The organism is Duffyella sp. Ts4, assembly GCF_051851875.1.
In the GTDB taxonomy this organism is placed as follows: Bacteria; Pseudomonadota; Gammaproteobacteria; order Enterobacterales; family Enterobacteriaceae; genus Duffyella; species Duffyella gerundensis.
Genome location: NZ_JBLYPN010000001.1, coordinates 509420 through 591951 on the forward strand (window position 1 = coordinate 509420; position 82532 = coordinate 591951).

93 protein-coding genes, 1 tRNA gene and 1 pseudogene (1 of these 95 cut by a window edge) are annotated in these 82532 nt (G+C 54.6%); 42 read left to right on the top strand and 53 right to left on the bottom strand.

All coding sequences use genetic code 11. From position 1 onward, the window contains the following. From efeB to putP, 4 genes are all read right to left on the bottom strand, one after another. Positions 1-503, bottom strand: the start of a protein-coding gene (gene efeB, locus ACJY2L_RS02450) for an iron uptake transporter deferrochelatase/peroxidase subunit (RefSeq protein WP_187486093.1). It extends 784 nt beyond the left edge of the window; 503 of the gene's 1287 nt are visible here — the first part of the coding sequence; it begins with the start codon at positions 501-503; the stop codon falls past the left edge of the window. Positions 504-506: 3 nt separating this feature from the next. Then, the gene (gene efeO, locus ACJY2L_RS02455) at positions 507-1625 is read right to left on the bottom strand and encodes an iron uptake system protein EfeO (RefSeq protein ID WP_439212246.1); all 1119 of its coding nucleotides are present in this window, start codon (positions 1623-1625) and stop codon (positions 507-509) included. Between the two features lie 29 nt (positions 1626-1654). Further along, positions 1655-2485: an iron uptake transporter permease EfeU gene (efeU, locus tag ACJY2L_RS02460; RefSeq protein ID WP_439212247.1), complete on the bottom strand. Its 831-nt coding sequence runs from the start codon at positions 2483-2485 to the stop codon at positions 1655-1657. A gap of 188 nt (positions 2486-2673) precedes the next feature. Then, the gene (putP, locus tag ACJY2L_RS02465) at positions 2674-4158 is read right to left on the bottom strand and encodes a sodium/proline symporter PutP (protein WP_439212248.1); all 1485 of its coding nucleotides are present in this window, start codon (positions 4156-4158) and stop codon (positions 2674-2676) included. A 428-nt stretch (positions 4159-4586) separates the two neighbouring features. Here putP and putA point away from each other — a divergent pair, with 428 nt between their 5' ends. Next, the gene (putA, locus tag ACJY2L_RS02470) at positions 4587-8531 is read left to right on the top strand and encodes a trifunctional transcriptional regulator/proline dehydrogenase/L-glutamate gamma-semialdehyde dehydrogenase (RefSeq protein WP_439212249.1); all 3945 of its coding nucleotides are present in this window, start codon (positions 4587-4589) and stop codon (positions 8529-8531) included. Between the two features lie 982 nt (positions 8532-9513). Here the strand turns inward: putA and ACJY2L_RS02475 are convergent. The 10 genes from ACJY2L_RS02475 to ACJY2L_RS02520 all read right to left on the bottom strand — a co-directional run bounded on the left by ACJY2L_RS02475 (position 9514) and on the right by ACJY2L_RS02520 (position 18858). Further along, a complete protein-coding gene (locus tag ACJY2L_RS02475; RefSeq protein WP_439212250.1) occupies positions 9514-10587 on the bottom strand; it encodes an acyltransferase family protein in 1074 nt (357 codons plus the stop codon). A gap of 282 nt (positions 10588-10869) precedes the next feature. Beyond that, a complete protein-coding gene (tcyN, locus tag ACJY2L_RS02480) occupies positions 10870-11622 on the bottom strand; it encodes an L-cystine ABC transporter ATP-binding protein TcyN (RefSeq protein ID WP_439212251.1) in 753 nt (250 codons plus the stop codon). After that, positions 11619-12287 (bottom strand): cystine ABC transporter permease, encoded by a 669-nt coding sequence (gene tcyL / locus ACJY2L_RS02485; protein ID WP_067431589.1) that lies wholly within the window; start codon positions 12285-12287, stop codon positions 11619-11621. The genes tcyN and tcyL overlap by 4 nt, the downstream gene beginning before the upstream one ends. Next, on the bottom strand, positions 12287-13087 hold the full coding sequence (gene tcyJ / locus ACJY2L_RS02490) for a cystine ABC transporter substrate-binding protein (RefSeq protein WP_439212252.1): 801 nt from the start codon (positions 13085-13087) through the stop codon (positions 12287-12289). Before tcyJ ends, tcyL begins: the two co-directional genes overlap by 1 nt. Positions 13088-13196: 109 nt before the next feature. Continuing rightward, positions 13197-14183 (bottom strand): D-cysteine desulfhydrase, encoded by a 987-nt coding sequence (locus ACJY2L_RS02495; RefSeq protein ID WP_439212253.1) that lies wholly within the window; start codon positions 14181-14183, stop codon positions 13197-13199. Positions 14184-14253: 70 nt separating this feature from the next. Then, positions 14254-14757 (bottom strand): flagella biosynthesis regulatory protein FliZ, encoded by a 504-nt coding sequence (fliZ, locus tag ACJY2L_RS02500; protein WP_067431597.1) that lies wholly within the window; start codon positions 14755-14757, stop codon positions 14254-14256. A gap of 44 nt (positions 14758-14801) precedes the next feature. Next, positions 14802-15524, bottom strand: a complete 723-nt coding sequence (locus ACJY2L_RS02505; protein WP_067431600.1) for an RNA polymerase sigma factor FliA — start codon at positions 15522-15524, stop codon at positions 14802-14804. A gap of 142 nt (positions 15525-15666) precedes the next feature. After that, positions 15667-16635 (bottom strand): HNH endonuclease signature motif containing protein, encoded by a 969-nt coding sequence (locus ACJY2L_RS02510; RefSeq protein ID WP_439212254.1) that lies wholly within the window; start codon positions 16633-16635, stop codon positions 15667-15669. Between the two features lie 114 nt (positions 16636-16749). Continuing rightward, a complete protein-coding gene (gene fliB, locus ACJY2L_RS02515; protein ID WP_439212255.1) occupies positions 16750-17955 on the bottom strand; it encodes a flagellin lysine-N-methylase in 1206 nt (401 codons plus the stop codon). A 75-nt stretch (positions 17956-18030) separates the two neighbouring features. Further along, the gene (locus ACJY2L_RS02520) at positions 18031-18858 is read right to left on the bottom strand and encodes a flagellin N-terminal helical domain-containing protein (RefSeq protein ID WP_439212256.1); all 828 of its coding nucleotides are present in this window, start codon (positions 18856-18858) and stop codon (positions 18031-18033) included. An 807-nt stretch (positions 18859-19665) separates the two neighbouring features. Between ACJY2L_RS02520 and fliD the strand changes: the two genes are divergently transcribed. The 4 genes from fliD to amyA all read left to right on the top strand — a co-directional run bounded on the left by fliD (position 19666) and on the right by amyA (position 23493). Continuing rightward, positions 19666-21102 (top strand): flagellar filament capping protein FliD, encoded by a 1437-nt coding sequence (gene fliD / locus ACJY2L_RS02525; RefSeq protein WP_439212257.1) that lies wholly within the window; start codon positions 19666-19668, stop codon positions 21100-21102. A gap of 20 nt (positions 21103-21122) precedes the next feature. After that, on the top strand, positions 21123-21530 hold the full coding sequence (fliS, locus tag ACJY2L_RS02530) for a flagellar export chaperone FliS (RefSeq protein ID WP_439212258.1): 408 nt from the start codon (positions 21123-21125) through the stop codon (positions 21528-21530). Continuing rightward, positions 21530-21895 carry a flagella biosynthesis regulatory protein FliT gene (gene fliT / locus ACJY2L_RS02535; protein ID WP_439212259.1) on the top strand — a complete coding sequence of 122 codons (366 nt, stop codon included), beginning with the start codon at positions 21530-21532 and terminating at the stop codon, positions 21893-21895. The genes fliS and fliT overlap by 1 nt, the downstream gene beginning before the upstream one ends. Before the next feature lie 116 nt (positions 21896-22011). Further along, on the top strand, positions 22012-23493 hold the full coding sequence (amyA, locus tag ACJY2L_RS02540; protein WP_439212260.1) for an alpha-amylase: 1482 nt from the start codon (positions 22012-22014) through the stop codon (positions 23491-23493). A 55-nt stretch (positions 23494-23548) separates the two neighbouring features. Here amyA and yedD read toward each other — a convergent pair whose 3' ends face one another. Continuing rightward, positions 23549-24046: a lipoprotein YedD gene (yedD, locus tag ACJY2L_RS02545; RefSeq protein ID WP_187486712.1), complete on the bottom strand. Its 498-nt coding sequence runs from the start codon at positions 24044-24046 to the stop codon at positions 23549-23551. A 143-nt stretch (positions 24047-24189) separates the two neighbouring features. Between yedD and ACJY2L_RS02550 the strand changes: the two genes are divergently transcribed. After that, positions 24190-24513 carry a DUF6388 family protein gene (locus tag ACJY2L_RS02550; protein WP_439212261.1) on the top strand — a complete coding sequence of 108 codons (324 nt, stop codon included), beginning with the start codon at positions 24190-24192 and terminating at the stop codon, positions 24511-24513. Between the two features lie 54 nt (positions 24514-24567). Here ACJY2L_RS02550 and iraP (ACJY2L_RS02555) read toward each other — a convergent pair whose 3' ends face one another. Continuing rightward, entirely contained in the window at positions 24568-24849 is a 282-nt protein-coding gene (gene iraP, locus ACJY2L_RS02555) for an anti-adapter protein IraP (protein ID WP_067431629.1), read from the bottom strand. A gap of 175 nt (positions 24850-25024) precedes the next feature. On the opposite strand from iraP (ACJY2L_RS02555), the gene ACJY2L_RS02560 reads away from it, so the two are divergent. Next, positions 25025-25264 carry a DinI-like family protein gene (locus ACJY2L_RS02560; protein ID WP_187488727.1) on the top strand — a complete coding sequence of 80 codons (240 nt, stop codon included), beginning with the start codon at positions 25025-25027 and terminating at the stop codon, positions 25262-25264. A gap of 71 nt (positions 25265-25335) precedes the next feature. On the opposite strand, the gene ACJY2L_RS02565 is transcribed toward ACJY2L_RS02560, so the two are convergent. Further along, the gene (locus ACJY2L_RS02565; protein WP_439212262.1) at positions 25336-25611 is read right to left on the bottom strand and encodes a hypothetical protein; all 276 of its coding nucleotides are present in this window, start codon (positions 25609-25611) and stop codon (positions 25336-25338) included. Positions 25612-25801: 190 nt separating this feature from the next. On the opposite strand from ACJY2L_RS02565, the gene ACJY2L_RS02570 reads away from it, so the two are divergent. Next, on the top strand, positions 25802-27022 hold the full coding sequence (locus tag ACJY2L_RS02570; protein WP_439212263.1) for a zinc-dependent alcohol dehydrogenase: 1221 nt from the start codon (positions 25802-25804) through the stop codon (positions 27020-27022). A gap of 42 nt (positions 27023-27064) precedes the next feature. Here the strand turns inward: ACJY2L_RS02570 and ACJY2L_RS02575 are convergent, their stop codons facing one another. From ACJY2L_RS02575 to ACJY2L_RS02590, 4 genes are all read right to left on the bottom strand, one after another. Beyond that, a complete protein-coding gene (locus tag ACJY2L_RS02575) occupies positions 27065-27934 on the bottom strand; it encodes a hypothetical protein (protein WP_439212264.1) in 870 nt (289 codons plus the stop codon). 132 nt (positions 27935-28066) lie between these two features. Then, on the bottom strand, positions 28067-28384 hold the full coding sequence (locus ACJY2L_RS02580; RefSeq protein WP_439212265.1) for a hypothetical protein: 318 nt from the start codon (positions 28382-28384) through the stop codon (positions 28067-28069). Next, on the bottom strand, positions 28371-28754 hold the full coding sequence (locus ACJY2L_RS02585) for a hypothetical protein (protein ID WP_439212266.1): 384 nt from the start codon (positions 28752-28754) through the stop codon (positions 28371-28373). The genes ACJY2L_RS02580 and ACJY2L_RS02585 overlap by 14 nt, the downstream gene beginning before the upstream one ends. 153 nt (positions 28755-28907) lie before the next feature. Continuing rightward, the gene (locus tag ACJY2L_RS02590) at positions 28908-29120 is read right to left on the bottom strand and encodes a hypothetical protein (protein ID WP_439212267.1); all 213 of its coding nucleotides are present in this window, start codon (positions 29118-29120) and stop codon (positions 28908-28910) included. 335 nt (positions 29121-29455) lie between these two features. Between ACJY2L_RS02590 and ACJY2L_RS02595 the strand changes: the two genes are divergently transcribed. Beyond that, positions 29456-30115: a helix-turn-helix domain-containing protein gene (locus tag ACJY2L_RS02595; RefSeq protein ID WP_439212268.1), complete on the top strand. Its 660-nt coding sequence runs from the start codon at positions 29456-29458 to the stop codon at positions 30113-30115. Positions 30116-30455: 340 nt separating this feature from the next. Continuing rightward, entirely contained in the window at positions 30456-30557 is a 102-nt protein-coding gene (locus ACJY2L_RS02600) for a YoaK family small membrane protein (protein WP_157883872.1), read from the top strand. Positions 30558-30639: 82 nt separating this feature from the next. On the opposite strand, the gene ACJY2L_RS02605 is transcribed toward ACJY2L_RS02600, so the two are convergent. Beyond that, the gene (locus ACJY2L_RS02605) at positions 30640-30930 is read right to left on the bottom strand and encodes a hypothetical protein (RefSeq protein WP_439212269.1); all 291 of its coding nucleotides are present in this window, start codon (positions 30928-30930) and stop codon (positions 30640-30642) included. Between the two features lie 278 nt (positions 30931-31208). Here ACJY2L_RS02605 and ACJY2L_RS02610 point away from each other — a divergent pair, with 278 nt between their 5' ends. Together ACJY2L_RS02610 and ACJY2L_RS02615 are read left to right on the top strand one after the other, a co-directional pair. Beyond that, on the top strand, positions 31209-31523 hold the full coding sequence (locus tag ACJY2L_RS02610; protein ID WP_439212270.1) for a hypothetical protein: 315 nt from the start codon (positions 31209-31211) through the stop codon (positions 31521-31523). A gap of 112 nt (positions 31524-31635) precedes the next feature. Next, positions 31636-32295 carry an epoxyqueuosine reductase QueH gene (locus tag ACJY2L_RS02615; RefSeq protein WP_439212271.1) on the top strand — a complete coding sequence of 220 codons (660 nt, stop codon included), beginning with the start codon at positions 31636-31638 and terminating at the stop codon, positions 32293-32295. Positions 32296-32541: 246 nt separating this feature from the next. Here the strand turns inward: ACJY2L_RS02615 and ACJY2L_RS02620 are convergent, their stop codons facing one another. Both ACJY2L_RS02620 and iraP (ACJY2L_RS02625) read right to left on the bottom strand, forming a co-directional pair. Further along, entirely contained in the window at positions 32542-32838 is a 297-nt protein-coding gene (locus ACJY2L_RS02620) for a hypothetical protein (RefSeq protein WP_439212272.1), read from the bottom strand. Between the two features lie 232 nt (positions 32839-33070). Further along, a complete protein-coding gene (gene iraP / locus ACJY2L_RS02625) occupies positions 33071-33427 on the bottom strand; it encodes an anti-adapter protein IraP (RefSeq protein ID WP_439212273.1) in 357 nt (118 codons plus the stop codon). Between the two features lie 215 nt (positions 33428-33642). Here iraP (ACJY2L_RS02625) and ACJY2L_RS02630 point away from each other — a divergent pair, with 215 nt between their 5' ends. Further along, a complete protein-coding gene (locus ACJY2L_RS02630; protein ID WP_157883873.1) occupies positions 33643-33831 on the top strand; it encodes a hypothetical protein in 189 nt (62 codons plus the stop codon). 313 nt (positions 33832-34144) lie between these two features. On the opposite strand, the gene ACJY2L_RS02635 is transcribed toward ACJY2L_RS02630, so the two are convergent. The 7 genes from ACJY2L_RS02635 to ACJY2L_RS02665 all read right to left on the bottom strand — a co-directional run bounded on the left by ACJY2L_RS02635 (position 34145) and on the right by ACJY2L_RS02665 (position 38789). After that, the gene (locus ACJY2L_RS02635; RefSeq protein WP_439212274.1) at positions 34145-34528 is read right to left on the bottom strand and encodes a hypothetical protein; all 384 of its coding nucleotides are present in this window, start codon (positions 34526-34528) and stop codon (positions 34145-34147) included. Between the two features lie 48 nt (positions 34529-34576). Continuing rightward, entirely contained in the window at positions 34577-35392 is an 816-nt protein-coding gene (locus ACJY2L_RS02640) for a lipid II-degrading bacteriocin (protein ID WP_439212275.1), read from the bottom strand. Between the two features lie 207 nt (positions 35393-35599). After that, the gene (locus ACJY2L_RS02645) at positions 35600-37423 is read right to left on the bottom strand and encodes an amylovoran biosynthesis protein AmsF (RefSeq protein ID WP_439212276.1); all 1824 of its coding nucleotides are present in this window, start codon (positions 37421-37423) and stop codon (positions 35600-35602) included. Between the two features lie 104 nt (positions 37424-37527). Then, positions 37528-37773 (bottom strand): Rz1-like lysis system protein LysC, encoded by a 246-nt coding sequence (gene lysC / locus ACJY2L_RS02650; RefSeq protein ID WP_439212661.1) that lies wholly within the window; start codon positions 37771-37773, stop codon positions 37528-37530. Continuing rightward, a complete protein-coding gene (locus tag ACJY2L_RS02655) occupies positions 37661-38062 on the bottom strand; it encodes a hypothetical protein (protein ID WP_439212680.1) in 402 nt (133 codons plus the stop codon). Before ACJY2L_RS02655 ends, lysC begins: the two co-directional genes overlap by 113 nt. Next, a complete protein-coding gene (locus ACJY2L_RS02660) occupies positions 38043-38549 on the bottom strand; it encodes a lysozyme (protein ID WP_439212662.1) in 507 nt (168 codons plus the stop codon). The genes ACJY2L_RS02655 and ACJY2L_RS02660 overlap by 20 nt, the downstream gene beginning before the upstream one ends. Before the next feature lie 9 nt (positions 38550-38558). Continuing rightward, complete coding sequence (locus ACJY2L_RS02665) at positions 38559-38789, bottom strand: class II holin family protein (RefSeq protein WP_439212277.1); 231 nt, start codon at positions 38787-38789, stop codon at positions 38559-38561. Between the two features lie 885 nt (positions 38790-39674). On the opposite strand from ACJY2L_RS02665, the gene ACJY2L_RS02670 reads away from it, so the two are divergent. Together ACJY2L_RS02670 and ACJY2L_RS02675 are read left to right on the top strand one after the other, a co-directional pair. Beyond that, on the top strand, positions 39675-40421 hold the full coding sequence (locus tag ACJY2L_RS02670) for a helix-turn-helix domain-containing protein (RefSeq protein WP_439212278.1): 747 nt from the start codon (positions 39675-39677) through the stop codon (positions 40419-40421). Between the two features lie 501 nt (positions 40422-40922). Next, positions 40923-41066, top strand: coding sequence for a hypothetical protein (locus ACJY2L_RS02675; RefSeq protein ID WP_187488738.1), 144 nt, complete (start codon positions 40923-40925; stop codon positions 41064-41066). Between the two features lie 357 nt (positions 41067-41423). Here ACJY2L_RS02675 and ACJY2L_RS02680 read toward each other — a convergent pair whose 3' ends face one another. After that, on the bottom strand, positions 41424-41762 hold the full coding sequence (locus ACJY2L_RS02680) for a hypothetical protein (RefSeq protein ID WP_439212279.1): 339 nt from the start codon (positions 41760-41762) through the stop codon (positions 41424-41426). A 291-nt stretch (positions 41763-42053) separates the two neighbouring features. Then, positions 42054-42368: a flagellar hook-basal body complex protein FliE gene (gene fliE, locus ACJY2L_RS02685; RefSeq protein ID WP_439212280.1), complete on the bottom strand. Its 315-nt coding sequence runs from the start codon at positions 42366-42368 to the stop codon at positions 42054-42056. A 236-nt stretch (positions 42369-42604) separates the two neighbouring features. Here fliE and fliF point away from each other — a divergent pair, with 236 nt between their 5' ends. The 15 genes from fliF to ACJY2L_RS02760 all read left to right on the top strand — a co-directional run bounded on the left by fliF (position 42605) and on the right by ACJY2L_RS02760 (position 56539). Beyond that, the gene (fliF, locus tag ACJY2L_RS02690) at positions 42605-44329 is read left to right on the top strand and encodes a flagellar basal-body MS-ring/collar protein FliF (RefSeq protein ID WP_439212281.1); all 1725 of its coding nucleotides are present in this window, start codon (positions 42605-42607) and stop codon (positions 44327-44329) included. Beyond that, positions 44326-45318 (top strand): flagellar motor switch protein FliG, encoded by a 993-nt coding sequence (gene fliG / locus ACJY2L_RS02695; protein ID WP_439212282.1) that lies wholly within the window; start codon positions 44326-44328, stop codon positions 45316-45318. The genes fliF and fliG overlap by 4 nt, the downstream gene beginning before the upstream one ends. After that, a complete protein-coding gene (gene fliH / locus ACJY2L_RS02700; protein WP_439212283.1) occupies positions 45311-46018 on the top strand; it encodes a flagellar assembly protein FliH in 708 nt (235 codons plus the stop codon). Before fliG ends, fliH begins: the two co-directional genes overlap by 8 nt. Next, positions 46018-47382 (top strand): flagellar protein export ATPase FliI, encoded by a 1365-nt coding sequence (fliI, locus tag ACJY2L_RS02705; RefSeq protein ID WP_439212284.1) that lies wholly within the window; start codon positions 46018-46020, stop codon positions 47380-47382. The genes fliH and fliI overlap by 1 nt, the downstream gene beginning before the upstream one ends. Positions 47383-47401: 19 nt before the next feature. Further along, positions 47402-47845, top strand: coding sequence for a flagellar export protein FliJ (gene fliJ / locus ACJY2L_RS02710; protein WP_067431702.1), 444 nt, complete (start codon positions 47402-47404; stop codon positions 47843-47845). Beyond that, entirely contained in the window at positions 47842-49143 is a 1302-nt protein-coding gene (locus ACJY2L_RS02715) for a flagellar hook-length control protein FliK (protein WP_439212285.1), read from the top strand. The genes fliJ and ACJY2L_RS02715 overlap by 4 nt, the downstream gene beginning before the upstream one ends. A 130-nt stretch (positions 49144-49273) precedes the next feature. Further along, a complete protein-coding gene (gene fliL / locus ACJY2L_RS02720) occupies positions 49274-49762 on the top strand; it encodes a flagellar basal body-associated protein FliL (RefSeq protein WP_439212286.1) in 489 nt (162 codons plus the stop codon). Positions 49763-49766: 4 nt separating this feature from the next. Then, entirely contained in the window at positions 49767-50774 is a 1008-nt protein-coding gene (fliM, locus tag ACJY2L_RS02725; protein WP_439212287.1) for a flagellar motor switch protein FliM, read from the top strand. Beyond that, entirely contained in the window at positions 50767-51171 is a 405-nt protein-coding gene (gene fliN / locus ACJY2L_RS02730; protein ID WP_439212288.1) for a flagellar motor switch protein FliN, read from the top strand. The genes fliM and fliN overlap by 8 nt, the downstream gene beginning before the upstream one ends. 2 nt (positions 51172-51173) lie before the next feature. Next, complete coding sequence (fliO, locus tag ACJY2L_RS02735; RefSeq protein WP_439212289.1) at positions 51174-51566, top strand: flagellar biosynthetic protein FliO; 393 nt, start codon at positions 51174-51176, stop codon at positions 51564-51566. Then, the gene (gene fliP / locus ACJY2L_RS02740; protein ID WP_439212663.1) at positions 51566-52300 is read left to right on the top strand and encodes a flagellar type III secretion system pore protein FliP; all 735 of its coding nucleotides are present in this window, start codon (positions 51566-51568) and stop codon (positions 52298-52300) included. Before fliO ends, fliP begins: the two co-directional genes overlap by 1 nt. A 49-nt stretch (positions 52301-52349) precedes the next feature. Continuing rightward, positions 52350-52619 (top strand): flagellar biosynthesis protein FliQ, encoded by a 270-nt coding sequence (gene fliQ / locus ACJY2L_RS02745; RefSeq protein ID WP_067431724.1) that lies wholly within the window; start codon positions 52350-52352, stop codon positions 52617-52619. Next, entirely contained in the window at positions 52619-53410 is a 792-nt protein-coding gene (gene fliR / locus ACJY2L_RS02750; protein WP_439212290.1) for a flagellar biosynthetic protein FliR, read from the top strand. The genes fliQ and fliR overlap by 1 nt, the downstream gene beginning before the upstream one ends. A 633-nt stretch (positions 53411-54043) precedes the next feature. Then, positions 54044-54679 carry a transcriptional regulator RcsA gene (gene rcsA, locus ACJY2L_RS02755; RefSeq protein ID WP_439212291.1) on the top strand — a complete coding sequence of 212 codons (636 nt, stop codon included), beginning with the start codon at positions 54044-54046 and terminating at the stop codon, positions 54677-54679. 159 nt (positions 54680-54838) lie between these two features. Beyond that, complete coding sequence (locus ACJY2L_RS02760) at positions 54839-56539, top strand: methyl-accepting chemotaxis protein (RefSeq protein ID WP_439212292.1); 1701 nt, start codon at positions 54839-54841, stop codon at positions 56537-56539. 35 nt (positions 56540-56574) lie between these two features. Here ACJY2L_RS02760 and dsrB read toward each other — a convergent pair whose 3' ends face one another. Both dsrB and ACJY2L_RS02770 read right to left on the bottom strand, forming a co-directional pair. Then, complete coding sequence (gene dsrB / locus ACJY2L_RS02765) at positions 56575-56772, bottom strand: protein DsrB (RefSeq protein ID WP_439212293.1); 198 nt, start codon at positions 56770-56772, stop codon at positions 56575-56577. Between the two features lie 47 nt (positions 56773-56819). Further along, positions 56820-56978: a YqaE/Pmp3 family membrane protein gene (locus tag ACJY2L_RS02770; protein ID WP_071852512.1), complete on the bottom strand. Its 159-nt coding sequence runs from the start codon at positions 56976-56978 to the stop codon at positions 56820-56822. A gap of 306 nt (positions 56979-57284) precedes the next feature. Here ACJY2L_RS02770 and ACJY2L_RS02775 point away from each other — a divergent pair, with 306 nt between their 5' ends. From ACJY2L_RS02775 to ACJY2L_RS02785, 3 genes are all read left to right on the top strand, one after another. Next, positions 57285-57491, top strand: coding sequence for a DUF2525 domain-containing protein (locus ACJY2L_RS02775; protein ID WP_439212294.1), 207 nt, complete (start codon positions 57285-57287; stop codon positions 57489-57491). Positions 57492-57809: 318 nt separating this feature from the next. Next, positions 57810-58598 carry a mannosyl-3-phosphoglycerate phosphatase-related protein gene (locus ACJY2L_RS02780; protein WP_439212295.1) on the top strand — a complete coding sequence of 263 codons (789 nt, stop codon included), beginning with the start codon at positions 57810-57812 and terminating at the stop codon, positions 58596-58598. Between the two features lie 30 nt (positions 58599-58628). Then, entirely contained in the window at positions 58629-59849 is a 1221-nt protein-coding gene (locus ACJY2L_RS02785) for a glycosyl transferase (protein ID WP_209501835.1), read from the top strand. A gap of 45 nt (positions 59850-59894) precedes the next feature. Here the strand turns inward: ACJY2L_RS02785 and ACJY2L_RS02790 are convergent, their stop codons facing one another. From ACJY2L_RS02790 to ACJY2L_RS02820, 7 genes are all read right to left on the bottom strand, one after another. Beyond that, positions 59895-60161, bottom strand: a complete 267-nt coding sequence (locus tag ACJY2L_RS02790) for a hypothetical protein (protein ID WP_439212296.1) — start codon at positions 60159-60161, stop codon at positions 59895-59897. A 91-nt stretch (positions 60162-60252) separates the two neighbouring features. Further along, positions 60253-60930: a LexA family protein gene (locus tag ACJY2L_RS02795; protein ID WP_439212297.1), complete on the bottom strand. Its 678-nt coding sequence runs from the start codon at positions 60928-60930 to the stop codon at positions 60253-60255. A 100-nt stretch (positions 60931-61030) separates the two neighbouring features. Beyond that, positions 61031-61213, bottom strand: coding sequence for a YodC family protein (locus ACJY2L_RS02800; protein ID WP_067431752.1), 183 nt, complete (start codon positions 61211-61213; stop codon positions 61031-61033). 160 nt (positions 61214-61373) lie between these two features. Then, positions 61374-61505: a hypothetical protein gene (locus ACJY2L_RS02805; protein ID WP_262385609.1), complete on the bottom strand. Its 132-nt coding sequence runs from the start codon at positions 61503-61505 to the stop codon at positions 61374-61376. 35 nt (positions 61506-61540) lie between these two features. Further along, entirely contained in the window at positions 61541-62452 is a 912-nt protein-coding gene (locus tag ACJY2L_RS02810; RefSeq protein ID WP_067431754.1) for a DUF808 domain-containing protein, read from the bottom strand. Between the two features lie 15 nt (positions 62453-62467). Continuing rightward, positions 62468-62743 (bottom strand): hypothetical protein, encoded by a 276-nt coding sequence (locus ACJY2L_RS02815; RefSeq protein ID WP_439212298.1) that lies wholly within the window; start codon positions 62741-62743, stop codon positions 62468-62470. A 79-nt stretch (positions 62744-62822) separates the two neighbouring features. Further along, positions 62823-63308 carry a very short patch repair endonuclease gene (locus tag ACJY2L_RS02820; RefSeq protein ID WP_439212299.1) on the bottom strand — a complete coding sequence of 162 codons (486 nt, stop codon included), beginning with the start codon at positions 63306-63308 and terminating at the stop codon, positions 62823-62825. Positions 63309-63634: 326 nt separating this feature from the next. On the opposite strand from ACJY2L_RS02820, the gene ACJY2L_RS02825 reads away from it, so the two are divergent. The 3 genes and pseudogenes from ACJY2L_RS02825 (at position 63635) to ACJY2L_RS02835 (ending at position 67455) form a co-directional block, all read left to right on the top strand. After that, entirely contained in the window at positions 63635-65548 is a 1914-nt protein-coding gene (locus ACJY2L_RS02825) for a hypothetical protein (protein WP_439212300.1), read from the top strand. A 68-nt stretch (positions 65549-65616) separates the two neighbouring features. After that, on the top strand, positions 65617-67029 hold the full coding sequence (gene dcm, locus ACJY2L_RS02830) for a DNA (cytosine-5-)-methyltransferase (protein ID WP_439212301.1): 1413 nt from the start codon (positions 65617-65619) through the stop codon (positions 67027-67029). 38 nt (positions 67030-67067) lie between these two features. Beyond that, a pseudogene (locus ACJY2L_RS02835) lies at positions 67068-67455 on the top strand (ASCH domain-containing protein). A 31-nt stretch (positions 67456-67486) separates the two neighbouring features. On the opposite strand, the gene ACJY2L_RS02840 reads toward ACJY2L_RS02835, so the two are convergent. Together ACJY2L_RS02840 and ACJY2L_RS02845 are read right to left on the bottom strand one after the other, a co-directional pair. Then, complete coding sequence (locus tag ACJY2L_RS02840) at positions 67487-67735, bottom strand: Arc family DNA-binding protein (RefSeq protein WP_067431771.1); 249 nt, start codon at positions 67733-67735, stop codon at positions 67487-67489. 72 nt (positions 67736-67807) lie between these two features. After that, positions 67808-68512, bottom strand: a complete 705-nt coding sequence (locus tag ACJY2L_RS02845; protein ID WP_439212302.1) for a phosphohydrolase — start codon at positions 68510-68512, stop codon at positions 67808-67810. A 636-nt stretch (positions 68513-69148) separates the two neighbouring features. Here ACJY2L_RS02845 and ACJY2L_RS02850 point away from each other — a divergent pair. From ACJY2L_RS02850 to ACJY2L_RS02860, 3 genes are all read left to right on the top strand, one after another. After that, positions 69149-69820, top strand: coding sequence for a hypothetical protein (locus tag ACJY2L_RS02850; protein WP_439212303.1), 672 nt, complete (start codon positions 69149-69151; stop codon positions 69818-69820). A 141-nt stretch (positions 69821-69961) separates the two neighbouring features. After that, positions 69962-70738, top strand: a complete 777-nt coding sequence (gene mtfA, locus ACJY2L_RS02855) for a DgsA anti-repressor MtfA (protein WP_439212304.1) — start codon at positions 69962-69964, stop codon at positions 70736-70738. A 100-nt stretch (positions 70739-70838) separates the two neighbouring features. After that, positions 70839-70914 (top strand) — tRNA-Asn (locus ACJY2L_RS02860). A gap of 51 nt (positions 70915-70965) precedes the next feature. Here ACJY2L_RS02860 and ACJY2L_RS02865 read toward each other — a convergent pair. Continuing rightward, entirely contained in the window at positions 70966-71988 is a 1023-nt protein-coding gene (locus tag ACJY2L_RS02865; RefSeq protein ID WP_439212305.1) for an NADP-dependent oxidoreductase, read from the bottom strand. Positions 71989-72116: 128 nt separating this feature from the next. Here ACJY2L_RS02865 and ACJY2L_RS02870 point away from each other — a divergent pair, with 128 nt between their 5' ends. Beyond that, the gene (locus ACJY2L_RS02870) at positions 72117-72668 is read left to right on the top strand and encodes a TetR/AcrR family transcriptional regulator (protein ID WP_439212306.1); all 552 of its coding nucleotides are present in this window, start codon (positions 72117-72119) and stop codon (positions 72666-72668) included. Positions 72669-72707: 39 nt separating this feature from the next. Here the strand turns inward: ACJY2L_RS02870 and ACJY2L_RS02875 are convergent, their stop codons facing one another. From ACJY2L_RS02875 to ACJY2L_RS02910, 8 genes are all read right to left on the bottom strand, one after another. Then, a complete protein-coding gene (locus tag ACJY2L_RS02875; protein ID WP_209501818.1) occupies positions 72708-72965 on the bottom strand; it encodes a hypothetical protein in 258 nt (85 codons plus the stop codon). Positions 72966-73121: 156 nt separating this feature from the next. Next, positions 73122-74144, bottom strand: coding sequence for an LLM class flavin-dependent oxidoreductase (locus tag ACJY2L_RS02880; RefSeq protein ID WP_439212307.1), 1023 nt, complete (start codon positions 74142-74144; stop codon positions 73122-73124). 139 nt (positions 74145-74283) lie between these two features. After that, positions 74284-74961, bottom strand: a complete 678-nt coding sequence (ybiX, locus tag ACJY2L_RS02885; RefSeq protein ID WP_439212308.1) for a PKHD-type hydroxylase YbiX — start codon at positions 74959-74961, stop codon at positions 74284-74286. 44 nt (positions 74962-75005) lie between these two features. Beyond that, positions 75006-77273, bottom strand: coding sequence for a catecholate siderophore receptor Fiu (locus ACJY2L_RS02890; protein WP_439212309.1), 2268 nt, complete (start codon positions 77271-77273; stop codon positions 75006-75008). A gap of 322 nt (positions 77274-77595) precedes the next feature. Further along, positions 77596-77757 carry a hypothetical protein gene (locus ACJY2L_RS02895; protein WP_439212310.1) on the bottom strand — a complete coding sequence of 54 codons (162 nt, stop codon included), beginning with the start codon at positions 77755-77757 and terminating at the stop codon, positions 77596-77598. A gap of 110 nt (positions 77758-77867) precedes the next feature. Continuing rightward, positions 77868-78260, bottom strand: a complete 393-nt coding sequence (locus ACJY2L_RS02900) for a cupin domain-containing protein (RefSeq protein WP_067435411.1) — start codon at positions 78258-78260, stop codon at positions 77868-77870. A 187-nt stretch (positions 78261-78447) separates the two neighbouring features. Then, a complete protein-coding gene (locus ACJY2L_RS02905; protein ID WP_439212311.1) occupies positions 78448-78993 on the bottom strand; it encodes a lactonase family protein in 546 nt (181 codons plus the stop codon). Between the two features lie 135 nt (positions 78994-79128). Next, entirely contained in the window at positions 79129-80577 is a 1449-nt protein-coding gene (locus ACJY2L_RS02910) for an EmmdR/YeeO family multidrug/toxin efflux MATE transporter (protein ID WP_439212664.1), read from the bottom strand. A gap of 68 nt (positions 80578-80645) precedes the next feature. On the opposite strand from ACJY2L_RS02910, the gene ACJY2L_RS02915 reads away from it, so the two are divergent. Continuing rightward, positions 80646-80816, top strand: a complete 171-nt coding sequence (locus tag ACJY2L_RS02915) for a hypothetical protein (protein WP_187486738.1) — start codon at positions 80646-80648, stop codon at positions 80814-80816. A gap of 45 nt (positions 80817-80861) precedes the next feature. Further along, the gene (locus ACJY2L_RS02920; protein WP_439212312.1) at positions 80862-82319 is read left to right on the top strand and encodes an AMP nucleosidase; all 1458 of its coding nucleotides are present in this window, start codon (positions 80862-80864) and stop codon (positions 82317-82319) included. Positions 82320-82532: the final 213 nt, after the last annotated feature.

Consider the following 82532-nt stretch of genomic DNA (forward strand, 5'->3'; position numbering starts at 1 on the left):
AAACGCGTCATGGTTTGCAGCCTGCGCGGCATCTGCGCCTGCAGGCCAAAACGCTCATCAAACAGCGCATGTCCCAGCGACACAGTGATGGTGAGATTGTCAGGATAAATCTGCGCGCCGAGAATACCGGAATCCATCGGTGGTAGCTGTGGATTAGCCACTTCAGGCGCACTGCCGCCGGTAGTCAGAAAGGCGATGCGCGCCGTCAACAGCTGGAACAGCCGCTGTAAGTCAGCGCGATCGCTGGCCAGCACGTCAAACGCCACCAGCATCATCGCCGCCTGTTGCGGTGTGGTGATCCCGGCCTGATGCTCACCGTAGAAAGGTTGCACCTGCATGCGTGCGTTGGGTGAAACCGTGCCCGGCGAAAACGCCTGCTGCGGTTCCGCTGCCCTGCCGCTAAACGGACAGCCGCCCGCCAGCGCCGTGGCGCCACCGAGCAGGCCGAGTTGTTTCAACAGTTGCCGACGTGCAGGTTGCACGGCAGCGGGTTTCTTACTCATGATTTAATCCAGGCCCAGCGTGCCACGCAGCAGTGCCAAATCTTCCGCCAGCGCGGTAATCGGCCCTTTCATGGCGTTGCGATCGGCAGTCGTCAGCTTTTCATAAGATTCAAAACCCTCGGCGGTGCGGTACTTCGCCAGAATGGTATCGACTTTTTTGAAGTTGCCGTCGATTTTCGCCAGAAGTTGTGGATTGGCCTGTTGCAGCATCGGACGCAGCAGGCTGACAATCTTCTGCGCACCATCGACGTTAGCCTGGAAATCCCACAGGTCGGTACGGCTGTAGCGATCTTCTTCACCGGAAATCTTACTGGAGGCCACTTCTTCGATCAGCCCGGCGGCCCCGCCCACGACTTTCGCCGGTGGGAACGCCAGCTGGCTGATGCGCTGCTGCAGATCCTGCGTATCTTTATAGAGGCGGTCAGCATAGCTGCTCATGCCCGCGTTGTTGCCGTCGGCAAATAGCGCTTTTTCCAGCCGGTGGAAGCCGGTGAATTTCGGGTCAGCGGCTTTTTTCTCGTAATCGTCTTCGCGGGCATCAATGCTGCCGTCGAGATCGGAGAACAGTTCAGCAATCGGCTCAATCCGCTCATAGTGCTGACGCGCAGGTGCATAGAGCGCTTTGGCTTTGTTGATGTCGCCCGCTTTCACCGCGTCGGTGAAGGCTTTAGTGGTGCTGACCAGCTGTGCCACTTCCTGCATCACGTAGGCTTTATAGTCGGTAATCGGCTGGGCGAGCTGCATCACATCTGGTTTGCCGCTGGCGGCTTTCGTCGCGCCGCCAGCGGTCACCGTCAGCTTACCTTTTGGGTTGCTTAACAGGCCGCAGGTCATCTCATAGTCGCCCGCTTCCAGGTTGGCGGTAAGCTTCTGCGTAAAGCCCGGCGCGATATTTTCGCGCTCTTCCACCACCATTACGCCTTTGAGGATTTCCCACTCCAGCGCCTTCTGGCTGTTATTTTTAATGATGAACTGGGTTTTCCCGGCGTTGACCGCGACCGCCATCGGTTCGCATTGCGTGTCGGTGACGCTGATCTTAACCTGTGGAATATCAGCCGCGCCCGCCGTGGCGGAGAGCGCCAGCAGCGAGGCCAGCAGCGTTTTACGTGTGCGGTAAGTCATGGTATTTCCCTGTAAAGAATAAAAAATTACTAACGGGCAGCGCGCGTGGTCGCCGGAGCGAGTCGCGCAGGCATAAAGAACAGCAACAGCGCCGGAATCAGGTAAATCAGCCACACCGCCACTTCACTGACCGTTGGCGCTTCCTGATAGCCGAGCAACCCTTCCAGCAGCGTGCCAAACAGGCTGTGGGTGGAGAGCGTTTGGCTGAAGTCAAAGGCGACGTTTTGCCAGTGGTTCCACAGGCCCGCTTCATGGAAGGCACGAATAGCGCCCGCGGCCAGCCCGGCGGCAACAAACAGAATGAATAAGCTGGTCCAGAAGAAGAACCGTTGCAGGTTAAGGCGCACGCCGCCCCAGTAGAGCAAGCCACCCAGCAGCGCGGCACACAGCAGACCCAGCACCGCGCCCAGCGGCGGCGCATAGCCAACATCCTGGGTGAACGCTGCCAGCAGGAAAAACACCGATTCCAGGCCTTCCCGCGCCACGGCGAGAAACACCATCAGCACCAGTGCGAAGCCGCCGCCGCCTTTGTTCAAGGCCTGGTCAACCGCCTGCTCCAGCTCGGTTTTGATGCTGCGCGCGACGCGGCGCATCCAGAACACCATCGACGTCAGGATAACCACCGCAATCGCCGCAACGATGCCTTCAAACAGCTCCTGCTGTTTTTGAGGAAACTCACCGCTGGTTTCATTAATGAAGATGCCCAGTGCCAGACAAAGCAGCATAGCAATCAAGACGCCGGCCCACATCGCCGGAAACCAGCGTGTGCGACCGGTACGTTTGAGGTAACTCGCGATCAGACTCACGATCAGCGCGGCTTCGAGCCCTTCGCGCAGCATGATCAGAAATGGAACGAACATGGGCAGACACCTTAAACGTTATGCACGGTCAAATACCGTAAAGAACCGTAAAATCTTAATCGAAACGATACCGATTATCATTACCAAAAAAGAAAATACAAGCGTGCACAGCGTGATTATTTCACTTTTGCGTCGGCGGAGAGGAAAAGGAAAGAAAAACGGCCCGCAGAACGCGGGCCGAAAAGCGATTACTTGGTGTTGTACTCCGCTTCAGCAGCGGCAAAACGCTGCTGTGCGGCGGCCGATGGCGCGCGATCCAGCAGGCTGAACAGCACGATGGCGACGCTGGCGAAGATAAAGCCAGGAATGATTTCGTAGAGATCAAACAGGCTGAAGTGCTTCCACACCACCACGGTTACCGCACCGACAATCATGCCTGCCAGCGCACCGTTGCGCGTCATGCGCTGCCAGCAGACGCCAAACAGTACGACAGGTCCGAATGCCGCACCGAAACCTGCCCAGGCGTAGCTCACCAGACCCAGCACGCGGTTATTGGGATCGGAAGCCAGCGCGATAGCGATCAGCGCCACCAGCAGCACCATGAAACGGCCTACCCACACCAGCTCTTTCTGGCTGGCATTTTTACGCAGGAAACCTTTGTAGAGATCTTCGGTCAGCGCGCTGGAACAGACCAGCAGCTGGCAGCTCAGCGTCGACATCACCGCCGCAAGAATAGCGGAGAGCAGGATACCGGCGATCCACGGGTTGAACAGGATACGTGCCAGCTCGATAAAGATACGTTCGCCGTTCTCGCTCACGCCCGCGGCGTGCTCAGGATGGTTCTGGAAGTACGCGATGCCGAAGAAGCCCACCGCCACCGCACCAGCCAGACACAGCACCATCCACGCCATGCCGATGCGACGGGCGGTACGAATTGAACGGTGCGAATCGGCAGCCATAAAGCGCGCCAGAATATGCGGCTGGCCAAAATAGCCCAGGCCCCAGCCGAGCAGCGAGACCACGGCCACAACGTTCATGCCTTTGAACATGTCGAGGTTTTCAACGCTCTTCGCTTCAATGACCGCCAGCGAATCGCTCAGTCCACCGACCGCCATGATGACGATAACCGGCGTCAGGATCAGCGCAAAAATCATCAGGCTGGCCTGCACGGTATCGGTCCAGCTTACCGCGAGGAAGCCGCCAAGGAAGGTATAGGCGATAGTTGCCAACGCACCGGCCCACAGCGCCGTTTCGTAGCTCATGCCGAAGGTGCTTTCAAACAGGCGCGCGCCGGCAACGATGCCGGAAGCACAATAGATAGTGAAGAACACCAGAATCACGATGGCGGAGATCACGCGCAGGATTTTGCTTTTGTCCTCAAACCGGCTGGAGAAGAAGTCCGGCAGGGTCAGCGCATTATCGTGATATTCCGTCTGCACGCGCAGGCGACCCGCCACGATTTTCCAGTTCAGCCAGGCACCGATGGTCAGACCGATGGCGATCCAGCTTTCCGAAATACCGGAGAGAAAGATGGCACCGGGTAAGCCCATGAGCAACCAGCCGCTCATATCGGAGGCGCCCGCCGAGAGCGCGGTCACCACGCTGCCGAGGCTACGGCCGCCAAGAATATAGTCGTCAAAGTTTTTGGTTGATCGCCACGCCATAAAACCGATCAGCAGCATACCGCCGATGTAAACGAAAAAGGTCACCAACAGGGGTGTACTTACATTCATCAGGTTCTCCACTTATTTTTTTAAATTTCTGATCAGGGATGCTTTCCTGTATCGCCGCCGGAACGGAGCGACGTAAACCTCTGTTTCCCAGGGCGCGGTATCCTGCCGTAAAGCAGTCAGGCGCACAATGGATTTAACACACCTGTTACAAGGGTTACACGCTCTTTTGGCAAAAAATGCTCAGAGGTTGCACTGGTTCACACTTCTTTGGTTGCACCAGCAAAAACCAGACAACGCCTTGTTTCACGCTATCTGCAAAGCTGGCGAGAATCTTGCAGCAATATTCATGCCGCTTTCTGATCGGGCAAAAAACTGGCTTCTGTCACACTATTAAGCGGCCCATAGTTACGAGGTTGCACAAAGTTGCAACATGGGTGATATTGCAGACCAACCGGGTCGTTCTACATTTTTTTAGGAGTATGTCAGGCATGGCGACAACCACCATGGGTGTGAAACTGGATGAGGCAACGCGCGACCGCATTAAACTCGCCGCACAGAAAATTGACCGTACGCCGCACTGGCTGATCAAACAGGCAATTTTCAACTACTTAACGCAGGTTGAAGCGGGAGAAAGCCTGACTGAGTTCCCCCTGGCGGTCAGTCAGCCAGAAGGTGAAGAGGTGGTGACCGATGAGCCTTATCAGCCGTTCCTGAACTTTGCCGAGCATATTCTGCCGCAGACCGTGACGCGCGCGGCGATCACCTCAGCGTGGCGTCGTCCGGAGACGGAAGCGGTGCCTATGATGCTGGAGCAGGCGCGCCTGCCGCAGCCGCTGGCGGAGAAAACCCATCAGCTGGCGTATCAGCTCGCAGAGAAGCTGCGGCACCAGAAAGGTGCAACCGGACGCGCTGGTATGGTGCAAAGCCTGCTGCAGGAGTTCTCTCTCTCCTCTCAGGAAGGCGTGGCGTTGATGTGCCTGGCCGAAGCGCTGCTGCGTATACCCGATAAGCCCACGCGCGACGCGCTGATTCGCGACAAAATCAGCAACGGCAACTGGCAGTCGCACCTTGGCCGCAGCCCGTCAATGTTTGTTAACGCTGCGACCTGGGGACTGCTGTTTACCGGCCGCCTGGTCTCCACGCACAACGAAGCCAATCTCTCCCACTCGCTGAACCGCATTATTGGCCGCAGCGGCGAACCGCTGATTCGCAAAGGCGTGGATATGGCGATGCGTCTGATGGGTGAGCAGTTCGTCACCGGTGAAACCATCGCTGAAGCGCTGGCCAACGCGCGCAAGCTGGAAGAGAAAGGCTTCCGTTACTCCTACGACATGCTGGGTGAAGCGGCGCTGACCGCCAGCGATGCTAAAGCTTACCTGGTCTCTTACCAGCAGGCGATTCACGCCATCGGCAAAGCGTCTAACGGCCGCGGCATCTATGAAGGTCCGGGCATTTCGATCAAGCTGTCGGCGCTGCATCCGCGCTACAGCCGTGCGCAGTACGATCGCGTGATGGACGAGCTTTACCCGACGCTGAAGTCGCTGACCCTGCTGGCGCGCTCCTATGATGTCGGCATCAATATTGACGCCGAAGAGGCGGATCGCCTTGAGCTGTCGCTCGACCTGTTGGAAAAACTCTGCTTTGAGCCGGAGCTGGAAGGCTGGAACGGCATCGGCTTTGTGATTCAGGCCTACCAAAAACGCTGCCCGATGGTGATCGACTATCTGGCCGATCTGGCACAGCGCAGCCGTCGCCGCCTGATGATTCGTCTGGTGAAAGGCGCCTACTGGGACAGCGAGATCAAACGTGCGCAGATGGAAGGCCTTGAAGGCTATCCGGTTTATACGCGCAAGGTGTACACCGATATTTCGTTCCTCGCCTGCGCGCGCAAGCTGCTGGCGGTGCCAAACCTGATCTATCCGCAGTTTGCCACCCACAATGCGCACACGCTGGCGGCCATTTATCAGATGGCGGGCAACAACTATTATCCCGGCCAGTATGAGTTCCAGTGCCTGCACGGCATGGGCGAGCCGCTGTACGAGCAGGTGGTGGGCAAAATTGCCGACGGCAAGCTGAATCGCCCGTGTCGCATCTATGCGCCGGTGGGTACACACGAAACGCTGCTGGCTTATCTGGTGCGTCGCCTGCTGGAAAACGGCGCCAATACCTCGTTTGTTAACCGCATCGCTGATACGTCGCTGCCGCTGGATGAGCTGGTCGCCGACCCGGTTATTGCAGTGGAAAAAATGGCCGCCAGCGAAGGCGCGGTTGGCCTGCCGCATCCAAAAATTCCGTTGCCGCGCGATCTCTATGGCAGCACGCGGGTTAACTCTGCGGGTATCGATTTAGCCAACGAACACCGCCTCGCCTCGCTCTCCAGTGCGCTGCTCAACAGCGCCTCGCAGCAGTGGCTGGCACAGCCGATGATTGACGGTGAACTGGCTGCGGGCGACACCCAGCCGGTACGCAACCCGGCCGAACTCAACGATATCGTTGGTCAGGTGCGCGAAGCGACGCCGGAAGAGGTCTCGCAGGCGCTGGATGCCGCCGCCAACGCCGGAGCAATCTGGTTCGCCACACCGCCAGCCGAACGTGCGGCGATCCTCAGCCGTGCCGCGGTGATGATGGAAGGCCAGATCCAGCAGCTGATCGGCATTCTGGTGCGTGAAGCGGGCAAAACCTTTAACAACGCCATCGCAGAAGTGCGCGAAGCGGTGGACTTCCTGCACTATTACGCCGGTCAGGTACGCGACGATTTCGATAATGAAACCCATCGCCCGCTTGGCCCGGTGGTCTGCATCAGCCCGTGGAACTTTCCGCTGGCGATTTTCACCGGCCAGATTGCCGCCGCGCTTGCCGCTGGTAACAGCGTGCTGGCGAAACCGGCTGAACAGACGCCACTGATCGCCGCACAGGCGGTACAGATCCTGCTGGATGCTGGCGTGCCGTTAGGCGCGATTCAGCTGCTGCCAGGACGCGGTGAAACCGTCGGCGCACAGCTCACCGGCGACGATCGCGTTCGCGGCGTGATGTTTACTGGCTCAACCGCCGTCGCCACGCTGCTGCAACGCAACATCGCTGGCCGCCTCGATCCGCAGGGTCGCCCGACGCCACTGGTGGCTGAGACCGGCGGCATGAACGCCATGATCGTCGACTCCTCGGCACTGACCGAGCAGGTGGTGGTGGACATCGTGGCCTCCGCTTTTGACAGCGCCGGACAGCGCTGCTCCGCACTGCGTCTGCTGTGCGTGCAGGAAGATGTTGCTGACCACACGCTAAAAATGCTGCGCGGTGCCATGGCTGAATGCCGTATGGGCAACCCGGAATGTCTGGCGACCGACGTCGGCCCGGTGATCGATCAGGAAGCGAAGGAAAATATCGAGCGTCATGTTCAGGCGATGCGCGCCAAAGGGCTGAACGTCTATCAGGCGGTGAATGAAAATGCCCAGGACAGCGCGGTATGGCCACACGGCACCTACATCAAGCCAACCCTGATTGAGCTGAACAGCGTTGACGATCTCGATAAAGAGATTTTCGGGCCAGTGCTGCACGTAGTGCGTTTTACCCGCACCGCGCTGCCGAAGCTGGTTGAGCAGATCAACAACTCCGGCTATGGCCTGACGCTGGGCGTGCACACCCGTATTGATGAAACGATCGGCCAGGTGACGCAGCGGGCGCGCGTCGGCAACCTCTACGTGAACCGTAATATGGTTGGCGCGGTGGTCGGCGTGCAGCCGTTTGGCGGCGAAGGCCTGTCGGGCACCGGCCCGAAAGCGGGCGGTCCACTCTATCTCTATCGCCTGCTGTCCCATCGTCCGGATGGCGCGTTGCGCAGCACGCTGGATCGCCACGACTATGAGCGTCCGGTGGATGCCACGCTGCGGCCAATGTTGCAGCAGGCACATCAGGCGCTGCTGGCATGGGCTAAAGACAAGCCTGACTTTGCGGCACTCTGCCAGCGCTACGGCGATCTGGCGCAGGGTGGCACGGTGCGCATTCTGCCTGGCCCAACCGGCGAGCGAAATACTTTTGCCCTGCTGCCACGCGATCGCGTGTTGTGCATCAGCGACAATCAGGATGATGCGCTGGTGCAGCTGGCGGCGGTGACCAGCGTAGGCAGCCGTGTGCTGTGGCAGGATGATGAACTGCACCGCACGCTGGCCCGCTCGCTGCCGCAGCCGGTTCAGGCGCGCATCGACTTCAACAAGGATCCGTCAGGCGCCGAGTACGACGCGGTGATCTATCACGGCGATGCCGATCAGCTGCGTGCGTTGTGCGAGCAGATCGCCACCCGCGAAGGCCCGATTGTGTCGGTGCAGGGCTTTGCCCGCGGCGAAACCAATCTGCTGCTGGAGCGACTGCTGATCGAGCGTTCACTGAGCGTGAATACCGCGGCCGCAGGTGGCAATGCCAGCCTGATGACCATCGGGTAAGGTGATGGCGGCAGGGACGCCGCTTAATGGCTGGGTAATGCCCGGAGGCGGGCGGCCTTAAGGTCACGTTCTGCCTGAAGGCAGCCCGAGCAGGGGTGGCAGTCGCCCCGGCCCTGCACCCCGGCGATCCGGCAAACACAACCGCCCGCCAAAGGCGAGTACCTTCGTCGGTTCACATTTCTTCACGGACCGCTTGCGATTCGGAGTATTCGCCTCATCCTGAGGCTCACCCCTTCGGGGCAGCGCAAGCGCTGTTCAAAAACGCTCCCGGCGTCTTTGTCTGCTCAACGCTCCCTTGTCCCGCCATCCATGGCGGGCCATCCTGAAATGTTCACCTCCTCAGCGGTGGTGATGCCTCCTCAACGTCAACACCCAGGTCAACACCCAAAACAAAAATAAAAAAACCTCTAAAAAAGCCAAAGCCAGTTCAATTCAATTCAATTCAATTCAATTCAATTCAATTCAATTTTAAGTTTTGGATTTTGAATTTTGGATTTTGGATTTTGGATTTTGGATTTTGGATTTTGGATTTTGGATTTTGGGTTTTCTTTTAGATTTTGGTCTTAATTTTTTCGGTTTTGACGTTGACCTTGAGGAGGCATCACAAACGCCGAGGCAAAAGCTTTTTCCAGGATGAGCCGCAGGGATGCGGCGAGAGGACGCGTTGAGCAGGAGCGAATCGCGTCCGGTCCGTCAGGAAAACGCTTTTGCTGAGGGCACCCACGCAGTGGGCGGTTGTGTTTGCCGGATAGCGCGGGTGCAGGGCCGGGGCGACTGCCGGCCCTGCTCGGGCAGGCTTTAGCCTGGACGAAATGGCCTTTGACCTGGCCCTGCTCGGGCTGCCTTCAGGCAGAACGAAATGGTCCTTGACCTGGCCCTGCTCGGGCTGCCTTCAGGCAGAACGAAATGGTCCTTGACCTGGCCCTTAAAAAGGCCGCCTGCAAGGCAAAGCCCGCCCGCTTCCGGGCATTCCCCCCTCCCCTTAGGCTTTCTTCTTTATGCCAATCAGCGTCGGGAATATAAACAACGATTTCCCCAGTCCGCGGTTAGTCAGCGTCCAGACACCCACCGAGCAAACTACGCAGAGCACCACCATCAGCAACGGATAGAGGCTGGCCCACAGGAAGGCGAACAGCGGTATCTCGAACAACCCGTGGCGCTGGGCGAACAGGATCGCCGACATGCCAAAAAACTCGATAAAGATGCGGTGGATAACGTAGATCTGCAGCGTATTTTTGCCGACCCAGTTGAGGGCCGACATGTTAAAGCGGGCGTTAAGGTAGCGGCACAGCGCCACGCTGGCCAGAATGGTCAGCACGCACATAAACAAACTCTTATCGAGGCCAAACAGCATGTGAACACCGGCTAACACCGCCAGCGCGGCCCAGGGCACGATATTCTCGCGTCGCCATTCACTGAGCTTCAGCATGGTGCTGCTCCAGTAGGCACCTAGCAGGAAGTAGACAAAATATTGTCCGACGCTCTGCGGCCCCCAGAAAGGAATAACCCGTTCTACCGACAGATAATTAAGTGCCACCGCAAGCAAGAGTAATATTAACGGCTGGCGACGGAAAATCTTGGCCATGAGAAAATAAAGCGCCAAACCATATAAATACCAGGAAGTAGTCATAGCTAAAAAGGTGAGCTCAATAAACTCAAGCAGCGAACCGGCATAAGAGGCATTAAGGTTCTGAGAAATACGCTGGCCGGTTATTTCTGTAGAAATGCCGTATATCGACATCCACTGAATAAAGCTCCATAAAATATAGAGATAGAACAGATTGGTAATACGGCTGGTAAAGACATTTTTCCACGGACGGTTGACGATGCCGTTTGCCGCCAGCAGGCCGGAAACAAAGAAGAAGGCAGGCATGCGCAGCGGCGACAGCACAGTGTTGAACGTGACCCACAGCTCGGCTGGCAGGCTACCTGCGCTAAGCGATTTCAGCGTACCGGCAAAGCCGGGCAAGACCACATGATAAAGCACCACTAATAATATACAGGCGCCTTTAAGCGTATTAATCCACAGAATCTCTTCTGTTTTACCGTTATTCATTGCACAGACTCCGGCTATTCAGGTCACAAACAGGCAATAGTCCGCTTTCATGACGAAGACCCTATTAATAGCAATCCCGGCAGGCAATGAATGTAGCTATTATCCTAAAAGAAATTATTGGCCGTGGAATATGCAAAAATCGAAACAAACTGAATCTTATTTACAAACTCGGCAACCTATTTTTAACGGATGTTATTTCAACTTATTATGCTGAATCCGCCCGCACGGATTCTGCATAAGTCGCGCTACACTTTCAGACTTAACTGCAATTTTTTATTCCAGTTAATTATTGAGGAATTTCTCGAGGAATTGTTTGGTACGGGTTTCCTGCGGCTGTGAGAACAGCATTTTTGCTGCGCCCTGCTCCACAATCTTGCCCTGATCCATAAAGATTGCCCGATCGGCCACGTCGCGAGCAAAGCTCATTTCATGGGTCACGATCACCAGAGTGCGCTTCTCTTCCGCCAGTGAACGAATGGTGTTTAACACCTCGCCCACCAGCTCCGGATCCAGCGCCGAGGTTGGCTCATCAAACAGAATCACCTCCGGCCGCATCGCCAGCGCACGGGCAATCGCCACGCGCTGCTGTTGACCACCCGAAAGCCGCCGCGGATAGCTCTCCTCTTTGCCCTGCAGGCCAACCTTCAGCAGCAGTTCGCGCGCCCGGGCGATCGCCTCCGCTTTGGGTTCCCCTTTTACAATCACCGGCCCTTCAATGATGTTTTCCAGCACCGAGCGGTGCGGGAACAGATTGAAGCTCTGAAACACAAAGCCCACCTGCTGACGCAAGCGGCGCACCTGCTCTTTCTGCTTGTTCAGCGATTGCTCCGCGTTAACGGTGATATCACCGACGCGAATGGTACCGCCGTCGGGCTGCTCCAGCAGGTTAATGCTGCGCAACAGCGTGGTTTTGCCGGAACCGCTCGGCCCGATAATCGCCACCACTTCACCACGCGCCACCTGCAGATCGATGCCGTGCAGCACCGTCTGGCCATTGAATTTCTTGACCAGCTTACTGACTTCAATGGCACTCATTTTGACTCCCGATCCTGACGATTAACGTGGTTTTCCAGTCGATTTTGCAGGGCGGAAAGCAGCGTCGCCATCACCCAGTAAATCAGCGAGGCGGCCAGATACATGGTAAACACCTCCAGCGTGCGCGAGGTGATCAGCTGCGCCTGACGAAACAGCTCCGGCACCTGAATGGTAGCCGCCAGCGAGGTGTCTTTCACCAGGCTGATAAAGCTGTTGCCCAATGGCGGTAACGCGGTGCGTGCCGCCTGCGGCAGGATCACCCGACGTAGCGTCTGCCATGAGGTCATGCCGATGCTGGACGCCGCTTCCCACTGTCCACGCTCAATAGACGCGATAGCGCCGCGCAGCGATTCCGAGGCGTAGGCCGCGGTATTCAGCGACAGGCCAATCATCGCCGATGGGATAGGATCCAGTTCAATGCCAAACTGCGGCAGGCCGTAATAGATCATAAACAGCTGAGCGATCAGTGGTGTACCGCGAAAGATGGAAACATAAATGCGTGCCAGCCAGTTAACGGGCCAGAAGCGTGACAGGCGCATCAGCGCCAGCACAAAGCCGAGCACCAGGCCGAAAAACATGCCGCCGATGCTCAGCTGCAGGGTAAACAGCGCCCCTTTTAATAAAAAAGGTGCTGAATCCAGCACCAGTTGAATACTTTCTTGCATTATTTAGTCACGTCCGCGCCAAACCATTTCTGTGACAGTTTGCTCAGCGAACCATCTTTCTGCATCTCGGCGATGGCCTGATCGATCGCCTTTAGCAGATCGTCATTGCCCTTGCGCAGCGCCACGCCTGACTCCTGACGAGAGAAGGCCGGACCCGCTACCGCCATGGTGTTGCCGGTTTTCTTCACCAGATCCAGCGCGGCCAGACGATCGACCAGAATCGCATCAAGACGACCAGAACGCAGATCCTGATACTTGGTTGGGTCATCATCGTAGGTACGGATGTCGACGCCCTTCACGTTCTCGCGCAGCCACTGCTCATAGTTCGAGCCGAGACCGACGCCCACTTTTTTGCTGGCCAGATCGTCCGGCTTGTTCACGCTGCCCGCTTTGTCTTTACGCGTCAGCGCCTGAATACCGGAAACGGTGTACGGCGTGGAGAAATCATATTTTTTCTTACGCTCGTCTGAAATGGTCACCTGATTGATCACCACGTCGATGCGTTTGGAATCCAGCGACGCCAGCATGCCATCCCATTTGGTTGGCTTCAGGCTCGCCTTCAGGCCAAGGTGCTGCGCCAGCTGCTCGGCAAATTCCACCTCAAAACCGGTGAGCTTGCCGTTTTCATCCTGGAAGCTGAACGGCGGATAGGTGCCTTCCAGACCGACCAGCAGCGTGCCGCGCTCTTTGACCTTGTTAAGCAGGTTTTCAGCCGCGTGCGTTTTCACATTCACACCGGCAACCAGCGCCAGCGCAACTGCTCCCATCACCAGATGACGACGAGCCAGAGAAAAGTTCATATCAGTACCCCGTTGTTATGATTTTAGGCCCGCAGGCCGGTCCCACATCGGCGGCAAACTGCCGCCGTTATTGTTACTGTGCGATTCTAGCGTAGTTTATCTGACGAAATTAGACCGAAGGGTGATAAGCAAATAACGCAGGCGCACCGCCGGTATGAATAAACAGCAGCGGGCCTTCGCGGCGAAAGCGCTGTTGACGGATACCGTCGATCAGCCCGGCCATCGCCTTGCCGGTGTAGACCGGATCGAGAAAGATGCCTTCGAGCCGCGCCAGCAGTTTGATCGCCTCCATACCCTCTTCGTTTGGCTCGCCATAGCGTGGAGCAAAATAGTCATCCCATAAGACGATCGGCGCCTGGCTGGTCAGGTTCATCGACTGCGCCAGCTGCTGTTGAATCAGCGCCACCTTCGGCCGCTGTTCATCAGCGTTGCGCGATACCGTCACGCCAATCAGCTCGCTTTCCGGCAGCAGCTGCTCGAGGCCCACCGCCAGCCCGGCGTGAGTACCGGCGCTGCCCGAGGCGACGACTACGGCGGCAAAATCGACCACGCCTTCGCTCTGATGCGCGATCTCCTGCGCGCACTCGATGTAGCCCAGCGCGCCCAGCGCACTGGAGCCGCCAACCGGCACAACATAAGGGCGAAAACCCTGCGCTTCAAGACGTGTAGCTTCTTCTTCCAGCTGCGCCTGCGGATCGTGCAGGGCATCAACCATCACGATTTCAGCATCGAGCAGATCGAGCAGCAGGCGGTTGCCATTGTGCAGGTAGTTATCGGCAGAGGTCGCCAGCGGATTTTCCAGCAGCGCCACGCACTTCAGCCCCAGCTTTGCCGCCACGGCGGCGGTCTGGCGAACATGATTTGACTGAATAGCACCGGCGGTGAGCAGCACATCGGCGCCCTGACGCAGCGCGTCGGCGGCCAGATATTCCAGCTTGCGCAGCTTGTTGCCGCCCAGCGCCATTGGCGTCAGGTCGTCGCGTTTGATGAAGATATCGCGGCCAAGAAAATCGGAAAATCGCGGCAGGTGCTCTAAGGGCGTTGGGGCGCCGAGCAGTTCCAGCTTGGGGAAAGGAATAAGGGATTGTAAGGACAACGTAGCCTCCACGCTCGTTTGACTCAGTTATCCTTACAGTGTTGCAGAAGATGACCTCGCGGTCATCCTGCTAAGCGCGCTGCCAGCCTAAAAACTGGTCATACTTACGCAGCGCGATACGGTAGTTATTGTTCCCCGCATCGGGCAAATCCTGCTCAAGACACTCATGCCAGCTGTTGCCGCTGAGTCGTTCTGGCGGAAAGTTTTTCGCTTTCAGCATATCGTCAAGACGACGCAGGCGAACCACATACTCACGAATGGTGCTGTGGCTCATCTCGGTCTCTTCAAACAAATACTGTTTGAACGCCATGATGTCGAAATAGTTAGGGTGCGTGTTGCAGAAAATATCGCTGCAAAAACGGCACAGCGCGGTCAGCTCATTCTGCAATTTCATCCACACCAGATCGTCGATCGGCTGATCCATCCGGGCAATGGCTTCTTTGTTAATGATCTGACCACGAAACACCAGCGCCATACGATCCAGCACTTTGTCACAATGTGAACAGTTGGTCTGGCTGTGTTTGTAGTCTTTCAAGTAACGGCTTAACGGTCTTGTTTTTGTTCTGGTTCCCATTCAAAAGTCCCCGGTTATCTTCTGGTAAGCGAGAACTGATGCTGTCAGCGCGCTCCCGTTAACCGGGCACGCAGACGTTTTATCGCCTGACTGTGCAGTTGGCTGACCCGTGATTCCCCCACGTCCAGCACTGCGCCAATCTCTTTCAGATTCAGTTCTTCCTGGTAATACAGTGTCAGCACCATCTTTTCGCGATCGGGCAAGGCTTCGATCGCTTCGATGACACGTTCACGCAGACTCCCTTCCATCAACTGATGAAGCGGATTTGCCTCTTCGTGCCCTTCCGTCACCAGCTCCGCACTATCGCCGTGTTCTTCACGATATTCGTCGTAAGAGAAAAGCTGGCTGTTGTTCGTGTCGAGCAGCATTTGCCGGTACTCTTCCAGCGAAACATCCAGCTGTTGAGCCACCTCCTGCTCGGTTGCCGCACGCCCTAAGGACTGCTCAACGCGATGCATGGCACCGGAGACCTCACGCGCGTTACGACGCACGCTGCGGGGTGCCCAGTCGCGGCTGCGCAATTCATCCAGCATCGCGCCACGAATACGCTGCACGGCATAGGTGGTAAAGGCTGTGCCCTGTAGCGCGTCGTAGCGCTCAACGGCATTCAATAAGCCAATCCCACCAGCCTGTAATAAATCATCCAGCTCTACGCTGGCGGGCAAACGCACCTGCAGGCGTAGCGCCTCGTGGCGTACTAGCGGGATGTAGCGCTGCCACAGCGAGTGCTTGTCCATTACTCCATCGGCGGTATAGAAATCGTTCATATTGACTACCCTGCGTTAAAGATGTTATCGGCATGATTATCCGATCCTGTAGGGTATTTGATTGGTGGAATAGACGGGGTAAAGCGAGGCTATTCAGAATATTCTTAAGAATGGCAGCGACGTTTATCACTGCCCATTGGGGTTAACGCAGGCGGCGCAGGCGCTCGCGAGTGGTGGCCGGAACAAGATGCCAGAGCTGGCAAGGCTTGCCGCTAATCTGTTGATAAAACTCGCTGAGTTTGTTTTCTGTCGCATCAGCCGAAGTGATGGAAACTTCGCCAGAATCAGCATTGATGCTTAACAATTTATTGTTAAATAGTCGCTGTAGGTCACTACGTAAGAACAGACCGTTATCAACATTATTATCTGCCAGAAACCCCTCTTCATTTTCCCGCATATCGATATGGCACGCTTCCACCCATGGCGTTAACGAACTGGCGGTCAACGGCGTGCCGGTGATGACGCAGGCGCCATAACGCGCACTTACCGCCTCAGCAAACGCCGTCTGGCTGGCGCGCTGCCACAACCGGGCCTTGACGCGACGTCCTACCTGCGTACCGGGCATCACCGCTGCCGGCACTTTCAGCAACGGGCTTTGCAGCACCACAATGAACTGGATACGTCGTGACTGAGCAAAACAGGCGTGCGCCTGCGCATCATAAAGCTGCCAGTACGCCTCCTCGCCTTCGTAACGCATGATCGACAGCGTATAACCGCGGCTGGTAAACAGGTTCTGCGCCGCTGCCGATGCGGGATCGAGCATGGCGTAGACCCGGCTCTCGCCCATGATCCGCCACAGGTTGTCACGTCGCTCCGCCTCACCGCGGCGTAAATAGAGGAATGGCAGCTGCTGCTGCAGATAGTGCTCCAGCCGCCGCAGGTAGTTTTTGCGTTCGTTATCGTTGGCGACAAACAGCAGCTCATCCAGCGGGCTGTTGCTCTCTTCGTTGGCGAAAATAGCGCGGATGACCATGCTGCGGTTGCTGGTTGACGGGCTCAGCAAGCCGCGCGCCGTCAGCTCTTTCTCATCCGGGTATTTTTCGGCGTAGCGCTGCGCAATCTCATCGAAGCTGAGCAACGCGCCAGGTAGTAAGTCGTTATTGAAGCGCATAAGACACTCCGGAGAAGGAAGCGGAAACGTTAATATGCTGTAAGAACACCTGAACAAACAGAGAGCCTGCGGTGCGCCAGTTGATCACAGGCACACCATTTTTACGTCAGCTGACTATTTCAGCAGGTGCAACAGGGAGATGTTGTCATTCATCTTAAATGCATCGATATGCATGTAGAAATTATCGCTGGCCTGCTTGTTATGCTTGGTCAGAGAGTGAAAGCTATAAATAATATTGACCACATCATCCTGGCTCAGCTCGCCAGTGCTTTTAACCTGTGCCACCAGCAAATTCTTAATCATCAACCATTCAGAGGTTAACAAATAGAGTGCCGAGAGCGGTTCACGGCTCGTCAGGGAAGGAAAGCGATCGTGATAGATACGATACTGGAAATAGTTGCCGATCAGCCAGGGTGAGTCCTGCAGAAACGGTAAAACCTTCTGCTGCCATAACAGACTGTTTTCGGCCATCAGCTGGCTCTTGCTGGCATCGTCCTGATCCTGCAAAGCATCAAGATTCAACAGTTGAAGATAACGGTTGAAGGTGGCAAAACCGCGCGAGCCCGGCCGAAGTTGAATAAAATGCTGCATATTATTCAGTAGCGCATAATGCAGCAGGTAGTGTGGCTCAATAGCGTGCATATGCGCCACCACCTCACCGTTCTCCAGTGAGTCGCTCAGCGCCAGGAAGGTGTTTTCCAGCTGCGCAACATCATCAGCATTATCCAGCGAAACCTTATCCAGCTTCAGGCAGAGTAGCGCGATGGCATAAAGTCCCTGCTCGACCTGCACACCACATTTCGCCATCAACAACGAGCACATCAGATTAAGTAATTTTTCCGCATCCTGATATTCAGGTGCGCTGTTAAACAACTGCCGCAGCAGCTGTTTCTCCTGAACCTGCATGCCATCAGGATGAGTGAGTAGCAGGCGCGCCGCTTCCGGACAGGATAATGTCAGGGTATTAAACTCATCACGACGCTTTTGTATAGAGACGCGCGGATACGTGGAACAGGTATGGCTCAGGGCGGAAGCGCCTAAACCCGCATGAATTTTGCAAAGCTTTTTCTCATCCAGAAAGCCACACTGGCCAGAGGCATCCAGTTTAATCTGCGCCCAGTTAGCCACGCTTTTTTTGGTGACGCTGATATGTTCGGTCGCCAGCGCGCGGATATCGATACGCTTCGCCTGCAAATAACGATTAGCCGATTTTTTATCCAGCTGAATATTCCAGCCGCCACAACAATGCTCAGGACAAGCCGAACCCACACAGGCAAATTTCTCAACGAATTGCGGTTCAAATAACGTTAAGGTTTTCACGGATTCTCCTGAGCAATTTATGCAGATGAAAAAGGCGACATCGCGTCGCCTTTTGATTTAAATTTCGTTGAGCTATTAGCCCTGCAGCAGAGACAGCACGCCCTGTGGAACCTGGTTCGCTTTAGACAGTACGTTAGTACCAGCCTGTTGCAGAATCTGAGCACGTGACATGTTTGAAACTTCAGTGGCGTAGTCAGCATCCTGAATACGAGACTGTGCAGCAGACAGGTTAGTCGACGTGTTGTTCAGGTTGTTGATAGTTGACTCAAAACGGTTCTGTACCGCACCCAGGCCGCTACGAGCGGTATCGACTTTAGCAATTGCAGCATCGATAGTTTTCAGTACGGTGTCGCTTGGCGTTGTCAGGTCAACAGCGTCCACACCCAGAGTTGTGGTGTCAGCTTTAGCGCCTGACAGATCCAGAGTGATGGTTTCTTTGTCGTTTGCGCCAACCTGGATAGAGACTTTACCAGCAGTACCAGCATTACCGTCCAGCAGTTTGGTGCCGTTGAAAGTAGTCTGACCAGCAACACGGTCAATCTCGTCCAGACGTGCTTTAACTTCATCCTGCAGTGAGGAGAGGTCGGTAGCGGTGTTGGTACCGTTGTTAGCCTGAACAGCCAGCTCACGAACGCGCTGTAAGTTGGTGTTTATCTCGTTCAGTGCGCCTTCAGCAGTCTGCGCCATTGAGATACCGTCGTTGGCATTACGTGAAGCCTGGTTCATGCCGCGGATGTTAGAACTCATACGGTTGGCAATCGCCTGACCAGCAGCATCGTCTTTTGCGCTGTTGATACGCAGACCAGAAGAAAGACGCTCAATCGCAGTGCCCAGAGCGGACTGAGATTTGTTCAGGTTGTTCTGAGTAGACAGAGACAGAATGTTAGTATTGATAACGGCCATGATAACAGTCCTTTAAATTAGTTTAGGGTTTGAGCGAGGTATCTGTTTGGCACCTCTCTCAGTCATAACATGTATCGGCATCACTTTGGGTTGCTTTAGAAAAAAGTTTATAAAATTTTAAAACTCTTTGTTTTTCAGATGATTAATTATTAAAAATCTTACTCATTCTATTATCAGGTAAGCGTAAGGCGCTTCAAATTGCGTTAAAACCGCCCTGCTAAAGATAAAAGAAAGTGTTTTTTCTTTAATTTTTAAACCGTCCTGAAAAAAATTGAGCTTATTAGCCCACTTTTTTCTTCTTTATATTACTGACAACACCTATATCGGCCGTAACAGCATGCGGTTTACGAAAAAAACGGCTTTTTATTTTCTATAGCCCGCAGCGGTACGCCCGTTTCTCTAATGAAAGGAAAGGTCTGCTTCTCTATAGAGTAAACAGAGTGCTTCCTTATAAAGAGAAAGGGTCTGCTTCTCTATATAAAAAGAAAGGAAGCGCCACGCTGTAAAGCAGGCATCGCTCTGACGTAATAAAGGCGGTTGGGCTGTTGTTGCCAGCGAAGCGTTTGAACAAGCCGTAACAGAGATCCTGCCACTCTCCTTCTGCTATAAAGAACAGCGCGCTATCGGTGTCATTGCTCTGCTAAGGTGCGTCATCTCTTCTCTGCTTCTGTCCGCTACGGCTAATCGTAAGAAATAGCGTAGCGAAGGCGTTCAACTCGCCGCTTCACGGCAGAAAAAAACCGGTAAACTTTCGCGCATACCCGCCGATAACTCGTAGACAATTGCAAAGCTGAAAAAGGAAATATCATGGCCGCCATCAGTAACCTGGGCGTAGGTTCCAACCTTGATCTGAGCTCTTTGTATGACAAGTTAGAGGCTGGTGAAAAGTCCAAGCTGACGACAATTACCGCTCAACAAACAAATTCCCAAAGCAAATTAACCGCTTTGGGTAAATTGCAAAGCTCACTACAGAGCTTGCAAACGGCAACAGCGGCATTGGCTAAAGTCGATACTTTTAATGCAACGGCGGTAACCAGTACCAATACCGCATTCAGCGCGACCACCGCCAGCTCTGCTGTTGTCGGGAGCTATTCGGTTTCGGTAAGCCAGACTGCCTCCGCGCAAACGCTGGTCTCGGGCTCACTGGCCAGTAACACAGCACAGTTGGGCGCCACCACAGGCGGCACCCGCACGCTCTCTATTCAACAGGGCAGCGGTACACCGATTACGCTAACGTTGACCGATGATCAGACGTCATTAACCAACGTGGTTAAAGCCATTAATACCAGCGGTGCCAACGTTGCCGCCACCACCATTAAAGGCAGCGACGGCAACTATCATCTGTTGCTCTCGTCCAAAGCAACCGGTACCGCAAATGATATGACAATCAGCGTATCAGGCGACGATACCTTGCAGGCGGCCATCGGCTACAGCGCTGGCGGCAGCAGCAATGGCATGAGCGTACAAACGGCATCAAAAAATGCCAAGCTGGAAGTGAATGGCATTGCCATTGAGAGTGCCAGCAACACGGTGACCGGCGCGCCGGAAGGCGTAACGCTGACCCTGAAATCGGTCACCACCGCACCGGAAAATCTTGAGGTAAGTCGCTCGGTTGACTCCGTAAAAACCGCGATTAAGAACTTTGTTACCGCCTACAACAACGTTAACGCCGTCATTGCCAGCGCAACCAAATATACCCCGGTTGCTAAAGGAGATGATCAGGCGTCAAACAACGGTGCCCTGCTGGGTGATAACACGGTTCGCACCGTGCAGGCACGTTTACGCAGTCTGATTTCCAGCCCGCAGAGTGGCGGTTCAGTGGCAATCCTGGCACAGCTGGGCATTACGCAGGATCCTACGGTTAACCCAGACGGTTCCACGGGCAATCTGGTGATTAATGACACCAAGCTGACCAAGGCCCTGAATGAGACGCCGCAGGCCGTTACGGAGTTCTTTGTTGGCGATAGTAAAACCACCGGTCTGAGCACCCAGTTAGGCACCTCCTTAACTGACATGCTTAGCACCAGCGTGGGTAAAGAAGGCTTGATGAAAAATGCCACCGACGGCCTTAACAGCAAGCTGGATTTACTGGGCGATCGCTATGAAGCGATGCAGGACCGTATTGATGCCACGATGGCGCGTTATAAAGCGCAATTTACACAACTTGATGCGTTTATGTCCAAGATGAATGCAACATCAAGTTATTTGACCCAGCAGTTTAGCTCAAGTTCTGACTCAAAATAGCTTGAGTAGGGAGTCACTAAATGTATAACCAGTCAGGGGCCGCCGCTTATGCTCGCGTCGGCCTGGAAAGCGCCGTGATGAGTGCCGATCACGATCAGCTCGTTACTATGCTTTTCGATGGCGCACTGAGTGCGCTGGTTCGCGCGCGCCTGTTTATGCTGGAAAATGATATCCAGCAGAAAGGTGCTGCCCTTACCAAGGCCATCAATATTATTGAAAATGGTCTTAAACATGGTTTAGAAGAAAATAGCGGCGACGAACTCACGGACAACATGATGGCATTATATGCCTATATGGTGCGCCGTCTGTTACAGGCTAATCTGCATAACGATGCGGCGGCGGTGGAAGAAGTTGAAGGCCTGCTGCGCAATATCGCCGATGCGTGGAAGCAATCGCTGGATCCCGCCACCTTTCAGGACGCTGTCTAATGGTTATCGAACCGCACCTGCTTATGACCTACCAGAAACTTTTATCACTCAGCCAGACGATGTTACGTTTGGCCTCCGCAGGACGCTGGGATGAGCTGATCGAAACGGAAGTCGATTACATTGGTGCGGTTGAACGCCTGTCGCAATCCACACAAGCGTCGCCAATTTCTCCGCAGACATTGACTCAGTTGCGCCCTGTATTACGCACAATTCTTGATAATGAGGCGCAGGTCCGCGTTTTGTTGCAGGAAAGAATGAATGAACTGGCCAGCCTGGTCACGCAATCTGGCAAGCAGAAATCACTTAACAGCACCTATACGTCGATGCGCGGTAACGTGCTTTATCCGCAGCAGGATCCGCTCTAACTCCCCTCTTTCGCTTTCCACGGTTTAGCAGCGATAAATATATTTCTGCTAAACCGCGCGTTTCGCTTAACCTCCTCCATACTTCAATTCTCAGGCAGACACATTGGAGCACGGAGATGCAAAACCCCACGTTGTTGCAGTTTTTCCACTGGTACTATCCGGATGGCGGTAAACTCTGGCCTGAAGCTGCGGAACGCGCGGCCTGGCTGGGAGAAATTGGTATCAGCTCGGTCTGGCTGCCACCGGCCTATAAAGGGGAATCAGGCGGCTATTCAGTCGGTTATGACACCTACGATCTGTTTGACCTCGGTGAGTTTGATCAAAAAGGCAGCCAGGCCACCAAGTATGGCGACAAAGCGCAATTACTCAACGCGGTGGATAAACTGCGCCAGCATAATGTTGGCGTGATCATGGACGTGGTGCTCAACCATAAAATGGGCGCCGACGAAAAAGAGACCATGGCGGTCAACCGCGTGAATCCTGACAACCGTGAGGAAATCAGCAGCGAAGAGATCGTGGCGGAAGCCTGGACGAAGTTCTCTTTCCCGGTGCGTAACGGCCAGTATTCAAAATTTGTCTGGGACTACAAATGCTTCAACGGCGTTGACCATATCGAAAACCCGGATGAAAACGGCCTGTTTAAGATCGTCAATGATTATACCGGCGACGGCTGGAACGATCAGGTCGACGGCGAGCTGGGCAACTTCGACTATTTGATGGGCGCTAACATCGATTTCCGCAACACCGCAGTGACCGAAGAGCTGAAATACTGGGCGCGCTGGATGATGGAACAGCTGCCGTGCACCGGTTTTCGTCTGGATGCGGTGAAGCACATTCCGGCCTGGTTCTATAAAGAGTGGATCGATCACATTCAGGATGTGGCGCAGGATCCGATGTTTATCGTGGCCGAATATTGGTCGCACGACACCGACACGCTGATGAACTATATCCATCAGGTCGAAGGCAAAACCATGCTGTTCGATGCGCCGCTGCAGATGAATTTTCATCAGGCATCAAAGTCAGGCTCCTCATACGACATGAGCACCATCTTTAATAATACGCTGGTCGAGCGCGATCCCTTCCACGCGGTGACCATTGTCGCCAACCACGATACGCAACCGTTGCAGTCGCTGGAAGCGCCGGTGGAACCCTGGTTTAAGCCGCTGGCCTATGCGCTGATTCTGCTGCGTGAACAAGGTGTGCCTACCGTGTTTTATCCCGACCTGTTTGGCGCCAGCTATGGCGACGAAGGCAGCGACGGTGAAACGCATCAGGTGGAGATGCCGGTGATACCGGAACTGGAAGCGTTGATTCGCGCGCGCCAGCAATATGCGCACGGCGTGCAGACCAACTATTTCGATCATCCAAACTGCGTGGCGTTTAGCCGCAGCGGCACCGCCGAACAGCCAGGCTGCGTGGTGGTGCTCTCCAACGGCGATGAAGGCGAAAAAACCGTGGCGCTGGGTGACGGCTTTGCCAATACGCAGTGGCGCGATTATCTCGGCCATCGCGATGATCGGGTGCAGTGTGATGAGGCGGGCAATGGACAGTTCCGCTGTAACGGCGGCAGCGTAAGCGTCTGGGTAAAAGCGGACTAAAACGGGCTGAAGCAACAAACAAAAAAGGGCGCAACCCATGCGCCCTTTTTTACGGTTATTTTTCGGCTTGTGCAGCCGCTGGCTTCGCTTCGGTGGCCTGGGTAATCCGCGTTTTCAGGCTTTCCGGCTCAATATTCTGAATCACCTGCACTTTGGCATCCTGCTCTGCCATCTGCAGCGCCTGCTGGCACTCCACCGTTGGCCGCTCGACTTTACGCAGCGTCAGGCCGTCGTAATGGAGCTCGCTGCCTTCCTGCTCCAGCGGCATCACGCGCAGCTGGCGGGTCACGTTCACATAATCACCGTTCAGCTGGGTTAACTTACCCGGTTTTGCGATCACGCGCTGCCACTGACGGCAATCCAGCGTATCGCCGGACGCGTTGACAATCAGGCTGCCGATCGCTTTATCACTGCGCAGGCCGCTTTGCGGGCCAAACGTCTGCCAGTTACCCTGCAAATTAGCCGGTGCTGGCGTCTTTACCGCCTGCTGATAATCAGTGATTTGCGCACAGCCGCCCAGCGCCAGCGCGCTCAGTAACATCCACTTTTTCATCTTCAATCCCTAACCATCAATGCGATGGCCGCTACGTTATAATTTTTCTCACCGGTTATGCAAGCCGCACACGGCTTCCGGGCGCCTGACAGCATCAACGATAGCAGTTACACTGGGCGCACGCCCATTTTCAGGAGCAGGTAATGAAAACACCCGAAGAGTATTACGTCCTTGCGCGCAGTATGTTTTTATCCGCGCAGCCCGATTTTCAGCAGGCGCTGGAGCAGCTGACCGAATCCGATGCCCGCACCGCTGGCATGTCGCTGCGTCAGCTGCGTGATTTGCAGGCCGATCGGATTTACGCCGCCTTTTTACGGCAGAAGAAGCAGGATGCCATGCTGTTTTCTATTCAGCTGGCTGAGCCGGACAAAGCGGTGGCCGCCGAAGCGATTGAAGCCTATCTGAAATCGCATGCTGAAGCGCTGGGCATGACGTGGGAAGCGTTCTGCCGTAAGAACGAGCTGTAAAGTGAAGCGGCCTCTGGAGGTGCGGCAGTTTTCACTACCAGAGGTAGCCCGACGTCAGGCGGTTTTGCTTTCGACGTAGCTGGTGACGGCGAGCAGGCGGTTGACGTGGGTCAGCAGCAGATCGACATCGGTTTGCAGAAAATCAGTGGATGAGCGCGACGCGGTGACAATCGCATCCTGAACGGTATCGGAAATACTCTGATCGTTGGTGTTTCTGGCGTTGATCAGCAGTGCCGCAATGAGCAGTGATTGCGCTTCGACCTGCGCGGTGAGCTCTTTTGTATCAACATCCATTTTTGCCAGCTTCAATAAGATGTCGACGACCAGTTGTTTCATGGGTTTTCCCTGTAGCAATTGCGCTATGAAATAATTTCCACAATCTGCCAAATAGTCGCCCGATATACAACCTTCACGTGATAAACCCTGAGCCACGGCGTTTTTTACTTGATACTGTATACGCAACCAGTATTATGATATGCAATGAAAGCGTGTCTCAATAAGGGCAATAAAAATGTTTGTGGAACTGGTTTACGATAAGCGCAACGTGGCAGGGTTGCCCGGCGCAAATGAGATGATTTTAGAAGAACTGACCAAGCGCATTCAGCGTGTCTTTCCGGCGATGGAAGTGAAAGTAAAGCCGATGCAGCGTAACGCGATTGATACCGACGCCAGCAAAGGTGACAAGGCCATTATGGCGCGCATCATTGAAGAGATGTTTGAAGAAGCCGACATGTGGCTGGTGGCAGAATAAGCAAAAAAACGGCCCACACTGTTCTGCGGGCCGTTTTATTTTTCTGTGTCAAACTGTATCAATCAGCGGACTTAACCTTCCTGATTGCTGCGATTGACAGAAATTTCCAGGTCCTGAATCAGACCTTCAATATCTTCCAGCAATTTCCCCTGCTCGTTCAGCAGAGTATTGATGCGTCCCGCGAATTCATCATCTTTGTATTCGCCGGCTTCGAAAGCCAGATACTGAGAAGAGAGCGTTTTGGTGTTGTGCTCTGCGTAGTGGCGCATCTCTTTCAACTGTGAAGCGACATCACCCAGATAATCGGTTTTGGTTTTCGGTACCACTTCTTCGATTTTGTCACTCATGCTCGTTTCCCTCTGGTTGGATATTGGATAAAAATCCTGACTACCTTTTAAAGCGTAGCGGATAATCCCGTTTCGTCCTTAAGAATAATCGGAAGCCGTTTCGCTTGTTTATTTATACAGTAGAAATCGAAACGTCTGCCGGAGCCTGGCTACACTAATAGACTCCCCTTTGTGCTCCAGGAGCGTATTCGTGAAAGCATTGACCTATCATGGTCCGCACAATGTCAGCGTTGATAATGTTGCCGATCCGATTATTGAAGCGCAGGACGACATTATTCTTCGCGTTACCGCCACGGCGATCTGTGGATCCGATCTGCACCTTTATCGCGGCAAAATTCCACAGACCAAACACGGTGATATTTTTGGCCATGAGTTCATGGGCGAAGTGGTGGAAACCGGCCGCGACGTCACCGCGGTGCAGAAAGGCGATCGCGTCATCATTCCTTTTGTTATCGCCTGCGGCGAATGTTTTTTCTGCCATCTCGATCAGTTTGCTGCCTGTGAAAACACCAACAGCGGCCGTGGCGCTATCATCAATAAAAAGCAGATTCCACCTCCGGCGGCGCTGTTTGGCTTCAGTCACCTTTACGGCGGCGTCCCGGGCGGCCAGGCGGAATACGTGCGCGTACCGAAAGCCAACACCGGCCCGTTCAAAGTGCCGCAGACGTTGTCAGACGATAAGGTATTGTTCCTGACCGATATCCTGCCCACTGCCTGGCAGGCGGTAAAAAATGCCCAGGTGAGCAAAGGCTCCAGCCTGGCCATTTTTGGTGCCGGGCCGGTTGGCCTGCTGGCTGCCGCCTGCGCCCGCTATGCCGGTGCGGAACAGATCTTTATGGTCGATCATCACCCGTATCGCCTGCAGTTTGCTCAGCAGCGTTACGGTGTTATCCCGATCAATTTTGATGAAATTGACGATCCGGCAGAAGCGATCATCGAACACACCGCGGGCAATCGCGGCGTTGATGCGGTGATTGATGCCGTGGGCTTTGAGGCCAAAGGCAGCACTACCGAAACCATTTTGACCAACCTGAAACTGGAAGGCAGCAGCGGCAAAGCGCTACGCCAGTGTATTGCCGCGGTACGTCGCGGCGGCATCGTCAGCGTGCCGGGCGTTTATGCCGGATTTATTCACGGCTTCCTGTTTGGCGACGCCTTCGATAAAGGACTGACCTTTAAAATGGGTCAGACGCACGTGCACGCCTATCTCCCGGAATTGCTGGCGCTGATTGAAAAAGGGCTGCTGACGCCGGAAGAGATCGTGACGCATCATCTGCCGCTTAACGATGCGGCAGAGGCGTATAAAATTTTTGAGAAGCGTAAAGAGGATTGTCGCAAGGTGATTCTGGTACCTGGTCTGGCGGCGACCTCGCCGACTGATATCACCCGTGCCAGCGTGGGTAACGTATAACCGAGCTGTTCACCGGCCCGCCATCGCGGGCCGGTTCATGACTTACAGATACTTCTTCGCCAGTAGCTTCAGCTCATCTTTAGCCGCCTGCCCCAGCCGGGCAATACCTTGCTCAACAAAATCAAACGCCTGCTCAAAGTCGTTCACGCCTGCGGTGACCGCGTCGTGCACGCTTCGCTGCTCATCGGCTTCAGATGGATAGGATACCGCGTTATCCGCTGTTGGCGCACTGCTGCGCGCGGGTGGGATCTCAACCGGCGCGGCTTCAGGTGGTATAGCGCTGGCGGTTGCGGCGATATCGGCCGGTTCACTAGGCGAAGCATCCGCAGCGGATGCGGCTGGCTCAGCGGCAACATCGACCGGCGCAGCGGTTACCGCTTCCGGCGCGGCTGGTGCTACCTCTACCGGCGCGGCGCTGGCAGTTGCGGCGGCATCGGCCGGTTCAGTGGATGTTGCATCAGCACTGGACGCAGCTGGCTCAGCGGCAACATCTACCGGCGCAGCGGTTACCGCTTCCGGCGCAGCGCTGGCAGTTGCGACGACATCGGCCGGTTCAGCGGGCGCAGCATCAGCATTAGGTGCGGCTGGCTCAGCGGCAACATCTACTGGCTCAGCGGCTACCGCTTCCGGCGCGGCTGGTGCGGTTTCCACCGGTGCGGTGCTGACGGTAGTGGCGGCATCGGCAGCTTTTTCGGCTGGCGCGGTGGCCGGTGGTGCGGTGGCGGTCGCCTCTTCGACAGCATCAATCGTCCGCGCGGGCGGGGCATCAAACATCGGATCCCGCGGGCTGGCTTCAACGGGGGTTTCTGCTGCTGTCGCTACGGGTTGCGCACTGTTCACCGCTGCCGAATCGGTCAGGTTTTGTTCAGGAATGGCGATGGTGTTTGGGGTAACTGCGTTGATATCGGACATAGTAGACTCCTGCGTCTTTTTAAAGAAAAAAAGCGCGTTAAAAGCGCTCCAAATTAAAGGGGTAACGTTCATGGCGAATTCCTTGGGGAGGTAAAACAGGCAGTGACAACAGAAAAGCCACTGCCGGGGTACTTAATGGGCGTTTTCTTCCTTAACCACCGACTTGACTCTATCTGCCGTCATGTCCGCCGTCCGGTTCGGCAGCACATCCAATTTGTGCTGTAACAGCTTTACCTGTTCTGATACTGCATCGACCTTGGCTTCGCGGCGCACCGCCGCTTCACGATAATCCTTACGAATGCTGTCCAGCTGTTGATTTGCCTGATTACTGACGTAGGCAAAAATCACCGTCATCACCACGCAAAACACTGCGGCAACCAGCAGAACACTGCCGATAATAATGTTGCGCTTGAAGTTCCTGGGCCGTATTGAATCGTTAACAGTTGTCATCGCTGATAGTCTCCAGAGTGGTGATTAACCGGTTGATCTCCTTACTGAACTTATCGCTCTGCTCAACTTCGGTCATCGTTCTAAGGATGCCAAGTGAGTTTTTCATCAGACGCATATCGTTTTCGAGTGAGGAGATGCAACGCATGTTTTGTTCATGACGCGTGCGAAGATCGTCGTTCTCTTTTCTGAGGGCGATGTTGGCCTCCTTGAGCCACACAACCTGCTCTTTGTAGCTGGTAATGATTTCACCTCCTGCCCGATTGCTGGTGATGATGGTGGCCAGACCGGCCATCAGGGGTTTCCAGAACAGTGCCGCAGCGCTACCGCCAAGAAGGAGTGCGCCGATGCTGGTAATCAAACTACTTTCCATGCCCCACCTCTTTGACTCGGCTAAAAAACGTTAACAAGAATAAAAAGGGATATTTGCTCATCGTTATTTCCGCTAAAACCTGCCACAAATAGGGTTGCCGTGATAATCGCGACGCTACCTCGGGTAGCCCGCCGCGCTGATAACAACCCGCCCTCACCGCAAAAGCTCATGCGTCAGCTTCTGCGTGTTAACAATCAGCCAAAGTGTGGTGGTGCGCGTGATGTGTAATGGTTTACCTTGCGAGGGAAATCCTGAAGCCCAGGGTATTGCCCCAATACGGGAGCGGTTATAAGGCAGAAAAAGTGCCTGTTGCGAACAAAGCGGACAACGGCGAGCGTTGCTGGCGATGCGATGAAATGTGGTCATGATGCCTCCTGACGTCACTAATGAACTGCCATAGCGCACCAGGCAGCGCCGAAAGCCAGGCGCCAGCGCAGGTGCATAATTGTGAAAAAAAACGTATCAGGGAGAGTGCAGGCGCCTCGCGACGGACGTAGCGGGGCCTGACATTATAAATGCAGGAAATAACTGCCAAGAATTGCCACCTGTTCGGCGGCTATAGGACATCATGTCCGTTGTGAAAGAGCGGGTAATTCAGATTCCTTAACCTGTTGACTGATTAGCACCAGCCAAATATAAAGAATACTTAAATTATTTATCTAAAGAAAACTTAAGTCAAGCTCATTTAAGGTAACTTAATTATGAACAGACAAACTATCGGCGATCGCATTCGGGCGAGACGCAAAGAATGCCGGCTCACGCAGAAAGCGTTGGCGGCAAAAGTCGGCGTTTCACACGTCGCGATTTCTCAGTGGGAGAAGGATGAAACCGTGCCGCGCGGGGAAAACCTGCTGCGGGTTGCGGCGGCGCTCGGCTGCACGCCCGCCTGGGTTTTTGATGGTGAAGGCGATCTGTTTATGCTGCCCACCAGCCCGACGGAGCGCGCGCATGCGGTGCCGATTATCAGCTATCAGCAGGCCGCTAACTGGCGCGGAACCGCCTTTCTTGAGGCGCCTGAACGGGTTAGCTGGCTACAGAGTAATGTGGATCTCTCGGGTGCTGCCTTCGCCCTGATCATTACCGGTAACGCGATGGAGCCAGAATTTCGTGCCGGTGATGCCATCATCATCGACCCGGCGGTCTCGCCGATACCCGGTGATTTTGTCGTGGCGGCCACCGGCAGCGAAGCGCTGTTTGCGAAATACCGGCCACGCGGCATAGTGGAAGGTGAAGAGGTGTTCGAACTGGTGCCGTTGAATGACGATTACCCTTCCCTGCGATCCAATCAAACGCCGGTGAGCCTGGCAGGCACGCTGATAGAGCATCGCCGTTACCGGCAAAAAACCACGGTGCAGGCGTAGTGACAGATTACCGTTACTGACTTTTTTGCATTCAGCGCGCAATAAGCTTGCAATTTTATTTAAGTTATCTTTAACATACTTGCTAGCAGGACGATGCCGGGACCGCAGCGCTGGCGCTGCTCAGTGAGTGGCGCCAGCGATGACGTGCTGTCATCAATGCGTTTATGCGGAAACATGTGCCGCAGCGCGAATGGGAGAGTTTTTTGGCCACAGCCGCAAGGTATGTGGCCCTTTTTTTGTTGTGGTGGGGGCGAGGCAGGTGCTGTTGCCGGGCAGCAATAGTCGTTATAATTCCGTTCCGTTGCGCCGTTGTGCGCAGTTCAACCTCAAGGAAACAGAGATGCGTATCGGTGTGCTTTTTCCCATCGCGATCATTATCGCCGGCGTGGGCTTGCTGGTGTGGTTTATTGCCAGCGGCGCTTATCTGCCTGGTGCCAGCTAGCTCGCCCGCAGCCACGGCAAGACCACCCGACCACGCTAGCCAACGGCGTCACGTAATCGGGTGTAGTTGATGTGTAGCTGCTTTACAGGCAGTCAAGCGCCTCAAGTCCCCGCCAGGTGCGACCGGTCGATTCCGTGACCAGCACTGCCGGATTGACGCTGACCTCAGTGGCCAGTTGAAAAGCGCGATCGAGAATCTCCTGTCGTGTATCAAAACTGACGCAGACATACTCCTCCTGCGGCAACCAGTACACGGTGCCCTGCTTGCAAATCAGGCTGCGCCGGAAGCCGTGATGTTTCATCAGTTCATGCAAGTTTTCATAATCCTCTGCCGTGGCATCGCGTAGTTCAACGCGGATGGTATAACTAGCCATATGGTACCCCTTACCCTGTCGAGAAATGATATTTAAGTTTACTTTAATTTAGTTGAGTTGGGGGACTTTTGCGCAGGAAACAGATTAATCTGGTATGAGCGTCTCTTTTACCACACCGCCGTTTTGGCCTGAGGGTGCATAAAAATCGCGCGCCCGGTCTACTTTTTTACTTTTTATTCATCAGGGACGGGAATTATTACTCCTTGCGGCTATAGTCAATATTCAGAATTTCAGGCGACGCTTTTTGGAGGCGTGCGCTGTTGCCCAGCAAGGTTCCTATGATAACTATCACCGGCGCGATAAAAGTTCCCGAGTTTCTCAGCTTTCTGTCGTCATTAATGGGCACGCTCACCCAGCAAAAAGTTGAAGTGCTCAGCGGCTATCCGGCCAATTGCAGCCGCTGGCTAACAATTTATCATTATCGCCACACCAACCGCTGGTCGCTGGAATGGTATGACAAGCCGGGCTACGGTCGTCCACCGATGCTAAACAATGACGACTGCCTGATGCGCGAAGCCAATAAAGGTGCGTCGAGCGAAGAACTTGATTATGCGCGTTGCCTGCTGGAGAAAACCGGCTTCTGGGATGCCTGATATTCCACCGTTAGCAGGCGGTTTACCGTAGCAGGACCACATTAGCGGTTAACCCTCGCCGCCATTCTTGTTATGGTGCGCGCTAACCGTTAATCAAATTTGTGGATATCCCATGCAGGAATTTCAACGCCCTCTTCTTACCTTGCCCGCCGGTGAAAAAAAACTGCTATTGCACTCCTGCTGCGCGCCCTGCTCAGGAGAAGTGATGGAAGCCATTCAGGCTTCCGGCATCGAATACACCATTTTCTTCTATAACCCTAATATCCATCCGCAAAAGGAATATCTTCTCCGTAAAGAAGAAAATATTCGTTTTGCCGAAAAGCATAACGTGCCCTTCGTCGACGCCGATTACGATACTGATAACTGGTTTGAACGTGCCAAAGGCATGGAGTGGGAACCAGAACGCGGTCCGCGCTGCACCATGTGTTTTGATATGCGCTTCGAGCGCACCGCGCTGTATGGCGCTGAACACGGCTTCAACGTGATCAGCAGCTCACTGGGCATTTCGCGCTGGAAAGATATGAAGCAGATCAACGACTGCGGCCATCGCGCCGCCGCGGGCTATGGCCTGACTTACTGGGACTATAACTGGCGGAAACAGGGCGGATCGTCGCGCATGATTGAGATCAGCAAGCGCGAGCAGTTCTATCAGCAGGAATATTGTGGCTGTGTCTACTCGCTGCGCGACACTAACCTGCATCGTAAATCGCAGGGCAGGCCCTTAATTAAATTAGGCCAGCTCTATTACGGTGCAGACGACGCGGATAAATAGCGTAACTGAAGTTGCAGCGCCGGGTGCCTCCCGGTAAACAAACCCGGTCATGTTTGTTTGCGCTCTCAGGCAGATATCGACTCTGCGCCCCGCCGCTCAGGGGGATTCGCTGCCGGTTAAAGATAGCAGCCGAAGCGGCAGCATGCCCGGCGAGCTGGCAAGATTTTTCACCGCGGACGCGCAGGCCCGCTTCTGAAAGAGCGATTGACAAAAAAGCAGGCTGCCAGGCGGCAGCCGCGATAACCGTCACGAGAGATCGATTTCTTTCAGCCCGCGCCACGCCCGTCCGGCAGCTTCGGTGACCATCACGCCGGGATCGGGAATAAACTCCACCAGAATCAAATAGACTTTATCCAGCACCTCTTGGCGCGTGGCATAACCTGACCAGGTGTACTCATCACGTGGCAGACGAAATTGCGTGCCGGTTTTATCCGAGACGCTGTGCCTGAAACCGTGCTCGTTCATTTTGCTGCGCAGCCGCTGGTAATCAGCTGCCGCGTTTTCTTTATCACGCAGTTCAATCGAGATATTAAAACTTGCCATAACACACCCCTCACAGGATCCTCTGAAATTTAAGTTTACTTAAATATAAAGGCGAAAGGCGCTTTTTTTTGTGACTTATTACACAAACTGACTGTCGCAGTGGGTTTGCCCTGTGAGTACACCGCGCTGGCAAGGGTGCTCTGCAAGGGATGACGCAAGGATAATGCGGCGGATCAGCTGCGGCCCGCCGAAATGAAAGTGACTGTAATGAAGGAAGGCGGGCTGTCGGCCACTATTTTTTATTTTCCAAATCGGCGTCCGCAGCAAGGGCCAGCGCCGAAAGTTCCTGATGGTCAACTTCACTATCTTCACTTTCGATCAGCCTGGAAATCGCCAGCAGTTCCTGAAATTCGCCGAGCAAAATCGCCGCATCTGATTTTAAGCCGTCATCGTCTTCTGCTGAGTTGAGCACCGAATTGATCGCCTTGTTGACGCTCTCAATCATATTAGTGACGCCGCCACTTTTCCTGACAGCCAGCACCAGCGCGCCGATCAGCAGCGACTGCGCTTCCAGTCTGGCGCTCAGCTGCTTGGTGGCGGCATCCATTTTAGAGATTTTCGCCAGTATGCTCAGAACAACATTTTTCATCTTACGTCCCCCTGGAAAATAAACGGCCTGCCGGCCAACAGCCTAACTCAAAATGCGGGCCAGAAGAAATCGGCCGGAGGCTGAGTTCAGCGTAACGCGGTGCACAGCCCGCGGCGGGCGCAGAAATTTTACAGAAAGCAGTAAAGTTTCGATGTGATGTGGTCGATTAATAAGGTAAGGCGAAATAAGCGATGACATGAAGCGGAGTGAACAAAATGAATGCACAACCTATGAGCTGGTCAGTAAGTTACATCGTGAAGAAAAGCGGTCAGGCCATTGAAGATACGCTGCTGATTCAGGGTGAAAGCGTGGTACGCGCGCTGAACGATTTCTTTGAAGAGCAGGCATCAAAGCACGGCATCTTCCGTTCAGACATTGATGTGAAAGCGCTGAAAGCGGCGTAATCCAGAACAGTTGGCAAAAAAGGTCGCGAAAGCGGCCTTTTTTTATGCGCTTTTGCGCCGGTGATAATCACAACCGCCGCTGCCGGCCATTTTTCTCGCGCAGCGAGGCAAGCAGGCGCACTTTGATCTTTCTCACCAGATAAAGATGAAGACACTTTTTCGCGGCTAACTGAAGAGATAAACGCATTGTTTTAATGCAGAAAGGGGGTCAGCGTAGCTAACCGTTAACAGAAGGCGTGTTATGGCAGCTAACATCATCAGGCGCACTCAAGGAATGCGCCTTGTGATACCGTCTTACCAATAGGGCCTGACGTCACTTTTTGCTAAATTCGACATGATCGGTTGTACAGTCCAGCATGCCGAAGAACGCCTCAGTCACCGACTGGCCTGTGCGCTGAGTGAAAGGAACCAGCCAGATATCATTACCAAATGATATCTGATCGGGATCGATAAGCATGCCATTTTTCTCAGCGACATCCTGAGCATCAGAGAAGCTTTTCCACGCAGACCTGTCACCCGATTTAGCCCTGATAACCTTTGACATGATTGCCTGATTATCATAGTGGCGGCATGCTTCAACGTCGGAAGCGTCGACCTTTGAAGGTCTGCTCCAGATAATCAGAACGATCATCGCAGCTAAAGCAAGCACGCCTGACGCTATGGCGGCCATAACTAAAAATTTTACTACTCCTTTCATATGACTCCTCCTTCAGACAGCCAGATGAGAATCATGCTGGTTTACCTGTTAGAACTTAACAGCCGTTTCACCATTAATCTCTATTTTATAAGGCACACCGCTGAAGCGCTCGCCCATCCATCGACCAATGGTGGTCAAGTCTTCGTTAGTTTTACTTCGGTGTGTGCTGGCGTTGAAATCATATAAATCAGGCGCCTGAGCTCTGACTACGCCATCAAAAGACCACGTCCCGGTGGCATTACGAGTAAAAGTCCCGTCAAGTTGCAGCGTAATATTGCCCAAAATATAAGGCATAAACACATTAGAACTGGCCGTGTTATAAGGGAACGAGAATGTCAGATCATAACGTCCCGGATTTCCAATTGAATTCATTCGTTCATTAAAACCAGGAATATTCCCTGCCTGAATAAATTGCAATGAAAGTGCACCGATATCCACACTCATGGTTCTGCCATTTCCCCATAAAAAATTGCTCAGCGCAGCTGCAATAGCATAAGGGGAGTTGCTTAACTGAGGTGGGCCATTATCAGGGGAGAAATTAATTCGCTCTGGCGTGTCAAACCGCTTTGCTAACTCGGCAACAGGGCTTGCTGCGGTCTCACATAAATTAATGAACACGCAGTTTTTAAACCACCACATTGCATTTTCTAATTTCTTCTCCTCAGATAAGTTACTTTTTAAATCTTTCGCTGTAGCAGGCGTGGCGTTATGGTAATAACTCCCGCTGTGTAATTCTGTGGCATATCTTACATTTGGTGGTGGGCCACCTGCCGCGCCACCACCGCTGCCATTACCGCCTGGATACATCACACTACTGTCACCCGTAGTGACCACGGGAGGAGAAATAACAATCATATCAGACATAAATTTTCCTTTTTATCATTCAGCCTAAAATCACCTGGTTTATTTTTCACATATTTTAAAAAATAACGTTTTAGCCAGGGAGTGACAGTCAGTCATTCACCGTGATTTTACGATGCTCAAAAATCACAACATGAATGACTGCTGAAGAGGGTTATAATTAAACGCACTCCGAAGAGTGCGCCTTGTGATAAACACGATGTGAACGGATTAGAAATAGGCGAGCTTGCGGTTAACGCCATTAATTTTAACGGTGATATAACCCGCTGGCGTTGCGGATGCGGCAGGTGCCACGGCCGCCTCTGAGGCCAGCGTGATGATGCCGCCATCAAAGCCATAACCTGCTGAACCATTGTGATAATTCATCACCGTCGACAGCGCCACACGACTTTTACTGCTGAGATCCAACGTCGCATCTTCGGTAAAATCAGGATAGAACAGCGAACTCTCGCCCGCATCAAAGTGGGTTGGGCCGGTGGTGGTGAGATTAACCACCACATCACCACTCTTCGCCTTCAATTTAACCCATGCTTCACAGGTGGCGCCGGAGTTAGTGGAAAGCAAATAGCAGTCGCTTACGCCTGAATCCCCTTCAAAGTGCATATTACCGCCGACCGAGCTTGACCCGCGGTAGAAGTTGATCAGGGTCTTACCGCACACATTACTCAGCAACGGATTATCGGTTGGTGAGGTGGTGGTATCACGCAGGGTTTTGCCGTTAAATTCCAGATGCCAGTGCTGGTTAGCATTGCGGAAATTAAACGACCCCACGCGGAACCATTTATCGGTATCGCTGTTATTGGTCACGCGATGGCCCGAATACCAGCCAGCCTTCATCGAGCCGGTCATCTCAGTGCCGTAGTTCTCATCACGCCGCCAGCCGTGCTCGTAGCTTGAAAGCAGTGCAGTACCGGTGCGCTCAGTATCAATGCTGCCACCGGACTGCAAGCTCAGCTGGCGCATCAATACGCGTGCATAGTTGAGTTTCAATGGGTTAACGGAAGATTCGATGCTTAATGCATCCATAATCCACTGCCCATTACTCAGATCGCCAGGGAATCGTGTGTGCTCAATCCACACATTGCGAATCAGGCCCTGACCTACGCGCGGCATAAACAGCGTGGCGTCCCCATAACCATACTGGAAGTTGGAGTTGGTTAGCTCCACGGCCGTGGAGTGGTCCCAGTTACCCTGAGGTGAATCGGACCAGGTAATGTCAAATACCCGGCTATAGGTATTTTTTGAGTAAATCTGATCCAGTCGTGTATCCAGCGTATCAACAAACTTGAACACAGAGTTACCGGTGTTTTCTGCGCGAAAGCAGGTAACATTGATATACTGGCCTTCAATGGTCAGGTTTTGAAAAAATGACTGCTGGTTGCTTACCATTGCGGCGGTAATAGCGCCGGTATTGGCAGTGGTATCCGCTGTTGCCTGACCATCCCAGAAAATACCGCGGATAGCCATGCGTCGTGCTTTAACTTTAAATACCACATTGCTGGATTTATCAGAAGTAATGATAGTTCTGGGCGCAACGCCATATTCGCAATCGTCGCCATACATATTGAAAAATGGCAGTTCACCCTCACCGGTTAAATCAACAGGATTGATAGTAAATTTACCGGCAGGGAAACGAATACCGATATCACGGATCGGACTTTTGGACACATCCTCAACCGGTGACGAAAAGCCTCTGGCCCAGCGATACATATTGATGCAGGCGTCGTGGTTAACAGTGCCGTTATCTGCATCAAATAAATCTGAACCCCGTAAGCGCTTGCCGCCAAAATGAAAAATATTGATAGCGGAGACGTCATCAATAATACGTTGCCAGTAATAATCGCCGGCAGAGGATACCGCAACGGTGCCTTTATCATCCGCAGGCGCTTTACCCGTGGTGTTGGTAAAGCCGACGAAGCGACCACCGCCATTAAAGGTTGAGTCCTTGTCGTAATAGCGTTTAAGCAATGCGATTTCGCCTGATGCAGAAGGTTTAGTGGTACGGAGTTCAGCAAATGAATTTACTTCGATCATGATATTACCTTTATGGGTTGTTGAGCATTTTGCTCATGGGGGGATATTTATTTATTCTTTAAAATAAATAATCTTTAAAATGCAGTTAGTTATTAATTTATAAATTACCTGAGGGATTCAATTTCTTTTATGGCGCGTTTATCCCGGTTGCAGTTTTCTATCGATGTCATAAGCATCTCATTCATTTCGAGAATGTCGCCATAGGTCACCGACTCTGGTACGGGAGGTATTTCACAGTCAGCCAGCAGTTCTGCCGGAATGGGCACTGCCGGAAGCTGAACGTATTCTTTCGTTGTGTTTGCGCAGGCTGTCAGCAACATCAGCGGGAACAGGATGAGCAGCGCACGCATCGCGTTGAATTGACTGCCTGATGTAAACAATACGCTTCTCACTTTCTGTCTCGTTTTGATAGCGAGCATCGTGGGCCGCCTTTCCGATATCGTTGAAGAGCGTCACGGCAGTGACAAGGTTACTGGCGATCGACTCTGCCTTTTTCCGGGCCTGTAGTGCCGTCGATACCTTTTCCTGTGCCTGCAACATTTTGGCGTGATAGTGGCTGGCAGCGGTGCCAAACATCACCACAGCCGCCACCAGCAAGCACCACAATACCGAACGCCAGTTATTTGCCAGCCAGATCATCAGCATTCTCCGCCAGGCACATTGACCGCTCCATATCGCGGCGATTCATCAATCCACGCCACTTCTGGCCGCCGGCATAAACCCAGTGACGAAGCGCCTCACAGGCACCCTTCACATCACCGGCATTCAGCTGTTTTAGCAGCGTTGATGTAGAAAATGCGCGGGTGCCGACGTTATAGGTGAAGCTGTAGAGCGCGGCGCGCTGATATTCGCCCAGCGGGATTTTTACCATGCTGTCGACCGACTTTTTGACCGGCTGCAGGTCAACCGATAACAGATGATTGCATTCACGATCGGTGTACTGCTTACTTTGAACGATATCGCTGCCGGTGTGCCCGTCACAGACCGTCCAGACACCAGCCACATCCTGATAGGGCGTATACTGTCGCCCTTCCACCCCCTCCTTTCCGCCAAGGAACGCCATAGCGATAAACATGGCGCCGCTGCCCGCAGCAGTCATTAGCTTATTGCGCAGGCTGTTTGACATAGCCATGGGTTAGTCCTCTGTAATATGTGATGCGATGGGCCAGCATTGAAGCGCCTTGATCTGCGCCAGCGTGGCCTTGCGTTTGTAATACCAGTTGATCACGAGCGTAATAAGCGCCACCACAATACCGGCCAGCACGCCTACAACACTCCATTCATCGGGACTTAAGCAGGTAAGAAGCCCGTTGGCGATCGTCCCGGCAGATGCGCCATAAACAGCGCCTGATGCCAGTTTGCTCATATCAATACTCGTATCACCTCCGTGACCACGGTCGGTGCTGTTGATGGTTGGAAAGAAAGCACGTCACTTCGCTGGCAGGCGTAAATTGAGAAATATCGAGTGGCGTGAAACGCAAAAAGGCCGCTCTGATGGCGGCCGTTAAAAAATGATTAGATTGCAGGAGTCCTGTACACAGCGCGCCGGGATGAGCGTTCACTAGCCAGGTCTTCTTCGATCGGGTATCAGAGATATCTGCCCTCATCCCGGCATCACTTTCACAGCAACATGATGCCCTGCTAATAAATGCCCCTGCAACGGTTCTGCCTCGCGAGGAAACGTTGCTCCTTAAATGTTGTAAGGGAGCCTCGTCAGCAGAGGCAGCAACAAACAGACATACCGCCACTGCTTTATCTGCTGTAAATGTCGACCGGATGCGATCGTGCCTGTTTCGTTAAACGTCAGTAACATCGAAATAATGATTTCACTGACGTTTTCGCGTTCACGCAGTATCGACATCAACAGCGGCGGCGCTTTTATCAGTGCCTGTTACAACGATTCGGTTGAACCGGTTGCTTTCAACCTCGTTGCTTTTTTTCGCGTCCTGTAGCCGATAATGCCTCAACCAGTATTTAACCGGTGCGACAGTGCGGTGAGCAGGTCACGTAATTTTTCACCAGACGCCTTCTCGGCATAGGGTGAGGGTTCAGATTGATAAAGAGCGGTCGTGCTTAACTTGCTATATGCGGTCTGCCTAATCAGGAAGACGCGCTTGTGCTTTAACGTTCGCAAAAAGGTCAAAAGCATCAATTCCGCCACCGTGTCACTTGCGCTACGTAGTGGGATGCATCGCCCTGTGCGGGAACAGGCGTTTTACCGGCTCCCTGTTGTGATGATGACGGCTTTATAGTGATTCTGACCGGCATCAATTATTCACATTCGTATTGCATGCCACAAACAATACCAATAAGTATTATGCAATGCAATACCTTTTTGCAATTGACGTGCAATACGCACGGCTATAAATTGCCTCTCATGAAAACAACTCTTGCTGAACGGCTCACGCAGGCCATGACTGCGCGTAATTTCTCTCAGGGTGCTTTAGCTAAAGCGTCTGGCGTTGCTCAACCTACTATCTGGCGACTTGCGAACGGACAGGCGAAGGGCTCAACCAAGCTGGTGGATATCGCTAATGCTTTGTCAGTCAATATTGACTGGCTTGCAAATGGCGTTGGGGAAATGGACGCTGGCGGAAAGATGAGTTACCCACATCCTCCAGCAAACAGCATGCAGCCAGGCGGCGTATTTTCTGTCAGCATCTGGGATCAGGATGGCAGGACTGGACAAGAAGTGTATGTTCCTGACGTTGTTAAGAGCAACGACTGCAGGGCTTACGTCCTGCCAAGAAACAGCGGATGCGCAGAAGCACCAGCGGGAACCATCGTGGTTATCGATACCGGTGAAAAGCCCGGCAATGGCGATCTGGTCTATGCGAAAGTCAATTCATCATATTCAATCTATCGCTTTTTGGATGGCGGAGAATCTGGATTTCTTGCAGTAGATGATCCACGCGTTCCCTTGCTGGATATCTCATCCTCTGCCGAACTCATCGGCGTTGCTGTTTTTCTTCTTCGCGATTTAAAACGTAGAAAATAGCGCTCGTCCCGTGCCGGCGGGACGTATTCAACATATCCTCCTTTTCCTGTTCTCAGCAACGCTATAGCCACAACTCCTCCGTTTCGTGACGAGATTAATCAATGGGTTATCTCACGATAATCCAGTAAACTGTTTTTATATACAGTGTTTTAATACTGTGCCACAGAATGAAGAAATTACAAGGCAGTGACGTTAATTATTCGCATCAATCCATTTCAATCGATACTTTTCCGCGCAATCTCCTCCTCCTGTCGAAAATATTTTTCTTTTCATAGCAAGCATTTATGCGTTTAGCTATTGATTAGCTGCCAATACTCTTTGCTGAAATCAATACCAAAAGGTATTATTTATTTCACTAACAGGTAGCATTAACCGTCACGAAGCCAATGTGCTTTAACACTCAACGTTATTGATACCTTATGCCGGGCGACCGCTGGATAAAAAATCCAGTTACCGCTTGTGGTTATAACGTCTGTACCGGACAAAGAGAGGTCATGATGAATGCAAGACAACGTTGCCGGGCGCGTCGCCATGCACGTAGAGAAAATGAGCGCAGTATCCTTGCTGCAACAGGTGGCCTGTATGGCGGTGGAAGCATCACGCCGCTTTATAACGTTGGGCACGCTAAGCCGACCAAAGCAGTAACCGCGAGATAGGCGATGAAAGGGGCAGGCTACGCCATAGCGTTACCAGACATCTTAAAGATGAGCGTCGACGATAAAGTTAAATGGTGATGAGGCGCAGATGCGGGCAGGCAAGAAAAATAACAATCTCTTTGTAAGGAAGTGAGCTGATACTGATTACCCTGATAATGTCACTATTATCAGTCGCAGTGGGATTGACTACATTGACAGCCGCACCACCCTGACAATTCGTCGCCAATGGGTCTGGTGATGTTGAGTCGCCGTGGTGGAACAAACAGAGACAGGTCGCGCAAGCGGCCTTTTTTTATGCGCTTTTGTATGAACAACGGTGGCCACGCGCAGGTGATTTCCGTGTCGATCAGCCCGCACTGGCAGGCGTAACCGCTCCGGCGCACTGTGCCGTTTTCAGTTGGTTAAGCTGATGCAATCGCGCCTGCGCTTTGCCGGTAGCGCGGCTTTTGGCGATGCCATTCCCCAGACCGAAATCACCGACAAAACCCATCACCGTCAGCACATCGAAGCGTCCGGTTTCATCGATTTCATGTTGTACGCTACGCGCGCTGGCAATTTCCTGTTCCAGCGCCCGGCAATCAAAGGCGGCAGCTTCTTCAGCAGTGATCGCGGGTGCCTGTGGATACTGTTTGGTGGCGCAGCCAGCCAGCAGCATCAGGGCCACGGCAAGCAGTTTTTTTTTCATTACTTTATCCTGAGATCGCTGCGGTTGAACGCACAGCCCGGCCCTTTTCAGAGACTGGAAGCCGCATGACACATCCGCTGCGTGCAACTCTGCCCTGGTCAGTTTGCAGACCGGCAAAGCAGCGCGAGCGCGCCAGATTATGGGGGAAATGACAACAACGGGTGCCGCGAAAACAAGGCGATGTGCATGATTATCGCGGCGGCTGTCCACCCGCGATCCTGTACGCCGTGCTCATTTAAGGGCGTGGCATGCAGGCTGGCCGCAACACGGCGCGCCTGCAGATGCGCGATGTTACAGCTGCATATTCATAATATCGCTGTAGGCACTGACCAGTTTGTTACGCACCTGAATGCCCATCTGCATAGAGATAGAGGACTTTTGCAGATCGACCATCACATCATTTAGCGCGATGCCCGGCTTACCTAATTCAAAATCCTGCGCCTGCTGACGTGCGCTGTTTTGCGTCTCGCTGATTTTATCCAGCGCTGAACGCATTTCTGCGGCGAAATCGGCATGGCCTTCATTCGCTTTACTGCTCTGATTGCCCGCCTGCAGCGCGGTTTGCTGCAGCTGTTGAATCATACTTTCGATGCCCTGAATCGCCATTGTTGCCTCGGTTTGCTACGGGATATTTTTTCGATGGAAGAGAAGTTAGCACATTGTCAATGAGACAAAGGCTGTAAATGACATCAAAAAGCATGGCTTATCCACCCATCGAAATTTCGGTTTAGGAAAATAATGGCACTCCATTGGGGTGGAACTTAATAAAGCCGTCGTATCAGGGAGTCAGTTTTGTCACCACTACACATTAAGTCGGGTCAACCGTCAGGCAGGAATGGGTCATGAATGCTACCGCAACACAGGATTCCGAACAAAAGAAGGGCTTAGGTGACCTGTTAGCACGTCTGCGCGCTAATCCCCGTATTCCATTGATCATCGCCGCCGCAGCTGCTATCGCCGTTGTGATCGCTATGGTGTTATGGGCGAAGTCACCCGCTTACAGCGTCCTTTATAACAACCTCTCCGATGAGGATGGCGGTGCCATTGTCACCCAGCTGACACAGATGAACATCCCTTACCGCTTTGCTGAGCAAGGCGCGCTGATGGTACCTGAGGCAAATGTTCACGAGCTGCGTCTGCGCCTTGCGCAGCAGGGTCTGCCAAAAGGCGGATCGGTTGGCTTTGAGCTGCTGGACAAAGAGAAGTTTGGTATCAGCCAGTTCAGTGAGCAGATTAACTACCAGCGTGCGCTGGAAGGTGAACTCGCTCGTACCATCGAAACGCTGGGTCCGGTTAAGAACGTGCGCGTTCACCTGGCAATGCCAAAACCGACCCTGTTTGTACGTGAGCAGAAAGCGCCTTCAGCGTCCGTAACGCTGAATCTGCAACCGGGTCGCGCCCTGGATGAAGGCCAGATCAGCGCCATCGTTCATATGGTTTCAAGTAGCGTTGCCGGCCTGCCGCCGGGCAACGTTACCGTGGTTGATCAGACCGGTCGTCTGTTAACCCGCTCCGATTCGGAAGGCCGCGATCTGAATGATATGCAGCTGAAGTACGCCAGCGAAGTAGAAAACCGCTACCAGCAGCGTATCGAAGCGATTCTGAATCCAATTGTTGGCATGGGCAACGTGCATGCGCAGGTCACCGCGCAGATTAACTTCGATACTCGTGAGCAGACCGATGAGCAATATAAGCCGAACGGTTCGCCAGAAAACAGCGCCATCCGTTCACGTCAGAGCAGCAACAGCGAACAGATTGGTAGCCCATATCCGGGCGGCGTGCCGGGTGCACTTTCTAACCAACCGGCGCCCGCAAACAGCGCCCCACTGACTACGCCAGCGGCGAACACCGCGCAAAATGGTCAGGCGGGACAGAACGGTAGTGCATCGAACAACGCGAACGCCGGCACCAGTGCCAGCACCACGGCACGTGCTTCTGGCCCGTCGAATACGCGTCAGGACAACACCACTAACTACGAGCTGGACCGTACGATTCGCCACACCAAAATGAACGTCGGTGATGTGCAGCGTCTGTCGGTAGCCGTGGTGGTGAACTACCGCGCCGATGCGAAAGGCAAGGCGATTGCGCTGACTGAAGCACAGCTGAAACAGATCGACGACCTGACCCGTGAAGCGATCGGTTTCTCTACCAACCGTGGCGACAGCGTTAACGTGGTGAACTCGCCGTTCAGTGCCGAAGACAACAGCATTGCTGAATTGCCATTCTGGCAGCAGCAGGCCTTCTTCGACCAGATGATGAATGCCGGTCGCTGGCTGCTGGTAGCGCTGGTTGCCTTCATCCTCTACCGCAAGCTGGTGCGTCCGCTGCTGAAGAAGAAACAGCTGCAGGAACAGGCGATAATCGACGCCACTGCCGCACGCAGCGAGCCGAAACAAGATGGCGAGGCCTACTCGGTCACGCTGAGTAAAGATGAGCAGGATCAGGAACGTAAATCTCAGCAGCGCATGAGCGCCGAAGTGATGAGCCAGCGTATCCGCGATATGTCTGAGAACGATCCGCGCGTTGTAGCGCTGGTTATCCGCCAATGGATGAGTAACGAACTATGAGTCTGACCGGAACCGAAAAAAGCGCCATCCTGATGATGACCGTTGGTGAAGAGCGCGCGGCTGAGGTGTTCAAGCACCTCAGCGCCCGCGAAGTACAGCACCTCAGTGCGGCGATGGCCAACATGCATCAGATTTCACACAAGCAGCTGACTGAAGTGCTGCGCGAGTTTGAGATGGATGCCGAGCAGTTTGCGGCGCTGAGCCTCAACTCCAACGATTACCTGCGTTCAGTGCTGATCAAGGCGCTGGGCGAAGAGCGCGCGTCGACGCTGCTGGAAGATATCCTCGAGACGCGCGAAACCACCACCGGTATGGAAACGCTAAACTTCATGGAGCCGCAGAGCGCGGCCGACCTGATCCGCGACGAGCATCCGCAGATCATCGCCACCATTCTGGTGCACCTGAAGCGTTCTCAGGCGGCCGACATTCTGGCGCAGTTCGACGATCGCCTGCGTCACGATGTGATGCTGCGTATCGCCACCTTTGGCGGCGTCCAGCCAGCCGCGCTGGCCGAGCTGACCGAAGTGCTCAACTCGCTGCTTGATGGTCAGAACCTCAAGCGGGCGAAGATGGGCGGCGTGAGAACCGCAGCGGAGATCATCAACCTGATGAAAACCAACCAGGAAGAAGCGGTTATGCAGGCAGTGCGCGAGTTCGACGGCGAGCTGGCACAGAAAATCATCGACGAGATGTTCCTGTTCGAAAACCTGGTGGATGTCGACGACCGCAGTATCCAGCGCCTGTTGCAGGAAGTGGAATCGGAGCAGTTGCTGGTCGCCCTGAAAGGCGCCGAGCAGCCGCTGCGCGAGAAGTTCCTCAAGAACATGTCGAACCGTGCAGCCGATATTCTGCGCGACGACCTCGCCAACCGCGGTCCGGTACGTATGTCTGCGGTAGAAGGCGAACAGAAAGCGATTCTGCTGGTCGTGCGTCGCCTGGCAGAGAGTGGCGAAATGGTAATTGGTAGCAGTGAGGAAACCTATGTCTGATGCCTTTTCAGCCCGCCCATGGCAACCCTGGCTGCCGCAGGATTTAGGCCGCAGCGATGAGCCAACGTTTGAAGCGATTGTACTGCCGGAAGGCCTGTCGGAAGGCATGCCGGAAGAGCAGGTCGATGAGCAGCAGCAGATGCTGGAGCGCCTGCAGATGCAGGTGCGCACGGAAGCACAGGGCAAAGGTTACAGCGAAGGCCATCAACAGGGTCTGAGTGAAGGTCAGCGTGCAGGTTACGACGCTGGGTTTCAACAGGGTCTGCTGGAAGCCCAGCAGCAGCAGGCGCCATTGCAGGCGCGCATGCAGCAGATGGTGACCGAATTCCAGCACACGCTGGAAGCGCTCGACAGCGTGATCGCCGCCCGCCTGATGCAGATGGCCCTGGCCGCCGCGCGTCAGGTCATTGGTCAGGCCACGCAAATTGATGGCTCCGCGCTGCTGAAGCAGATTCAGAACATGCTGCTACAGGAGCCGATGTTCAGCGGTAAACCGCAGCTGCGAGTACACCCGGACGATCTGCCGCGCATCGAGCAGACGCTGGGCGTAACGCTGGATATGCACGGCTGGCGACTGCTGGCCGACAGCACGCTGCATCCGGGCGGATGCAAAGTCACCGCTGAAGATGGCGATCTTGACGCCAGCGTTGCCACACGCTGGCACGAACTCTGCCGCCTTGCCGCGCCAGGAGAACTGTAATGACCTCATCACGTCTTTCCCGCTGGTTGGGTACGCTCGACGCGTTTGAAAAACGCATTCCCGAAGTGCCGAACGTGCGCCGTTACGGTCGGCTGGTGCGTGCTACCGGCCTGGTGCTGGAGGCGACCGGTCTGCAGCTGCCGCTCGGCGCCACCTGCGTGATTGAACGTAACGATGGCCGCGGCGTGACCGAAGTGGAAAGCGAAGTGGTGGGATTTAATGGACAGCGGCTGTTTCTGATGCCGCTGGAAGAAGTGGAAGGCATTTTGCCCGGCGCACGCGTGTTTGCCCGCGTCAGCGGTGATAACGCGCAAAGCGGCAAACAGCTGCCGCTAGGTCCGGAACTGCTGGGCCGCGTACTTGATGGCCAGGCGCGTCCGCTGGATGGTTTGCCCGCGCCCGATACCGGCTACCGCGCTCCGCTGATCACGCCACCTTTTAACCCGTTGCAGCGTACGCCAATCACCGATGTGCTCGACACCGGCGTGCGGGCGATCAACGCCCTGCTCACCGTCGGTCGCGGTCAGCGTATGGGTTTGTTTGCCGGTTCCGGCGTTGGCAAAAGCGTACTGCTCGGCATGATGGCGCGCTACACCAAAGCGGACGTCATTGTGGTCGGGCTGATTGGCGAACGTGGTCGCGAAGTAAAAGACTTTATTGAAAATATTCTCGGCACCGAAGGCCGCGCCCGCGCGGTGGTCATCGCCGCCCCGGCTGACGTCTCGCCGCTGCTGCGTATGCAGGGTGCCGCCTACGCTACACGCATCGCCGAAGATTTTCGTGACCGCGGCCAGCACGTGCTGCTGATCATGGATTCCCTGACCCGTTATGCCATGGCACAGCGTGAAATCGCCCTCGCTATCGGCGAACCACCGGCCACCAAAGGCTATCCGCCTTCGGTATTTGCCAAGCTGCCAGCGCTGGTGGAACGCGCCGGTAACGGCATTGACGGCGGCGGCTCCATCACCGCGTTTTATACCGTGTTAACCGAAGGCGATGATCAGCAGGATCCCATCGCCGACTCCGCGCGTGCCATCCTCGATGGTCACGTGGTGTTGTCGCGCCGCCTGGCGGAAGCGGGCCATTATCCGGCGATTGATATCGAAGCCTCGATTAGCCGTGCAATGACCTCGCTAATCGACGAAACACATTACGCCCGCGTGAGGCAATTTAAACAACTGCTTTCCAGCTTTCAGCGCAACCGCGATTTGGTCAGCGTCGGCGCCTATGCGCATGGCAGCGATCCGCAGCTGGATAAAGCGATAAAGCTCTACCCGGAACTTGAATCGTTCCTGCAGCAGGGCATTTTTGAACGCAGCAGCTATGACGATGCCTGCCTGCACTTGCAGGCGATCTTCGGCTGACGCCGGTTGGAGTTAAATCATGGCATCAGGTAGTGCAATTGACACCCTGCGCGATCTGGCACAGCAGGAGCTGGAAAAAGCGGCGATTCATCTCGGCGATATGCGCCGTGGCCAGAAGCAGGCGGACGAACAGCTCACCATGCTGATGGATTATCAGGATGAGTATCGCAACAAACTGAATACCGATATGTCCGGCGGCATCGCCAACAACCGCTGGAGCAACTACCACCAGTTTATTCAGACGCTGGAAAAAGCGATCGATCAGCATCGCAGCCAGCTCCTGCAGTGGAATCAGAAGCTGGAAAAAGCGCTGAGCCACTGGCGCGAAAAACAGCAGCGGCTGCATGCCTACGAAACGCTGATCTCGCGCGCGGAAGTACAACACCTACAACAAGAAAACCGTCTCGATCAGAAACGGATGGATGAATTTGCCCAACGGGCCGCACTGAGGAAAGGCGAATGATTACGTTGCCCCTGCTTGCCACCGGTGTCAAAGCTGGCGCTCATGCCGGCAAAGCCGATGCCAGCGGATTGACCGATGCCCTGACCGGCGACGGTACCGGCGCACTGCCGGAAGGATTTGTCACGCTGCTGGGCAATCGCCTGCTGGCGCTGGCGCAGAGCGGTGCCGAAAACGGCAAAGCGGCGATTAAAGCTGCGCCCGCCGATGAGAAAGCGACGCCGGTTGGCGAGCTGAGCGCCCTGCTCTCCTCGCTGGAGCAGCCGGGCAGCTTAAGCACATTGTTGCAGCCGGAAAATGCTAAAGGCGCGGTGAAATCCGCCGATGATAAAGAGAAGCAGCCGCTGGAAGCGCTGTCCGACAGCGACAAGCAGACCTTGCAGGCGCTGTTCGCCATGCTGCCGCAGGCGGCGCCGATCGTGCCCGCGGCGCAGCAGGTCACGCAGGCCACCAGCAGCGATCTGTCTCTGCTTTCTGGCGGCGGTAAAAGCGGCGGCAATAATGCACTGCTGAGCGCGCTGCTGGGCAAGGCTTCTGCCAGCGGTAAAACCGATGACGATGGCGTCACCACGCCAGGCAGCCTGCTGACCAGCGCGGGCGCCAGCACGTCCGGCACCACGACGGCGTCGAGCGCTGCCGCTGGCGCTGGCGCGATGGGCTTGCAGGCAGGTAGCAGTAACAGCAACGCGCAGCAGCTGGACGCCAGCTTCCAGCAGATGCTGGGCGGCGCGTTAAAAGAGAGCATCAAAGATCAGAATGACAACAGCGCTGCGGTGACGCTGACCAGCGCCAGCAGTATGGCGATGGCACCCACCGCGTCGGCCACCACCAGCACACCGATGACGCCGCAGCTCAATTCACAGCTCGGCAGCCCGGAATGGCAGCAGGCGCTGAGCCAACAGGTGTTGATGTTCAGCCGCAACGGTCAGCAACACGCTGAGCTGCGCCTGCATCCGGAAGATCTGGGTTCAATTCAGATCAGCCTGAAAATCGACAACGATCAGGCGCAAATGAGCATGGTGTCGGGTCACAGCCAGGTGCGTGCCGCGCTGGAAGCGGCCATGCCGCAGCTGAGAACCGCCCTGGCGGACAGCGGAATCAACCTGGGCCAGAGCGACGTCAGTGGTGAAACACTGCCACAGAATCAAGGCTTTACTGGCCAGCAGGAGAACCGCCGTGATGCACAAAGCGGGATGTTCAGCCTCGGCCAGGATGATGAACACGAGATAACGCCTATTGCCGTCCCGGCAGCCCTCCAGGCGCGCGCGAACGGCAGCGGCTCTGTCGATATATTTGCCTGACAGCGACAAACGCTGAAGGTAAGCGCAAAACCCGCGTCTTTTCTTGCCATTGGTTTGGCTTAAGACGCGGGATAATCTCTTCTACCGGGCCACTCCGCCCGTCGATAAATTCACAGGAAGTACAGCAAAAATGGCTGACAACGCAAAAGCTAAAAGTGGCAAACGTAAAATCTTAATCCCGGTGTTGCTGGTATTGACGCTGGCCGCTTGTAGTGTGGCAGGCTATGCAGTCTGGCGAATGATGAATAAAACCGACGGACATGGCACCGCGGCCGCCGCGAAAGTGGAACCGCCTCCGGCACCGGTATTTTTTGCACTTGATACATTTACGGTTAACCTGGTCAATCCCGATAACGATCCCGATCGCGTGCTGTATGTAGGGTTTACTCTGCGTCTGCCCGATGAAGCGACCCGTGTTCGGATGAATGATTATTTGCCTGAAGTTCGTAGCCGTCTGCTGCTGCTGCTCTCTCGTCAGAACGCACAAGGTCTGGCGGTTGAACAAGGCAAGCAAGAGCTGGTCAAACAGATTATTCAGGTACTGGCGCCTCCGCTGGTGAAAGGTCAACCTCCGCAGGTAGTAAGCGATGTGCTGTTTACTGCCTTCATTTTGAGGTGAATCAATGGGCGATAGCATTCTTTCCCAGGCTGAAATCGATGCGCTGCTGAACGGCGATAGTGACAGCGCGGAAGATGAGAGTAAAAGTACGGTTGGTGAGAGCAACATTCGCCCTTACGACCCGAATACCCAGCGTCGCGTGGTGCGCGAGCGTTTACAGGCGCTGGAAATCATTAATGAACGTTTTGCCCGTCAGTTTCGTATGGGCCTGTTTAACCTGCTGCGCCGCAGTCCGGATATCAGCGTAGGGGCGATCAAGATTCAGCCGTACCATGAGTTTGCCCGCAACCTGCCGGTGCCGACCAACCTGAACCTGATCCACCTGAAACCGCTGCGCGGCACCGCTCTGTTTGTGTTTTCACCCAGCCTGGTGTTCATTGCGGTGGATAACCTGTTTGGCGGTGACGGTCGTTTTCCGACCAAAGTGGAAGGCCGTGAGTTTACTCATACTGAGCAGCGTGTGATCCGCCGCATGCTTAAGCTGGCGCTGGAAGGCTACAGTGATGCATGGAAAGCGATTTATCCGCTCGACGTAGAGTATGTGCGTTCCGAGATGCAGGTGAAGTTCACCAACATCACCACCTCACCGAACGACATTGTCGTCACCACGCCGTTCCAGGTGGAGATTGGCAACCTGGTGGGTGAGTTCAACATCTGTATTCCGTTTTCGATGATTGAACCGCTGCGTGAACTGCTGGTTAACCCGCCGCTGGAGAACTCGCGACAGGAAGACCGTAACTGGCGTGACACGCTGGTGAAGCAGGTTCAGCATTCAGAGCTGGAGTTGATTGCCAACTTCGCCGACGTCTCGCTGCGCCTGTCACGGATTTTGCAGCTGAAGCCTGGCGATGTATTACCGATAGACAAACCAGACAGAATTATTGCGCACGTCGACGGTGTGCCGGTGCTGACCAGCCAGTATGGCACCATCAATGGCCAGTACGCCTTGCGTGTCGAGCATTTGATTAACCCAATTTTGAATTCGCTTAATGAGGAACAGCCCGATGAGTGACAGTAATAAGCCGTCCGATGATGTCTCTGCGGACGATCTGTGGGCTGAGGCAATGAACGAGCAGACCAGCACGCCTGCCGCGTCTACTGACAATGTGTTTAAGTCGCTGGAAGCAGGCGATCTCGGCAGCTCGCTGCAGGATATCGACCTGATCATGGACATTCCCGTTAAGCTCACCGTTGAGCTGGGTCGTACCAAGATGACCATCAAAGAGCTGCTGCGCCTGACGCAGGGTTCGGTGGTATCACTGGATGGCCTGGCCGGCGAGCCGCTGGATATCCTGATTAATGGCTACCTCATCGCCCAGGGCGAAGTGGTGGTGGTGGCGGATAAATACGGTGTGCGTATCACCGATATCATCACGCCTTCTGAACGCATGCGTCGCCTGAGCCGTTAAGTATGAAAAGCCAAACCCAGCAGGTAGAGAGTATCAGCGCGCCGGCGATGTCGCCCGGCTCGGTATTAACCCAGGTCAGCGGCGTGCTGGCGCTGATTGTGATGTTGATTCTCGTCTGTGCGTGGCTGGCTCGTCGTACCGGCTTTGCGCCAAAGCGCGGCAACCTGCGCGGGCTGAACGTCAGCGCCAGCGTGACCGTCGGCCAGCGCGAACGCGTGGTGATTGTTGATGTTGAGGACGCGCGGCTGGTGCTGGGCGTCACTGCTCAGCAGATCACCCATCTGCATACCCTGCCACCGCGTGAACCTCAGGCTGAAGCGTCTGATACTCCCGCCCCGGCAGATTTTCGCCAGATTCTTCAGACGTTAATTAAACGTCCCGGTAAACCGCAATGATTCGACGCCTGTTGATACTGCTGCCACTACTGATGCTGGCGGTTCCGGCTGCTCATGCCCAGCTGCCGGGTCTGGTCAGTCAGCCCCTGGCTAACGGCGGCCAGAGCTGGTCGCTGCCGGTGCAGACGCTGGTATTTATTACTTCGCTGACGTTCCTGCCCGCTATTCTGCTGATGATGACCAGCTTTACCCGCATCATCATCGTTTTCGGCCTGCTGCGTAACGCACTGGGCACGCCATCCGCACCGCCAAACCAGGTGATGATGGGGCTCGCGCTGTTTTTAACCTTCTTTATTATGGCGCCGGTGTTCGACAAAATTTACCAGGATGCCTATCTGCCGTTCAGCCAGGACAAGATCAGCATGGAAGTGGCCATCGACAAAGGCATCCAGCCGCTGCGCGCCTTTATGCTGCGTCAAACCCGTGAAGCGGATCTCGCCCTGTTTGCTCGCCTGGCTAATACGGCTCCGCTCGCCGGGCCGGAAGAGGTGCCGATGCGCATCCTGCTGCCGTCTTATGTCACCAGCGAACTGAAAACGGCGTTCCAGATTGGCTTTACCGTGTTTATCCCATTTTTGATTATTGACCTGGTGGTCGCCAGCGTATTGATGGCTCTCGGGATGATGATGGTGCCACCGGCTAGTATTTCACTGCCCTTCAAACTGATGCTGTTTGTTCTTGTGGATGGCTGGCAGCTACTGATTGGTTCACTGGCGCAAAGCTTCTACTCCTGATCACCCTCTGCAACGGCGGCGTAACGCGGCCATAACCGGGACTCTTACCATGTCACCAGAATCAATTATGGCTATGGGCCATGAGGCGATGAAAGTCGCGCTCATTATGGCCGCCCCGCTGCTGCTGGCGGCGCTGGTCAGCGGATTGTTTATCAGCCTGCTGCAGGCGGCGACCCAGATTAACGAACAGACACTGTCATTCATTCCGAAAATTCTCGCCGTTGCGGCGACCGCAGTTATCGCTGGTCCGTGGATGTTGAACCTGATCCTCGACTATATGCGTACATTATTTACTAATATCCCGAATATGATCGGCTAATGATTAATTTCGAGAGCGGCCAGCTAATGCTTTTGGTCAGTCAGTTTTTCTGGCCGCTGGCCCGTGTACTGGCATTAATTACTACCGCTCCCATCCTGAGTGAGCGCAGTATCAGTAAAAAGGTGAAAATCGGCCTCGCGGTGATGATCACCTGGCTGCTGGTACCTTCGCTGCCGCCGGTGAACGTCACTATCTTCTCGGCCAACGGCTTTGGCCTGCTGCTGCAACAGATGCTGATCGGCGTGGCTATTGGCTTTACCATGCAGTTCGCCTTTGCCGCAGTGCGCCTGGCAGGGGAAATTATCGGCCTGCAAATGGGCATTTCCTTTGCAACTTTTTTCGATCCTGGGAGCCGGCTCAACATGCCGGTACTTGCTCGTTTCCTTGATATGCTCGCCATGCTACTGTTTCTGTCATTCAACGGGCATTTATGGTTGATCTCGCTGTTGGCAGACAGTTTTCACACCTTACCGATCGGCGGGACCCTGGTAAACTCCAATGCTTTCATGGCACTGGCGAAAGCAGCAGGGCTAATTTTCCTTAATGGCATGATGTTAGCGTTACCCTTAATAATTATCCTCCTCACCTTAAATATGGCCCTGGGTTTGTTAAACCGTGTTACACCTCAACTGTCGGTGTTTGCTATCGGTTTTCCAGTGACCTTATCCATCGGCATTATGACCATGGGTCTGTTAATGCCCTTAGTTGCGCCGTTCTGCGAACATCTCTTTAGTGAAGTATTTGATTTACTTTCTGAGATCCTTTCTGAATTACCCCGAATTAATAGTTAAGTGTTTACACATTATTACTAATCGATAGTTAAGCGTTCAAAATCAATCAGCCTGTTTTTCGCACCATTTTTTTTAGAATTTCACTAAGGAAATTCTGATAAAGCGGCTTTTTATCTGAAAAATATTCTTATTAAGGCTGGCTTCAAGTATTTTACCGCGGTGATTTTAGGATTACGTCCAGTACTGATTTTGCAGCAAAAAAAATCAACTGGTTGTTTTTAAAGGAAAAAGACTCAAGTGTAATTTTTCTTGTGTAAAATCATTTTTTACGGCATTGTCAACACGCTTAAAACCGTCACACATTCGGGATTTAAATGTTTTTAAGAATTGTCCTATCAGAAAGTTCCGGCTTCTGCGCGATAGTGACAACGCTCGCAAAACGTTTAACCAATATGTGCAGTGTCACACCTTACCGGCAAGCTATTTTGCTGGCGTGTGACCGGCGGCATACGAGCATTTTGACATCGCAATAACCCAACTATGCAGCAATATTATGGAAGAAGAGATGACTTTTGAAGGGGCACACCAGGCCTTTCTGAAGAGGCACATTATTGATGTCGATCGAAATCTCTCTCAAATACTACCTATTCATCGTTGATTTAAACGGATAACAAATTGGTGAGGGTCGCTAACATGCCAACGATTATTATGGATTCATGCAACTACACACGACTGGGTTTAATGGACTATATGTCCGTGAAAGGAGTCAAAAAGAAAAATATTTATTCCGTTGCAGATATTGAACAACTACACACAAAATGCCAACAACTTCAGCCAGGCGTTGTATTTATCAACGAAGATTGCTTCATTCATGAAACAGACGCCAGCGAACGCATCAGAAATATAATTAATCAGCATCCTGAAACACTTTTTCTAATTTTTATGGCGATTTCAAACATCCATTTTGAGGAATATCTCTACGTTCGTAAGAACCTGATTATTACATCAAAATCGGTCAAGACGTCGACACTGGATTCATTACTGAGCACCTATCTGCAAAAGAAAATTAATGCATCGCCACGGATTTCTGCCGGGCTCGACATTCATCCACTGACCCTGAGTCAGACTGAATCAAATATGCTGAAAATGTGGATGTCCGGGCACGATACCATTCAGATTTCGGATAAGATGCAAATAAAGGCTAAGACGGTTTCCTCTCATAAGGGAAATATTAAGCGTAAAATCAAAACCCATAATAAGCAGGTTATTTATCATGTGGTTCGCTTAACTGACAACGTCACCTCCGGGATTTACGTCAACATCCGTTGATTACTGCCCGCAGCCTGAACAAAAAGCCGACGCTCGTCGGCTTTTTTTATGCCTGAAGTGCGATGAAGATCGCACTTTTTACGCTCATCCTTTCTCCGGCCTTGCCGATCTTATTAGCAGACTAACGGCAGCCCCTTCCCCTGAATGAGAGCAAAGGATATGAATAACACATCGTCTACTGCCGCACCCGGCAGCGTGGGTTTCTGGCAAAACGTGCGGCTGATGCCGCTGTTCGCCACGATTTTCACCGGCATTTTATTATTGTTTGCGCTATCAATTGGCCTGGCGAGCTGGTTTCTGAATAAAAGTAACGATTATCTGGCGCAGTCTAACCAGGAAATTCAGATTCGCATGGGCATTTCCAACAGCTCAAACCACCTGCGTACCGCGCGTCTGAATGTTATTCATGCCGGTGCCGCGGCGCGTATCGGGGAAATGGATGAGTTTCGCGCCAACTTAGCAAAAACAGAAAAACGCATTCAGCAGGCACAGGAAGGTTTTAATATCTATTACAACCGCCCGAATAAAAAACCGGAAGGCATTGCGCTTGATAAGCCGTTAAAAGAACATTTTGACGCCTACGTTAATCAGGGCTTATTGCCGATGGTGAAATCAGCCAAAGATGGCAGTTTTGAAGGGGTTATTGCTCAGGAAACTGACGTAACCCGCAAGCTGGATGACGCTTATAACGACGTGCTGTTACAGGCCATTAAGCTGCGTACTCAGCGTGCCGACGCGATTAAAACCAACGCCGCGCAGCAGAGCGCGCTGGGTTACAGCTTTATGGCCGGTGCCTTTATTCTGGCGCTGGTATTGGTGCTGATGACCTTTGTGGCCCTGCGCCGCATTGTTATTTCGCCGTTACGCCTGTCAGTGGATCGCATTGAACGTATTGCGCAAGGCGACTTAACCCAGCCGGAACAGCAGTGGGGACGCAACGAAATTGGTTCGCTGGGCCACAATCTGCAATTAATGCAGCAGTCGCTGGTGAAAACCGTGGGCACCGTACGCGAAGGCGCAATGGCCATCTTCCAGGGTTCCGGTGAAATCTCAGCGGGCAACACCGATCTCTCTTCCCGTACCGAGCAACAGGCCGCCGCGCTGGAGCAGACCGCTGCCAGCATGGAGCAGCTGACCGCCACGGTGAAACAGAATGCTGAAAACGCCCATCACGCCAGCCAGCTGGCCGCCGATGCTTCCGGCAAGGCGCGTAACGGTGGTGATATCGTCAGCGGCGTGGTTAATACCATGAACAATATCTCCAGCAGCTCGAAGAAAATTGCTGAAATTACTACCGTGATCAACAGCATCGCTTTTCAGACCAATATTCTGGCGCTGAACGCCGCCGTGGAAGCAGCGCGAGCCGGTGAGCAGGGACGTGGATTTGCCGTGGTCGCCAGCGAAGTACGTAATCTGGCGCAGCGCAGCGCCCAGGCAGCGAAAGAGATTGAAGGACTGATTGCGGAATCGGTAGATTTGATCGGCAAAGGCTCTAACCAGGCGAGCCATGCCGGTAACACCATGACCGATATAGTCGATGCCGTGCGTCGCGTTACCGATATTATGGCCGAGATTGCCGCCGCCTCCGACGAACAGAGCCGCGGCATTCAGCAGGTCAGCCAGGCGGTGACCGAGATGGACAACGTCACGCAGCAAAACGCCGCGCTGGTGGAAGAAGCCTCAGCCGCCGCCTCTTCGCTGGAAGATCAGGCAGGCAAACTGACCCAGGCGGTTGCCACCTTCCGCGTCACCGCGCAGGAAGCGCCGCAGTCGCTCGCTGGCAGCGCCCCACTGAAGAAGCCGCAGCTGTCGCCGCGTCCGGCGCTGGCCGCTGATGGCGGCAACTGGGAAACCTTCTGATAAAAAAAAGGGGCCTGCAATGCAGGCCCCTGTTGTCAGGCGGGCTGATCGAGCGGCTCAACAAAGATGCCGTCAGCGTGCCCCACCTCGTTGAAGAACCAAATCCCCAACGGATAATCCTCAAGCGCCACCAGATACATGGTGCCTTCGTTAAAATCTTCTACCGCTAACACAATGCCTTTGCGGCGCGGGCCGCCATCGGTTTTAACAGAAACGCGATCGTTTACCTTCATGAACAGTCTCTCTCTGTGGCATAAGGCTCATCCGGCGCGCCGTGCGGTTAGCGACGGGCAATAATCCAGATGGCATGAATAATGCCCGGAATATACCCTAACAGCGTGAGCAAAATATTGAGCCAGAACGCCCCGGCGAAACCCACCTGCATAAAAACACCCAGCGGCGGCAGAATAATCGCAATAATAATGCGTAACAAATCCATAAACAGGTCCTCATCATGGTTATTAGTCTTGACTACAGGCAATAAACATAGCATTTCCAGCAGGATATGCTGAGGTCTGAAGGTAAAACAAGGTAAGTATCAGCGGAATGCGGTCAGAGAATAAAAAAAGCCCGCGCTGCGCGGGCAAAATCCTTGTTACTTTTTAGGTTACTGCGCCTTTTGGGGGTGGCGCTGTGAAAAAATTCTACCCTGCCCGCCTGTCAGAAATCTTTCTGTGAAGCGTAAAGCAAACGAAAAGAAGATGAGCAACTATAGTGTGGGTGTTATCAGGTGGAGGAATCGATCATGACAACAGAGCAGGAACGGGATGAAACGGCGCAGTGCGAAGTTGATGTTGACGCGCTGCTGCAGGCTATTCAGCGGCATACATCGGGCGATATGCAGGAATTTATGCAGGCCACCAGCGCGCCGCGTGAGCGCAGCTGTCGCCAACTCGCCGATGCGTTTGAACTCGATATTCACGACTGCCGCTGCACTGAGAGCGATCGCTGAATAAAAAAAACCCGGCACCAGGCCGGGTAAACTATTTTGCAAATTCGTTACGCAGGAGAAATTCTCTTACTGCGCTATTTTACGCCAGCCATTTCACTAACAAAAGTCGGATAATTCGCGTTTTATGCGGTTGACTCCTCTGACGACGTTTTACCGCCCTGTTCGCCCGCCCGCTGCCTTTTTTTCAGAAATTTCCTGGCCGTTTACGGCACATAAATCGCCAACTATCCGCCCTGCCGCCTGTCAATTTAGCGTTAACCATTATACTTAACCGACCTGTCAGCCCTTATGCCAGCAGAGTGGTGAGGAGGATTTCATATGTTGTCATTACAGGATTCACTGTTGGTCATCACCGATCTCGACGGTTCGCTGCTCGATCATCACACCTATAGCTGGCAGGCGGCCGAAGCCTGGCTGGCACGGCTGGAGGAACATGAGGTGCCGTTGGTGATTTGCTCAAGCAAAACCGCCGCGGAGATTGTGCCTCTCCAGAAACAGCTGGGCATTGAGGGCACGCCGTTTATTGCCGAAAACGGCGCACGTATTCATGTAACCGACTCGACGGGCAACCCGATCGTCAATGGCGATGCCCGTGACTACAGCGATATTGTTGAGTCGCTGCGTCGTCTGGAACACCAGTTTCGCTTCACCGGCTTTGCCGATTTCAGCGACAAAGAGGTCTCTGACATCACTGGCCTGACGCTGCGCGATGCACAACTGGCGCGTATTCGTGAAGCCTCTGAGGCGCTGGTGTGGCGCGACAGCGAAGAGCAGTTTGATCGTTTCCGCGAGGCGCTGGCTGCCGATGGACTGTCGCTAACCCAGGGCGGCCGCTTCTGGCACGTGATGGCCACCGGTAGCGGCAAAGGCGCGGCGGTAAACTGGCTGCTCGATCAGCTGCCGCAGCGGCCGGTCACGCTGGGCCTCGGCGATGGTCCCAACGACGCGCCGATGCTCGACGTGGTCGATTATGCGGTGGTGATCAAAGGCTACAGTAAGAACCCGGTTGTGCTACAGCGCACCGATGAACAACGCGTTTACCACACCGCTCATCATGGCCCACAGGGCTGGAGTGAAGGTCTGGACTACTTTATTACTCAGCCGTAAGGCTGCGTTATTCTCTGTCGGAGCGTAAGAATGAGTGATTTTTTCCAGAATGGCGTTATCACTAACTTCCATAATTTAACCGGTCGCCCCGTTGAGGATTTAGAACAAGATCTGGTGAGTTTTTCCAGTAAACGCACCATGGGATTAATGTTGCCGTCGTTGTTCTCCGAGCTGGAAGGCCCGGCGCTGAATCATATCGTTGATGAACTGGCGAAAGTGCCCTACCTGGAAGAGATCGTGATCGGCCTCGACCGTGCCGATCGCGATCAGTTTCTGTTTGCCCGCGACTTTTTTTCCCGCCTGCCGCAGCGCCACCGTATTTTATGGAATGATGGTCCGCGCCTGAAGGCGATTGACGCCGAGCTGGATAAAGAAGGCCTGTCGCCCACGCAACCGGGCAAAGGCCGCAACGTCTGGTTCTGCACCGGCTATACGCTGGCGTCCGATCGTTCCGACTGCGTAGCACTGCACGATTGCGACATCGTTACCTATGAGCGCGGCATGCTGGCGCGCCTGCTCTATCCACTGGCCAATCCGTCATTTCAGTATGAGTTCTGCAAAGGCTTTTACGCACGCGTGTCCGATAACAAGCTGAATGGCCGCGTTGGTCGTCTGCTGGTCGGTCCGCTGCTGCGTTCACTGCAACAGGTCTACGGCCATTCGGAATATCTCGATTACCTCACCAGCTTCCGTTATCCACTGTCAGGAGAATTTGCCATGCGCAGCCACGTGCTGAACGGCATTAAGATTCCGGGCGACTGGGGGCTGGAGATTGGCGTGCTGTCGGAGATTTACCGTAATTACACCACCCGCCAGAGCTGTCAGGTCGAGATCGCCCACAATTACGACCACAAGCATCAGCCGCTGTCGGAAGAGGATGGCACCGGCGGCCTGCGCCGTATGAGCGGCGATATCGTGCAGTCGCTGCTGCGCAAAATGGCGACTATGGGCGTGCATCTCTCCAGCGATTCCTTCCGCGTACTGAAAGCAACCTACTACCGTAACGCGCTGGATATGATGGAAATCTATAATCATGAAGCGACGATGAACGGCCTGAAGTTCGATCAGCACAGCGAAGAAGCCGCGGTGGAGATGTTTACCCAGGCGATTCTCGAAGCGGGCCAGGCGTTTATGGAGCGGCCCAATGACAAGCCGTTTATTCCCAGCTGGAGTCGCGTGCAGTCGGCGTTCCCGGATATTTTGCAGCGGATTTATCAGGCGGTAGAAGAGGATAACGAAGGCAACGTATAAACGGCGCCGCCGCGTAAGGCATGGCATTCCTTTGCCGGTGCGGGCCTACTTGCCCGCATTATCCTTACGTGGCGGCAGCGTACGTGCTTTTGGGTTGGGGTGAAAAAGCGTGGGTCGGACGGAACATGAATAGCGTTGCAATAGCGCTGTGCGTTTACGCTGTTCGGCACGGTTGTCTCGCCAGATCATCAAGGCGCGAAGCGCGGCGCAAAATGCACCAATCAGACAGCTCCACTCCTGCACGGTCAGATGAACCAGACAGCCTTTTGCCACGCCAAACAGCACCACCAGCGCATTTGTTATTAACTCCATTATTATCCTCCTGCTCAGTGACAACAGGTTAATAATGTACTTTAAGTTCACATATAACAAGAACTATTAGTTCATTATGTGACGAGTGCGACTAACCTAAATTCTCCCATTTCGCTTCCACCACCACGCCGATGATGCGGCAATCGTCATGAATCTCCTGTATTTTATAGTCGGGATTTAACGGCTTGAGGTATTTGCGACCGCCATCTTCGACATAACGTTTGAAGGTCGCTTCGTTGGCATCGGTGAGTTTGGCGATCACCAGCTTGCCCGAGGTGGCGGCAACTTCAGGATCGACCAGAATCATCATGCCTTCGGGAATGCTCAGACCCACCTGTGCGGTCATTGAATCCCCTTTGACCTCCAGCCAGAAGCTGTTCTCGCTGACGTGGCGCGTGGTGGAGGGCCAGCGATCAACTTCCGTGTGTGGCCAGGGCTCAAACGCTTCGCTCCACAAGCCCGCGCTGACCCAGCTGATAAGCGGATAGCTGTTATAACCTTGCGGCTGCGCAGTGGCTTGCACGTTGTTGTCCCAGACGTAGCCGAGTTGCAGCCATTCGCGAGGCACGTCCAAAAACTGCGCCAGCTGTTCCATTTTAGCGCCACGCGGCACCGATTCGGCGTTCAGCCATTTTCCTACCGCGCGCGGCGTCACCGACAGCGCGCGCGCAATGGCGACGCCGCGGCCATGACTTTCCAGCCCTTTCTTGTCGCAGGCTTGTTGTAAACGTTGGGCAAAAGCATCTGGTGAGGCGAGATCTGCTGTCATAAAAATTACCCGCTGGTTCAAAATGAACTAAAAGTCTATCTTATCGCGGATAAAATGAAAAGCCCGCTCAGAGGCGGGCGGGTTGGTACTGCAGGCACGCTTAACTGGCCAGCGATGTCGGCATGGCCGCAGCCAGAACCAGCTCATCCTTGCGAAACGCTTCGCGTTGCAGCGCATAGCCGTCATGCCAGCAGCACTCCACCATGCCGCTGGCGTAGCCGGTCACGATCATGAGCGGGCCATTTTCCTCTTTTCGTACTTCATCGCCAATTGCCAGATACATGCTGTTGCCTCCAGAAAAAATCAGGTTTTTTTAGGTATAGCAGCTTATGGCGATTTGCCCAGCAACGGGCGAGGTGCAAAGCAGATGGCGGGAGATTTTGAGAATAAGCCGAAAAAAAAAGCGGATAATGATTATCCGCTTTTCAGATCGCTGCGTGCCGTCAGATTTTGCAGCCTTCGCAATCTGCGTCGTCGCTGAGATCGGCAGGCACTTCGCTGGCTTTTTTCTCGGCGTTGGCTTGCGCCTCTTCCAGCTGTGCATCGATATCAAATTCAAAAATGTCGTCGTTCATGTTTGCTCCTTTGCTTCAGGTACCTGAACCTGCCTTTATACTGATTTACCCCGTAGCTTCGCAATCAGATTTACCACCAACAGCACGATGGAACCAATAATAAAGCCGATCACCAGGTTAGCGCCGTTGCTGATCAGCATGGCAACCAGCCCGCCGTAGCCGTGGCTCATCGCCTCAATCCAGTGGTGCAATTTTGCGATGCCGTGCACCACAATGCCGCCGCCGACCAGAAACATCGCCAGCGTGCCGACCACGGTGAGAATTTTCATCAGCCAGGGCGCAGCAAACAGCAGTGCGCTGCCGATGCCCTGTGCCACCGACGATGACTTCTTACGCAGCCACAGGCCGAGATCATCGAGCTTCACGATACCGGCTACGATGCCGTAGACGCCGATAGTGACCAGAATCGCGATGCCGGCCAGCACAATCACCTGATTCAGCAGCGGTGCTTCCGAGACGATGCCCAGCGTAATGGCGACAATCTCCGCCGAAAGAATAAAGTCGGTGCGGACCGCGCCTTTGATCTTTTTCTTTTCGTAGGCGGCAGGATCTTTTTCAATCTCCTTTTGCAGGCGCTGCTGGCGCGCATCGGCGCTCTCCTGCGACTTGTCCTTGTGGAAGCTGTGCATTACCTTCTCAACCCCCTCATAACAGAGGTAGGCGCCGCCAATCATCAGCAAGGGCGTAATCGCCCAGGGCGCAAAGGCACTGATCACCAGCGCCAGCGGCACCAGAATCAGCTTGTTGAGAAAAGACCCTTTTGCGACGCCCCAGACCACGGGCAATTCACGGTTGGCTTTAAAGCCGGTGACCTGCTGCGCATTAAGCGATAAGTCGTCCCCCAATACTCCTGCGGTTTTCTTCGCCGCTATCTTTCCCATCACGGAAATATCATCCAGCAGGGTGGCAATATCATCTAATAACGTCAGTAAGCTGCTCGCGGCCAAAATCTGTTCCTTATTTTATTCGTGCCCGTCATGCTGGCAGCATGGACAGAGGGCAATATCGGTCACTGCCATATCGGCAATGCCATTACAATCCCACTCGACACGCACCGGCAGCGTCGCCGACAGTTGATGATGCAGATATTTACTGACCGGGCTTTCCGTCATGCCACCAATCTCCTCGCTGGCAATCAGCGTGTCGCCAACGTAGATGCGCGCCGTTGCCTGCGCGTTGACCATGCGCTCATCCTGAAGCCGGTAAAGCCTGCGTACCGTCAATTTCACTGTGGCCATCACGCCCGCCTGTGTTTGCCGATGGGAAACCATCGATCTAAGCAATTATGTATCAATATGGCAATCGTCGCCGTGGAAATTACGCCGGGTTAGCTGGCTTAAGCAGATGAATGCCCTGGTAATCTATCTCTGCAGCGCCATCGATGGTAAACAGCCACTCTTCCAGTCGATCGCCGATCGCCTGATCGTCCAGCCTGAGCTTGCCGCGCAGCGCGCACTCCCACACCACCAGCACCTTCCAGCCCTGCTCGCGTAATGCCTGGCGGTCACGCGTGTCACGGGTCACGTTACCGTCGATCTTATCCAGCCAGAACTGCGTGCGCGTGGCTGGCGTCTTAAACAGGTAGCAGTGATGGTGATGCCAAAAACAGCCGTGCACCAACAGAATCGCCTGATGTTCCGGCACCACAAAGTCGGGCTTGCCGGGCAGAGTTTTATCCTGCGCGTGAAAGGTGAAGCCGCGTTGTTCCAGTAGCGCCGCCACCCGCAGTTCAATGGCGGTATCCTGCGTACGAATTGCGCGCATGTTTTTGCTGCGTGTGGCAGCAGAATGTACGTCGACCATACCTTCTCCTTGTTTTCCTGCCTTGATCTTAGCCTGGATGCAGCGGTGGATAAGCGCGGATAATCATTCTCCCCTTCCTCTGCGCCTGCTGCAGCTGGCTTTTCAGGTCCATTGCCTGACAGAGCAAGCATAAGGAAATTCTGTAAAGCATCGCCAAAATCTGTCGCCGCGCTCTGCGTGGCATTGATAGAAATAGCGTTATTTCAGCCAGTTAATATCACTGGCTTTCAAGACTGCTATCTCACTGGCCCTGGCTCCCGCTGCGTCTGTAAATCGATATACTCAATCAGCTGTCTCTTTTTTCATCAATCCTCAAGGAACCTTTAATGGCGAACGATAACCGCAATACCCCTGCCGCGTCGGCCAACAGCCTGCGCGTAATGGACAAACAAGGCAATCCGCTCGACTTTGGTAAGGTATTGATTGAACTGGCCAGCCTGACCGGTAGCGGCGGTGGCGCAAACATCAGCGTCACGCAGGTGCCCGACATTGATACGCTGCGCAAAACCGAACCCTCTGCTCCCGGTGATATGGCCGTGGTGCTGGAATATTCCAATAATAGCCGGGTGGGCGGCGGGCTGTTTGTCTACCATCCCAACGATTCCAGCAAAGAGGATTATGGCGTGGTGATCGTCACCGTGGGCGGCAAACGCTGGAAGCGAAACATCACCGATTATAACGCGCTGACCGTGCTGGATTTTGGCGCCATTGAGGGCGGTGATAAAGATTGTGCCGAGGCGGTAAAGCGCATGCACAACTGGGCACAAAGCAACGCGCGTTTTAAAACCGTGGGCATACGCTTTCCCGCCGGAAAATTCCTGCTTTCAACGCTTAATATCGCCAATACCTCAGTCTCACACTTCAAGGTCTCTGGTGCCGCCGTGGATTTTGGCTATTTTGCTGCCACACAGCTGGTTTCCGATCGGAAAAACAACGAGTACGTTTTTGATGTTCTGGCTAAACGGGTAGAGATAGTCGGCATCAATTTCAATGGTGAATACAATGTACAAAGCAACACCAAGGGTTTTTATCGCAATCACACCGCTCAGGGCCAGTATCTGCGCGTCAGCTGCGTAAACTTTGATCAGGTCGGCGGTCGTTGCATCAGCGTGCTCGATACGCTCGACTGTAAAATCGACCAGTGGTATGCCAGCGATTGTCAGGATACGGTGATCTACGGCTTCTGGACCGACGGCGAACACGGCTGGAATCATCTCACCGCCATCGAGCTCTCTAATTTCAACGCGCAGAACTGCAAAAATAAGCCGGTCATTGATTTACAGCGTGCAACCCAATCCCTGATCCGCAACGGCTGGATTGAGCATTGCGACTATCCAGGTGACATTTCTAACGGCCAGTGGATTATCGATGCGTTGAGTATTGAAAGCACCATGCAGCCGATGAAATGCCACTACACCCGTGCGATAACGCTACAACGTAATTTGCAGTCGGGCGCCAGCATGGATTTTTCACCGGTGGGTGACCGTTATTTATCAGAATATGAGTTGGGCGATGTGGATATCGCCAACCACGGCGTCAATGTCAACGGTTCGCTGAACTATCTCTATGAAACCAGTCAGGTGCACCTCTCCAATTTTGCCGAGAAAGAGAGCTGGTTCAAACTGGGAATGATTGAACTGCCGGGCATAGGTAGCCAGGCCCATCTGCGCGTCATCGGTTCTGCTGGCTACAATGTCATCAGGGAGACAGCCACGGCATCGACAACCCGTACGGCTGAAGGCGTGGCTGATCTCTGGTTTCAGCGCATTGATGCTCATGGCATTCTTGAGCTGGATGTCGGCGTCACCTGGGCCAGTAAAGGCTCGTCGCCTGTGAGCAAGGTTTGGGTCGAACGTCTGGGCAATGGTAAAGCTGATGTTTACGTCAGGTTGCCCGGTTACTCCACGCATAACGTCGTGCTTATCGACACCAACGTGGTCGACCAGTTTCAGAACGGCGTGCATTTTCGCTTTATCCGCGCCTTAGCTGCGGATAACAAGAACAACTACCTGGCCTGTGATGCTGCGCAAAATACGGCGCTTAACGCCAAAACCGATTACGCTTTTCATCAGCATTGGGAAGGCAACAACAAAGTCGGCTACGGCTTTAATAACAACGATGAGCTGTTAATTCAGGGCACGCTGGCTAACGAGAGTAATTTTGATGTCTCTTCTGCCTGTCTGAAGGTCATTATCAACGGCAAGCAATATGGGTTGCCCCTGCGCGAACTCAAAAGCTGATCGCGGGCCGATTCTCTCTGGGTCAAATGAGTGATAGCATGACACGCATTTGACCCTAAGGAATCACCATGCACGCTACGGACGCCCTGGCACAACGCTTGCAGAAGGAACATCTGCTGCAACAGCACACCAAGCTCGCACAGGATCAACACCTGTTGCAGCACACCATCGATATTTATGGCCAGAAGGCGATCGCTGAAGCGCTGCGTAAAGTCGGTGCCAACGACTGGACGCGCGAAAGCCTCAACCGCTACATCAACGGCAAAGCGCGCGCCCGTGCGCTGCTGGATGTCGAAGTAAAAATGTTGCAGGCGCTGCTGCCTGAACGCCCCGCCCATTACGATCGTCCGCTGTTTCGTTTCATCGATCTGTTCGCCGGCATCGGCGGCATTCGCACCGGATTTGATGCCATCGGCGGCAAGTGCGTGTTCACCAGCGAGTGGAACAGCGCCTCGATCAAAACCTACCGCGCCAACCATTACAGCTGCCCCGACGAGCACCGCTTCAACAGCGATATTCGTGACGTTACGCTCTCCGCCACACCAGCCAGCGATGAAGAAGCCGCCGCGCACATTGACGCGCAGATCCCCGATCATCAGGTGCTGCTGGCTGGTTTCCCCTGCCAGCCCTTCTCGCTCGCTGGCGTCAGCAAAAAGAATGCGCTGGGCCGCGCGCACGGCTTCGCCTGTGAAGCGCAGGGCACGCTGTTTTTCGACGTGGCGCGCATCATCGCCGCCAAAAAACCGGCTATTTTCGTGCTGGAGAACGTGAAAAACCTCAAGAGCCACGATCAGGGGCGCACGTTCCGCGTGATCATGGATACCCTTGATCAGCTTGGCTACGACATCGCTAACGCCGCCGACAACGCGCCGGACCGCAAGATTATCGACGCGCGCCACTTTCTGCCGCAGCATCGCGAGCGCATCGTGCTGGTGGGCATTCGTCGTGACTACCCGTTCAGCGCCGATTTCTCACTGAATGGCGTGCTGCAGGCGCTGCCGCAGCCCCGTCCCGCTTTCCGCGATCTGCTGGATGAGGAGCAGGAGAAATACATTCTGTCGCCCAAGCTGTGGGGCTATCTGTGGCATTACGCGAAAAAACACAAGGCCAAAGGCAACGGCTTCGGTTTTGGCCTGATTGATAGCCACAATCCGCTGGCCTGCGCACGCACCCTCTCCGCGCGCTACTACAAAGATGGTTCGGAAATCCTCATCGATCGCGGCTGGGACAGCGCGCTGGCGGAAGAGGATTTTACCCACGCGGAGAATATGCAGCGTCGTCCTCGCCGTCTGACGCCGCGCGAGTGCGCACGTCTGATGGGCTTCGAGCAGCCCGGCGAAACCCGCTTTCGTATCCCGGTTTCCGATACACAGGCGTACAAACAGTTTGGCAACTCGGTGGTGGTACCGGTGTTTGCCGCGGTGGCGCATCAGCTGTTGCCGTTTATCAAACAGGTCGTGGCGCAACCTGAAGCCCGCTAACGTTATCCTCACTGAAAATAAAAAAAGGCCGTGCAGTGATGAACCTGATGGAAAAGTATCCCGATGCCCTGCAATGGGGCTTTGGCGATTTACCGGCGCTGACCGATGCGCTGGCGGCGCTGGTGGTTGCCGGTAAGAAGACCGCCTCCTGCGGCTCGCTGGCGGCCTATCAGCAGGAAGACGCCCGGCAGCTTTCACATCATTCTCGACGCTCAGGCGCAGCCGGTGTGCGTGATTCAAATCGTGGCTATGCGGCTGGTGCGCTTCTGTGACGTCACGGCAGAAATGGCGCAAAAAGAGGGTGAAGGCGACTTGAGCCTGGCGCACTGGCGGCAGGCACATCAGGAATTTTTTCAACGGCAAGGGTTGTTTGCGACCGATATGGAACGCATATATGAGGAGTTCCGGCTGGTTGAGGTGCTGTAACAACAGGGCCGCATCACGGCCCTGCGTCAGATTAGACCTTACGTTTTTTGCTTTTTTTCAACAGGCTACGAATCTGTTTCAGTTCGCCGTCGGTGAGCTGCGGGGTTTCCTGCTCTTCGGTATGTGAACTGTCGATCTCAGGGCGTTGCTGACTAAGGCTTAACTGTAAACGCTGGCAAATCTCCTGGCTCATGGAAACCTGATTCTCAAGCGCGAGGTTTTTAATGGTCTCTTTGAGTTCAGGGTCAATTTTAATGGTCAGATTAACGGTGTCGTTCATGCAATCACTCCTGTTTATTGTTTGCGACACCCTGCCATGCGCAACGGCTAATTCATAGATTGTCACAAAAATTTAATATTTGGTTTTATCAGAAGTGAAATCGCGTAACACCGACGCATCCTTGCCGATCAGGTCGCCCTGCAGTTCTGCGCAGAGCTTTGCCATGAAATCTACAACAAAATCAGCGTTGTGTTGCGCCAGCTTTTTGCCGGTTTCCGTCTGCATGGTTTCTGGCAGACGCAGCATTTTTATCTGGAAATGGTCGAGCGTCCAGAGCTTGTCATCCAGCGGCCGCGCCTTGCCCAGCGGGTCGTTGCTGTCGAACAGCGAGCGACCGAGTGCGCCGGAGGTGTAGAAAACGCGAGCCAGGCCGATAGCACCTAATGATTCCAGACGATCGGCGTCCTGCACGATTTTGGCTTCCAGCGTGCGCGGCACGATTCCGGCGCTGAAGCTGTGCGCCTGCACGGCATGCGCAATGTCATCGTGCAGCTCATGGGGGAAGTCAGGGAACGATTCCAGCAGGATGCGGCGCGTCGCGGCTGCGGCCTGGCTGGAAGCGAGATGACGCTCGGGATGATCTTTCGGCAGATTCACCACGTCGTGAAAATAGCAGGCCGCCAGCACCACCAGCGGCGTGGCATCGGTGCTCTGCATAATCTGCTGCGCGGTTTGCCAGACACGACGCAGGTGCGCGACGTCATGGGCCTGGTCACCGTGCTGCCAGTGTTGGTTCATCCAGTTTTCAAAGCGCGATTGCCAGTGATGTAGCGACATAAACTTCTCCCTTTGTGCGATGAAATGGTGCAGGTGTTTAACGGGCGAAGCCAAACATGCATGAGAGTAGCGTGATGAGAATGACAGTTTGATGATTGCTGTCGCAATCAGGATGTAAGTACTGCAACGGTTTGATTGAAAAAGTGATCTTCTTCAATTTATAGCAGATCCTGTGCATCACATCGCATGGAAGCGGCAAATAAAGCAGGAGCAGTAAAAAGATCTGGTGATTTTTCAAACCAAAAGCATTAGCCAAAGTAATATAATTTAGGGATTATTCCTGGCCGTAAAAATGCGTTTACGCCAGATAATCACCAATTTTTATGTTAGCTTTACGGCTTACCTTCAACGCACTGATCAGGTATTTCGGCGGCTTAGCGAAATTTTAACGCTGAAATCGATGAAAAATACGTTGATCGTAAACCCTGATACCATACAGCGCATGATTATAACCGGACCACGATTAAACAGAAAAATTGGTTGTTGTGCTTGTTTTTCGCGCAGGCGAAAATTCGGAAAAATTGCACAACTCCGATAAGCAAACCAGGGTAAACGTGGTATCTTGAGTAAGGTTAAGATTAATCTGATTGTATTTTACACGATTGGATAGCGCATAAACACAATAAGAGGTATGCAATGAAAGAACGGCCGATTCTTTTTTCTGAGCAACGGGTACGCGCCCTGTTAATTGGCCAGCAAACGCAAACCCGGCGCATCATGAAATCCCAGGCTTTTGGCCCTGGTCAGGATAATCATGAAGGCTGTTACGCTTTTGACGTCAGCAGTAACCATCTCCAGGGTTATAAGATGGTGAACATGAACGACCTTAGCTATCGCTGTCCTTACGGTCAGCCCGGCGACCGGCTCTGGGTGCGTGAAACCTGGCGTGGCCCGGTGGTGCCCACCGACGCGCTACCTGATTATGAACGTTCGCCGGCCAAATTCCGCCGGCCAGAATATTGCCAGTACCGCGCGGCGAACAACGAGCTGGGCCATCCTTATGACAAGGATAAAAACAGTGAAGAGTTTGGCTGGCAGACGGCGATTCACATGCCGCGCTGGGCAAGCCGTATCGATCTGCTGATTACCGCCGTACGGGCGGAAAAAATCCAGGATATCAGCGACGAAGATGTGATGGCAGAAGGTGTGCAGACCGATTCGCACTTTCTTAACAACTTCTTCACCATGAACAACAACACCGTTTCGCCAAAAGAGGCCTATAAAAAGGCCTGGCAAAAACAGTACGGCGGCACCAGCTGGGAAGTGAATCCCTGGGTGTGGGTGATTGAGTTCGAAAAGATCGACTAACTTAAAAAGGCGGGCTCTCCCGCCTTTTTTCATTTGTGCGTCAGCTCACAGACAACGCGCCCGCTTGCTGCATTTTTACCCGCCATTGATTAGCATCTGCCGGATCCTTCGCCTTTCATCTGCAGGAACAGCCCAACCATCATGATCAAGTGGCCATGGAAATCTCAGGCTGAAGAAGCCCTCGCTGCCCTGCCCTGGCAACAGGCGCTGTCGGCCCCACTGTTTAGCGTGTTGTCCGATCAGGAGCAGCAGCAGCTTATCGCCCTTGCCAGCCAGTTTCTGCGGCAAAAGCGGCTGGTGGCGCTACAGAATCTGCAACTGGATGCCGAGAGCCATGCACGTATCGCGCTGCTGTTCTGCCTGCCGGTGATGCAGCTGGGCCTCGCCTGGCTGGATGGCTTTCATGAAGTGCTGATCTATCCGGCGCCGTTTATCGTTAACGACAGCTGGCAGGATGAGGATGGTCTGGTGCACGCTGAGCGCACCACGCAGTCGGGGCAGAGCTGGCTGCAGGGTCCGGTGGTTCTCAACTGGCAGGATATTCTCGATTCGTTTGATTTCTCCGGTTTTAACCTGGTGATCCATGAAGTGGCACACAAGCTGGAGGCGCGCGGCAGTGGCTACAACAACGGCGTACCGCCGGTGGCACTGCGTGACGTGGCGCGCTGGGAACGGGAAATCCAGCTGGCGATGGCCGATATTGAACAGGAAATTATGCTGGTGGGCGAATACGCTACCCGTATCGATGCCTATGCCGCCAGCGATGCCGCCGAGTGCTTCGCGGTGTTATCAGAATACTTCTTTACCGCGCCCGAACTCTTAATGGAGCGTTTCCCCACGCTCTATGGGCTTTACCGTGGATTTTATCAACAGGATCCGCTGCTGAGGCTGACAAATCAGGCCACAACTGGCGATTGAATCAGCCGATTGCTGCAAAGCTAGCCACTTGAAAGCAAAACGCTTTCTGGCTGTTGACAGCGTTCACCGACGCCGATAATATTCGCCTCGTTCACACGATTCCTCTGTAGTTCAGTCGGTAGAACGGCGGACTGTTAATCCGTATGTCACTGGTTCGAGTCCAGTCAGAGGAGCCACATTCGAGAAGCCCGCTCAGGGAAACCTGAGCGGGCTTTTTCTGTTCTGCGCTATGGCGTTTCCAGATCAATCACCACTTTGCCTTTGGCCCTTCCCTGCGCCAGCCAGGCAAGCCCCTGCGCACTTTGCGTAAACGGCAGCACCCGGTCAATCACTGGCCTGAGCTGCCCGGCTTCCACCAGCTGTGCAATGTGCTTCAGTTGCTCACCATCGGGCTGCACAAACAGAAAGCGATAATCGATGCCCTGTCTGCGTGCGAGGCGTTTAATTTTACGGCTCATCAGCCAGAACAGCGCCATCAGCACGCGATTCAGCCGCCGTTTGCGGGCGAACGCCACATCCAGCGGCCCGACCAGCGAAATGATCTTCCCGCCAGGCCGCAAAATAGCGAGTGATTTTTCAAGCGCGTCGCCGCGCAGGGTTCCCAGCACCAGGTCGTAATGACGCAGCACCTCATCAAACGCCTGCTTTTTATAGTCGATAACCTGGTCGGCGCCGAGCTGGCGCACCCAGTCAACATTCTCCGTGCTGGTGGTGGTCGCCACGGTCGCGCCGAGCGTTTTCGCCAGCTGAATCGCAATGCTGCCAATGCCGCCCGATCCGGCGGGAATAAACACCTTCTCACCCGCTTGCAGCCTGGCGTGCTCGTGCAGCGCTTGCCAGCTGGTCAGGCTGACCATCGGTAGCGCTGCCGCCTCGACAAAACTCAGGTTTGTTGGCTTCAAGGCAGCCAGACGTTCAGGAACCACGGCGAAATCGGCCAGCGCACCCTGGCCCGTATCAAAAATGCTGGCAAATACCGCATCACCCGGCGTAAAGCGCGTCACGCCGCTGCCCACCGCGGTAACAATGCCGGCCAGATCGCTGCCCAGGGTGGCCGGTAGCGTCATGCGTAACACTGGCTTAAAGGTGCCGCTAATGATCATGTTATCAATGGGATTGAGGCTCGCCGCACAGACTTTCACCAGCAGCTCGTCCGGTTTCAGCGTCGGGATCGCAACGTGTTCAATGCCCAGCGCCGGGTTCTTGCCGTAGCGTTTAAAGGTAAAGGCCTGCATGGTATTGGTTCTCATCGGTTGCTCTGCGCAGTGGGTAAGAATGACTATAATGATGATAATCGTCATCTAAAAAGTCAATGGTTTTGATTATGTTCATCATCATTGTATAATCAGACCATAGGTCGTACCGGAAGGAGTAGTGAATGAAAGTGTCAAAAGAGCAAGTGCAGGAGAACCGCAGGCGTATCGTGCAAACCGCGTCGACGCTGTTTCGCGAACGGGGATTTGATGGCGTTGGCGTTGCCGATCTGATGTCAGCGGCTGGCCTGACTCACGGCGGATTTTATAAGCATTTTGCCTCCAAGGCCGATCTGATGGCAGAGGCGATGCGCTGCGGCTTTATGCAGTCTGCCGAAGATGCACAGGGCGTCACGCGAGATCAATTTGTTGCGCACTATCTCTCGCGCCAGCATCGTGATGGGATGGGCCAGGGCTGCGTGATGGCGTCACTGGGCAGCGATGCCGCGCGACAATCCGACGCCATTAAAAGTGAGTTTGCCGCGGGCATCGAAAACCTGTTGGCCATCGCCAGGGCTGACGGCGGCGAGACGCGTGCCGATCTGATCGCCACGCTGTCGCAGATGGTGGGCGCGCTGGTGCTGTCACGCGGCTGCCCGGATGACTCCGCGCTGGCCGATGAAATTTTGCAGGTCTGTCGTGCTCGACTGCTGCCGGAAAACGGTGAAGCACGTTAACTAAGTGGCGCGCAGCATTAGCGGTTAGCCCCCTCTGCATCAGGCTCGCTCAAGCGGCGTTTTTTTCACCGGCTGCTCTCCGCGCGACGGATTTTTACCGGCATGACAGGGCTGTTGCGTACCGGGCAGATAAAACTTACCGTCCTGCGACGGAGCGGTGCCGCCAGGACAGCCAGGCAGTCCCGGGCGCCCCGCTTTGCCCGGCAAGCCATCGCCGCCGTTCGCTGTCACCGCGAATGCGGCGCAGGGCAACATCATGATAGCCAGCGCAACGCAGCCACTTTTCAGCATCATCATCACTCTCCTCTCTGCACAATAGCCTGCTTACGTTACGCCGTGGCGCGCACGGAATCCAGGTGAGGCTTCACACTATGCGGTGAAGATTTTATGACAGCGATCGCCGGAGAGCAGGCAAAAAAATCCCCGGCGTACCGGGGAGAATGGATGACTGAGTTAACGCCAGCCGAGTTCCGGTGCGACGTACTTGAGGATCGCCTCAATCACGTGGGCGTTGTAATCGACGCCGAGCTGATTCGGCACGGTCAGTAACAGGGTATCCGCTTCGGCAATCGCCTCATCGTCGGCCAGCAGCTTGATCAGCTTTTCCGGTTCAGCGGCGTAGCTACGGCCAAAAATGGCACGGGTTTTCTCATCCAGATAGCCCACGCTGTCGCGCTCCTGACCGCTGCGGCCAAAGTAGGCGCGGTCACGATCGTCCACCAGCGCAAAAATACTGCGACTGACCGACACCCGCGGCTGACGCGTATGACCGGCAGCCTGCCAGGCGGCACGGTAAGCGCGAATCTGCTTCGCCTGCTGAATATGGAACGGCTCGCCGGTTTCATCATCTTTCAGCGTCGAGCTTTGCAGGTTCATGCCCAGCTTTGCCGCCCATTCGGCGGTGGCATTGGAGCCAGCGCCCCACCAGATACGCTCGCGCAGCCCTTCAGAATAAGGTTCCACGCGCAGCAGCCCCGGCGGATTAGGGAACATCGGCTGCGGATTCGGTTTGGCAAAGCCCTCGCCGCGCAGCACGTTAAGCAGCACTTCGGTATGCTTACGCGCCATATCCGATTCGGTTTCCCCCGCCTCCGGCTGATAGCCAAAGTAGTTCCAGCCGTCGATCACCTGCTCCGGCGAGCCACGGCTGATGCCGAGCTGCAACCGCCCACCGGCAATCAGATCGGCCACGCCCGCATCTTCCGCCATGTAGAGCGGATTTTCATAGCGCATGTCGATCACGCCGGTGCCGATCTCAATGCGGCTGGTTTTCGCGCCCACCGCCGCCAGCAGCGGAAACGGTGCGCTTAGCTGGCGGGCAAAGTGATGCACGCGGAAATAGGCGCCGTCTGCGCCTAACTCTTCAGCCGCCACGGCAAGATCGATCGACTGCAGCAGCGCATCGGCCGCCGAGCGGGTGCCGGACTGCGGCGACGGCGACCAGTGGCCAAATGACAAAAACCCAATCTTCTTCATGATAACTCTCCATCCTGAAACGGTGGCCTGAACGGTCAGGCGCCTTAACAACCATGATACGCCGCCGCCGGACAAAGGGTTATCGAAGGATATTGATGAAGAGATTCAACCTGGCTGAATATGCGGATACCACCATCTGTCAGGTTTCGGTCCAGCCACGCAGCAGGTTGTGATAAAGATTCAGCAGCGACAGCTGCTCGTCGCTCTCACCATGGCGCGCTTTCAGCGTCTGAATCGTGCGATCCAGTTCGAACAACATGGCACGCTGTTTGTCATCGCGCACCATCGACTGAATCCACAAAAAAGAGGCGATGCGCTCGCCCGCCGTTACCGGCGTGACACAGTGCAGGCTGCTTGAGGGGTAGAGCACCAGATCGCCCGCTGGCAGTTTGACCTTGTGCTGACCGTAGGTGTCATTCACCACCAGTTCGCCGCCCTGATACTCATCCGGCTCGCTGAGAAACAGCGTGGCGGAGAGATCGGTACGCATCCAGCCCTGGCTGCCGTTGTGCCGCACCGCGCCATCAACGTGAAAGCCGTAGGTTTCATTCTGCTGATAGCGGTTAAACAGCGGCGTGGAGATCTGCAGCGGCAGCGCGGCGGCAAAAAACAGTGGGCTGTTATTCAGTGCCTGCAGCACCTGCGCCTGGAGCCGATCGTACAGCGGCGTATGGATATCGATCTGCTGATTATTTTTGACCTGTGCGCCCTGGCTGCCGGTGGTGGCGCGGCCGTCAATCCAGCTGGCCTGCTGCAACGCGTCGCGAAAGCTGCTCAGCGCATCAGGCGTCAGCACGGCGGGAATGTGATACATCATTCGCAGTTACTCATGAAGTAAAGGGGCGTGACGCCCCTTGCAGATTAGAAATGCACGTTTGCTGACAACAGGAAGGTGCGTGGCTCGACGGGATGGTAGCGATAGCCGCTCTTGTTGATCGAGGAAACAGCGTGCGTATCGAAAACGTTATAGACGTTGAGTTGCAGATCGAGGTTGGCGTTGACCTTGTAGCCCGCTTTCGCATCGGCCACCCAGTAGCCTTCCGTGGAAGAGGGTGTGCCGACCGCGCCGTCGGTGCCGCGGTGCATGCCGCCAACATAGCGCGCGCCGCCGCCCAGAGCAATGCTGTCGCTGGCCTGATACTGCGTCCAGAGCGTGAATGCATGCTCCGGGGTATAAGGTACGGTCGATCCGCCATCCTGCGCGGTCTTCGCCCCTTCGCGGACGCTGGCGTGCTGCAAAGTATAACCTGCCAGCAGCTGCCACTCCGGCGTGATATTACCAGCGGCGGTCAGCTCATAGCCCTCTACCCGCTTGCGGCCATACTGCGACGAAGTACCGTCGTCGTTCTGCTCAACTTCATTTTCGATGTCGGTGCGGAACAGCGCGGCGCTCAGCTGCAGACGCTTATCCAGCACTTCCCACTTCGTGCCCAGCTCGCTGGTTTTGGCTTTTTGCGGCTTGAAATCGGTGCGGTTAGCGTTACTGCCGGTGCCGCTCTGCGCCAGGGTAAAGCTGCTGCCGCCCGGCGGCTGCTGCGAAATGGCGTAGTTAACGTACAGATTGCCGTTGTCGGTCAGGTGATAGAGGGCGCCCGCCTTCCAGTTCACCAGGTTACCCGACTTCGCGGTATCGATGGTGGTGATCGGCGTGTTGCGCGGCGTGCCCGCCGGGCAGGCCAGCGCGCCACGACCGGTGCCGCCGCAGGCGGTGGCGCTGTCATATTCGGTGCGGTAATTGTCGAGGCGCACGCCGCCGTTCAGCTCAACGTCGCGGGTAATTTGCAGCGTGTCAAAGGCGTAAACACCAAAAGTATCGGTTTGCCCGTTAGCGTTGGCGCCGTTGCGATCGAGTCCCCCCACGGAAATTGAACTGACCGGATGATAGATATTCACCGGCGGCGGCGTCATCGCCCGGACGCCGTAGTTGGTCTGCGTTTCGCGCGTAAATTCCACGCCCGCGCTGACATCGTGACCCACCGATCCGGTCTGGAAACGTGAGCTGATATTGGTCTGGTTAGTCAGAATTTTATTGCTGATATCTTTGGTATTCGCCAGCCGTGACCAGCTCCAGCTCTGCACATCGTTGCGGTTGGGCTGCACAATATTCGTGGCGCCGCCCATTACCGCGGTCAGCAGGTAATCCTGCTTCACCCGCGCCCAGCGTGTGGTGTTGCGCACGGTGGTGCTGTCGCTGAGATCGTGCTCAAGGCGCAGCGTCGCGCTGTCGGTGGTGGAGTCGTCGTAGTCAGAATCGGTGCCGTAAAAGTTCTCGCTGTTCACCCGGCCCGCACCGTTTAGCGCCGCGGTGCCGGCCGATGGCGCACGATAGCCACGCAGACCAATGGTCGGCACGCCGCCATCCGGCGTGTTGTTCTGCTCGACGTGAAGAACGTTAAGATAGAGCCGCGTCGGCGTATCCAGGCCGAACGCCAGCGACGGCGCCACGCCCCAGCGACGGTTTTTCACATTGTCGCGACCGGCATCGTGCGTCTCCTCGCCCATCAGATTGAGGCGGAAAGCGCTGGTGTCGTTGATCGCCTGATCGAGATCGAGCGTGCCACGGCGGAACCAGGCGCTGCCGACGCTCACCGAGGCATCCAGGCCGGAGTCAAGACGCGGCTGTTTGCTGATGGTATTGATCGAACCGGTCGGCGCACTGCGGCCGTAATCACTGCCCGAAGGCCCTTTAATCACCTCAACCTGCTGGGTGTTAAAGGTGTCGCGCGAGACGCTGCCGATATCGCGAATGCCGTCCGAATAGATGCTGTTTGAGGTATCGGCACCGCGCATATAGATCGCATCGCCGGTGGTGGAGTTACCGTTTTCACCGGCAAAAAACGCGCCGACGCCGGGCACGTTTTTCAGCGCGTCGGATAAATTAGTGACGCCCTGATCCTGCATCACCTTTTCCGGGATCACCGTGATGGTGCGGGTGGTATCAACCAGCGGTCGGCTGAATTTCGGGTCTGCCGAGGCGTTTGGCGCATAGAGCGACGGCGCACTGGCCTCAACGAGCATCTCATCCTGGTCAACGGCAAGCGCAGCAGCAGGCGTGACGCCAATGCACAAACCGGTAAATAAGGTCAAAGAACTAAAATTACCAAAAGGCAGGTTGCGATTTTTATCCATTTTTTAAATTATTCAGCGGCTTTTTATTGTTATCTCTGTTCCGTCACCCGCAGCCAGTTACGACGTAATCAACCGATTCTCCGCTAACGGGTCGGCGCAGTGACACCTTAAATGATAAGTTGAAAGATAATGATTATCATTTATGTTCACATTATTATCACGCAGCTCAATTTAAATAAATACATTTGTTTACATAAACCCGACGCTATTCATACAGTTGGCGAAAGAAGCAGCATCACGCTGAAATAACAGGCACAAAAAAGCCCGCACGGTTGGCGGGCTGTCGCGTTTTACATCAGGCAGTACTCAGTGAAAAGCGGGATTATTTTCCATAATAGCGCTGAAGCGAGGGGTGCGGTTCGATGCCGTAAAGCTGGCTCATCGGGATCACCAACTCAAAATAGTGTCGCGCATCGCTGTCGTCCTGTTCTGACTGTCGGGCATTCTGGCCGAGGTTCTTCCATAACTGCAGTAATCTGCGCATCGGTGACTCCTGACGGTAACAAGGTGAAGCCCTGAGTTAACGCCGATTGCGCACAAAACGGAAGCCACTCATTCTCACTTGCTTAGCAGGAAAAGTACTAAAGCCCGGCGTTAAAACTCAGCCGGTTCGCCTGGCAGCGGCTCCGACAGCGCCTGCCCTTCCACGCCTGCATAGGCGATCAGCAGCTCTGCCGCCACGCCGGTGGTATAACCCCGGTGCGCGCTGTTTACCGATTCGTTAATCGCCTGACCGGCGCGAAAAGTGTGGGTTTCACCGCTCTCTTTATCTTCCACCGTCAGCTCACCGGAGAGCAGATAGGCCACGTTGGGCATCGGGTGCGTGTGCCACGGCAGCGAGGTGTGTGGCGGAATAGAGAGCCGCATCAGCGACAGCTGCGGCGTGCCCTGCGGATAAGCGCCATAGAGCTGGCCATTCCACGCGCAGTTGCACTCCAGCAGCAGTTCACTCGCAATTTTTGCCTCATCCTGCTTCTCTTTCGTCATCCCTTTACTCCCATTAATCACCCTGCTGACGCGCGCGCAGCGGATTGTCTGCGCAGGTCGCTCTTTCATCAGGGAACTATAAAGGTGTAGTTAATATCCTGAATAATTTCAATTATTCCTCCGGCCTTTGCCTGACTGCAGACATAAAAAAGCCTGCCACGGTGGGCAGGCTGAGACGACGCCGCGCTTAGCGCGTGACGGTGACTACCCAGTTGGCACCGGTGCCGCAGGCCGCTTCGCCGACGCGCGCCAGCGTGCCGTCCTTGTCGTTGATCGCGTAGCTGCCGACCACCGCGCTCTTCTCGCCGCTGACCAGCAACCACTTGCCGCTGCCGTCTATCGCCATGCCGCGCGGCTGCTTTTCTACCGGCCAGCTGCCGATCAGCGTTAAGGCCCCGCTTTGCGCATCGATGCGATAGCCGGAGACGGTGCTGGAGGTGCGTTCAGACATGTAAAGAAAACGGCCATCCGGGGTGATTTTGAGATCGGCCGCCCAGATGCGCGGCGTGGGATCGCTGTAATCGGCCGGTCGCTGACGACCGTGCGCCAGCTGATAACGTGCCGCCACCGCATTCGGCCAGCTGTGCAGTTTTTCCAGCGCGCCGCTGGCGCTGTCGAGCTGATAACGGGAAATTGAGCCGGACGTGGCGTTGGAGACATAGACAAAGGTGGTGGCCCACAACGACGGGCTGGCCAGCAGACACACCATTAACAGCGTTTTTTTCAAAGCCATAACGACTCCACAAAGCGAATAAAAGCGGCGGCAGGCGCCTCCAGGCTTTTAAACTAGCCGGACGGTGGGCGGCGCGCTTCAGGCGTCCGCCCTAATTTCTCCGGCAATATCGCGCTTTGTGCGCTGCGTCATGGTTTATTGCGGCGGCGTCGGCACCGTTTGCGCGGCTTCGCTGGCGCTGAGCCTGGCCATCATTTTGCGGTAGTTATTCAGCCAGCTGCCGCTTTTCAGGCGCCACCAGAAGAAGGCACCGCGTACCGCCCAGTCCATGACCATGCCAAGCCAGACGCCGATCACGCCCATGCCAAGCACAATGCCGAGCAGATAACCAAACACGATGCGCGCGCCCCACATACCCGCCATGGAAACGTACATCGTAAAGCGGGCGTCGCGGGCGCCTTTCAGTCCGGCAGGCAGCACCCAGCTGGCGGCCCAAATCGGCATAAACAGCGCGTTGAGCCAGATCAGGTGTTTCACCACGGAGATCACCTCCTCATCGCGGGTATAAAACCGCGCGATGGTGCCCGCCAGCGGCACCGATAGCAGCGCCAGCGCGCACAGGCCGATGGTGGAGAGCCAGAACACATGCTTGATCTGCCGCTCCGCCTGCATCACCTGATTTTTCCCGAGGCGCGTGCCGACGATAATGGTGGAAGCGGAACCGAGCGCATTGCCCGGCAGGTTGATCAGCGAGGCAATGGAAAAAGCGATGAAGTTACCGGCAATTTCGTTGGTGCCCATGCCAGCCACAAACACCTGCGTCAGTAGCTTACCGCCGTTGAACAGCACCGATTCAATGCTGGCGGGAATGCCGATGCTCAGCACCTCACGCAAAATATCGCCGTTCCAGCGCCGAAAGTAGCTGGGAATGCTGATACGCAGCTTGGGGTTGAAACCGATGACCAGCACATAAATCACCCCAATCGCGCCGATATAACGGGAAATAGTCAGCCCCAGCGCCGCACCGTCGAAGCCCATTCCCTGCCACGAGAAACAGCCATAAATCAGCACGCTGCTGATAATGATATTAAGGATGTTCATGCCGCCGTTGATCAGCATCGGGATTTTGGTATTGCCCGCGCCACGCAGCGCGCCGCTGCCGATCAGGGTAATCGCCGCCGCCGGATAGCTCCATGCTGACATCTGCAAATAGCTCAGCGCCAGCTGCTTCACCTGCGGCTCCGCCTGACCGGCAATCAGGTCAATGATCTGCGGACCGATAAACTCAATGCCTATTGCCAGCAGCAACGCCAGCACGGTCATCGCCGCCAGTGACTGTCGCGTTGCCGCCCGTGCGCGCTTGCCGTTGCGTTTCGCCAGGCTAAAGGCCACCACCACGGTAGTGCCGAGATCGATGGCGGCGAAAAAGGAGATCACCACCATGTTAAAGCTATCCGCCAGACCGACGCCCGCCATCGCCTCTTTACCAATCCAGCTCACCAAAAACGTGCTGAGCACGCCCATCAGCATGACGCAGAGGTTTTCGATAAAGATAGGAATGGCTAAAGGGGTAATTTCGCGCCAGAACAGCACATTATAAGAACGACGTTTGGGATACCACGCCGTGCGTTTAACTGCCTGCACCAGTAATACGCCAGGATTTTGCAATTTAATACCAGCTTGAAGAGTCGATCGCCAGAGGAGTAATAATCATGATCAATGGCCTGGAAAAACGCAAAGTCTTTCCGGCGTTTAGTTATTTTTTATTACAACTCTGCCCAGGGGAAACCGTCTCATTCTCACCGCTCATCAGCCCCAAACCGCTCGTTCTGATGCATACTGTTGACAGTAGCGTAACCGGGGATGACCTGCGGTTTTTATGATGCGACGCGATCCCGATGTCAGTCGCGCGACAACAAGGAGATTTTATGCCTGAGAAGCACTTTTCCGGTCTCACCAGCGTGCAGGCGCTGGATAAGCTCGAAGAGCAGTATCAAAACGCCGTTGAGGCGCTGCGTGAGGCGATCAAAACCTACATTGCCGACGGCAGCCTGCCCGATGCCGCAGCTCGTGCTGCCGGGCTGTTTGTCTACCCGGAACTGCGTATCAGCTGGGATGGCGAGAATGCGCCGCTGAATCGCACCCGCGCCTGGGGCCGCTTTACCCGTCCGGGTAGCTACAGCACCACCATCGCCCGTCCGGCACTGCTACGGCACTATCTGCGCGAGCAGCTGGCGATGATTGAGAAAGATTACGATGTCACCATCGAAGTCCGCCCATCGCAGCAGGAGATTCCGTTTCCCTACGTAATCGACGGCTCCGATCTGATACTGGATCGCTCAATGAGTGCGGGTATCGCCAAACATTTCCCCACCACCGAGCTGGCGAATATCGGCGATGAAAACGCCGACGGCCTGTTCAACGCTGAGACCATTTTTCCGCTTTCGCATTTTGACGCCCTGCGCACCGATTTTTCGCTGGCCCGCCTGCGCCACTACACCGGCACTGCCGTGGAGCATTTCCAGCCGTTTGTGCTGTTTACCAACTACACGCGTTATGTCGATGAGTTTGTCCGCTGGTCGATAGAACAGATTCGCGATGAAAACTCACCTTATGACAGCCTTGCCTGCGCTGGTGGCGCGGTGATTACCGCCGAAAGCGAAAACGCTGATGCGCTGATCTCCAGCCTGGCGTGGAAGAATCATCAGATGCCCGCCTGGCATTTGACCTCGCCCAACGGTCGCGGCATTACCCTGGTGAACATCGGCGTCGGTCCATCCAATGCCAAGACCATCTGCGATCATCTGGCGGTGCTGCGTCCGCACGCCTGGCTGATGATTGGCCACTGCGGCGGCCTGCGCGAGAGCCAGAACATCGGCGATTACGTGCTGGCGCACGCCTATCTGCGTGACGATCACGTGCTGGACAGCGTGCTGCCGCCGGATATCCCGATTCCCAGCATTGCTGAAGTACAGCGCGCGCTGTATGACGCCACCAAAGCGGTCAGCGGCATGCCGGGCGAAGAGGTCAAACAGCGCCTGCGCACCGGCACGGTGGTCACCACTGACGATCGCAACTGGGAACTGCGTTACTCCGCCTCCGCGCTGCGCTTCAACCTCAGCCGCGCCGTGGCCGTAGATATGGAGAGCGCCACCATCGCCGCCCAGGGTTACCGCTTCCGCGTGCCTTACGGCACCCTGCTCTGCGTCTCCGACAAGCCACTGCACGGCGAGATCAAGCTGCCGGGTCAGGCCAACCGCTTTTACGAAGGCGCGATTTCCGAGCACCTGCAGATCGGTATTTACGCGGTGGAGCAGCTGCGCGCCGAGGGCGATAAGTTGCATTCCAGGAAGCTGAGGACGTTTAACGAGCCGCCATTCCGCTGAGGGCCCGGGGAACGCCGGGGGATCGTTTTCCTCTGGCCGGAAAGGCCAGGGGAGTTTTGCCTTGCAGGCTGGCTTTTAAGGTCAACGTCTTTAAGGTCAACGTCTTTAAGGTCAACGGCCATTTCGTTCTGCCCTTCGGGCAGGCTTTTAAGGTCAATGTCTTTAAGGTCAACGGCCATTTCGTTCTGCCCTTCGGGCCGCCCGAGCAGGGGC

Excerpts from the sequence above, each read along its gene's own strand:
- efeO (WP_439212246.1), bottom strand. The coding sequence starts at position 1,625 with ATGACTTACCGCACACGTAAAACGCTGCTGGCCTCGCTGCTGGCGCTC.
- efeU (WP_439212247.1), bottom strand. The coding sequence starts at position 2,485 with ATGTTCGTTCCATTTCTGATCATGCTGCGCGAAGGGCTCGAAGCCGCG.
- putP (WP_439212248.1), bottom strand. The coding sequence starts at position 4,158 with ATGAATGTAAGTACACCCCTGTTGGTGACCTTTTTCGTTTACATCGGC.
- putA (WP_439212249.1), top strand. The coding sequence starts at position 4,587 with ATGGCGACAACCACCATGGGTGTGAAACTGGATGAGGCAACGCGCGAC.
- ACJY2L_RS02475 (WP_439212250.1), bottom strand. The coding sequence starts at position 10,587 with ATGAATAACGGTAAAACAGAAGAGATTCTGTGGATTAATACGCTTAAA.
- tcyN (WP_439212251.1), bottom strand. The coding sequence starts at position 11,622 with ATGAGTGCCATTGAAGTCAGTAAGCTGGTCAAGAAATTCAATGGCCAG.
- tcyL (WP_067431589.1), bottom strand. The coding sequence starts at position 12,287 with ATGCAAGAAAGTATTCAACTGGTGCTGGATTCAGCACCTTTTTTATTA.
- tcyJ (WP_439212252.1), bottom strand. The coding sequence starts at position 13,087 with ATGAACTTTTCTCTGGCTCGTCGTCATCTGGTGATGGGAGCAGTTGCG.
- fliZ (WP_067431597.1), bottom strand. The coding sequence starts at position 14,757 with ATGGGAACCAGAACAAAAACAAGACCGTTAAGCCGTTACTTGAAAGAC.
- ACJY2L_RS02505 (WP_067431600.1), bottom strand. The coding sequence starts at position 15,524 with ATGAACGATTTCTATACCGCCGATGGAGTAATGGACAAGCACTCGCTG.
- ACJY2L_RS02510 (WP_439212254.1), bottom strand. The coding sequence starts at position 16,635 with ATGCGCTTCAATAACGACTTACTACCTGGCGCGTTGCTCAGCTTCGAT.
- ACJY2L_RS02520 (WP_439212256.1), bottom strand. The coding sequence starts at position 18,858 with ATGGCCGTTATCAATACTAACATTCTGTCTCTGTCTACTCAGAACAAC.
- fliD (WP_439212257.1), top strand. The coding sequence starts at position 19,666 with ATGGCCGCCATCAGTAACCTGGGCGTAGGTTCCAACCTTGATCTGAGC.
- fliS (WP_439212258.1), top strand. The coding sequence starts at position 21,123 with ATGTATAACCAGTCAGGGGCCGCCGCTTATGCTCGCGTCGGCCTGGAA.
- fliT (WP_439212259.1), top strand. The coding sequence starts at position 21,530 with ATGGTTATCGAACCGCACCTGCTTATGACCTACCAGAAACTTTTATCA.
- amyA (WP_439212260.1), top strand. The coding sequence starts at position 22,012 with ATGCAAAACCCCACGTTGTTGCAGTTTTTCCACTGGTACTATCCGGAT.
- yedD (WP_187486712.1), bottom strand. The coding sequence starts at position 24,046 with ATGAAAAAGTGGATGTTACTGAGCGCGCTGGCGCTGGGCGGCTGTGCG.
- ACJY2L_RS02550 (WP_439212261.1), top strand. The coding sequence starts at position 24,190 with ATGAAAACACCCGAAGAGTATTACGTCCTTGCGCGCAGTATGTTTTTA.
- iraP (WP_067431629.1), bottom strand. The coding sequence starts at position 24,849 with ATGAAACAACTGGTCGTCGACATCTTATTGAAGCTGGCAAAAATGGAT.
- ACJY2L_RS02560 (WP_187488727.1), top strand. The coding sequence starts at position 25,025 with ATGTTTGTGGAACTGGTTTACGATAAGCGCAACGTGGCAGGGTTGCCC.
- ACJY2L_RS02565 (WP_439212262.1), bottom strand. The coding sequence starts at position 25,611 with ATGAGTGACAAAATCGAAGAAGTGGTACCGAAAACCAAAACCGATTAT.
- ACJY2L_RS02575 (WP_439212264.1), bottom strand. The coding sequence starts at position 27,934 with ATGTCCGATATCAACGCAGTTACCCCAAACACCATCGCCATTCCTGAA.
- ACJY2L_RS02580 (WP_439212265.1), bottom strand. The coding sequence starts at position 28,384 with ATGACAACTGTTAACGATTCAATACGGCCCAGGAACTTCAAGCGCAAC.
- ACJY2L_RS02585 (WP_439212266.1), bottom strand. The coding sequence starts at position 28,754 with ATGGAAAGTAGTTTGATTACCAGCATCGGCGCACTCCTTCTTGGCGGT.
- ACJY2L_RS02590 (WP_439212267.1), bottom strand. The coding sequence starts at position 29,120 with ATGACCACATTTCATCGCATCGCCAGCAACGCTCGCCGTTGTCCGCTT.
- ACJY2L_RS02595 (WP_439212268.1), top strand. The coding sequence starts at position 29,456 with ATGAACAGACAAACTATCGGCGATCGCATTCGGGCGAGACGCAAAGAA.
- ACJY2L_RS02600 (WP_157883872.1), top strand. The coding sequence starts at position 30,456 with ATGCGTATCGGTGTGCTTTTTCCCATCGCGATCATTATCGCCGGCGTG.
- ACJY2L_RS02605 (WP_439212269.1), bottom strand. The coding sequence starts at position 30,930 with ATGGCTAGTTATACCATCCGCGTTGAACTACGCGATGCCACGGCAGAG.
- ACJY2L_RS02610 (WP_439212270.1), top strand. The coding sequence starts at position 31,209 with ATGATAACTATCACCGGCGCGATAAAAGTTCCCGAGTTTCTCAGCTTT.
- ACJY2L_RS02615 (WP_439212271.1), top strand. The coding sequence starts at position 31,636 with ATGCAGGAATTTCAACGCCCTCTTCTTACCTTGCCCGCCGGTGAAAAA.
- ACJY2L_RS02620 (WP_439212272.1), bottom strand. The coding sequence starts at position 32,838 with ATGGCAAGTTTTAATATCTCGATTGAACTGCGTGATAAAGAAAACGCG.
- iraP (WP_439212273.1), bottom strand. The coding sequence starts at position 33,427 with ATGAAAAATGTTGTTCTGAGCATACTGGCGAAAATCTCTAAAATGGAT.
- ACJY2L_RS02630 (WP_157883873.1), top strand. The coding sequence starts at position 33,643 with ATGAATGCACAACCTATGAGCTGGTCAGTAAGTTACATCGTGAAGAAA.
- ACJY2L_RS02635 (WP_439212274.1), bottom strand. The coding sequence starts at position 34,528 with ATGAAAGGAGTAGTAAAATTTTTAGTTATGGCCGCCATAGCGTCAGGC.
- ACJY2L_RS02640 (WP_439212275.1), bottom strand. The coding sequence starts at position 35,392 with ATGTCTGATATGATTGTTATTTCTCCTCCCGTGGTCACTACGGGTGAC.
- ACJY2L_RS02645 (WP_439212276.1), bottom strand. The coding sequence starts at position 37,423 with ATGATCGAAGTAAATTCATTTGCTGAACTCCGTACCACTAAACCTTCT.
- lysC (WP_439212661.1), bottom strand. The coding sequence starts at position 37,773 with ATGCGTGCGCTGCTCATCCTGTTCCCGCTGATGTTGCTGACAGCCTGC.
- ACJY2L_RS02655 (WP_439212680.1), bottom strand. The coding sequence starts at position 38,062 with ATGATCTGGCTGGCAAATAACTGGCGTTCGGTATTGTGGTGCTTGCTG.
- ACJY2L_RS02660 (WP_439212662.1), bottom strand. The coding sequence starts at position 38,549 with ATGTCAAACAGCCTGCGCAATAAGCTAATGACTGCTGCGGGCAGCGGC.
- ACJY2L_RS02665 (WP_439212277.1), bottom strand. The coding sequence starts at position 38,789 with ATGAGCAAACTGGCATCAGGCGCTGTTTATGGCGCATCTGCCGGGACG.
- ACJY2L_RS02675 (WP_187488738.1), top strand. The coding sequence starts at position 40,923 with ATGCAAGACAACGTTGCCGGGCGCGTCGCCATGCACGTAGAGAAAATG.
- ACJY2L_RS02680 (WP_439212279.1), bottom strand. The coding sequence starts at position 41,762 with ATGAAAAAAAAACTGCTTGCCGTGGCCCTGATGCTGCTGGCTGGCTGC.
- fliE (WP_439212280.1), bottom strand. The coding sequence starts at position 42,368 with ATGGCGATTCAGGGCATCGAAAGTATGATTCAACAGCTGCAGCAAACC.
- fliF (WP_439212281.1), top strand. The coding sequence starts at position 42,605 with ATGAATGCTACCGCAACACAGGATTCCGAACAAAAGAAGGGCTTAGGT.
- fliG (WP_439212282.1), top strand. The coding sequence starts at position 44,326 with ATGAGTCTGACCGGAACCGAAAAAAGCGCCATCCTGATGATGACCGTT.
- fliH (WP_439212283.1), top strand. The coding sequence starts at position 45,311 with ATGTCTGATGCCTTTTCAGCCCGCCCATGGCAACCCTGGCTGCCGCAG.
- fliI (WP_439212284.1), top strand. The coding sequence starts at position 46,018 with ATGACCTCATCACGTCTTTCCCGCTGGTTGGGTACGCTCGACGCGTTT.
- fliJ (WP_067431702.1), top strand. The coding sequence starts at position 47,402 with ATGGCATCAGGTAGTGCAATTGACACCCTGCGCGATCTGGCACAGCAG.
- ACJY2L_RS02715 (WP_439212285.1), top strand. The coding sequence starts at position 47,842 with ATGATTACGTTGCCCCTGCTTGCCACCGGTGTCAAAGCTGGCGCTCAT.
- fliL (WP_439212286.1), top strand. The coding sequence starts at position 49,274 with ATGGCTGACAACGCAAAAGCTAAAAGTGGCAAACGTAAAATCTTAATC.
- fliM (WP_439212287.1), top strand. The coding sequence starts at position 49,767 with ATGGGCGATAGCATTCTTTCCCAGGCTGAAATCGATGCGCTGCTGAAC.
- fliN (WP_439212288.1), top strand. The coding sequence starts at position 50,767 with ATGAGTGACAGTAATAAGCCGTCCGATGATGTCTCTGCGGACGATCTG.
- fliO (WP_439212289.1), top strand. The coding sequence starts at position 51,174 with ATGAAAAGCCAAACCCAGCAGGTAGAGAGTATCAGCGCGCCGGCGATG.
- fliQ (WP_067431724.1), top strand. The coding sequence starts at position 52,350 with ATGTCACCAGAATCAATTATGGCTATGGGCCATGAGGCGATGAAAGTC.
- fliR (WP_439212290.1), top strand. The coding sequence starts at position 52,619 with ATGATTAATTTCGAGAGCGGCCAGCTAATGCTTTTGGTCAGTCAGTTT.
- rcsA (WP_439212291.1), top strand. The coding sequence starts at position 54,044 with ATGCCAACGATTATTATGGATTCATGCAACTACACACGACTGGGTTTA.
- ACJY2L_RS02760 (WP_439212292.1), top strand. The coding sequence starts at position 54,839 with ATGAATAACACATCGTCTACTGCCGCACCCGGCAGCGTGGGTTTCTGG.
- dsrB (WP_439212293.1), bottom strand. The coding sequence starts at position 56,772 with ATGAAGGTAAACGATCGCGTTTCTGTTAAAACCGATGGCGGCCCGCGC.
- ACJY2L_RS02770 (WP_071852512.1), bottom strand. The coding sequence starts at position 56,978 with ATGGATTTGTTACGCATTATTATTGCGATTATTCTGCCGCCGCTGGGT.
- ACJY2L_RS02775 (WP_439212294.1), top strand. The coding sequence starts at position 57,285 with ATGACAACAGAGCAGGAACGGGATGAAACGGCGCAGTGCGAAGTTGAT.
- ACJY2L_RS02780 (WP_439212295.1), top strand. The coding sequence starts at position 57,810 with ATGTTGTCATTACAGGATTCACTGTTGGTCATCACCGATCTCGACGGT.
- ACJY2L_RS02785 (WP_209501835.1), top strand. The coding sequence starts at position 58,629 with ATGAGTGATTTTTTCCAGAATGGCGTTATCACTAACTTCCATAATTTA.
- ACJY2L_RS02790 (WP_439212296.1), bottom strand. The coding sequence starts at position 60,161 with ATGGAGTTAATAACAAATGCGCTGGTGGTGCTGTTTGGCGTGGCAAAA.
- ACJY2L_RS02795 (WP_439212297.1), bottom strand. The coding sequence starts at position 60,930 with ATGACAGCAGATCTCGCCTCACCAGATGCTTTTGCCCAACGTTTACAA.
- ACJY2L_RS02800 (WP_067431752.1), bottom strand. The coding sequence starts at position 61,213 with ATGTATCTGGCAATTGGCGATGAAGTACGAAAAGAGGAAAATGGCCCG.
- ACJY2L_RS02805 (WP_262385609.1), bottom strand. The coding sequence starts at position 61,505 with ATGAACGACGACATTTTTGAATTTGATATCGATGCACAGCTGGAAGAG.
- ACJY2L_RS02815 (WP_439212298.1), bottom strand. The coding sequence starts at position 62,743 with ATGGCCACAGTGAAATTGACGGTACGCAGGCTTTACCGGCTTCAGGAT.
- ACJY2L_RS02820 (WP_439212299.1), bottom strand. The coding sequence starts at position 63,308 with ATGGTCGACGTACATTCTGCTGCCACACGCAGCAAAAACATGCGCGCA.
- ACJY2L_RS02825 (WP_439212300.1), top strand. The coding sequence starts at position 63,635 with ATGGCGAACGATAACCGCAATACCCCTGCCGCGTCGGCCAACAGCCTG.
- dcm (WP_439212301.1), top strand. The coding sequence starts at position 65,617 with ATGCACGCTACGGACGCCCTGGCACAACGCTTGCAGAAGGAACATCTG.
- ACJY2L_RS02840 (WP_067431771.1), bottom strand. The coding sequence starts at position 67,735 with ATGAACGACACCGTTAATCTGACCATTAAAATTGACCCTGAACTCAAA.
- ACJY2L_RS02845 (WP_439212302.1), bottom strand. The coding sequence starts at position 68,512 with ATGTCGCTACATCACTGGCAATCGCGCTTTGAAAACTGGATGAACCAA.
- ACJY2L_RS02850 (WP_439212303.1), top strand. The coding sequence starts at position 69,149 with ATGAAAGAACGGCCGATTCTTTTTTCTGAGCAACGGGTACGCGCCCTG.
- mtfA (WP_439212304.1), top strand. The coding sequence starts at position 69,962 with ATGATCAAGTGGCCATGGAAATCTCAGGCTGAAGAAGCCCTCGCTGCC.
- ACJY2L_RS02865 (WP_439212305.1), bottom strand. The coding sequence starts at position 71,988 with ATGAGAACCAATACCATGCAGGCCTTTACCTTTAAACGCTACGGCAAG.
- ACJY2L_RS02870 (WP_439212306.1), top strand. The coding sequence starts at position 72,117 with ATGAAAGTGTCAAAAGAGCAAGTGCAGGAGAACCGCAGGCGTATCGTG.
- ACJY2L_RS02875 (WP_209501818.1), bottom strand. The coding sequence starts at position 72,965 with ATGATGATGCTGAAAAGTGGCTGCGTTGCGCTGGCTATCATGATGTTG.
- ACJY2L_RS02880 (WP_439212307.1), bottom strand. The coding sequence starts at position 74,144 with ATGAAGAAGATTGGGTTTTTGTCATTTGGCCACTGGTCGCCGTCGCCG.
- ybiX (WP_439212308.1), bottom strand. The coding sequence starts at position 74,961 with ATGATGTATCACATTCCCGCCGTGCTGACGCCTGATGCGCTGAGCAGC.
- ACJY2L_RS02890 (WP_439212309.1), bottom strand. The coding sequence starts at position 77,273 with ATGGATAAAAATCGCAACCTGCCTTTTGGTAATTTTAGTTCTTTGACC.
- ACJY2L_RS02895 (WP_439212310.1), bottom strand. The coding sequence starts at position 77,757 with ATGCGCAGATTACTGCAGTTATGGAAGAACCTCGGCCAGAATGCCCGA.
- ACJY2L_RS02900 (WP_067435411.1), bottom strand. The coding sequence starts at position 78,260 with ATGACGAAAGAGAAGCAGGATGAGGCAAAAATTGCGAGTGAACTGCTG.
- ACJY2L_RS02905 (WP_439212311.1), bottom strand. The coding sequence starts at position 78,993 with ATGGCTTTGAAAAAAACGCTGTTAATGGTGTGTCTGCTGGCCAGCCCG.
- ACJY2L_RS02915 (WP_187486738.1), top strand. The coding sequence starts at position 80,646 with ATGATCAATGGCCTGGAAAAACGCAAAGTCTTTCCGGCGTTTAGTTAT.
- ACJY2L_RS02920 (WP_439212312.1), top strand. The coding sequence starts at position 80,862 with ATGCCTGAGAAGCACTTTTCCGGTCTCACCAGCGTGCAGGCGCTGGAT.